Genomic DNA, 114,532 nt, shown 5'->3' with positions numbered 1-114,532 from the left:
GCCACTGGGCAGCGGCGTAGGCAGGATGGTGGGCGTGCCGCCGCGCACGATGATGTTGATCGGCTGCGCTGCAACCGGGGCGGCGGACAGGATTGTAAGAGTGGTGGTCACAAGGAGGAGCAGGTGTTTCATTTCCGATCTCCATGGCATCCGACACACAAACGTTGGCGGCAGCCAAAAGTAACACGCGTGCGGTCAATATTCCCGTCGCTTGCCCGGGCCGGTTAACAGGCCTCTTACAGTGGGCACCGTGTACTGGCATCACTCCCGCTCAGTCGCCCAGCGGCTCCAGCACCTTGCCTTTCCTGTGGTTCAGCACGGTGTACTTGATCCGGCGCAGTGTCTCGCGCGCATCGGGATCGAGCCTTGTGCCGACTGCGCTCGAAACGAGGTCGATGATGGCGAGGAAGGCGTAGCGTGAAGCGGTGGGTTTCAGCGGATCGGGGAATTCCGGGATATCGACGGTGAGCGCCACATCGGCGGTGGCGGCGAGATCGGTATCCGGCGCGGTGATGCAGAGCGCCTTGGCACGGTAGTGCTTGGCGAGCTGCACCGCCTCCACCACTTCGCGGGTGCGCCCGGTGCCGGAAATTGCGATGACCAGGTCGTTCGGCTTCAGCGTCGAGGCCGTCATCTTCATCACGTACGGGTCGGAATGGGCGGTGACCACCACGCCGTAGCGGAACAGCCGGTTCTGCGTTTCCTGCGCCAGCGCGGTCGAGCTGCCGCCCAGCCCGAAAACCAGTACCTGATGCGCACTCGCCACCAGTTCGGCCGCCGCGATGATATCGACCGGGTCGATCTGCCGCTCGACGATGTTGAGCGCGTTCCGCGCTTCGCCAAACACTTCGGTCCAGAGCGGTGAGGCATTGGCGCTCGGCTCAGTCGGCGGGGCGGGCGAGAGATAGAGCCGCCCAACCACGACGCTCTGCGCCAGCTTCAACTTGAAGTCGCGCACGCCGTCGCAGCCGATGGCCCGGCAGAAGCGGGTGACCGTCGGCTCGCTCACCTCGGCGCGCCTCGCAATCTCGGCGTTCGAGGCGTCGACCGAGAAGGTGACATCGGCCAGCACCACGTCGGCGACGCGGCGCTCGGCTGGTCGCAACTCGCTGTAGGAGTCTTTGATCTGCGACAGGATGTCGGGGATCGGCTTGGCGTAGCCTTCGCCGCTCGCCTCGTCGCGCTTGTGCTTCCGCATGTCCGGCCTTCTGCCTGTGGGGTCCGACCCGACTTCTATCATTTCTGGCCAGCCAATGCCCTACCGCCGGAACGACGCTCTCTCAGGTGCTCTGCGTCCAAAATGTAGGAAACTTACACACGATGCAAGTGCCAAGACACCTGCAAATGCGGCAGTCCGGCTGACATACGAAAGCTCAACCTCTGCCGCTTGACTCGTAATGTAGGATAGTTACACACTGCCGCCTGGAGGGGGATAGAGCGGTTCAGGGGCCGCCTGGCACCCGTTCCACGATCTGGTACAGGGTAGCGCGAGGGGCGATGACGGCTGGGGATTCCAAGCAACCGAAACTGCAGGTGAAGGGCGCGACCAAGCTGTACAACACCCGCTCGGGCGACCTCCTGGCGATCGATCGCTGCTCGCTCGAGGTGATGGACGGCGAGATCGTTTCGATCGTCGGCCCATCCGGCTGCGGCAAGACCACGCTGCTGTGGTCTATGTCGGGGCTCCACGGCCTCACCTCCGGCGAGGTGCTGCTCGATGGCAAGCCGATCACCGGCCCCAATCCCGAGATCGGCATGGTGTTCCAGGAGGCCAACCTCCTGCCGTGGCGCAACCTCGACGCCAACATCAATTTCCCCTTCGAGATCAAGGGCACCAAGCCCGATCGCGTCTGGATCAACGAGCTGTTGAACCGCGTCGGCCTTGAGGGTTTTGGCGGGCGCTTCCCGCGCGAGCTGTCAGGCGGCATGCAGCAGCGTGCCGCGCTGGTGCGCGCGCTGAGCTACAAGCCCTCGGTGCTGCTGATGGACGAGCCGTTCGGCGCGCTCGACGCCTTCACCCGCGAGGAGATGAACCGGCTGGTCGAGGAAATCTGGCTCGATACCAAAACCACCATCGTCCTCATCACCCACTCGATCGAGGAGGCCGTCTTCCTCTCCGACCGCGTCGTGGTGATGAGTCCGCGCCCGGGCCGCGTCGCCAATATCCACGAGGTGCCGTTCCCGCGGCCGCGCTCGCTCGAGATCATGTCGACCAAGGAGGTTTTCGACCTCACCAATGCCATCAAGGCGGAAATCGTCGGGACGCAGCAGAGCCGTTTCCCGAGAGACGCAGCCCAGCCGGCTCAGGTGGCGTGAGGATCAGATGAGCGAAACCGACGCCATTCCCGAATTCAAGAAGTCCGCCGGCGGCGCCGGCGAGGTCGGCATCACCAACATGTCCGCCCTCACCTCCGGCCCCGGCATCAAGTCGATGGGCGAGGTGCTGGCGATCGTCCTGGTCGCGGTGGTGATCATCGGCGGCACCGAGCTGCTGCTGAACCTCTTCGCCGTGCCGCAATATGTGCTCCCGAAGCCCAGCGAGATCGCGGTCGCCTTGTTCACCGACTTCCCGTTCATCGCCCCGCACCTCGGCCACACGCTGGTAGAGCTGTTTGTTGGCTTCGGCATCGGCGCAGTGGTCGGGCTGATCCTCGCGGCGGTGATCACGCAGTTCCCGTTCGCCGAAAAGATCATCACGCCGTACATCCTCTTGCTGGTGACGACGCCGATGCTGGCGCTGGTGCCGCTCTTGATCCTGCGCTTCGGCTTCGGCTACGAGCCGCGCATCATCGCCGTAGCGCTCGCTGCCGGCCCGATGGTGATGATCAACGCCGCCACCGGCTTCCGCCGCGTCGATCGCGGCAAGATCGCACTGGCCCGCTCCTATGGCGCCTCGACGCTACAGATTTTCTGGAAGGTGCGCGCGCCGATGGCGCTGCCAATGATCTTCGTCGGCCTGATGGTCGGCTCGATCTTCGGGCTCTTGACCGCGGTCGGCGCCGAGATGGTTGGCGGTGGCTTCGGGCTGGGCAACCGGCTCACCTCCTACTCATCCATGATCCAGATGCCGCAGTTTTTCGCGGTGGTCTTGATCCTCTCCATCCTGGGCATCCTGATCTACGTGCTCTTCTTCCTGTTGGGGAAGAAGTACGCGAGCTGGGAGGCCTGAGGCACGGCCTGCCGCCGGAGGGAATGGCGGCAGGAAATAAGGGACTAAGGGACGTTCCATCAACAGGGGTATTTCCGATGACCAAGTTTTCGTTTCCGGGCGGCATAAGCCGCCGCACATTCCTCCAGGTTTCCGCAGCCGGCGTCGTCACCGCCACCGCGCTTGGCGGCATTGGCCGCGCCACTGCCGCGCCCTACTCCAAGTTCACCTGGATCTCGCCGCGCGGCACGCTCGAAGTGCTCGACGACTTCGGCTACTGGATCGGCAAGAAGATGGGCTATTTCGCCGATCTGGGCGTCGAGACCGAGCTGCAGCCCGGCCCGTCGGACGGCACTGCGACGGTCAAGTTCGTCGATGTCGGCCAGGCCGACATGGGCTTTCCGTCACCAGGTATTTTCTCGTTCGCGCTCGAGAACGGCATGAAGCTGAAGTCCGCCTTCCACTGGGGCGCACTCGATACGTTCAGCCTCGCTTTCCGCAAGGGCGAAGGCACCAATGACCTGAAGACCCTCGAGGGCAAGACAATCCTGCTCGGCTCTGCCGCCTGGCAGTCGATCGTCGATCCGATGCTGGCCGTCCACGGCGTCGATATCAGCAAGGTCAAATATGTCGAAGCCGGCTGGCCCACCTGGGGAACGGCGCTCGCTGCCGGCCAGGGCGACGCCGCCCTCGCCTGGGAGGGCCTCCGGGCCGAGTGGATCGGCTCGAAGCTCGATTTCGAGTACTGGCTCGGCGTGCAGCGCTCGCCGCTGTTTGCCAACACCTACGTCGTCCGCGCCGCCGACCTTGAGGACCCGGACAAGAAGGCCTTCCTCGACAAGTACCTGCGCGCCTGGTCGATGGGCCTCGAGTTCGCCTACCACAACCCGATGGCGGCCGTGCACGCGGTATTCGAGCAGTTCCCGACGCTGGCCAGCAATATCGGTCCGGAGCTGGGTGCTACCTCGATCCTGCAGCAGATCAATGTCGTTCGCGGCGACATGGCGAAGCGCAAGGGCTGGGGCGACCACGACATGGCCGCATGGCAGACCTTCTTCGACAAGATCTACGACCTCAAGCAGATCACCAAGCCGATCAAGGCCGAGGACGTCTGCACCAATGACTGCGTCGGGCCGGCCAACGATTTCGACCACGACAAGGTCAAGGCCGACGCCGCGGCTTACCAGTTGCCGGCCGACCTGGCGGCGGTCGACATCGAAAAGGTGAAGGCACACCTGTTCGACCAGGCCGTGCCGGCCTGATCTGGCGTGATTGGTGCGGGCGGTGTCACGCCGTCCTCACCTCCTCCCCGGCGTCATTCCCGCGAAGGCGGGAACCTAGCGGGATGGGGGCAACGCCTGTGGAGGCCGAGAATCCCACTGGGTCCCCGCCTTCGCGGGGATGACGCCGGTGGTTCAGGGATTTCACGGCCTTGCGGCCGGAAACATAAGCGAATGGGAGGGCCGGATGGCCAACACGGTAAAAGTCCTGGTCGTCGGGCTCGGCAACATGGGCGCCTCGCATGCGAGCGCCTATCACCGCAATCCGGGCTTCGAGATCGTTGGGCTGATGAGCCGCTCGATCAAGACGAAGCCCATTCCGGACGAGCTCGCGGGCTATCCGCTGTTCGAGGACTATGACGAGGCGCTGCGGGTGGCCAAGCCCGACGCCGTCTCGATCAACTCGTGGCCCAACAGCCACGCCGAATACGCCATCAAGGCGATCAACGCCGGCGCCCATGTGTTCATGGAAAAGCCGCTCGCCACCAACATCGCCGACGCCGAAGCGGTGGTGAAGCTGGCGCGCGAGAAGAAGAAGAAGCTGGTGCTGGGCTACATCCTCCGCGTTCACCCCAGCTGGATGAAGTTCACCGAGCTGGCGCAGACGCTGGGCAAGCCTCTCGTCATGCGGCTCAACCTCAACCAGCAGTCGGGCGGCCCGACCTATGACTGGCACAAGAACCTGATCGACTCGCTGATCCCGATCGTCGATTGCGGCGTCCACTATGTCGACGTGATGTGCCAGATGACCAAGGCGAAGCCGGTGCGCGTACACGGCATCGGCGCCAAGCTCTGGGCCGAGGCTGACAAGCAGAACTACGGGCACCTGCATGTCGAGTTCGATGATGGCTCGGTCGGCTGGTACGAAGCCGGCTGGGGCCCGATGATGAGCGAGGTCGCCTATTTCGTGAAGGACGTGGTTGGCCCCAAGGGCGCCGTCTCGATCGTCCCCAACCCTAAGGCGCACAAGGAAGGCGTGTCGGACTCTTCCGATATCGACCAGCACACCAAGACCGACGCCATCCAGTATCACCACGCCGAGGTGGCGCCCGGCGACAAGAGCTTTGTTCGCAAGGACGAGATCTTCACCATGACGGACGAGCCCAACCACCAGGAGCTCTGCGACCGCGAGCAGGCCTTCTTCCTCAAGGCGATCCAGGAAGACCTCGACCTCACGGAGTCGATGGATGCGGCGGTGAACAGCCTCAGGATCGTGCTTGCGGCGGAACAATCGATCAACGAGAAACGCGTCGTCGAGCTCGCTTAGCCGAACCAACTCAAGGCGTAACGAACCCGGCGGGCAGGTTGCCCGCCGCGGGCCGCGCCGTACACGAACCGGAGACCATCGATGACTTCACCGGCAGCCGGACAGGCCTTCGATATCGTGCTCAAGGGCGGCCGCGTCCTCGACGAGCGCAACGGCGTCGATGGGCTGCTCGATGTCGCAATCAAGGCGGGGAAGATTGCCGCGGTGGGCAAGGACCTCGCGACATCAGGCACCAAGGTCGAGGACGTCACCGGCAGCATCGTCGCGCCGGGGCTGATCGACATCCACACCCACGTCTACCACAAGGCGACCTCGCTCAGCGTCGACCCCGGCTTCATCGCCCGCCGCTCCGCCTGCACCACGCTGGTCGATGCCGGCAGCGCGGGGGCGGGCAACTACGACGGCTTCCGCGACTACGTTATGATCCACTCGCCGTACCGGATCTTCGCCTTCCTCAACATCTCGTTCCCCGGCATTTTCGGCTTCGACAAGGGTGTCTCGATCGGCGAGGCGACGCTGCGCTCGATGCTGCCGGTCGACAAATGCGTCGCCAAGGTCGAGGCCAATCGCGACCGCATCATCGGCGTGAAGGTCCGCATCGGCGGCCCGGTGACCGGCGAGCTCGGGCTCGGGGCGCTGGAACTGGCGCTGGAAGCCGCCAATGCGCTGAACCTGCCGCTGATGACCCATATCGGCACCGCCCCGCCGAGCTATGCCGACGTGGTCGACATGCTGCGGCCCGGCGACATCCTCACGCACTGCTACCGCCCCGACCCGAATTCGGCCATCGGCCCCGACGGCAAGGTGATCGACGCGGTGCTGAAGGCGCGCGAGCGCGGCGTGCTGTTCGACATCGCCCACGGCATGGGCGCCTTCGGCTATGAAAGTGCCGAGGCCGCGCTGAAGGACGGTTTTGCGCCGGACCTGATCTCGTCGGACGTCCACGTCATCGCCGTCGAGGGGCCGGGGTATGACCTGCTGCACACGATGAGCAAGCTGCTCAACTGTGGGCTGTCGCTGCCCGAGGTGATCGGCATGTCCGCCAACCGTCCAGCGCTGGCGATCCAGAAGCCCGACCTCGGCCACCTCGGCGTCGGCGCAGTGGCCGACATCACCGTGCTCAAGCAGTACGACAGCAACTACGTGTTCGAAGACGTCGTCGGCAAACGCCGCCAGGGCTCGAGCCTGCTGCAGCCAGTGTCGGTGTATCTGGGCGGCAAATCGATGGAAGTCAGCCGCCGGCCGTTCGAGGAAAGCTTCCTCATCGGCGGGCATCATGGGCATGAGCACTGAGGCTTGTCCCCACTCCCTCAGGGGGAGAGGGGAAACCGATTTGCCCCGGCATTGAGCGAGCACCCCCGATCCCTCCCATTTTCCTGCGGCTGCTGCTAAGGACCGGCCAAGGCTGGGAGAGGACGATGCGGTTTGCTGTTACCGGGACGCATGGCAGTGGCAAGTCCACGCTGGCGGACGATTTCGTTACATCGTACAGCCACTACCAGAGTGTCGGCGAGCCCTACTGGCAGCTTGTGCAGCAGGGCGTCGTGTTCGCCGACGGCCCCAACATCGCCGACCTCGAAGACCAGCTCCGCCAGAGCTGCGAACTGATTTCTGGCATTGAGGGCAAGGATGTGGTGTTCGACCGCTGTCCGCTCGACCTGATCGCCTATCTCGACGTGGTGGCCGCCGCCGAGGGCACCGAGTGGATGCCGGACGGCAAGTTGCTGGGACGGATCGGCCGGGCCTTGTCGCTGCTTGACCTGATCGTCTTCGTTCCACTTAGGGTGCCCGACGAGATCACCGTCGCCATCGAGTATCCCAAGCTTCGCCGTCGGGTGGATGCGCGGCTCAAGGCCATCCTGCGCGACGATGATCTTGGGCTGTTGGCAAAGGGACCGTCGGTCATCGAGGTCACCGGTACGAGGTCCGAGCGGGTTGCGCAGTTGGCGGGCCTCGGCGCCTGAGCAAAACGGGAGGCATGATGCCTCCCGTTTGCAGTTTCGGCGATGTGCCAGGGTTAGCCGACCCGAACCACATTCCCCGTCCGTGCCGACTCCTCGGCCGCCAGCGTCGCCTGTAGCGCGGCCGCGGCGTCCTCCGGCACGCCGATCTTCGGCGTCGTACCGGTCAGCGCGCAGCCCGCAAAATAGTTGAACTCCTCGCGCAGCGCTCCGCCGCGCACTCCGTCGAACATCGGCCAGTAAGTGATATCCGGCGAGTGCAGCTTGTTCGCATCGACGATGCCGAGCGGCGGGAAGGTGTCCTGCACATGGATGATGCCTTCGGTGCCGATGATCGACATCCGCTCGTCGATATCGAACGGCGTCTGCGTCGGCATGCACCACACCGTTTCGAGCGTCGCGGTGGCGCCGCCGGCGAAGCGGAACATGGTCTGGCCGATATCGGGGTGCTTGAGCCCGCGCACGTCGACCGTCTGCGCATAGGCCGAGACGATCTTGTCGCCGGTGAGCCAGAGCATGATGTCGGTATCGTGGATGGCGTCGCCGACGATCGGGCCGATCTTGTTGAGGATGGTCGGGGTCCACGCGGCCGGGATGTTCCGGCGCGACGACAGCGCCACCACCTTGCCGATGCGGCCCTCGGCGATCGCCTGCTTCGCCATCCGGTAGCGCGGGTTGAAGCGCACGATGTGGCCGATGAACAGGATACCCTTGGCGCCCTTCGAGGCAGCGATGATCTTGTTGGCATCCTCGACCGTCGAGGCGATCGGCTTTTCGAGGAAGACGTGCTTGCCGGCCTTGAGCGCCGCGATCGCCGGTTCGGTATGCTGGTCCCACATGGTACAGATCGACACCGCGTCGATCTCGGGATCGGCCAGCATGTCGTGATAGTCGCGATAGAGCTTCTTCACCCCGAACTTCTCGCCCATCGCCTGGAGGCGATCCTCGGTGCGGGTGCAGAGCGCCGCCAGTTCCAGGTTGGGCACGCCCACGATGGTCTCGGCGTGGATTTCGCCGAACCAGCCGAGCCCGATGATACCGATACGCAGCATGTCCAAAACTACCCCCTCCAAAATGCCAGTGCTGAAAAATGCCAGATCAGAAATCTTCGAGCGTCAGCTCGCGGGACATGACGATGTTGCCCGAGGTCAGCCCGCAATCGACCGGGATCGCCGCGCCGGTAACGGCGCTCGCGGCGTCCGAGGCGAGGAAGGCGATCACCCGCGCCACCTCGTAGGGCTCGACGATGCGGCCGAGCGGATACCAGCGCTCCAGCGTCTTCAGAACGTTCGGATCCTTGGCCTTGCGCTCGTCCCAGATCGGGGTGCGCACCGTGCCCGGCAGCACGATGTTGGCGCGGATGCCGTAGCGGCCATATTCCTGCGCCAGCGAGCGGGTGAGCGAGATCATCGCCGCCTTCGACGCGCTGTAGGCCGGGTCGCCCAGCGCCGCGACGCCGTTGACCGAGCCGACATTGACAATGTTGCCCGAGCGCCGCTCGACCATCTGCGGCAGCACCGCGTGGGCGCAGGCGTAGGCGCCGCCGGCGTTCGCCGCCATGTCCTCGTCCCAGCCCGCCGGGTCGGTCTTGGCGAAGGTGGCGTGGCGCGAGATGCCGGCATTGTTGACGAGCACATGCACCTCGCCGAAGCTCTTGAAGGCCGCAGCGACCGAGGCAGCGTCGGCGACATCGGCCACCGCCGGCTGCACCGTGATGCCGTCCTTGCCCAGCGTTTCGGCCAGCGCGTGCACCTTGTCGTTGCGATCGAGCGCCGCGATGGTCGCGCCCTCCTCGCCGAAGAAGCGGCAAAGCCACTGGCCGATGCCGCCCGCCGCGCCGGTGATCGCGATGGTCTTGCCGGAAAATGCGCCGCTCATGTGAACTCCCTCAATGCCTCGCCGATCCACCCGAGATTGGCCCGGCGCAGATGGCCCCAGTTGTAGAACGCCAGTTCGTCGACCCCTCCGGCCCGGAGCGCCGCGACAGCGGCGAGGAACTCGGCCTTGTTGCCGAGATCCGGATGCGAGGGCCGCAGAATGCCGCGCAGCGCCGCGCTCGCTGGCAGGCGCCGGCGGATGTCGAACAGGTCGGCCTTCACGCGCATGGTGCTCGGCTCATAGAAGCAGGCCTCGATGATGCCGGTCGCCTCGGCCAGCGCCGCGAGGTCGCTACCCTCGTACCAGGCGCCCCCGGTGGGGCGGGCGACCGATGGGATCACCGCGATCGGCACTTCCTTGCGGACGGCAGCGCGGATTTCGGCAACCAGCGAGGTGACGACGCCGGCGCGGAAATGCAGGTAGCGGTTGAGATCGCCGGCGGCGACGATATCGGCCCGCCAGAACGCCTCGGCCATATCGGGCGGAAAGTCGATGTCGCTATCGAGATAACGCGTGATATCGGCCGCAACCTGCGCCTTCAGCCGCTTCGCGTCGATGCCGGCTTTCTCCGCCCCGGCGACGCAGTGCTCGCAGAAGCAGAGCCCGAGCATGTTCTCCAGCCAGAGGTTCGACTGCAGCAGCGCGAATTCGTGGTGGTAGCCATGCGCGTAGGGGGTGAACCCCGGCGCCTCCAGCGACAGCCCCGACACGTCGTAGCGCGTGCTGACATCGGTCGCGAGGCCGATGGCATAGGCCCGCGCCTCCGGCGCCGAGGGGCAGAGGTTGTAGATGTAGGGGTCGCCAAAAGCGTTGCGCACCACGCTGTCCGGATGCGCCGCGCCGAGCTGCGAATTGTGCAGCAGCACCAGCCAGACATTGGTGGCGACATCCTTGCGCGCCGTCAGCTGGCGCAGGATATCGGTCTCTCGCAGGATCGAGTTGGCGATCGGTTTTATGGCCCCATAGCGGCTGGGATCGGCGTTGAAATACACCGTGCCATCCTCGAGCATCGCCACCTTGCCGTTGATGCCGTGCGGCCGGAGGAACTTGCCGGCGTGATAGCTGCCCGCGATGGTGACCGTATCGAGTCCAAGCCCGCGGAACTCATCGATCGCAGCGGGAACGCCGGCCTCGGCGAGATCCCAGGCGTAGGTGTAGATCGCCCTGTAGCTCAATTCCCGAACCACCCGTCCTTGAGGTAGCGCATATACTCGAACACCATGCCGTGCTTTTTGACGAACACCACCTCGAGGAAATCGCCGACGATGAACGGCGGGATCAGCACTTCGACGCCGGGCTCCGCGAGGTGCGGCGCGAGGTCGTCGACCCGATAGGCGACGTGCGGGTTGTCGCGCACTGCCGCCGGCACGGTGCTGTCCGGCTCGTAGCGCAGGAACTCGATATGCTCGGGGTGGTGGCGCGGATTGGTGACCCAGATGCGGCTCGCCTCAACCCAGTCCTCGCTAGGCTGCGGCGCTGTCGTCGTGATCCCCACATGGTCGAACTCGAATGTCGCCATGACGCTGCTCCCCTGCCCTAACTCCCCAATCCTGAAATCATGTTACAGAACCTAAGGGGTCGCAACCGGATTCTGCACTGCCAGCCAAAAGTCTGAAACAGAACGGGCTTTGCTGCGGCGTTGGCACGTTTCGGACAGACAGCCGCCGTTCCACACTGTGGACCGATCGGTCACCGGGCTGGCCACATCCGATGCAATGATGTAATTCAATTTCAGGACTGGAGCAGCTCAGCATGGCCAAACGCCGCGCCACGAGGACCGAAATCGATGAGCCCGCCATCGACATCGTCTCACGTATCCAGCGGGTCGAGCACGAGCTGTCGCCAGCCGAGCGGCAGGTGGCGGCGGCAGTGCAGCTCGATTTCGAGGCGGCAACCCGTCTGACCATCGCCGAGCTCGCCAACAAGGCCGGGGTCAGTCAGCCCACCGTCACCCGCTTCTGCCGCTCGGTCGGCTGCGCCTCGTTCAACGATTTCAAGATCCGCCTCGCCAGCACCATGACGGTGGCGGCGGTGTACCTGCGCTCCGATCGGGTGTTCTCCGACGATATCGGCCAGCTCGCCCAATCGGTGATGCTGCGCGCCGCCAACGCGGTGCGCGCCTGCCTCGACCAGCTCGACACCGCCTCGGTTGGCCGCGCCATCGACGCCATCGCCGAGGGGCGGCGGCTCGACATCTACGGCCAGGGCGGCGGCTCGGCGGTGATGGCCGAGGACGCCAAGCTCCGGTTGTTTCGGCTCGGCATCCCGGTCGCTGCCTATACCGATGGCCACCAGCAGCGCATGTCGGCCTCCACCCTGCAGCCCGGCGACGTGGCCTTCGCCATCTCTAACAGCGGCCAGTCGAAGGCGGTGGTCGAGGCGATCCAGATCGCCGCCTCGTTCGGCGCCACCACCATCGCGCTAACCCGCCCCGGCACGCCGCTGGCCAAGGCCGCCGGCATCGTCATCCCCATCGTCATCGCCGAGGACGACAACGTGCTGATGCCGACCACCTCGCGCTACGCCCACATGGCGGTGATCGACACGATCGCCTCGGGCGTCGCGCAGAAGCTTGGAGCCCGCGGCCGCGAGGCGCTGCGCCGGGTGCGTTACACCCTCACCTCGATCGGCGTCGCCATTCCGACGCCCTCGACCGACCCGACCAAGCTGATGCAGACACTGAAGCCGCACGAGTAGCGGCTCGCGATCGTTGTCGCTATGGTGCGCCCGCACCATATGTGAGGCCTGATGTTCCTCTCGGTTTTCGACGTCTTCAAGATCGGCATCGGGCCATCGAGCTCGCACACCATGGGGCCGATGACGGCCGCCAACCGGTTCCTCGACGAACTCCGGACCGGCGACTGGCCGCGCCCGCGCACCGCCGTGGTGACTTCGCTGAAGGCGAGTCTCCATGGCTCACTGGCCTTCACCGGCGTCGGCCATGGTACCGGCCGCGCCGTGGTGCTGGGGCTTTGCGGCCTCGCACCCGACACCGTCGATCCCGACAGGATCGATGCGATCGTCGCTGAGGTCGAGGCCGAGGGCATGGTGCACCCCGAGGGGCACCCGGCCTATCGTTTCCGCCCGGCGCAGGACCTGATCTACGACAAGAAGGAGCGGCTGCCCGGGCACACCAACGGGCTGCAGTTCTATGCCTACGACGCCGACGGCACGCTGCTGCTGCGGCGGGTCTACTACTCTATCGGCGGTGGCTTCGTCGTCAGCGAGGCCGAGCTGGCGCGCGGCGAGGTGAAGGCCGATGCGGTCGCGGTGCCCTACCCGTTCGGCGATGCCGAGGAGATGCTGGCCATGGCCCGCGACTCCGGCCTCTCGATCGCCCAGATGAAGCGGGCCAACGAGGAGGCGCGGATTGGCCGCCGCGCCCTCGAGCAGGGGCTCGACCGGCTGTGGTCGGCGATGGATGGCTGCATCGAGCGTGGGCTACGCACCGACGGCATCATGCCGGGCGGGCTCAACGTCAGCCGGCGCGCCAAGGCGATCCACCAGCAATTGCAGGACGCCTGGCAGCGCAACGAACTCGGGCCGCTCGCCGGCAATGACTGGCTCAGCGTCTTCGCCATGGCGGTGAACGAGGAGAACGCCGCCGGCAGCCGCGTGGTGACCGCGCCCACCAATGGCGCGGCCGGCGTCATCCCCTCGGTGCTCAAGTACCACCAGCAGTTCGAAGCCGGCGCCTCGCGCGCCAGCATCCACGACATGCTCCTGACCGCCGCCGCAGTTGGTGGCATCATCAAGCACAATGCCTCCATCTCGGGCGCCGAGGTCGGGTGCCAGGGCGAGGTGGGGTCGGCCTCGGCGATGGCCGCGGCAGCGCTCTGCGCCGCGATGGGCGGCACCCCCGCGCAGGTGGAGAATGCCGCCGAGATCGCGCTCGAGCACCATCTCGGCATGACCTGCGACCCGGTCGCCGGGCTGGTGCAGATCCCCTGCATCGAGCGCAACGCCTTCGGCGCGGTGAAGGCGGTGACCGCCGCCTCGCTGGCGATGAAGGGCGACGGCACCCACAAGGTGTCGCTCGATGTCTGCGTCGAGACCATGCGCCAGACCGGCGCCGACATGAGCGAGCGCTACAAGGAAACCAGCCAGGGCGGCCTCGCCGTCAACGTGCCAGCCTGCTGATGCCGAGCCCAACCTACGAGCTGTTTCGCGAGGCGATGGCCAGCAAGAAGCAGGTCGTCTGCGTGTATCGCGGACGTCGACGAGAGGTCTGCCCGGTGATCCTCGGCCACACAGACGGGGAAGAAAAGGCGCTCTCCTACCAGTTTGCCGGCGAGAGCAATTCCCGATTGCCGTCGGAGGGCGAGTGGCGCTGCCTGACGCTGAGCATGGTCAGCGAGGTCGAGCTCCGCGATGGCCCGTGGCTCACCGGCGGTAGCCATTCGGCCTCGCAGTCCTGCGTCCGCGACGTCGATTTCGACGTCAATCCCGATAGCCCCTACTCCCCGAAACACCGACTTTAGGGCATCAATGCCCGCGAGTTTCGCGAGAGCCCGAATGACCGACCGCCCCAACATCCTCCTGATCTGCGCCGACCAGTGGCGCGGCGACTGCATCTCGGCGCTCGGGCACCCGAATGCGAAAACCCCGAACCTCGATGCGCTGATGGCCGACGCGGTGACCTTCACCCGGCATTTCGGCCAGTGCACGCCGTGCGGCCCGTCGCGCACCAGCCTTCTCACCGGGCAGTACCTGATGAACCACCGCTCGGGGCGAAACGGCACGCCGCTCGACCGGCGCCACACCAATATCGCGCTCGAGGCGCGCAAGGCCGGCTACGATCCCGCCCTGTTCGGCTACACCGACACCACCCCCGATCCGCGTGGGCTGCATCCCAACGACCCGGCGCTCACTGCCTATGACGAAGGGGTGATGCCAGGCTTCTCCACCCCGCTGCACCTGCCCGAGGACATGGACCAGTGGGTCTCGGACCTCATCGCCAAAGGGTACGACCTACCGGGCGGGCGTGCCGACGTGTTCCGCCCTCGCCCGGGCTTCGAAAAGCCCACCGACCGCGGCTTCCGCTACATCCCCACCGTGTTCAAGGCCGAGGAGAGCGAGACTGCCTTCCTCACCGATGAGTTCCTCAAGTGGCTGCTGGTGCGGCGCGACAAGCCGTGGTTCGCGCATTTCGTGTTCTACCGCCCGCACCCGCCGCTGATCGCGCCCGAGCCGTACAACGCGATGGTGCACCCCGCCGACGTGGAGTTCCCGGTGCGCGCCGCCTCGCCGACCGAGGAAGGCCGGCAGCACCCGCTGCTCGATTACGCCATCGAGACGCTCCGCCAGCCCAGCACCTATGACGAGCACAACCCGCAGGATCTCGTCGCCGCCGACGAGCTCGAAATCCGCCAGATGCGGGCCACCTATTACGGGCTGATCGCCGAGGTGGACCGGCAGCTGGGGCGGATCATCCAGCACCTCAAGGACACCGGTCAGTACGACCGCACGCTGATCGTCGTCACCTCGGACCACGGCGAAGTGCTGGGCGAGCACTATGTGTGGGGCAAGGAGATCTACTTCGATCCGGCCTTCCACCTGCCGCTGGTGATCCGCGATCCGCGGCCCGCGGCCGATGCGGCTCGCGGCCGGCGCGTCACCGAGTTCACCCAGGCGATCGACGTGATGCCCACGGTGCTCGACTGGCTCGGCCTCGACATTCCGCGCAGTTGCGATGGCGCCTCGCTAGCGCCATTCCTCCGTGGCGAGACCCCACGGGACTGGCGCGATGCGGTGTACTTCGAGCACGATTTCCGCGACGTCCGCACGCAGAAGCCCGAGACCGCGCTGGGCATTGTGTCCGACCAGTGCGCCTACGCGGCGATCCGCGACGAGAAGTTCAAGTACGTGCACTTCGCGGCGCTGCCGCCACTGCTGTTCGACATCGCCAAGGATCCGCATGAGCAGGTGAACCTCGCCGATGATCCGGCCTACACCGATGTGGCGCTCGACTATGCCCGCCGCATGCTCGACTGGCGGCTGAGTTCGGGCGAGCGGGAACTGACCAATATGTCGGTGGGAGCTGGCGGGTTGTTCGTCCGCAAGTAGCGATGTTCCGCGCGGCGGAACCGGCGGCGATTGACCCTGTGGCAGCGGGCTTCCAAGGTTAGGGCGACCCGTTCCGCAGGAGCCGCCATTCCCATGCGCCTGTTCATCGCCACCCTCGGCACCGAGACCAGCACCTTCGCCTCATTCCCGACCGGCATCGACGACTTCAAGGAGTGCTTCTGGGCCGATGGCAATATCGAGACCGTGCCGACCTCACCCTGGTCCGCGCCAGGACAGATCTGGCGCCGTCGCGGCCTCGAGCGCGGCTGGGAGGTGATCCAGAGCCTCTTCGCCTTCGCAAACCCGGCCGGGCCGACCATCAAGGCCGACTACGAGGCGATGCGCGACCGCATCCTCGATGACCTCCGCGCCGCCGGCCCGGTGGATGCGGTGCTCTATTACCTGCACGGCGCGATGATCGCCGACGGCTACGACGACTGCGAGGGCGACCTGGTGAAGCGCACCCGCGAGCTGGTGGGCAAGGACACCCGCATCGGCATCGAGCTCGACCTGCATGGCCATATCGACAACACCCTCGTCGACAACGCCGACATCATCGTCATCTACAAGACCTACCCGCATATCGACCACGCCGAGCGCGCCGAGGACCTGTTCGCCCTGATGGAGCGCACGCTCAAGGGCGAGATCGAACCTAAGATGGCGCTGTTCGACTGCAAGACCATGGGCCTCTTCCCGACGACCATGGACGGCCCGATGATCGCCTTCACCCAGTCGCTCTATGACGGCGAAGGCAAGGACGGCGTGCTGTCGCTATCGCTGAACCACGGCTTCCCCTGGGCCGACGTGCCACTGGCCGGCGCCAAGATGCTGGCCGTTGCCGACCGCGACCAGGCCATCGCCGACCGCGCGGCGAAACAGTATGGCGAGGCCTTCTACCGCATACGGGCCTCGGCGACGCTGCCCTTCACCTCATTTAAGGAGGCGATCGAGCAGGCCACGATCAAGGGCGACAAGCCGCTGCTGATCGCCGACACCTCCGACCAGATCGGCAGCGGCGCGCCGGGTGACACCACCCATGTGCTGAAGGCCTTCATCGACGCCGGCATCCGCAACGCCGTGGTGGCGCCGCTGTGGGATCCCTCGGCGGTCAAGATCTGCTTCCAGGTTGGCGTTGGCGCGAAGCTGAAGCTCAGGATCGGCGGCAAGTTCGAGCCGCATTCCGGCCCACCCCTCGATGCCGAGGCCGAGGTGCTGTTCCTCAAGCGCCACGCCCACCAGGACCACCTGCCCGGCGAGCGCATCGAGATCGGCGACGTCGCGGTGGTGCGGGTCGAGGGCATCGAGGTGCTGCTGACGACGCTGCGCACGAACCTCTATTCGCTGAGCTTGTTCTCGCTGCACGGCATTGCGTTCGACGACAAGCAGGTCGTCTCGATCAAGAACCTCTACAAGCACAAGGACCTGTTCGTGACCAACACGCGGGGCCAACTGTTCGTCGCGACGCCGGGGACGAGCAACCCGAACTGGCATGAGCTGCCGTTCAAGCGCCTCACCCGGCCGATCTGGCCGCTGGACGCGGACCCGCTGGGATTGGACTGAACTAGCCGCGCTCCTTGGCCCGTTCCCTGACGAAGTGCGCGGCGGTGGTGCAGAGCAGCGCCCAGGCCGCGCCCAGCGACCAGCCGGCCAGCACGTCGGTGGGGTAGTGCACGCCGAGATAGATGCGGCTCACTCCTACCAGCACGGTGAGGAGGATCGCGGTGGCGATGTAGAACAGCTTCAGCCACCGCTCGGGCGTTGCTTCGGCTAGCATGGCGCCGATGGTCAGGAACACTACCGCCGAGACGGTGGCGTGGCCGCTCGGAAAACTGGCGGTGAACACCTGGGCCACCCCGGTGAGGTCTGGCCGCGGCCGGTCGAACAGCGCCTTCAGCACGGTGCTGATGACGGTGCCGCCGACCACGGCGAACACCATGAACCAGCCGGTGCGGTGCTTGCCCACCAGCAGCAGATAGGCAAACACGACGAGGACGATAATGCCCAGTACCGAGAAGCTGCCGAGCGAGGTCACATCGCGCACCGCTTCCTCGAACCATGCTGGCCCGATCGGATCGGCCGGATCGCCGGGCGTACGCAACGCCATCAGCACCGCGTTGTCGAGGTCGAGCGTATCGCCTTCCACCACCTCGTCGGCAAGCAGGCCGAACCCGCCGAGCAGCGCTGCAACGGCGAGCGCGCCGGCATAAACGGTGGAGGGCGTCTTGTGCATGGGTTCCCTGTGCGAAGCAGCTGCAGACTAGCCAACAGGTGGTGTTGCGGCCAGCCGCATGCCAGCCGCTACTTCCTGGCGAGAAGAACCTTGAAGCTGCCGTTCTCGGCCAGGACGGACGTAGTCGAGAAGGATGATCGCAACTCCCGCTCGTAGGGCAGGTGCCGGTTCGCCACGCAGACGAGATGGCCGCCAGTGCGAAGTGCCTCGGCGGCGACGCTCAGGAACCTGACCCCCAGATCGACATCCTGCGCGCCTTCCCGATGGAACGGCGGATTGGTGACCACCCAATCATACTTGCCGCGGCCGACGCCATCGCGGACATCGGACCAGTGATAGCCGACCGAGCGTCCGGCCGCCGCTGCCGCCAGATTGTCTTCGGCAAGGTCCAGCGCCAGCTTTTCCGCCTCGAACATATCGAGCTGCCGGATACGATCATAGCGGCTCAGCAGCGACGCGCTGAGGTATCCCCACCCTGCCCCCAGATCGGCAACCACCCCCTCGATGCCTCGCGGCAGGTTGGCGAGAAGAAAGTCCGATCCGGGATCGATCCGGTCCCAGCTGAAGATGCCCGGAACTGACTTGAACGCACCGCCGGCGATCGGCTTCGGCTCGCCGAGTGACAACCATTCGGTCCAGGTCTGGTCGCGGTCGCCATCGGCGCTTCGCGTCATCCAGAAGACTCGGCACTTGGCCTTGGAGACGCGCCCCCGGATCTCGGTAAGCCTGGCGACCGCCTTTTCGTAGGTGGCGGCTCCGATGGTATTCTGCCCGGCGCAGACGAGGGTTCCGCCCGGAGCGAGATGGGAGTGGCCGCGAGCGATGTTAGCGTAGTTTTCCAGCCGGTGCGGCGTCAGCACGCAAAGCCCGACCTCATAGGTGCCCTCTAGCCGGGTCGTCACCCTGAGGCCGCCACTCCGCATGCGCTCGTAGGCCGGCTTGTAGGTTTGTTCCCCGACCAGCTCCTGGCCGAACGTCTGCTTCAGCGATGCACTGAAATCGCCCCGAAGCACGAAGGCGTTCTTCGGCTCAATCAGGCCATCCTGAAAGGGGATGGTAAGTACGTCGAAAACGCTCTGGCTCATCCCGCTTCCACTTGGCCGCCGCCAAAGCGGACATGCGCGGAACATACATATCGGTCGGGCCGATGACCATTACCGCCGGTTGAATACCGGGGTGCGCTTTTCCTTGAAGGCGGCGCGGCCCTCGCGGGCGTCTTCGGTGGCAAAGCAGATGGTCTGAAGGTCGCGCTCGTAAGTGATGGCGTCGGCGATCGACATTTCCCACGCGGCGCGCAGGTTGAGCTTGGCTGTCTCTGCGGCGATGGGCGCGCGAGCAGCGATGGCAGCGGCGATCTTCCTGGCCTCGGTGAGGAGATCGGCCTGCGGGACGACGCGGCTGACGAGGCCCCAGCGCTCGGCGGTTGCAGCATCGATCGGGTCGCCGGTCATGATCATCAGCGCGGCATTGGAGGGACCCACTGCGTGGGCGAGGTTGACCGCCATGCCGCCGCCGCCGATCCAGCCGAGCTTGATCTCGGGGGCGGCAAAGCTGGCGTTCTCCGAAGCGATGCGGATATCGCAGGTCATGGCGGTTTCGAGGCCACCGCCGAAGGCGTAGCCGTTGACCGCGGCGATCGAGGGCTTCAGCAGGGCGCGAATGGCATCGCAATAGTCTGGGCGATTGCGGAACGCCCACGGCGTCTCGTAGTCGTCGAGGGTGCGGATGTCGGAGCCGGCGCAGAAGGCCTTCTCGCCGGCCCCGGTCAGGATGACGCAGCGGATCTGGTCGTCGATGTTGAACGCATTGACGGCAGCAACCAGCGCATTGGCCATCTCGGGCGTCATGGAGTTGAGCTTTTCGGGCCGGCTGATGGTGATGATGCCGATGTGACCGTCGCGCTCGACGAGGATGTTGTCGCTCATGCGCTCATGCTCCGTTCTCTGCCACCGCGCCCTTGGCTAGTAGCCGCTCGATGGTGGCGTCGTCGTAACCGGCCTCGAGCAGCACGTCGCGGCTGTGCTGGCCGGTGACCGGCGCGCCACGCTCTACCTTGCTCGGGGTCTTGGAGAACCGGATTGGGAAGCCCGGGGTCTTCACATGACCCTCGGTCGGGTGGTCGTACTCGACGAAGGTGCCGTTGTGCTTGATCTGCTCGTCTTCGACGAGGTCGGCATAGCCGTAGACCGGGCCGCACCAGATGTCGGCGGCACGCAGCAGTTCCAGCCACTCGGCGCTGGTCTTGGTCTTCAGCCGGTCGCGGGTCTTCGAAAAGATCTCGTCGCGACGGGTCCAGGTGTCCACCTCGTCGTCCATATCGAGGAAGCTCGGCTCGCCGATGGTCTGGCCGAGATTGGCGAGCTTGGGGAAGGCGACGATGATGAAGCCGTCCGAAGTGGCGAAGGCGCCGTAGGGCGCGCGGATATAGACATGGGCGTGCGGCTCGGCGGAGCGGACCTGCGGCTTGTTGCCGACGGTGAAGACCGACAGTTCCTGCATCTGGATGGTGGTGATGGCGTCGAGCATGTTGACCTGCACCAACTGGCCCTCGCCGGTCCGCTCGCGATGCAGCAGTGCAGCAAGCGCGCCCTCGAAGGCGGTGTAGGCGGTGATGCCGTCGACCAGATACTGGCCCGCCGCGTTGGGCGGCTCGCCCTCGCGGCCGGCCGACAGCATGGCGCCGGACATGCCCTGCAGCACCAGGTCCTGCCCAGGGCGGTTGAGGTAGGGGCCATCCTCGCCGTAGCCGGAGATCGAGACGTAGACGAGACGCGGGTTGATCTTCGACAGCGTTTCGTAGTCGACGCCGAGGCGCTTGGCGACGCCTGGGCGATAGTTCTGCAGGAACACGTCGGCGGTCTTCACCAGTTCAAGCAACACGGCCTTGCCATCGGGGTCCTTGAGGTCCACGGCAAGCGAGCGCTTGTTGCGATTGAGCGAGAGGAACGAGACGTTGACCTTGTTGCCGCGGGCGCCGCCGGCAGCGGTGTGGCGCTGCCACTCGCCGGTCACCGGCTCGACCTTCACCACATCGGCGCCGAGATCGCCCAGACGCTGTGCCGCAAACGGGCCGGCCATGGCGATGGAGCAATCTAGGACGCGATAGCCGCTGAGGATACCCATGACGTGGTCTTTCGGTGTTAGTGCATGACCCAGCCACCATCGACGTTGATGGTCTGGCCGGTGATGAACGAGGAGGCGTCGGAGGCGAGGAACATCAGGATGTTCGAGATATCCTCGGGCGTGCCGCGGCGCTGGATCGCCTGGTGGTCGTAGATGCGCTTCTCGTAGGCGGCGAGATCGGGGTGGATCTTTTCAGCATCGGTCGGGAAGGCGCCGGGCGAGACGGCATTGGCGGTAATGCCGTATTTGCCGAACTCGCGGGCCCATGAGCGGGCGAGCCCGACCAGCGCCGCCTTCGACTGCACGTAAGGTGTGAGATCGGACCAGCCGCCCGAGAGGGTGACCGAGGCGATGTTGATGATGCGGCCACGGCCGGTGGCTTTCATGTGCGGCAACGCCACCTGCACGCAGACAATACCGGCATCGACATTGATGCGCTGGACCAGCTGCATCTCTTCGATCATGTACTGCTCGAACGGTTTTGACGGATAGATCGCGGCGTTGTTGATGACGATGTCGAAGCCGCCGACTTCGGCGGAGAGCTTCTCGAGGCCGGCGCGAAGGCCCGCGAGATCGGAGAGATCGAGTGTGCCGACGGTGAGGCCATCGAGGCCGGCCGCTGCTTCCCGCAGCGCTGCCACCTTCTCGGCATTGTTGTCGATGGCGACGACCCGGGCACCGGTCTTGAGGAAATTGACCGTGGTCTGCAGCCCGAGGCCGCCGGCGGCGCCAGTGTAGAGAATGGTCTTGCCGGCAATGGAGCCGAAGTGATCGCCACTCATGACCGCCCCGCTATCAGCAGGTGGTTGTTGGACGGCGTCGGGTAGTCGTCGTCCGGCTGGCCGGAGATAGCGCGGATGCGGGCTTCCGAGGCGGCGATGGCGGCAGCATCGGGCAGGACGCGGAACGTCGTGTCGTAGCGACGCTCGTCGCCATGCTGCAGCCAGATCATCTCGCCGCGATCTCGGGCCGCCTGGTTGCCGAGCACGTGGTGGGTCGAGGGCTCAATGCCGAGCGCATACTGGCCGGCTTGCAGGTTCTGCCACTCATAGAGGCAGGGGAACTGGTCCTTGCGGGTGGTCACTTCGAAGCCGAGGCCTATCCGGTCGTTGACCAGCGCCACGTGCTGCTCGCCATTGGCATCGGCGCCGAGCTCGTGCTGCCATACCTGTTCGTGGAAATCGTGCTGCGGTGCCGGCAGGGTGCGATAGCCGACGCCCTGCTTGCGGTAGCTGTCCCCGGCGTGGGCGGCCCAGACCACGTCCTTGATTGGCGCGAGGTAGCGCGAGCCCTCATCGAGCACCGGGTGGGCGACGTTGATGTGGTAGCAGTACATGTGCGGCGTCTTGTAGAAGCCGTGATTGGCGACGTGGTCACTGAGGCGGATCTCGTTGCCGCCAACATCGGCCTCGATGCGGCGGATCAGGTGCAGGTCCTCGCCGAACACGGCGGATTGCTGCACGACGCCCTCGGCCCAGAGGATGCAGCGCTCACCCTCCCAGCGCTCGCCATAGCCGGTCAGGCGCGCGGGAATGGTGCCGACGCGGCCATGCAGCGAGTGCTTCACGGTCTGCTTCGGCGAATAGACGTAGGTCTCGGCCGACACCTCGTTCATGAACAGGATGTGGTCGAGGCCGCAGGTGACCAGTAGCCCCGAGAACGAGCGCGCCCAAGCGAGCCCGCCCTCCCCTTCGTACTCGTGGAGGCCCGGATGGCGGAACCCCGCGGGGGAGTGCCAGCCGATGGCCCGACCATTGTGCTCGCAATCGGCGATGTCCATGGCGCGATCGACCAGCACGGTGAAGCGCAGGCCCGAGCCGGTGCGGAACTCGAGCAGGCGGATGCCGCGCTCGACGCCATCCTCGAGTGTCATCAGGCGGACGCCTGCGAACTGCGAGAGCATGCCCGAACGTTCAGCGACGGCGCGGCGCGTGAGCGTCTCCTGGTAGAGATCGACCAACAGGGCCTCCTAATCGAGGTGATAGACTTCCGGCATCATGCTCCACCACTCGGTGTCGGGGGCAGAGGCGAGGCGGGCCTGGCAGGGATCGGTCAGCGCCAGCCAGCGCTTGGTCACCGCAAGCTCGCCGAGGATCTTCATGTCGGCCGCATAATCGGTGCCGGCATATTCCCAGTAGCCGAAGAGCAAGTTTTCTGGCTCGCGCAGGTAGATCGAGTAATTCCGGATGTTGGCGGCAGAAAGCGCCGCATTCATCTCCGGCCACGGCTCGGCGTGCAGCTGCTTGTACTCGGCAAGCTTCTCCGGCTTGACGCCGATCACCATGCCCATGCGTTCAACCATTGCCTACTCCTTGGTGCCGCCGGCGGTCATGCCCGAGACCAGGTAGCGCTGGGCAAAGAGGAACACGATCATCACCGGGGCGATGGCGATCAAGGTGGCAAGCGCCAGCGCCGAGAGCGAGATCGTCGTGGACGCGGCATTGGTCGGGTTGAACGACGGCACGTTCGACAGCAGTTCGGCGAGGCCAACCTGGATCGGCGCCTTGCGGCCCGGTAGCGTCACGTAGGGCAGGAAGTAGTTGTTCCAGTTGCCGGTGAAGTTGAAGAAGCCGACCAGCGCGATGACCGGCGTCGCCAGCGGCATCGCGATCTTCATGAACACCTGGAACTCGTTGGCGCCGTCAATGCGTGCCGCGTCGAGAAGATCGCGGGACACCGCCGTCGAGAAGTAGATGTAGGTGAGGTAGACGCCGAACGGGAAGAACGAGAACGGCAGGATGGCGGCGAGCGGATTGCCGATCAGCCGCACCGCGCTCAGCTCGAGAAAGATCGGCAGCACCAGCGCCGTGCTCGGCACCAGCATGACGACGAGCGTCGTCGCCAGCAAAGCCCTGCGGCCGCGGAATTCGGTGAGCGCCATGGCGTAGCCGGCCGGGATCGAGATGAGCAGCGTGATCACCAGCGCCGCGATGCAGTAGAACGCCGAGTTGCCGATCCAGGTCCAGATCAGGCCGCCCTGGAAGGAGACGAGGCTCTGCCAGTTGGCGAAGAGCGTGCCGAGATCGCCGATGGCGAACGGCGCTTCGAGCAGCAGTTGTCGGTCGGTCTTGGTTGGGGCGACCAGCAGCCACAGGAGCGGCACGATGAAGAACAGGGCGAAGACGATGAGCAGCAGGATGCCGAAGACGCGGCCGAGCCACGCTCCCGGCGACAGATCCTGGGCGCGCCCGCCGACGAAATCCGAACTAGGCGCGCTCAAAGAGACCACCCTTGAAGACGAAGACGATGGAAAGCACCAGCGCGACAGCCAGCAGCACCAGCGAGATCGCCGCCGAGCCGTTGAAGTCGTTCTGTTTGAACGCGTAGAGGAACGCGAGCTGGTTGAGCGAATAGTCCAGGGGAACCACGCCCCGGCTCGCCTGGGAAAGGACGCGCGGCTCGACGAAGAGCTGGGTGCCGCCGGCGAAGGACAGGATCACCATATAGGCGATCCACTTGCGCATCAGTGGGATCTGGATCGACCAGGCGATGCGGATGGCGCCGGCACCATCGACGCGGGCGGCCTCGATGACATCCTTGCTGATGTTGTTGAGCGCGCCGTACATCACGACGATCCAGCCGCCGGCACCGGTCCAGAACGCGATGACCGCGAGGACGAAGGGCAGCCGGGTGGCCTCGACGGCGCCCACCAGCGAAGTGATGCCCAAACCCTCCAGCAGGAACGAGACGGGGCTGACCGTCGGGTCGAGCACGAAGAGCCACAGCATGACGCTCGAGGCGCCCGCGAGAGCTCCGGGAATGTAGTAGACGAAGCGCATGCTGCCCGAGAGCCAGCGGATGCCGATCGAATGGACCAGCAGCGCCAGCACCACGACGAGGACCACCAGCAGGATCAGCCAGACGACGAGGAAGATGCCGACATGCTCGACCGCGGGCAGGAAGCGGTAGTCCTTGAAGACCTTGGCGAAGTTGGCGAAGCCGACAAAGGCGCCCTTCTTGGTGAAGGCCAGATAGACAGCATAGAGCGCCGGCATGATGCCGAAGAACATCAGGAAGAGCGTGTAGGGCCCGGCGAACGCAACGCCGATACGGCGCTGCGCCCGTTCAACACTGCCGTTTCGCGCTCTGGGCCGCTGCCCGCCCTCGAGCGGGCGGACAGCGGATTGGTCGAGACTAGTCAAGTTGGCAGACTCCGGGACCCTTGCTCGGATTATTCGACGGTGTAACCGACGACCTGAGCTTCGTTCTTCATCTCCTGCTGCCAGTCGGCAGCGAGGTCGGTCATGGTCTTGCCTGCGGCGAGGCCGGGCGTGATGACCTTGGCCCATGCGGTTTCAGGCGAAAAGTTCGGGTAGCCCCAGCCGCTCCAGACGCTGGACGCCGCAGCCGAGATCGCCGCCTTGAAGTCGCCGGAGTAGAAGCCGCTGGCCGCCTGCGCATCGAGCCACTTCTCGGCAGCCGACTTGTAGGCCGGCAGACCGCCGGTGCCAGCCGTCTTCTCGTCGGAGACGATGAACTGCAGGAAGGTCTTGACCGCATCGGGCTGGGTCGTGTGGCTGGAGGCATACCAGACGCCGCCGCCCACGTTACCGGTCACCTTGTCGCCGTCCGTCCAGGAGAGCGGCTCGGCAGCCACCCAGTCGCCGGCCTTGGCATTGACGCCGCCCGGGTTCTGGAAGAGCGCGCCTGCGTACCAGGCCGGGCCCGGGATGGCGACGAGCTTGTCGGCGGTGGCGACGAAATTGGCACCAAAGACGCTGTCGAGCGTCAGGGTCTTGTTGGCGACCATATGGTCGATGAGCGCACTCACCTTGACCGAGTTCGGCGCGGAGGTGTCCGACTTGAAGGTCTCGCCTTCGACCTGGAAGATCGGCGCCTGGCCGGACCAGTAGTAGATGTAGGGGCCTTCGAACGCATCACCGATGCCCCCGAGGAAATAGCCCGGGTGATCGGCGGCGAGCTTGTCGCCCAGCGCCTGGTAGTCTTCCCAGGTCTTGGGGGCGTCGTAGCCGAATTCCTTGAGCAGGGCCTGGTTGTACCAGAACAGCACCGGCGCGAGGTCATTGCGGAGGCCGTAGACCTTGCCGTCGATGGTGACGGGGTCGAGCGCGCCCGGCGTAAAGCCATCGAGGAAGGCCTGGTCGAGGAAGCCCTCGTTCAGCACCTGGGCGAAGGGCTGCACGCCATTGGTCTCGCGCGAGACCCAGGCGGCGTCGTTGTTCTGGGTCGAGAACACCACGTCCGGCCAGCCTTCGCCGGCCTGATCGGCAAGGCCGATCTTGGTCTGGAAGGTGCCCGAGGCGCCTGACGAACCATCGTCGACGACGAGGTTCACCTTCACTTCCGGATGCGCGGCGATGAACGCCTCGACGGCCGGCTGGCGGGTTGCGTCGGCCCAGACGGTGATTTCCTGGGCGAGTGCTGCGCTCGCGGCGAACATCGCCGAAAGCGCAACAGTAATGCGCAGAAGCTTCATGGTGGTCTCCTCCACTTAGAGCGTTGTGGTTATTCGGCCGCGCGCTGGCTGTTGCTGACACGCGGGTTATGCGGGGCCTCGCCGAGTTCGGTGCGCGGCAAAAGCGTTGGGCGTGCCCAGTCGCGGCGGGCGGTCTCGTTGAGCACGAGGCCGTGGCCCAGCCGGTCCGGCGCGTAGGCCCAGCCGTGACGGATTTCGACGGGCTGGTCGACCAGGTGGTCGAAGTTCTGGAACGAGTATTCGAGCCACTGCACCTCCGGCAGCGCGCAGGCCGCGTGGATGCCGACTTCGAGGAAGGTGTTGCCGAGGCTCACAGGAACGCCGCGATCGGCGGCAAGCCAGCCGATGCGCATGACGTCGGTAACCTGGCCGTGGACGTTCAGGATGTCGGTGCCACCGGCCTCCATCAACAGCCGCTTGCCGCGGGCATCGAGGTATTCGCCCGAATTGATCAGCGTCCAGCTGGCCGCGTCCTTGAGCATCTTGAGGCCGACGAAATCGTCGCGAAGGATCGGATCCTCGACCCAGAGCAGCTCGTGGCCGGCGTCGCGGATGGCGGTGAGCTTCACCAGCGCTTCCTTGGCGCCCCACGCTTCGTTGGCATCGACCATGACGAGAGCATCCTTGCGGACGACGTCCTTGAGGATCTTCAGCCGGTTGAGGTCCCAGTCGAAATCCGGACTGCCGACCTTGATCTTGAAGGCACGGTAGCCGATCGCGTCGGCGTGGGCAAAGAAGCGGGCGAACTCTTCGTCGCTCAGGTGGAAATCAAGCCCGCTGGCATAGGCTTCGACGCGTTCGCGGCGGCTGCCGAGCAGCTTGTGCAGCGGCAAGCCGACTTCCTTGGCCGCCAGATCCCACAGCGCAACCTGCAGCGCTTCATGAAAGGGCAGCGTGTATGCACGCTGGTTGCCGCCGCGCGGGCGGCTGACGCGATGGACGAGCGCCGCCGGCGGCTGGCCTTCGAGACTTGGCCAGGCTTCCGAGCGGAATACACGCTCGATCTCCGCCTGATCGGGTAGCGGATGAAACAAGGTCTGGATAAACCCCAGCCCGACCGCGCCGGTATCGGCAATCAGTTCGAGCGCCGCTATGTTCACGTCGTCGGCGCGGACTTGGCTGTCGCCGATGACGCGATCGCGGGCAAACTGGAAGCGGGTAATGCGGAACTCGACAATGCGCATGCGATCGGTCTCTAATAGACTAATTGAGCCATCTGATTTATCAGATGGCGACGCTAATAGACCAGATCAGGGGGCGAGGCAAGTGGCCCGGTACGAACAGACGATGGCAACGGCGGAAACCGGCGGCGCGGGCCGACTGAGCGACCTGGCTTACCGCCGCATCCTCGAAACGCTGTTCGACCGGAAGATTCCTGCCGGCGCGTTCCTGTCGCAGAACGATCTGGTCAAGCTGCTCGGCATTCCTGTCGGACCGCTGCGCGACGCGCTCAAGGTGCTCGAAACCGAAGGGGTGCTCACCGTGCATCCACGATCGGGCATCCAGTTCGTAAAGCCGGGGCTCGAGCTTACCCGCTCCACGTACCAGTATCGCGGCATTCTCGAGCGGGCAGCGGTGGCCGTTTATGCCGAGACGGCGGATGACGGCGAACTCGCTGAGATGGAGCAACGTCACCGTGCGGCAATCGCGGCGATCGAGGCGGCCGGCTTAACCGAGGCGAACAAGGAGGAACTGGAGAGCCTCGAACGCATCCTCCACAACGCCATCATCGGCAGCCTCAACAACCCGCTGATCGACACCAGCTACAAGCGCATGCACAACTACCTGCGCCTCGTGCGCCTCGATCGCAAGCTGACCGCCCCGCTCGCCCTGCGGTCGCTGAAGGAGCACATGGAAATCATCCTCGCCTGCCGCCAGCGCGACCCGGAGAAGGCGGTCGCTGCGCTCTCAGCCCATTTCACGGCAGCGCTGCAGCGGCACATGGGACTGTACTAGGTCGAGGGCGCGCCACGCCATTCCGACTGCGTTCGCCGGAATTTCCATCTAACGTCCCTTTGCCGAAAGCTAGACGTGCAACAGGGTCTTGATGGCGCGTCGCTCGTCCATGGCACGGTAGCCTTCCGCCACGTCCGCGATCGGCAGTTCGAGATCGAACACCTTGCCCGGGTTGATCTTGCGCGTGAGCACGAGATCCATCAGGTGGGGCAGAAAGCGGCGCACCGGCGCCGGCCCGCCCAGCAGGTTCTTCTGGGAGAAGAACAGGAACTGGCCATCGAGTTCGACGCCATGCGGTACGCCCACGAAGCCGATCGAGCCACCCGGTCGTGCCGCGTTGATCGCCTGCAGCATCGACTCGTTCGTGCCGACGCATTCGAGCACCGAGTCGGCGCCGACGCCGCCGGTCAACTCCCTGATGCGACCGACGCCCTCATCGCCGCGCTCCGTGACGATGTGCGTCGCCCCATATTCGAGCGCGAGATCCTGCCGGGACTTGTGGCGGCTCATCGCGATGATCTGCTCGGCGCCCATTTGCTTTGCGGCAAGCACACCCATGAGGCCAACCGCGCCATCGCCGACGACGGCAACCCTCGAGCCCGGCTGCACCCGTGCGGCATCGGCCGCGTACCAGCCGGTCCCCAGAACATCGGACACCGCCAGCAAACTCGGAATGAGATCATCCGAGGGGATGTCGGCCGTCGCCAGGAGGGTGCCGTCAGCCAGAGGCACGCGAGCCAGCGGCGCCTGCGCGCCACTCATGAATTCGCGCTGTTCGCAGGACGACTGGAAGCCATACTTGCAATGCGGACATGTATTGTCCGACGTGGCGAATGAGCCGACGACGAACTGGCCCGGCCTGACGGTCTTCACGTCGCTGCCGACCTCGACCACCACGCCGCAATACTCGTGCCCCATGTGCTGCGGGCTGGTGATGGCTGCGAGACCCCTATAGGGCCAGAGATCCGAGCCGCAAATGCAGGTGTAGGACAGCCTGATGATGGCGTCGGTGGATTTGAGTATTTTCGGTTCGGCGACATCTTCGTAGCGAACGTCACCGGGGGCATGGAGGACTGTTGCGAGCATAGGTATTCTCCTTGAATTCTAGGTGGTGGAACCGGTGTCCACACGCTCGATCCGCAGCGGAAATCGGCCGCGAACGAGCAGCGGCTCGAACCCGCTCTCGAGGCGACCGAGGCGGATAAGGCCGCGCGACCAGCGATATCCGGCGTAAAACAGCGCGAGGTTGCCCCACGGCGCGTAGTAGCAGAGGTCACCTGGTTGCTCGTTGCCGAAGGGCCCGCTGCCCACCTCGGTGAGCTTTCGCGGAAGGTAGGCGATCTTCTCGTTGTCGGCATAGTTGTCGATGGTGAGGTCGAGCGGCAGCATGGAATGGAAGTCGCGCGCCGAAGGATTGTCGTGGAGCGCGGCGCTCGTGATCTGGCCGTTGAATACGAGGCGGACCTTGGTCTCAGTCATGGGTTCATCCGCCGGGTCGAGCGCCACGCCACGAAGGCCAGCAGCGAAGATCCGCAGAGAAGTGCGGCGCCCAGGGCGAAGGGGCTCCACCAGCCGGCCGAGTCGAACAGCAGCCCTCCCGCTCCGGCGCCCATGGTGATGGCGAACTGGATGATCGCGACCTGCAATCCACCGCCGGCTTCGGCGTCGTCCGGCAGCGTCTTCGCCAGCCAGGCGCCCCAGCCTACCGGCGCTGCGGTTCCGAAAAAGCCCCAGGCCAGTAGCAGGCCCGCGACTGCGATCGGCATCCCGTTGCAGAGGATGAGTGCAACCGCGAGGACGGCCATCACCGTGGGGATGGTGACGACGATGCTGAACAGGCGCCGCTCGAGGAGGCGGCTGATCACCCAGGTCCCGGCCACCCCCGCCAATCCCATGACCAGCAGGATGGTGGAGAGGGTCGCCACCGAGACACCGGTCACCGTTTCGAGATAGGGCCGCAGGTAGGTGAAAAGGGCGAACTGGCCCATGAACAGCAGCATGATTGCAGCCATCCCCAGGGCGACGGGCGGTCGCTTCAGCAGCCGGAATACGTTGCCCTGGCCCTCCGCACCGCGGGGCGGCAGCGAAGGGAGCACCATCCACTGCCAGACGAGGGCAAGCGCCGCTGAGGGAACAACGAAGAAGAAGGCGCCGCGCCAACCGATCGCATCGCCCAGCAGGCTACCCAACGGCGCCGAGATCGTCGCTGCGATCGCATTGCCGGCGTTGAGCATCGCGAGTCCCTTCGGCACGTCACCGTCAGGAACGAGGCGCATGACGATGGCGGTCGACATCGACCAGAAGCCGCCGATGGCAAGGCCAAGCAGGGCCCTGCCCCCCATCAGCCACGCATAGTTGGGGGCGAACGCGACCATGGCCCCGGACACGATCAGCAGGGCCGAGAACGACAGCACGACGATGCGCCGATCGATTTTGCGGGTCACGTGAGCGACGAACAGGCTCGTGACGACAGCGAATAGTCCCGAGATGGAGATCGCCTGGCCCGTCTGGCCTTCGGTGATACCGAGATCGCCCGCAATCGGCGAAAGCAGGCTTACCGGCATGAATTCCGACGCGATGAGCACCGCGACGCACAATGCCATCGAGACCACTGCACCCCAGGCGGCGGGGGAGCGTGCGAGCTTGTTCTCGTAAGTGGCGTCCATGAGCTTCGATCTCCGGACACCAACATAGGTCGACGCCGCTCAGCGGATTAGCCATGGGAATTCGCATGGACCTATCGATCTGTGATATAAATCGAGCGGGGAGATCGACCGATGCGCAGACAAGAGCTGGCCGACATGCTCTGGTTCATGACCGTCGCCGAGGAGCGGAGCTTCACGAAGGCCGCGGCGAAACTGGGGACCTCGCAGTCGACGGTCAGCCACACGATCCGCAAGCTCGAGGCGCGCCTGGGACTGCGGCTTCTGACCCGGACCACCCGAAGCGTTTCTCCCACTGAAGCAGGAGAACGCCTTCTGCGCTCACTGTCGCCGCGCATCCGGGAGATAGAGGGCGAGATCGACGGCCTGATGTCGTTCCGCGACAAGCCGTCCGGCACCGTGAGGATCACTGTGTCCGACCATGCCTTCGAGAGCGTCGTCTGGCCGAAGCTGGGGCCGGTGCTCAAGGATTATCCGGACATCAAGCTCGAACTCCGCCGCGACAATGGCTTTCGAAACATCGTCGAAGAGCGCTTCGATGCCGGCGTGCGACTGGGTGAAAGCCTCGACAAGGACATGATCGCAGTGCGCATCGGTCCCGATTGGCGTCAGGTGGCAGTGGCGTCTCCCGCCTATTTCGAGACGCACCCCATCCCCCAGGCGCCCCAGGACCTTGTCGCTCATACCTGCATAGGCATGCGCTACGACACGTCCGGGAGCCTCTATGCCTGGGAGTTCGAGAAGGACGGCCGTGCGTTGCGGGTGCGAGTGGATGGCCAGCTGACCTTCAACACCTCATACCCGATGATCGACGCGGCGCTGCAGGGGTATGGCATCGCGTACGTGCCGGAAAACCTCGTGGAACGGCAAATCGCGGAGGGACAACTGGTTCAGGTCCTCGACGATTGGTCCCCGATGTTCGCCGGCTACTACCTATACTACCCGAGCCGGCGCCAGAACTCGCCGGCATTCTCGGTGGTAATGGAGGCGTTGCGGGCCTGATCAAGGACGCGACGCCCGGCCTGCTTAGGTCCCGCACTCCACCCGAACGTCCGGGAGGCCCGGAGCGCTCAGTCGCAAGGTTGCTCGACCGTTGGGCCGGACGAACACGATGAGCCGGCCGTCCAGCGTTTGGCGATGCTGCGCGGCGTACGGGGTGCTGTCGCTGAGGTCGCCGTTCTCGAGCCCCAGCAGCGCACCGTTGTCCACTTCGGCCGTCACGACCTTCTCGTTGCGAGCCACCTCGCCGCGCTCGTCGCGGAGCGTACACTCGATCTGAATGATGCCCTCGGGTGTGAGGCCGGCGTCGGCGCAGCGGCGCTCGGCGTCGGCAGGTGCCTGCCATGCGATGGCCTCGAGCCTGACCGCATCGCCCCGCGGCCCGAGCTCGTCCGTTGCGACAACCTCACCGTCGCGGCGTGTCTCGAGCAGCAGGGGGAAGGGGCGCGGCTCGGTTGCGGCGACCCAGTAGCCGTCCTCCTCGTTGCGGGTGAGCGGAAGCTCCACGCCCCCGCAGGTCAGTCTGGGTTCTCCGTTGCTGAAGCAGAGGACCTCGACGGCTGGCCCGGCAGTGCCGTCCCAGAGGCGCGACAGGGCTGGGTGCGACCAGAGGTTCTGCTGCTCGGCCTGCCCTCCATGCGGACGGGTCACGATGTAGGCCATGGGCTCGTCGGACCACCAACTGCGGCGGAGGTGGAAAGTGTGCTTGCCGAAGCCTGCGACCGTCAGCAGGCCCGCAGTGGAGCCATGCCAGGGCCACCCGCCCGTCTCCCCCAGGTAGTCGATGCCGGTCCATAGGAACTGGCCAGCGATGTAGTCGTTACGGACGACCGCCAGCCAGTCGGCGTAACGGTGCCAGTTCTCGCTGCCGAGCATCGGCTGGTTGGGGAACTGGCGGTGATCCGCCTCGTACAGGTGTTCCTTGTAGTTGTAGCCCACCAGGTCCAGCGGCTCGAGGAAGCCGGTATGGCGGGAGAGTTCGGGGAAGGCCGAGCCGACCGTCACGGGCCGCGTGGAATCCTTCCGCTTGACGATGTCGGTGAGCCGGCGCGCGATCGTCGCAAGGCGCCGGGCGTCGGGCCGATTTGGGTCGTAGGCGCGTTGCTTGGCCGACTTATTGGCGTCGTTGTTGCCCGTCATCGCCTCGAACCGGGCGCTGGCGTAGGGATCATTAGGGTAGTCGATCTCGTTGCCGATGCTCCAGGCGATGATCGAGGGATGGTTGCGATGGACGTCGACCATGTTGACCAGGTCGCGCTCGTGCCATTCGTGGAAGTCGTTGGCGTAGCCCTGGTGGCGCGGCGGATAGACGTTGTGACCCTGCCACCACTTGTTCTTGGGGTTTTCCCACTCGTCGAACGCTTCATCGATGACGAAGAAGCCGAGCGCGTCGCAGAGCCCGTAGAGTTCCGGCGCGTGGGAATTGTGGGCCATGCGCACGCCGTTGCAGCCCATGTGCTTGAGTGTGAGCAGCCGGCGCAGCCAGACCTCGGTGGGCACCGCCGTGCCAAAGGGACCGGCATCCTCGTGCAGGCACACGCCCTTGAGCTTCCGCGGTTCGCCGTTGATGAAGAAGCCATGGTCGGGGTCGAAGCGGAAGGTGCGGATGCCGACCGTTTCCTGGTAGGTGGCGCTCCCATTCGGCCAGGTCAGCGTGGTGGTGAGACGATAGAGGCTCGGATTGGCGTCGCTCCAAAGTTCCGGCTGTGGAACCTCACCCGTGACGTCGACGTCGGCCGATCCTTCGGCAGGCACCCTGGCCTGCGCAATGAATGCGTGCACCCGATCGGTGGTCAGTGACCGTAGCTCGTGCCGCACGTCGACCGTCACGGTTGCGGAAGTGTCGTTGCAGAGCGACTGGGCAATCCGGACAGTGGCCTTGGAGGTATCCGCGGCGACGGTGGTAAAGGCGGTGCCATATTCGGCAACCCGCACGGCCTCATGCACTTCAAGCTCGACTCGGCGGTTGATGCCTGTGCCGTTGTACCAGCGGGAATCCGAGATGTCGGTGTGCTCGACCCGGACGCTCACGACGAGGTCGTCGCTGTTGGCGTAGGAGAGGATCTCGGTCAAATCGAAAGAGAACCGGGCATAGCCCGAGGGCCGGCCGCCGACATTGTAGCCGTTCACCCAGACCCGGGCGTTCTTGTAGACGCCGTGGAACACCAGCCGGACGTGCTTGCCGGCGAGATCGCCGACCTCGCGCAGCGAGACATGCGCCCGATACCAGCCGATGCCGCCCGGCAGGTAGCCGGTGCCGCTTGAATGGGATTGCGAGAATTCCTGCTCGACGCTCCAGTCGTGCGGCACGGTGACCGCGCGCCAGGTGGAGTCGTCGAACCCCTTGGCCCACGCGTCGGGCTGGTCCGCGAGGGTGAACTGCCACTGGCGGATCTCGAATTTATGCATGAGGCGTCGGCCCTTATGTCTGATCTGCCCGCTGCGCGGCGATGTACTTGCTGAAGATGCGGGTGAAGAGAAAGCCGTTGACCACGGCGATGCCGGCGAAGCCGACCAGGAGCCAGAAGAGGCCGTACCCGGTCACCTGCGGGTAGAAGACTGTGATCGTGACGCAGAGCGCGATGAGCGCCAGCGTGGCCAGTGCCGTCAGCGGGTGCTTCCACGACAGCAGTCGCGCGTTGCGGAGCACGTCGCGCGTGCGGCCTTCGAAGTTCGCGAGATACGGGAACACGAAGAGCGCCGCCGCCACGACGGTGAAGGCGAGCACGTACCAGATCGCCAGCAGCACGAGTTCGGCTAGCGCACCGAACGCGAGGTTGGTCACGACGACATACCACGCGGCGAGCACGCCTATGAGGAGCGCAAGCACCAGCCCGATTACGGTTGCCTGACGGAAGTTGCGCCGGAACGAGCGGAAATAGTCGCCCGTGACGGAGTTGCACTCGCCGGTACTGATCCGCATGGCGGTGAAGTTCAGGGCGGTCAGCGAGGCGCCCAGCGTCACCACCGGGATCGAGGTGGCGATGAACAGCAGGTTGAGGATGATCACGTCGGCGAGCCTGGTCAGGCCGCGCATGAGTGCGGAGTCCGCCGAAAACAAGCTGTCCACTCGTCTATCCTCCGAGAAGGCCGGGCGGGCCTGCGCGCTAGCGCATACCGCCCGGCCTCTGGTCAGGCGCTTAGAGGCCGCGGGCCGCCTTCCAGGCGTCCATGTCGGCCTGGATGGAGGCGCGCGCGTCTTCGTAGCCGGCGTCCATCAGCTTCTGGCGCATCTCGGCGACAGCCGCGGCGGGATCGTCGAACTTGCCGTATTGCAGCTGCGGGATGTACTCGGAGAGCACACCGGCCATCGCCGCGAGCGTCGGATCGATGTTCTGCTTATTGATGAGCAGCGTCGAATACGGGTAGTCCTTCGCTGTGGCGGCAAGTTCAGCGATGATAGCGTCCTTGTTAGGCGCCTGAGTGGCCAGCTTCGGCTCGAATTCGTCCGTGCGACCCCACCAATAATCGGTGCCGAGAGCCATCGTCGAGGAGTCCCAGTCCGCCGGGCGTTCCAGCACACCGTCGGCGTTGATGGTGTAGTCGACCCCCTCGATGCCGTAGTTGAACAGCATGTAGATCTCTTTGTCGTTGCGGATCAGGTCATAGACCTGAAGAGCCTTCTCCGGGTTCTTGGAGTGCGCACTGACCGCCATGGCGCCGTGCGTGAAGATGTCCTTGAAGAAGTTGCCGTTCTCCTTGCCCCAGTAGAAGAATTTCGGGTCGGAGCCAGGCTGCTTGGTGTTCATGTTATAGACGATGTCGTTGACGAACGTCTGCGTGTGGTGCTGGTCGGCGCCCGAGAGGCCGGCGTAGAACAGCTCACGCGGCTCGCCGTCGAAGTTCAACGCGTCCTCGCGCCAGACGCCGATCTCGTTCCACTTCTTGGCGATGTTGGCCGCCTCGATCAGGGCGTCACCCTCCATGTACCATGAGGTGACAGTGTAGGGGTCCGACGCCTTGGTGTGGAACGGGGCGTAATTGCCGGCGCTGATCCCCTGGAGCGTCTGGAAGTCGGTGTGGCCCTGGATGTAGCCGGTCAGGGCCGCCTCGTTGGCGCGCGCGACGTCCCACGGATAGGCGTCGGGCTTGTTGGCCTTCACCCACTCGAAATACTTGGTGAAGTCCTCGAACTTGGTGATCTCGCCGTTCTCGAAGCCGGCTTCCTTGGCCCAGTCGCCGCGGTAGAAGAAACCGTGGTTGGTGTACTGGGTATAGTTGTCCTCGGGCATGAAGTAGATGTTGCCGTCGGCGAGCTTGGTGAGGTCCCAATGGCCATCGGCGTCGACCTGTGCCCAGGTCTTGGGGGCATTGGCCTGAAGCATCTCGGGTGATAGTGGCAGGAACGCGCCCTTCTCCGAATTCTCCCACGCATAGAGCCAGTCGGTCGCGGTGCCGATGAGGTCGACATTGTCGTCGCCCGAGAGCAGCTGCACGTTGTACTGCGTCTGCCAGTCGGCCCATTCGACAAAGAACATGTCGAGCTTGGCGTTGGCCTTCTTCACCAGCAGCTCGTTGAGCTTTTCGAGCATCGCCTCCATGCGGCCGTTGGTGGGCTTGTTACCCATGGTCAGCATGGTGATTTCGGTGGGCGCATCCTGGGCAAGCACGCTCGCCGTCAGCGCCGGCGCGCAGATGCCGAGGGCCAGCAGCGCCGCCCCGACCCGTACGACATTCCTTCTTTTCATTTCAGGCTCCTCCTCTGAATTCGTTGCTTTGCGTTTTTCGCGGTCAGTTCCCTCGGCCGCGTAACTTGGTCAGGCGGTCATCCCTTCACTGCGCCGATGGTTATGCCGCTGACGAAGTATTTCTGGATGAAGGGGTAGAGCAGCAGGATCGGGCCGATGGCCACGACGGCGCTCGCCATCTTCAGGGTGTTGCTGGGCAGGTCGGTGACACTGACATTGGAGCCGGCCACCGAGTTCTTCAGTGCGTTGGCCGTGTTGATGACGTTGTAGAGGTGGTACTGCAGCGGTTTGAACTCGACCGTGCTGCCTAGATAGAGCGACGACAGGTACCACTCGTTCCAGTAGCTGAGCGCGAGGAACAGGCCGATCGTCGCCAGCGCCGGCTTCATCATCGGCAGGCACAGCTGCGCGAAAATCCGGAAATCGCCGGCGCCGTCGACCTTGCCGGACTCGATGATCTCGTAGGGCACGGTCCGCATGAAGTTCTTCATCAGGATGATGAGCCAGGGGCTCATCAGCAGCTGCAGGAAGACCGCGAGGTAGTTGCCCCTCAAACCAAGATCGCGCGCGATCCATAGGAAGGTCGGCGCAAGGCCCGCCGAGAACAGCGTCGTGAAGTAGATGAAGAACGAGATGTGGTTGCGGAAGGGGAAGTCCTTCCGGTTGAGCGCGTATCCCGTCATCGCGATGACGAAGAGGCCGATCGCTGTGCCGAACACGGTCATCGTGATGGTGACGACGTACGAGCCGATGATCTGCCTTGGGGCCTTGAAGATCCACTCGTAGGCCGCGAAGGTGAAGTCCTTCGGCAACAGGCCGAAACCAGTCTTCATGATCGTCGACTCGGTCGAGAACGAGGCCGAAACGATCAGGACGAATGGCACGAGGCAGAACAGCGCGAACAGCGTGATCGTGACGTAGGAGATCGTCTGGAGCACGTAGTCGCTACTGTCGAGCTTGATCGCCCTAGGTTTCGCCGGCCCGATACCGACGCCCTCTGACCCCACGATGATGCTGTCGTTGCTGGTTTGATCGGTCATCAGAACAGCGCGTAGTCCTTGTTGATCCGGCGCACGATCCAGTTCGCGGTCATGACGAGAGCGAAGCCGAACAGCGACTGGTAGAGGCCGACGGCCGTGGACGTGGTGAAGTTGTTCTGCGACAGCACCATCCGGTAGACCGAGGTCTCGATGATGTCGGTCATCTTGAACAGCGAGGCGTTGTTGCCGATCAGGTTCCAGAACAGCCCGAAATTGCCGTGCATGATGCTGCCCAGCGAGAACAGCACCAGGATGATGAAGGTCGGCTTGAGGCTCGGCAGCGTCACGTAGCGGATGCGCTGCCAGGCGGAGGCGCCGTCGACGGTGGCCGCCTCGTAGAGGCTTCGGTCGATGCCCATAATCGCTGCGAAGTAGACGATCGAGCCGTAGCCGGTCGACTGCCACAGGTGCACCATGATGATGATGAGCGGCCACGCGCCAGCGACGCTGTAGATCTTGATCGGGTCGCCGCCGGTCTGCTTGATCAGGGCGTTCAGCGCGCCGGTGTCGTAGTTGAGGAGGTTGAAGGCAATGACGCCGACGAGCACGGCCGAGATGAAGAACGGCAGGAACATCGCCGCCTGGCTGATCTTCTTGAAGAAGGTCGACCGGATCTCATTGAGCATGATCGCGATGGCGATCTGCAGGATGTTGCCGAACACGATGAAGGCGAGGTTGTAGAGGATCGTGTTCCGCGTCAGCATCCAGAGCTGCCCGGATTTGATGAGGAATTCGAAATTCTTGAACCCGACGAACGGGCTACCGAAAATCCCGTCGCGGTAGTTGAAGTTCGTGAATGCGATCCACGCTCCGGGGAGCGGGCAGTAGTTGAAGATGACGAAGAATACGACCGCTGGAACGCACATGAGCAAGAGGATCTTGCTGTCTGCGAGTTGCCTTAGCAGGGACTTTCGCCGCAAGGGCGTATCCGTTCCCGACATCTTCCCCCTCTCTGCCGCCAGTGCGGCGTCCTTCAGGACGCACTGCCACTGGGGCTAGGACTGACCGTCGATGCCAGCAGCGCTTCGGTGCGCCCGAAGCCAGCCGGCGAAGTCGACGACGTTATCGAAACGCCAGGATTGGCTCAGCGCAGAGCCAGCAACGCCAGTCGCCTCGGCCCATGCGGGGTCGAAAAATGCATCATGATGTCCTCCACACCAAGCGGCCTCTTCCCTCGCCGCTGAGACATTGTTAGCGGCGGCAGATGCGGTGCGCAAGTTTTCAGTAAATATTTAGTTCGGGGTCAGGAAGGCAAGGCCCGGGTGCTGCCACGCCAGCGCAAACTGGTGGCGAGCGTGACGCGCTTGGGCAGTTCGCGCCCGCCAATCCGCTCGAGCAGGAGCTCGACCGCGCTCTCGCCAATCTCCTCGGCGGGGAGGTGCACGGTGGTGAGCGGCGGACTCATGAACTGGGCGACCGAGATGTCGTTGAAGCTGGCGACTGCAATGTCGTCGGGAATGCTGAGGCCCATCTCGTGGATGGCACGGTAGGCGCCAACCGCCATGTTGTCGTTGGCGGTGATGAGCGCGTCCGGCCGGTCCCTCTCCGACAGAATCTTGCGCGTCAGCTCGTAGCCGCTCTCTTCCGTCTTGCTCCCGGTCATACAGATGCGCTCGTCGAAGACGCCGGCTTCCTTTGCCCACTGCATGTAGGCGCGACACCGCCGCTCCGGCTGAGTGGGCGCAAGGCCGTCGTAGACATCGACCCACCCGGCGAACGCGATTCGGCGGTACCCTGCCCGCGACAACGATTGCAGGAGCTTCCTGGTCGCGAGCATCAGGTCCGATTCGACGGAATCGAATTCGTCGGTCGGTGGGCTGAAATCGGCAAAGACGAGATTACGGTTGTGCTGTCTAAGCCAGGCAATCTCGCTCTCGTCGTGCCGGCCGATGGCAATGATCCCGGAGGCACCCCGCAGCAGCGAGGCCTCCGGCAGCCTGTCGGTGTGATAGACCTTGATGGTCTCGATCTTGAGGGCGTGGCAGCGGCTCTCGATCCCCAGGCGCAGCCCGACATAGTAGGGATCGACAAGCTCCTGCTCGGGCCTGAGGTAGTGCACCAGCGCGACTTTGCTTAGCCCCTGCTGATAGGCGCGATTGCGCGCCCGGGGCGTCTCATATTTCATCGCCTCGGCAGTTTCGATGATCGCCTGCCTCGTCTTGGCAGTCACCGAAAGCGTCTGGTCGAAATTGAGCACGCGCGACACCGTCGCCGACGAGACGCCCACGGCCTTCGCGATTTCCTTGAGCGTGACCACGACTGCTCCGCACCAACACAGAGTCTTGCTTAGGCAAGAAGAGCGGGCCTAGGCAAGCGGCAAAGAACAAGAAGGTCAGCGGCCGGGACCTTCTCCGGAAGGCGACGCAGCGGCACGGAAGCTGCTTGGACTCTGCTTCGTCCGCGCCTTGAAGCGCTGGGAAAAATAGAACTGGCTGTCGAAACCGACTATGTCGGCGATCTGCTTGATGCTGAATCCGGTCCTCTGCAGCAGCTCGATCGCACGCTGCATCCGGAGGGCTTCGAGGTACTGCTGCGGGGTCTGGCCGGTTTGCTCGCGAAACAGGTGCGCAAGCCGTGAAGCAGAGAGGCCGACCGCGCGGGCGATATCGGCGAGCGTGGTCTTCCGGCCCAGGTTGCGTTCAAGGAAGTCCATCGCCCGGCGGATGCGATCGTCATAGCCGGTGGTGGCGGCCAGCGGGTTCTGGCGGTCGCACTCGAGGAGCAAGGCCTCGAGTGCATTCATGGCGAAGGCCTCGCGTCGCCGGAGATCGCCGGTGAAAAGGCGGTGGACCTCGCTGAAGCGGTCCATCGTGCTGCCGTCGCGAATAGCGAGCTTCATGAGACCCGGCGCGACCGCCGGCCAGTTGAGCCATGGCAGCCAGTGCGCACGCGGCTGGAAATGGGCCCAGAGCAGCTCCCACTGCTTCAACGAAGCTTCGACGCCATAGTCATGCGGTGTGCCGGGGCGGATGAGCACCCAATCCCCCGCTTCGACGACGAGCTCGCCCTCGGCATGGCCGAAGCGGCCCTTGCCGCTGACTGTAGCGATGAGCAGCCAGTCGCCGACACCATCGCGGCGGACAATGCGATAGCCCGATCCTTCATGGAAGTGTCCGGTCAGGAGTTCGAGAACGGATGACGGACGTGACGCTTCGATCTTTGCCATAGCAGGATATTATATGCCTTGGACACGATGTTCCATGGGCAAGCGGCCTGATGGCACTATCCTTGCTGGCACATCAGGGAGAGGTCAGCATGAACACGATGCAGCTTTCGAACGCTCAACGCGCCCAGTTTGAACGCGACGGTTTCCTCGCGATGCGCGGTCTGTTCAGCGCGGGCGAGATCGACGAAATCCGCGAGACGTTCATGCAGACCGCCAAGGACGGGCCGGTGGCCGGTCTCTCCGATACGCCGAAGGTGCGCGACGGGGCGCCGCCTCTGTCGACCGACCCGCTCGCGTTCTATCCGCGGATGATGCATCCGCATAAGCATCTGGATAAGCCGGTGGGGCCGCTGGCGACGCGCTACATGCGTGACGCGCGGTTGCGACCGATCCTCGCGGAGCTGTTCGGCGAGGAGCCGTTCGCCTGCCAGTCGATGTTCTACTTCAAGCCACCGGGAGCGCGCGGGCAGGATCTGCACCAGGACAACTTCTATCTCCGCGTGAAGCCGGGAACCTGCATGGCCGCCTGGGTCGCCGTCGACGACGCGGACGAAGGCAATGGCGGTATGATGTGCGTGCCGCAGACGGCGACACTCGACATCGCCTGCCCCGAAAAAGCCGACCCCGCGCTTTTCTTCACGGCCGAGCATGTCGAGCCGCCCCCGGGGCTCGAACCTCGGATGATGCGGCTCAAGGCGGGAGATGTGCTGTTCTTCAACGGCAGCGTCATCCACGGGTCGACGCCAAACACCAGCACCGATCGCTTCCGTCGCTCGCTCATCTTCCACTACATCCCGGCCAGCACGGTGGAGATGAGCCACTACTACGAGGCGCTGAGCTTTGACGGCGAGAGGCAGGAGATCGCGGTCAATATGGACGGCGGCCCGTGTGGCACAACGCAGGACCTCCCGGCTGGCCCGCACTGATTGATGTCAATGGCGCCCCACGATAGGGGGCGCCACTAACTCGGTCGTCAAGGACGCATCAGAACGATCCGAACAGGGCCTTCTGTGCCAGGCGCAACGCGGTGATCGCGTCGTGGTTATCCTGGGCCTTGCGCAGTGCCGGCAGGTCGAGAGCATCAAGTCCGCGGTCGACGGCCTTGAGGAAGTCGATCGCGTGGTCGGCGGTCGCTACGCTGTCCTCGCGGAAGGGGAACTGGTCGAGCTGCCAGACGCCATCCCACTTGTTCTTGCGCAGCACGTGGAAGAACTCGAACAGCTCGATCGGATGGAGGCTGCCGGCGACGAGGTCATCGTCCCAGGAGCGGTAATTGTCGTTCACGTCCATGCCGAACAGCCGGCCGTAGTCGATGGCCATCTGCGCCGAGTCGGCGGCCGACTCGCCGCCGAAGATGGCGTGGCCGAAATCGAGCAGGATGCCGACATTCGGCAATCCGATCTTCTCGATGCCGAGCAGGGTGCGCGCCAGGGAGTCGAAGCTCATGTGCACGCGCGGCTCGCGCGGCTTGTACTCGATGACGAATTTGAGGTCCGGGTTCTCGCTGGCTAGCCGGCCGACGCCATCGAGCGAGTTCTTCCACAGCGTGCCATGATCGACCTGGAAGGGGTAGTCCCAGCCGTCCTGGCCCGGCCACAGCTTGACATAATCCGCCTTGAAGTCCCGGACTACCTGGGCTGCTTCGGTGATGAGTTCATGTGCCCGCTGGCGAACGCCGGGATCCGGGTTGGTGAAGGCGCCCTTGGCGAACTCGCGGGTGTAGATCTCCGGGGTGATGCCGATGACGCTGAGCTTGTTGCGCTCGAGCGCCGCCTTGACCTGGTCGTTGCTGAACTCGCCGCCGAAGAACGGGTAGTTGATGTCGACGACGCTGAGGTCGCGCACCTTGCCGGCGAGATCGATCGCGTCGATGACGCTGCGCGGCACGCCATAGCCATCGGTGGCGTAGCGGTCGACATAGGTCGCGAAGTGCCAGATGCCGGCTCCGAAGCGCAGCTTGCTCATGAGGTCTTCTCCCTTTTGCTTTGGCCGGTCCATGTGAGCCGACGCTTGATTTCAGTTTCCGGTGGCACGGTCCGATTGCAGGACCCGGCCGACACCGGCGAGCCAGGCGCCCGTCAGCGCGGCCCGATCTGCGTCGGACATGGCCGGCTTGAACTCGCGCTGCTGTGTTGTCGGGCGCCCCGCGTTGCGGCCGAGGCCGGCCGCGGCAAGCATGGCGGCACCGGCGGCGCTGACTTCCGGCAGGTTGCCGCGCAGAACCGGGCGATCGATGAGATCGGCCTGGAACTGCATCAGCATGTCGTTGCGCGCCGCGCCGCCGTCAGCCGAGAGGCGCGTCAGCCGCTGGCCGAGATCGGTCTCCATGGCAGTGAAGACATCGGCGACCTGGAAGGCGATCGATTCCACCGCGGCGCGCGCGAGGTGCGCCGGCGTTGTGCCAAGTGCGAGGCCCGAAACGATGCCACGCGCCTCCGGCTCCCAGTGCGGCGCGCCGAGCCCGACCAGCGCGGGCACGAAGACGACGCCGTTGCTGTTGGGCACCGTGGCCGCGAGTTCGGCGACCGCTGCCGGATCGGCAATGCCGAGCAGGCTGCCCATGAAGGCTACCGCCTGCCCCGATACCGAGATGTTGCCCTCAAGCGCATAGGCAACGCCGGCCGAGGTGCTCCAGGCGATGGTCGAGGAGAGGCCGCTGCGGCTGGCGATGCGGCCAGTGGTGAGCGTCATCAGCGACGAACCGGTGCCGTAGGTGGCTTTCACCGTGCCTGGTTCGCGCACGCCGTGGCCGTAAAGCGCGGCGTGGGAATCGCCGACCATGGCATGAACAGGCGTGCCGGCTGTGAGGGCCGAGACGCCGGCCGCCACAGTGCCGAAGGCGCTGTCGGATGGGCGGACCTTTGGCAGCAGCGCCAGCGGGACGTTGAAGATGCGGCCGAGTTCTGGGTCCCAGGCCAGCGCTTCGGTGTTGAACAGCTGCGTGCGCGAGGCGTTGGAATGGTCGGTGGCGTGCTCGCCGCCGGTGAGGTTCCACAGCAGCCAGGAATCGACGGTGCCGGCCCGCAGCTGGCCGGCTTCGGCGGCGTCTCGGGCGCCGGGGACATGGTCGAGGATCCAGGCGATCTTGGCGGCCGGGAACAGCGGATCGAGACCGAGGCCGGTCCGGTCCTCGATCAGGCGGGCATGGCCCGCTTCACGTATCGTGGCGCAGTACGGCGCCGAACGCCGGCATTGCCAGAGGATGGCGGGGGCGATCGGCGCGCCCGTCCTCGCGTCCCAGACGACGATGGTCTCGCGCTGGTTGGAAAGCGCCAGCGCATCCATTTCCGGTCCGGTCGTTGCAACGACCTCGGCGATCACCGCGCGAACGCTGTTCCAGATGTCGATGGCAGATTGCTCAGCCCAGCCGGGCTGTGGATAGGCCACCGCCATCGGCACTGACGCGCTGGCGACGACGCGGCCTTCGGCATCGAAGGCCAGGGCCTTGGTGTTGGTCGTGCCCTGATCGATCGCGAGGATCAGGCCGTTGCTCATTTGCGCTGCAGCACGTTGCGCGAGAGGACTTGGCGCGCGGCATCGGCGATGCCGGCGGCATTGAGGTTGAAATGCTCGAGCAGCCAGTCGGCCGAGCCGGTCGGCACGAAACCGGGAAAGCCGAGGATGCGCATCGGCACCGGTTGGTTGGTGGCGACGACCTCGGCGACCGCGCCGCCAAGCCCGCCGCGGACCGAGTGTTCCTCGACCGTGACGATGGCGCCGGTCTTCGCCGCATCGAGAATGGTTGCCTCATCGAGCGGATTGACCGTCGACATGTTGATCACCCGGGCTTCGATGCCGTCGGCCGCGAGCGCCTCGGCTGCAGCAAGGGCGCGGTGCACCATGACGCCATTGGCGATGATGGCGACATCGCCGCCGGCCCGCAGCACTTCGGCCTTACCGATCGCGAAATGCGGGTTCTGGCGCGGCAGGGCCGGCACCGGCATGCGGCTGACACGGATGAACACCGGACCGTCCAGCGAGGCCGCGGCGCGGATCGCCTGCTCGGTCTCCCACGGATCGGAGGGGACGATCAGCGTCAGGTTGTTGAGCAGCCGCAGCCAGGCCATGTCCTCGATGGAATGGTGGGTCGGGCCGAGCTCGCCATAGGCGACGCCGCTCGACTGACCGATCAGCTTAACGTTGACGTTCGAATAGGCGATGTCGGCCTTGATCTGCTCCATGGCGCGGGCCGTGAGAAAGCACGAGGCCGCGGAGACGAAAGGGATCTTGCCGCCATTGGCGAGGCCGGCGCCGACCGCGACCACGGTCTGCTCGGCAATGCCGACATTGATAATGCGGGTGGGCCAGCGCTTGCCGAAATTGACCAGCTTGCTCGACCCGACGCTATCGCTGACCACGGTGACGATGCGGGGGTCGGCTTCAGCCAACGCCTCGACGGTCTTCGAAAAGGTGTCGCGGCAGTCGTGCCAGCCGCTCGGGATGGGGGCAGCAGCGCTCATCAGGCGAGTTCCCGCATGGCTTGTTCGTACTGTTCCTTGTTCGGCACGCCGTGGTGCCAGGCGACGTTGTCGTGCATGAAGCTGACGCCCTTGCCCTTGAAAGTGTTGGCGATGACGCAAAGCGGCTTGCCGCGCCCCTTGGGCGAGGCGCTCAGCGTATCGTAGAGGGCACGGTGGTCGTGGCCGTCGACCACTTCCACATGCCAGCCGAAGGCGCGCCACTTGTCGTCGAGCGGGTCGAGCGTGGCCGTGTCCTCGGTGCGGGCGCCCTGCTGCAGGCGGTTGCGGTCGATGATCAGCGTGAGGTTCTCGAGCTTCCGATGCCCCGCGGTCAGGCCGGCCTCCCAGTTGCTACCTTCCTGCAGCTCGCCGTCGCCGGTGAGGACGAACGTGCGGAAGTCGGCACCGTCGATCTGCCCCGCAATGGCGATGCCGGTTGCCACGGGCAGGCCGTGCCCGAGTGGGCCGGTATTGGTTTCGACCCCCGGCAGGTAGTTGCGGTTGGGGTGGCCGTTGAGCTTCGACAGCGGCTTCATGTAGGTCGAGAGGTCGCCCTCGGGGAAAAAGCCCGCCGCGGCGAGCACGGAGTAGAAGGCGCCAGTGCAGTGGCCCTTGCTCATGACGAAGCGGTCGCGGCCCGGATCGCGCGGGTTGCGCGGATCGTGGCGCAGGACGCCGAAATAGAGCGTCGCGAGGATATCCGCGGCACTGAAATCGCCGCCCGGATGCCCCATCTGCGCTTCGTAGACCATTTGGAAACTGCGCCGGCGAATCCACAGCGCTTTGTCGGCAATGCGTGCGACGGGGTCGTTTGCCAAACCGGCAGACACGGCGGATGTCACGTTTATCTCCTCAACGCGGGCCGGCGCTTCCTCCTGCCTCTTGAAGCGACAACTAACCGATTGTTTGTCGCCCGTCACTATCGAAAATTTGCGAATGGTTTCGTTTGGCATATACTCGATGCCGTTCGAGGTGGAAAGCTGGAGGTTCCGGTTGCGGGAAAGTCCGGCGCCACGGTAGTTTCCACCCCAGCAGACACATTGCATTTGCAGGCGCTGAGCATGAACGAGCAGAAATCCATCCGGCGGGCGGACCGCAAAGGCGGCAGCGCCCCGGAGGCGAGCGGTACGCTCAGCGGGCTACTGGCAGAGCCGCGGCGGCGCAAGATTCTCGAGTGGCTGCAGGAAGAGGGGAGCGCCCGCGTGCGCGACCTGTCGGGCGCCTTCGAGGTCAGCGAGGCGACGATCCGGCAGGATCTCGAGCGGCTCGAGGCGGATGGCTACATCTCGCGCGAGCACGGCGGCGCGTATCTCAAGACCCTGCCCCGGCAGGTCGAGACACTGTCGCTGCAACACCTTGAGAACATGGACAAAAAACGCAAGATCGGGGTGCGCGCTGCGGCCCTGGTCGGGCATGGCGAGACGATCATCCTCGATGCTGGCTCGACGACGACCGAGGTGGCACATGGGCTGCTGAACCGGCAGGAGTTGACCGTCATTACCAACGCGCTGAACATCGCGCTGATCCTGGGCGCGGTGCCCGGATTTGCGGTGCATATGCCTGGTGGCCAGTTCAAGGCGCCGACCCTGTCGCTGAGCGGCGACAAGTCGGTCGAGTACTTCCGCGATATCCTGGCCGGCAAGCTGTTCCTTGCCACCGCCGGGGTGTCGCTCGAGGCGGGGCTCACCTATCCCAGTTTTGCCGACCTGCAGCTCAAGCAGGCGATGATCAAGGCAGCTCAGCACGTCTACCTGGTTGCGGATTCGACCAAGATCAACCGCACTTCGTTCACGCGTCTTGGCACTTTGGACGTGATTCACTCGTTTATTACCGATGACGGCATCCGCGACGAAGACGCCCGTGAGTTCGAGCGCCGCGGCATCGAACTGATCATCGCGCGCTAAATAGACGATTTTCTGCAGATAGTTAGCTGTTCCAACACCCCCGCAAGTGGCCGTGGCGGGCGCTGCGGCTCGTCGTCGCCGACGGCGTTCATTGGTGAATTGAAAGCCGGACTGAGCCAAAATCGGCATTGACTCGTGCCGCATACGTCCGTAATCCTCAGAAATCGCAAACAAAGCGAAACAGACAAAACTCGTCTGGTTGCGATGTGCGCTCTTGCGCATGGGGAGTGGGTGGAGAGCCCTCCGATTTCGGCGGCGTCCGCCGGCCGGCGACAGCTGGCCGATCGGCTGCGGCTGTGCGGTGGCGACCATCAAGAGGTTCAATCCGGGCGTGCGAGCCGAAGCCGGCGGTGCTCCGGGACAATGAGGAGGACACGGACAATGGTACGGCTTGGCCGATACGTGCTGGCCCCGCTTGCGGGCCTGCTGCTGGCAGGCGCCAGCCACGCGCAGGAAATGACCGATGTGGGCACGCCCCGCAACGAGACGCTGATCGTGCAGACCTTCGACGGCAAATCCGCCAATCCGGATGCGCAGAACCCGCTGAACCAGTATGCGATCTGGCGCGGCTTCCGCGAGCTGGGCTGGAGCTTCCTGTGGGAGATGGACACCGCCAAGGGCGAGTCCTATCCGGAACTCGCAGCGGGCCCGGTGGAGGTGCTCAACCCCGAGCACACCAAGTTCCGCATCAAGATCCGCCCCGGCGTGTTCTGGAGCGACGGCGTCGAGTTCACCGTCGATGACCTGATCTACACGCTCGATACGTCCTTCAAATACAAGGACAAACTGACCTTCGTCGCCCGCACGGTGAACTACGTAAAGCCGGCGAGCTGGACCAAGGTCGACAACTACACGATGGACATCGAGACGGTGAGCCCCGCCTACGATTTCCAGACGGTGCTGGGCGTCTACACCTGGGGCTCCCTGTTCGTGCCCGTTCCCAAGCACATCTTCGAAGCGCAGGGCGACAATGTCGTCACCTTCAAGAACACCAACGCCGTGACGCTTGGCCCCTACAAGATCAAGGAGTTCGACCCCAACGGCTTCTGGCAGCTGTGGGAGCTGCGTGACGACTGGCAGCGTTCGGGCTGGGGGAACCTGGGCACGCCGAAGCCGAAATACGTGCTCTACAAAGACTTCGGCGCCGAAGAGACGCGCACGCTGGCATTCGTCCAGAACCAGTACGACGTCGACACGTTCATGAGCCCGGACTCGATTGCTGCCGCCAAGGCGCGCAACCCGGCCATCGAGACGTTCTCGCCGACGCTGCCCTACCACGACATGAACGACGCCTGTGCCTACGGCGTCTACTTCAACCAGCAGAAGTCGCCGTACGACCTGCCGGAAGTGCGCTGGGCACTGGCGCTGACGGTCAACCTGCAGCAGGTGGGCATCAGCGCGGTGAGCGGGCAGTTCAAGGCCGCGGCCCTGCCGTTCGCCGACACGCCGATCACCGACCCCGTCTACTACCAGCCGATGCTGGACTTCCTCAACGGGCTGACGCTTTCGGATGGCTACAAGCCGTTCGACGCGGGCTTCGGCGACGGCATGGTGGCGGCGCTCAAGGCGCAGGGCACGCCCGAGGCCGAGCTGCCGACCGGCGATGCGGTCAAGCAGGGCTTCGGCCAGGGCTGGTGGAAATACGACCCGGCGGAAGCCGAGAAGCTGCTGGGTTCGGTCGGGATCAAGAAGGGCGCCGACGGCTTCTACACCAAGCCTGACGGTTCGCCGTGGACGCTCGACTTCGTCATCCCGGCGGACTGGAACAAGGTGATGCAGCGCACCGGCTTCTCGATCGCCGACAGCTGGAAGAAGGCCGGGTTCAACGTCACGGCACGCCAGGCCGACAATGGCGAGTTCACCACGGTGCAGAACACCAATGCCAAGCTCGACCTGATGGTCAACTGGAACATGACCTGCACCTACAACTCCAACTGGTTCAACAGCTGGAACTCGTTCAGCGACACCTTCGTCAAGCCGGCCGACTCCAATGAGCCACTGCAGGGCAACTACGTCCGCGTCACCGACCCGGAGATTTTCAAGCTCGTGCAGGACAGCAAGGTGCTGGAGATCGGCTCGGAGCCGTTCGTCGCGAACGGCCGCTCGATTGCCGAGAAGCTGACCAGCGGGATGCAGTTCATCAACCTGATGAACATCCCGACGACGATCCCGACCAACTCGACCTACTGGAAGAACTACCCCAAGCAGGCGAACTTCTACGCCGCGCCCTATACTTGGTGGTCCTCGTTCAAGAAGACGATCGTCAACATCGAACCGACCGGCAAGTAGTCGCCGGTCGATGGTGGGGCGGCAACCTCCCGGCCGCCCCATCCCCTTTCGTTTGTTTGCGCTTGCTGCGCTGAAAATCGATGCAAAAGACCGGTGCGAGTCCAGCACTCTTCCAGGTCAAGCAGTGGAAAGTTGGGTGGCCGAATGGGCGTTATCCAGTATGTGGCCAAGCGCGTCGGCCTCTACATCGCGGTCCTGTTCATCGGACTGACGATTACTTTCCTTTTGCCGCGATTGATGCCGGCCAACCCGATCGACGGCTATATCGGCCAGATCCAGGCGCGGGCCAGCGGCGCGCTCACCGCCGACGATATCATCATGCTGCGCACCAATCTCGAGCAGCTCTACGGGCTGAAGGGCGACCTGTTCAGCCAGTACCTCAGCTACCTCGAGCGTGTGGTGCTGCACTTCGATTTCGGGCCGAGCTTCACCTACTACCCGCAGCCCGTCTCGCAGATGATCTTCAACGCGCTGCCCTGGACGCTGGGGCTGCTGCTGATCTCGACCTTCATCGCCTGGCTGCTCGGCAACATGGTGGGGCTGGTCGCCGGCTACTTCCACACCAAGAAGGCGGCGACCATCCTCGAGGTGGTCGGCATCCTGCTCTACCCGATCCCGTACTACATCCTCGCGGTCAGCGTGATCCTGCTGCTCGCCTACATCTTCCCGATCTTCCCGCTCTCGCCGACCTTTCCGGTCGGGCAGATGACGCCGGTCAAGGTTGGGATGGTCATCTACAACTCGCTGCTGCCGGCGCTGACGCTGGTGCTGGCCGGGTTCGGCTGGAACATCCTGTCGATGAAGGCGCTGGCGGTGGCCACCACCGAAGAGCCCTACGTCACCTATGCGCGGCTGAAGGGCGCCTCGAACTGGACGCGCATGGTGCGCTACGTATTCCGCAACGCCATGCTGCCGCAGGTGACGGCGCTCGCGCTGTCGCTCGGCACCGTGTTCAACGGCGCGCTGCTGACGGAGATGCTGTTCTCCTACCCCGGCGTCGGGCTGATCATGCGCACGGCGGCGAGCGGCGGCGACTACAACGTGCTCTACGGCGCCATCGCCATCTCGATCATCGCCGTCGCCACGGCGGGGCTGATCATCGACCTCATCTATCCCCTCCTCGACCCGCGGATCCGCCACAAATGAGCAGCACCGATAACCTCATCGATCCCGCTGCCGTCGTCGAACGGACCCCGGCGCGCGCCGGCGCCCGGCGTGGCGAAAGCTGGCTCTGGCTGCTGAATGCGCGTCTCGCGATCGGGCTCGGCCTGATCACGATCTTCGTCCTCGGCAGCTTCATCCTGCCGTTCTTCTGCCCGGTCGATCCGTCGCTTCAGGCGACGTATTTGAAGAACATGCCGATGTCGGCGGAGCACCTGCTCGGCACCAACGCGCTGGGCCAGGACATCTTCTGGTTCCTCGTCTTCGCCATCCGCAATTCGCTGATCCTCGGCGTGCTGGTGGGGATCGGGGTGACCGTCATCTCGACCGCGGTGGGGCTCAGCGCCGGCTATATCGGCGGCAACTACGAGCGCGTAGTGATGCTGGTTGTCGACAGCTTCATCACTATTCCGCTGCTGCCGATCCTGATCATCCTCGGCGCGGTGATCCGCGGCAACAGCTCGTTCCTGACCGTCGGCCTGATCATCGTCGTCTTCGGCTGGGCCTGGGGTGCGCGTACCATCCGCTCGATGGCGCTGTCGCTGCGAGAACGCGAGTTCATCAACATGGCGCGGTTCTCGGGCGCCAACACGTTCAACATCATCGTGCGCGAGATATTCCCGTACGTCTCGGCCTACATGGTGGTGGGGTTCATCAACACCATCCTGTTCGCGGTGAACACCGAGGCGACGCTGGCGGTGATCGGACTGTCGAAGGTCGAGGTGCCGACGCTCGGCTCGATCATCTTCTGGGCGCTCAACTACAACGCGCTGTTCACCGGCAACTATCCCTGGCTGGTGGCGCCGATCATCGCATCGATCCTGCTCTTTTTGGGGCTGTTCCTCGCCTCCACCGGCTTCAATGCCGCATTCGCCAGCAAGCGGGGTGTCGCATGATCCGGCTCAACGATCTCCGTATCAGCTATCGCATCGGCAATCGGGTCATCGAGGCCGTCAACGGCGTGACCCTGACCATCCCCGACGGCTGCATCGTCGGGATCGCCGGGGAATCGGGATGCGGCAAGTCCACCCTGATGAAGGCGATCTATGGTGACATCCAATCGCCCATGTCTCTCTCGGGCGGCAGTATCGAGTACGGGCTCAAGGGCAGCAATGGGCTGCCGGTGACGACCGAGAACATCCGCAAGGAGTGGTTCAAATCCATCTCCTACATTCCGCAGAGCTCGATGAACTCGCTGAACCCGGTCATCCGCATCCGCGACCAGTTCATCGATTTCCCCGGCACCGATAGCAACAAGAAGCGCGTCCTCGAACGGGCGCGGGCCTATATCGGCAAGCTCGGACTGCCGCCGGAGGCGATGGAGTCCTATCCGCACCAGCTCTCCGGCGGCATGCGGCAGCGCGTGATGATTGCGCTCGCCACCTTCTTCCAGCCTGAGTTGATCATCGCCGACGAGCCGACCACCGCGCTCGACGTGGTGGTGCAGAAGGAGATCCTGACGCTGTTGATGGATGTGCAGGAGCAGATGGGCAACACCATCCTCGTCGTCTCGCACGACATGGGCGTGCACTACCAGGTCACCCACAAGATGCTGATCATGTATGCGGGCCGCGTCGTCGAGTACGGCGATACCGAAAGCGTCTTTGCCGACCCCCAGCATGCCTACACCAGGATGCTGATCGACTCCTTGCCGGCCATTGGCGACGACAGCATGCGCGGCGTGCTGGCGAGTGCTGCCGGCGCCGGCGGCGACCGGGCCTATCGGGTCGAGCCGGAGCTGATCGAGGTCAAGCCCGGCCATTTCGTGGCGCGACCCAGCCAGAGCGTGGAGGTCGCGGCATGACGATCATCCTGAAGACCGAGGGGCTCAACAAGGTCTACCGGCAGGGCGGGTTGGTGCGCTCGCGGCAGGTGAAGGCGCTCAACGACGTCAACATCACCGTGGAAGGCGACAAGCCGGTGGTGATTGCCGTGGTCGGCGAGTCCGGCAGCGGCAAGACCACCCTGGCGAAGACCCTGCTGCGTTTGGAAACGCCGACCTCAGGCAGGGCCATCGTCTACGACACCGTCGTGACCGGCAAAGGCGCGGCGCTCAGTAAGCACGAGTTCCTCGGGCTGGTGCAGCCCATCTTCCAGAACCCGTTCGAGGCCTTCAGCCGCTATCGTCCGGTCGATGCCTATCTCCATGAAACGGCGCGGCGCGTTGCCGGCATGGACGGCGACCAGGCCGAGGCGGCGGTGGCCGATGCCCTTTTGAGCGTGGGTCTCAAGTACGGGGAGGTGCGCGGCAAATATACCAACCAGTTCTCGGGCGGCGAGCTGCAGCGCATCTCGGTGGCGCGGGCGCTCATTCCGCACCCCAAGCTGATCGTCGCCGACGAGCCGGTGTCGATGATCGACGCCTCGCGGCGCATGATCATCATCAACCTGTTCAAGAAGCTGCGCGACGAGGCGGGACGGAGCTTCCTCTACATCACCCACGACCTCGCCACCGCCTATTACATCTCGGACTACGTGGCGGTGATGAACAAGGGTGTGGTGGTGGAGTTCGGCGAGGCGCGACAGGTGATGGGCGACCCGCAGCACGATTACACCAAGCTGCTGCTGAGCTCGATCCCGACGACCAAGAGCCGCTGGCGCCCGCGCCGGGCGGCGGCCTGACATTTCCGGCGGTCGCCGATAGGCGGCTGCACCTTACATTGCTACCGACAGGATTTTGCAGATGACCAATACCGCCAAAGCCAGCGGCGCCGCGTCGCTGTGGGCCACGTACGAGCTGAGTCTCGTCGGCCCCTCCGCCGGCAATCCGTTCCTCGATGTCGAGTTGCGAGCGGTGTTTCGGCAGGGCGAGCGCGAGGTGCGGGTCAACGGCTTCTACGATGGTGACGGGGTCTACAAGCTGCGCTTCCTGCCCGATGCGACGGGAACCTGGTCCTACGAGACGCGGAGCAATGCTCCGGCGCTCGATGACGTCAGCGGCGTGTTCGAAGTCGGCGAAGCGAAGCCGAACCATCACGGTCCGGTCCGCGTCGCCAACCGCCACCATTTCCGCTACGCCGACGGCACCCGCTACATCAATATCGGCACCACAGCCTATGTGTGGAACCTGCAAGGCGACGCGCTCGAGGAAGAGACGCTTAGAACGCTCGCTGAGGCGCCCTTCACCAAGATCCGCATGTGCGTGTTTCCCAAGCACTACCGCTACAACGAGAACGAGCCGGAGCGGTATCCGTTCGAGCTGTTGGAGACGGGCAAAAGCAAGTGGGACGGCAGCTTTGCCGGAGCCGACAAGTACGGCTGGAAGTTCGACTTCGAGCAGTTCGAGCCCGAGTACTTCCGGCACCTCGAACAGCGCATCAGCCAGCTGGCCGAGATCGGCGTCGAGGCAGACCTGATCATCTTCCACCCGTATGACCGCTGGGGCTTTTCGCGCATGAGCCCGGCGCAGGATGACGCCTACCTGCGCTATCTCACCGCCCGTCTCGCGGCGTTCCCCAACGTCTGGTGGTCGATGGCCAACGAATACGACCTGATGCCGCAGAAGACCCCGCAGGACTGGGATCGCTTCATCCATGTGGTGTCGGACAACGATCCGCATGGGCACCTGTTGAGCGTCCACAACTGCTTTAGGTTCTACGACCACAACCATCCCCGGATCACGCACGCGTCGATCCAGCGCTCGACCGCCAACATGTCGGCGGTGTGGCGCGAGAAGTACGGAAAGCCCGTGTCGATCGACGAGTGCTGCTATGAGGGGACGATCGCCGAGCTCTGGGGCAACATCTCGGGCCAGAAGATGGTGCGCCGGTTCTGGGACGGCGTCGTCAATGGCGGCTACGTCACCCATGGCGAGACCTTCGGCAGCGCGACCGACACGATCTGGTGGGCCAAGGGCGGCAAGCTGATCGGCGAGAGCATCCCGCGCATCGCCTTCCTCCGCCGCATCATGGAGGCGGGGCCAGAGGAAGGGCTGGACCCGATCAAGTCGACCGGCGCCTATCGCATCGCGATGCAGGGCGGCCTCGACAATGTCGTGCTGCAGCAGCTGTTCGTGCCGCCGGCGGGCGAGGAGGGCTGGGCGCCGGCGATGGCCTGGTGGCCGACGGCCGGGCAGCCGCACCGCTACTACCTGAGCTACATGGGCGAGAACCAGCCGAGCGAGGCGACGGTCGCCGTGCCGCCCGACGAGCGCTACAGCGCCACGCTGATCGACACCTGGGAAATGACCGAGACGCCGCTGGCAGAGAGCGTCGTGCGCGGTGACGTGCTGCATTTCGCCCCAAGACCCTATCTGGCGCTGCTGTTCAAGCGGATCGACTGAGGACAAGACCATGACCGCCAAGTACGACATCTTCGAAGCGAGCTTCACCGGCCCGTCCTCGGGCAACCCCTATGTCGAGGTGAGCTTCGACGCCGTGTTCTCGCAGCACTCGCGCGAAGTGCGGGTGCCCGGGTTCTACGATGGGGACGGCACCTATCGCGTCCGCTTCATGCCGGACACCGAGGGCGAGTGGACATTTCGCACGCGCAGCAAGACGGCGGCGCTCGACGGCAGGACCGACTCGTTCACGGCGACGGCAGCGCGGCCGGGCATGCACGGGCCGGTGGCGGTAGCAAACAGGTTCCACTTCGCCCATGCCGACGGCACGCCGTATTTCCCGTTCGGGACGACCTGTTACGCCTGGACGCACCAGCCGCTCGCCATGCAGGCGGAAACGCTCGAGACGCTCAAGGCGGCGCGGTTCAACAAGCTGCGGATGGGGGTGTTCCCCAAGGACTATCCGTTCAACACCAACGAGCCGCTGATGGACGTCTACCTGCCCAATGCCGACGGCAAGCTGGATTTCGACCGGCCCAACCCCAAGGCGTTCCAGCATTTCGAGCAGCAGATCGGCCAGCTGCGCGAGCTCGGCATCGAGGCGGATATCATCATCTTCCACCCCTATGACCGGTGGAACTATTCGAACATGTCGGCGGAGCAGGATTTCCGTTACGTCGCCTATCTCGCGGCGCGGCTTGCGGCTTATTCCAACGTCTGGTGGTCGCTGGCCAACGAGTACGATTTCCTGCTCGACTCCAAACCCGTCGCGCAGTGGGACCGCTACTTCCACATCCTCGAGGAGAACGACCCGTACGGGCACCTGAAGTCGATCCACAACGGCGACCAGTCGATGAACTTTGATCATCGCAAGGCCTGGATCAGCCATGTCTGCATCCAGCACTGGGACGTGAAGCGCACGCCCGAGTGGCGCGAGGCCTATGGCAAGCCGGTGGTCAACGACGAGCCGGAATACGAGGGCAATATCTGGCCGAGCTGGGGCAACATCACGGCCCAGGAGCTGACGCACCGGTTCTGGACCACGGTGATGCGCGGCGGCTATGCCGGGCATGGCGAAACCTATGCCGACCCCGAAGACCTGATCTGGTGGGCCAAGGGCGGCAAGCTCCACGGCGAGGCCTGGAAGCGCATCGGGTTCCTACGCGCCATCATCGAGGAGGACGTGAGGGGCGGGCTGACGCCGATGGGGCACAACGCGTCATGGCCATGGAGCCGCATCTCCGGCGCTCGCGACGGCAAGGTCAGCTACATCTATTTCGGCGAGCACCAGCCCAACCAGTGGACGACGGGGCTGCCCAAGGAGGACGGGAACTACGAGGTCGACGTGATCGACACGTGGAACATGACGGTGGAGCCGGCGACGCGCATCCCAGCCCTGATCCCGCATCCGACGCGACACGGCGACGTGGTGCGCGGCGGCAAGCCGGACGCGGCATTCGGCATCGAATTGCCGAGCCGGCCATATCTGGCGCTGCGTGTCCGGCAGTTGGACTGAGTTCAGCCTGAAATCCCACTGCAAGCTCGATTGAGCCGCATGGTCGCTGCCGCCTTCCTGGCCGCGCGCCGTTGATGTCGAACGATGGACCGGCACGACGTAGTTGTCGCTGCCGCCCGCATCCTAACATGCTGCAACAACACCAGTAATCGCCAGCGCGATGTAGACACGCCCGTTCTCAGATCGCTACCCCAGAGGATAGCTGCCCCAGATGGACAGTTGCTGAGTCTACATGCGAGTCATAATCTAAGTATTTGACTCCTTTTGCCGACAGCGATAACAATCACTACCACTCTATTCCATACACACGAATACACAATCGGCGTGAGGCCTTTGGGGGCGCCAGATGGAATTTGTTGTTACTGGTCATAGACTTGCGATTGGCCCTGACCCGGTCGAGTTTGTGCAATCACCAAACGTTGGCGGTAAGTTCACACCGAAATTCCTAGTCATCCACTATACCGCTAGCGGGCCAAACTCTAACGTTGCCAAGTACTTCGCCGACGCTTCTCACAAAGTGTCAGCACATCTGGTCGTGCGCAGAGACGGGACGATCAGCCAGTGCGTTCCCTTCAACGTCGTTGCATGGCACGCAGGCGACAGTCGATGGCATGCAAGTGACGGCCAGCTCTATACCGGCCTGAATAAGCACGCGATCGGCATTGAGATCGAGAACTGGGGGCCATTGCAGCAGGGCAGCGCGGGCTGGATTTCGTGGACTGGCTCACCTGTTGATCAAAGCAAGGGAATTGCTGCAAGGCATAAGTTCGGCACGCCTGACTGCGGTTGGGAGATATTCACCGAAGCCCAGATCGAAACAACGATCAGCGCAGCAAGAGCAATCTGCAGCGCTTACAAGATCGATGAGATCGTTGGTCACGATGATATCTCACCTGGCCGCAAGTCAGATCCCGGCCCGGCGTGGAACATGGCCTCGTTCCGATCGAGAGTACTTGGACGGGACGGCACCGGTGATGGAACTTTGGTGGTCAGGTCGCCAACAGGACTGAATATCCGCAGCGGACCAGGCTCTGAACACCCTCTCGTTCGGGAAAAACCGCTACCCGACGGAACCAAAGTCACGGTGCACGAGGCGGAGGGAAAGTGGCGCTTCGTCTCTGTTCCCAATGCTGCCGGGCAGGCCGACTTCACGGGATGGGTTCACGGCGACTGGTTGAAGGCGGCTTAGGCGATGGCACAGGAACCCGCCCCAGCGAACGCCGCAGCACCTGCTCCTACGCTACAGGCGGCGGCGGTCGCGCCTGCTGCGCCGACAAACGTCTTCACCCCGATCCAGGAGACAGTTCGGCGCTACATGTTCTACGGCGTCTTTGTGGTGCTGGCTGTGCTCTATGTCGCGATCGTCGTGGCGTTCGAGATGGGACGCGAGTCGATCGCCGGCTATTTCATGCGGCAGATCGTTCTTACGGCGCCGTTTGTGTTGCCCGAGATTCCGCTGATCGGTGAGCTCGTGCCGGCTGTCCTTGGCGGCATCATCGCGGCCACCGCACCTGCCAAGGCGAGCAACACCCAGTTGCTGATCGTTCTGGCAGCATCCTGTGTCGTCTACTTCCTATACTTGAACATGAGCGTGTTCCTCGGGATGAACGGCGCGGTTCCGAATACGGAAGGCCTTCGGGAAGAGCTGAACGCCCAGGGCATCGTCGACGTAGACAACGCAATCAAGGTCCTCGAGTCGTTCTCCAGCAGCGTGCGGAACTTCGCCGCCTTTGTCTTTGCCGCACTCATCGGCATCAAGTTCAACGATGCGCAGACCAACGCCAATCTGATGCTGCGCCGCCGGGGTGACAAGGCTCCGACCCCGCCGGCCGCCGATGTAGCGGCCCAGCAGCAGAAAGAGGATCCGCCGCCGGCTGACGACGCGAACGACAACGCTGCCCCTGCCCCCAACGCTCCGAATGGATAGCATCATGTTGAGATTCATGTTGCTGGTCGCATCATTCCTCCTCGTTGCCGATGTTGCGTTCGCGCAGGAAGACCCGGATCGGGCGATCACCATCACGCTTATCGACGAGACCGGGCTGAACGCGCAAAAGCCCGTAGTTGTTACGCTTTTCATGGAGCCGGGAAGCGTTGGGCACGACCTGCCCAGGGAGGAACTGAGCGCCGGGCGGTGGGGCTGGAAGGCCACCATGCCGTTCCCGATGACCGAGTGGGTCGCCGAACCCACCTTCCTCGTCAAGGTCCCTATGCGTGTGAAGGAAGGGACCCTCACTGTCGACATTCCCGCATCCGAGAGCACCCTCAGTTTCAGGGTGCGCGCGATGTACGACCCGCGGGAGTATGAAGTACCGGTGCTGTTGATCCCTGGTACGGGCGAGCGAGAGTTGCGGGACATCGAGGCGATGGGACCACGTCAACGGCTGTCGCAAGTCCTCCTGCTTGGCCAGATTTCCGCGTTCTGGCTAAAGACCCGCCCCACAGGCGACCGCGCCAAGCGAACGGTGGGCGATCTGTTCGACATCGTATTCAACAGCCTGAATGCTCAGACCGTCGAAGAGCACGCACCACTTCGCCTCGATGGAGAGATGTCCAATCGCATCAGGACCGCCTTCGCCAGGGAGAATAAGGCAAACCTCGACAAACGCTTCTTCGACAACATTCTCCGCAACGAAACCGACTTCTGGCTGGAGAAGGATCGCATGCTGACCGTGGTCATGCTCGACAATCGCCGGTGCGACATGGCGCAGCTCCTGCTCGACTATGTGGAGAAGGGCCACGCGGCAAAGCCGATGGGCGCGCAACTCCACCGAGTGCCCGACCCTAACGTGCAGATAGCCAACTTGAAGACGGCGATCACGGACGCGTGCCCCGTCGCCGAAACCCATTCTGGAGGCGAGCTATGAGGAAGCTCCTAGGATTTGGCCTTGGTGCCCTGGTCGCATTGGCAATCATCGGCGCCTCGGCGTCGGCACGTGCCCAGGTGCCCCCTCACTACCCGGGAAGCGTATGCTTCACCCCCAATTTCTGGTGCTGGCTTTCGCCACCGCAGCCGCCAAACTCGGCTTGCTACTGCGCGTCCCCGTATGGAAGTGCGCAAGGGGTGGCGGGTTAGGTGTGCGGAGGCAGGGCGAAACAGCCGGTCACGGTGAGCAATAGCCCGAACTAGAGAGGCTGCTGTCACCGCGAGGTCAGGATTCTCTTGCTGGCGGGCGCCCTGCTAGAATCTCCATCAGCTTCTTGCCCGAGCTCTCGCGCTCGGAAAGGTCTAGGCCGGAGAGCAGGTCTACCAGGTGGCTGGTCATCAGTTCCGACGCGTCGAGCGCGCTGCGCTTGGCGATGGCGTCGACCAGCGCATGGTGGGCGTGGCTTTCGCAGGTCGTGTCGCGTCGCCGCCAGTAGAGCGAGATAATCAGCGACGAGCGTGAGCAGAGGTCGCGCACCATTTCGGTGAAGATCGACTGGCCGGCGATTTCGGCGATGGCGACGTGGAACTGCGCCGACAGCATCACCGCCTCGCCATCCTTGCCGGCATGCACCGCCTTGTGTTCTTCGTCGAGGTGCCGGTGCAGCCGCTCGACGTCGGCATGCGTCGCGATGCCCGCCGCCAGGGCCGCGACCTTGGGCTCGACCAGCGCCCGCGCCTCGAACACTTCGCGGGCTTCCATCCGCGTCGGCTTGGCGACGAAGGCGCCGCGATTGGGCTCGAGCCGCACCAGTCGGTCATGCGCCAGCGCCTGCAGAGCCGCCCGCACCACGGTCCGGCTTACTGAGTAGATGGCGCCCAGTTCGTCTTCAGGCAGCTTGGTGCCTGGGTCGATGCCATGGCCGAGGATGGCGTTGCGCAGCCCGAGATAGACGCCTGAGCGTCGCACCGCGGGGCGCCCCTCCGGCTCATCGATCTCGTCGCCTGCTGACATGCCGAACTCCCAAAACCCAATCCGAATCTAGCCCAGAACTGAACACATCGCTACGGGGGTTTCGTATACAAAATCTGCCCACATTGCGTTCACATGCTCAAGCATTAGGCATTGCGTGTGATTCATGCAGCACGAGTGTGCGATCATTCGACGTTGGAACTTATTCGCGGATTCAAAGAGATACGACGAAAACGACGTCGCGCCGGCCGCTGGCACGGGTCTTGCAGTTCACTAACCGACGGCCAAGAGGTGGCCAACGGGGCGGTGCATGGCGCAGGGCGACCTGGAAGTTGTGAAGCTGACGAAGCGCTACGGCGATGCGCTTGCGGTAGACTCAATCGATCTCAAAGTGCCCGCCGGCACCTATTGCTGCCTGCTCGGGCCATCGGGCTGCGGCAAGACCTCGACCCTCCGCATGGTGGCGGGGCACGAGGACGCGAGCGACGGCGACATCATCCTCTCGTCCACCAATGTCACCGATCTGCCGCCGGCCAAGCGCGGCACGGCGATGATGTTTCAGTCCTACGCGCTGTTCCCGCATCTGGACCTCATCGACAACGTCGCCTTCAGCCTCAAGATGAAAGGCATCGAGAAAGCGCCGCGCCAGGTCAAGGCGCTCGAAATGCTCAAACTGATGCAGATGGAGGCCTACGCCACGCGGCGGCCCGCCCAGCTCTCAGGCGGCCAGCAGCAGCGGGTGGCACTGGCCCGCGCGCTCATCACCGATCCCGAAGCGCTGTTGCTCGACGAGCCGCTCTCGGCGCTCGACCCGTTCCTCAAGATCCGCATGCGCGCCGAGTTGAAGAAGCTGCAGACGCGGCTCGGCATCACGTTCGTCCACGTCACCCACAGCCAGGAGGAGGCGATGGCGCTCGCCGACCTGATCGTGGTGATGAACAATGGCCGGATCGAGCAGGCGGCGACGCCTCGCCAGGTGTTCGAACGGCCCGCCACGGCCTTCGTCGCTCGCTTCATGGGCGACCACAACGTCGTCACCGGTAGCGCCAAATCGGCAGCCGACGGCGTCGTCACCTTCCAGGTCCCCGGCGGCAGCAGTTTTGCCGCCTCGGGCGCGCCGCTGGAACCCGGCGCGCCGGTCGATGCGGGCATCCGCACCGACCATGTGCGGCTGGGGCCGCCGAAGGCCGCGGGGCTGGGGTTCACCGGCATCGTCTCGAACATCGAGTATCGCGGCGCTTCGGTGAAGCTCTCGGTCGATGGGGCCGGGATCGAGGATTTCACCGCCATCGTCGACGACAAGAGCTTCTTTTCGAAGCCGGTCGCAGTCGGTGACGCGGTGCCACTGCATTGGGATGCCGAGGATGCGATCATCCTGGGCCGCCCCAATTCGTAAGCCATCAGAAACAGGGGTTTTAGGCTATGAGTGAATCCAGCAAGACGGCCAAAGCGGCCATGATTTCCCGCCGCAGCATGCTCAAGGGAGCCGCCGCGCTGGCCGGCGCTGCCGCGGGCTCCGGGGCCCTCGGTGGTTTCCCCACCGTCTGGGCGCAAAACCCGATCACGCTGCGCCAGTTCGGCACGGGCGTCTCGAACCTCAATGCCATTGCCGAAAAGTGCAAAGCCGATCTCGGCATCACGCTTGAAATGACGGCGACCGATTCCGACGCCGCCGCGCAGCGCGCCGTCACCCAGCCTGACAGCTACGACATCGCCGACATCGAGTACTGGATTTTGAAGAAGGTCTATCCGACCGGCGTGATCCAGCCGATGGATGTGACCAAGCTCAAGTACTACGACAAGATCGTGCCGCTGTTCAAAACCGGCAAGCTGACCCCCGACAGCGTCATCGCCCAGGGCACCGCGCCGCACACCGTCGGCTATGTCGATGCGCCGGATTCCAAGGAATTCGCCAAGGGCGAAACCGGCTACTTCACCATGGTCCCGACCATCTACAACGCCGACACGCTGGGCATCCGCCCCGACCTCGTCGGCCGCGAGATCACCACCTGGGCCGATATCATGGACCCGGCCTTCAAGGGCAAGACCTCGATCCTCAACATCCCGTCGATCGGCATCATGGACGCGGCCATGATCATGGAAGCGATGGGCAACATCAAATATGCCGACAAGGGCAACATGACCAAGGCGGAGATCGATGCGACCATCGATTTCCTGATCAAGGCCAAGCAGGACGGCCAGTTCCGCGCCTTCTGGAAGAGCTTCGACGAGAGCGTCAACCTGATGGCCTCGGGCGAAGTGGTGATCCAGTCGATGTGGTCGCCGGCCGTCGCCGCCGTGCGCTCCAAGGGCATCGCCTGCAAGTATCAGCCGCTCAAGGAAGGCTACCGCTCGTGGGGCGGTGGTCTCGGCCTTGCCGCGCATCTCTCGGGCGCCCAGCTCGACGCGGCCTACGAGTACATCAACTGGTACACCTCCGGCTGGGTCGGCGGCTATCTCAACCGCCAGGGCTACTACTCGGCGGCCATGGACACCGCCAAGGAGTATATGTCGGAAGACGAATGGGGCTTCTGGATCGAGGGCAAGGCAGCCGTCGGAGACATCCTGTCGCCCGATGGCGCGGTGATGGAGAAGGCCGGCGCCGTGCGCGATGGCGGCTCCTTCCTCGAGCGCATGGGCCATGTTGCCTGCTGGAACTCGGTGATGGACGAAGACCGCTACATGGTCACTCGCTGGAACGAGTTCATCGCGGCCTAGGGCGGTCGTACACCATCGCCCGGCCGGACTCCGGCCGGGCTTCTCCCCTCGACGATGGAGGCCGGCTTGGCTGTGGCCGAAGAGACTCTTGCGGTACCGGCGGTGAAGCCGAAGACGCGGAAAATGCCGCTGTCCCTCGGCCGGCTCGCCTCATACATCCAGTCGATCCCGCTCTGGCTGATCCTCGGCTTCTTCCTCCTCCTGCCGATCCTGCTGCTCGTCTTCGTCAGCTTCTGGGACTACGATTTTGCGCGGATGTATCCGGGCTTCGTGCTCACCAATTATGTCGACACGCTCGGCTCCTGGGTCACCTGGAAGACCTATCTCAACACGCTGAAATTCGCCGCGATCGTCTGGATGCTGACGCTCTTCATCGGCTTCTGGGTCGCCTATTTCCTCGCCTTCCACGTCAAGTCGGCGACCACGCAGATGGTGCTGTTCCTCGTCTGCACCGTGCCGTTCCTCACCTCCAACATCATCCGCATGATCTCGTGGATTCCGGTGCTGGGCCGCAATGGCCTGGTCAATTCCACGCTGGTCGAGATGGGCGTCATCTCCCAGCCGATCGAGTGGCTGCTCTACTCCGATTTCGCCGTGGTGCTCGCCATGGTGCACCTCTTCACGCTGTTCATGGTCACTCCGATCTTCAACACGCTGATGCGTATCGACCGCTCCCTGATCGAAGCGGCGCGCGATGCCGGTGCCAGTGCCTGGCAGATCATGTGGAACGTCATCCTGCCGCTGGCCAAGCCCGGCATGGCGATCGGCACCATCTTCGTCGTGACCCTTGTCATGGCCGATTTCTCCACCGTGCAGGTGATGAGCGGCGGGCAAAGCGCCTCGGTGGCGCTGATGATGAAGAACCAGATGTCGCTGCTGCAATATCCGGCCGCTGCGGCCAACGCTGTCGTGCTGCTGGTGCTGGTGCTGCTGCTTGTCGGCGGCATCCTCCGCATCGTCGATATCCGGAAGGAACTCTGAGATGGCAAAGCACCGCGAAAAGCGCCCGCTCAGCTTCTACGTCCTCGCCGCCTTTTTCGGGCTCTTCGTGCTGTTCCTCTATGGCCCGATGTCAGCGATCTTCATCCTGTCGTTCCAGGGTCCCAACGGCGGGCTTACCTTCCCGCTCAACGGCGTCTCGTTCCACTGGTTCGGCAATCTCTTCGAGAAACAGGCGGTGGGTGATTTCGGCGCCAGCTTCACGCGCTCGCTGCTGCTCGGGCTGATGGTGATGGTCTCGACCGTCCTGGTAGCGCTGCTCGCCGGCCTCGCCTTCCGCCGCAAGTTCATCGGCGGCACGCCGCTGTTCTACCTGACCATCGCCAGCCTGGTGGTGCCGTCGATCATCGTCAGCCTCGGCATCGGCGTATTGTTCCAGCAGATCGGCTTCCGCCCGTCGTGGTGGACATCGGGCTTCGGGGCGCATCTGACCTGGACGCTGCCCTTCGGCGTGCTGATCATGTTCGCCGTCTTCAACCGCTTCTCGCCGTCCTACGAGGAGGCGGCGCGCGACCTCGGCGCCTCGCCGTGGCAGACGTTCCGCCACGTGCTGCTGCCGATGATCGCGCCCAGCCTGATCGGCGTCGGCCTGTTCGGCTTCAGCCTCTCCTACGACGAGTTCGCGCGCACGCTGATGACCGCCGGCAGCTTCAACACGCTGCCGCTCGAAATCTACGGCATGACCACCAACGTCACGACACCGGTGCTTTACGCGCTGGGTACCGTAACGACGCTCTTCTCGTTCGCCGTGATCCTCGTCACCCTCGGCATCATCCTTCTCATCGGCCGAAAGCGGGCTCGGGCCTAAATGCGACTATTGCTGATCAACCCCAACACCACCGCCTCGATGACTGAAAAGATCGGCGCTGCGGCGCGCGACGTCGCGGCCGAAGACACCGAGATCGTGGCGCGCAATCCGGCCACCGGCCCCGCTTCGATCCAGGGCGTCGAGGACGGCGAGGCAGCACTCCCCGGCCTCTTTGCCGAGATCGACAAGGCGCAGGGGTTCGATGCCATCGTCATCGCCTGCTTCGACGACACCGGGCTTTACGAGGCCCGGCGGCGGACCGGCGTTCCGGTGATCGGCATCGGCGAGGCGGCCTACCACACCGCCATGCTGATCGCCGACCGCTTCTCCGTCGTGACCACGCTCTCGGTGTCGATCCCGATCATCGAGGAAAACATCCTGCGCTATGGGCTCAGCGCCCGCTGTGGCAAGGTGCGCGCGTCGAACGTCCCGGTGCTCGAGCTTGAGCGCCCCGGTTCAACCGCTCGCGAGACCATTTCCGACGAGATCGCCAGCGCCTTGCTGCACGATGGCTCCGACGCCATCGTGCTGGGCTGTGCAGGCATGGCCGATCTCGCTGCGGACCTCGCTGCGAGGCACGGCGTGCCGGTGATCGATGGGGTCGCTGCTGCGGTGAAGCTCGCTGAGGGACTCGTGGCGCTGAAGTTGGGCACGTCGCAATCGGGGCCGTTCGCGCGTACGCTGGCCGCATGAACCTCAGCATCAAACCGATGACCCGCGCCGATCTCGACGTGGCGCTCGGCTGGGCTCGCGATGAGGGCTGGAACCCCGGCCTCGACGACGCCGGCGCCTTCTACGCGCAGGACCCCAGCGGCTTCCTGATGGGTTGGATCGGCACCGTGCGCGTCGGCTGTATCTCGGTCGTCAAATACGGGTCGGACTTCGCCTTCCTCGGCCTCTACATCGTCCACCCCGCGCATCGCGGTAAGGGCTACGGCAAGGCCATCTGGGACGCCGGCATCGCCAGCGCAGCGGGCCGCAGCATCGGCCTCGACGGCGTCGTGGCCCAGCAGGGCAACTACCGGAAGTCCGGCTTCGCCTTCGCCCACAAGAGCGCACGCTGGGGCGGATCGCTGCGGGGCCTGGTCACCACTCGCTCCTTCGTCCGGCCGATCGCTGGCGACGACCTGGACGCCGTCGTCGCCTACGACCGCCAGCACGTCGCCGCCGAGCGCACGGACTTCCTCAAAGCCTGGCTCGCCCCGTCGCCGTCGCGCCAGACCGAGGGCTATTTCGAAGACGACACGCTCCGCGGCTACGGCACCATTCGCCGCTGCGTCGATGGCTGGAAGATCGGTCCGCTCTTCGCCGATACCCCAGCGATCGCCGAGACCCTGCTCGCAACGCTGGTGACCCCCGCGGCTACCGACATGATCTTCATCGACATCCCCGAGCTCAATCACGCCGCCGTCGAAATGGCCCGCCGCCTCGGCCTCACACCCGCTTTCGAAACCGCGCGCATGTATCTCGGTCCCGCACCCGATCTTCCGCTCGACGAGATATTCGGCATCACCACGCTGGAACTCGGCTGAGCCTCGCCAATGGGCTCTCCAGCTAGATCCGCCCCGCCCTGGACTCCTGCGCGAGGTGTCGGCAGGCGCGTATCGTCAAGGCCATGATCGTGAGTGTCGTACCCGTGACGCCGCTGCTGGCAAAAGCGCTGGCGTCGGTGACGAGGAGGTTGGGGACGTCCCAGCTCTGGCTCCAGTTGTTGAGCACGGAGTCCTCGGGACACTCGCCCATCCTCGCGCCGCCGGCCTCGTGGATGGCTGCCCCCATCACCATGGTTCGGCTGAACATCCGGCGGAACAGGAAGCGGCTGAGCGGGTCGGAATCCGGGTAGGCGCCACGACCTTTTTCCTCGAGGCCGAGCGGCGAGCCGATGAACTCCAGCTCGCCCCCTGCCCCCTCGATCGTCTCGGTCAATGTATCGAGCTGACGGGTCAGGGTGGCTTTGTCATCGGGCCCGATCTGGCAGCGGATGTGCGGAACCGGGATGCCCCACGCGTCCTTGCGTCGGGGGTCGATGGTGATCCGGTTGTCCGGGTTTGGCAGCATCACCCCATAGCCAAAAAAGCTCAGCCTTGCGTCGCTGGTCGCGCCGGTGCGGGATCGGCCGACGCTACCCTGAAAGTCGAAGTCGTTCGCTGCCGAGCTGCCATCCTTGCCGATGAAGCGCGGCAGGAAGATGCCACCGGATGGCCCATAGAAGGGATCCGGTGGAGCGGTGTCGGCGCTGGCCCAGCCCTTTGCCTTGGCGAAGGTGCCCGCGGCAATGCAGGGCAACTGGTCCATGAAGTAGCGCCCGAGCGTCCCCGAGCTGTTGCCGAGGCCATTGGGGTGGCGTGGTGAGCTGGAGTTCAGCATGAGCCGGACGCTTTCGATCGGCGACGCGCAAAGCACCACGGATCTCGCCTTGATCACAGTTACCCGGCCGGTGCGGCTGTCGATCACCTCGGCGCCGATCGCCCGGCCGGTCTCGTCGTCGGTCAGGATGCGGCGGGCGATGGTGTTGTAGCGGATATCGAGATTACCGCTGGCGATGGCCTCGCGCATCGGCCTTAGGACGCGTGTGGGCTCGGGCCCGATATAGCGCCAGGTCACAACCTTCCGTTCCGGCCAGCGGCTCTCGACCTCCGTCTTGAACAGGGTCTCCGCCTCGGTCATCCGGGCTTCGTGCGTGTAGATGCTATCGGGAAGCGTCGGGACGCCGTCGGGCTGGCCGTAGAGCTCCAGCGAGCGTTCGACTTCCTCGTAATAGGGGACGATATCGTCGTAGGCGATGGGCCAATCGACGCCGCGACCGGTGCGGGAGTTGCTCTTGAAATCGTCATCCGTCCAGCGCAGCAGCACACGGCCGAAGACATGCGTCCGGCCGCCGGCCTGGCGGCTGCGGATCCAGACGAAGGGGGCGTCTGGCGGCGTCGAGTACGGGTTCTTGCGGTCGCTGGTGAAGAGCTTGCGCTGCCGGCTATCGAAGAAGGCCGCACGTGCTTGCACCCACTGACCACCCAGGGTGGCCTTGGCGCGCTGCAGGATGTTGATGTCCGACTGGCGCGGCTTGTGGTTGGCATCGAAGTCGTCGGGGCCGATTTCCGGTCCGGCCTCGAGCTGCACGACCTTCAGGCCCTGGGCGGTGAGCTCCCTGGCGGCGAACATCCCTGCCGCGCCAGCTCCAACGATCAGGGCGTCGAAAACGACGTCAGGCATGATTTGCTCCTAGTGATACGGGCCTTGTAGAAAGACCAGGGTGTGGGGGCTCCGCCCGATATCGGGCTGGCGCGGGACAAAGGCGACGACCAGTGCGGGTCGCTACGCCGTGACGGCCCTGACGCTCTCGCGAAGTACGATCGAGCAAGGCACCTCGATGCGGCGCTCGAGGTCGGTTTCGCCAAGGACCAGGTCCATCACCAGGTCGGCCGCACGCTGGCCCAGCTCGGAGGTGGCCTGCTGGATGGTCGAGAGGGCCGGCAGCATGAACGCTCCGACCTCGGCGCCGTCGAAGCCGATGACCGACACGTCGTCCGGCACCCGCAGGCCGCCATCGACAACGGTCTTGATGAAGCCGATCGCCGTGTCATCGTTGGCGCAGACGATCGCACTGGGCCGCTCGCTCGATGGCTGTTCGAGGAAGTGCGCCCCGGCCCTGACGCCGCCGCCGAAGTTGAAGTCGCCCTGGTAGAGTTGCAGCGCCGCTTCCGGCAGCCCGTGAGTGGCGAGTGCGGTGCGCACGCCGCGCAGGCGCTCGATATCGTGGTAGTTGCCCTCGCGACCGCGCACATAGAGGAAGCCCCGGTGCCCCAGCCCGATGAGCTCGGACACGGCGGCACTGATGGCATCGTGGTCGTTACTGACGACGCTTGGGATGCCCTCGGCGCTCATGTCGAAATGCAGCGAGACGATCGGCAGTCCCGTATCGGTGAGGCTTCGCCCATTGGCGCCGGGCATGGCGCTCGCCATCAGCAGCACGCCGGATACCGTCCCGCCCAGGGCGACGGTGAGGATGTGTTCGTCGGTTTCGGCTTCGCGCGAGACGTTGGCGATGAGCAGGGAAAAACCGCGCTCCTTCAGGGCCTTGCCGGCGGACCGCAGCACTTCGATGACCGTCTGCGAGGCACCGATATAGAGCTCCTCGGGGAGCACGATCATGATGGTGCGGGTCCGCCCGACGCGCAGGCTGCGCGCCGTCTGGTTGGCGGTGTAGCCGAGCTTGCGGGCCGCCGCCTCGACCTTGAGCCGGGTGGGCTCGGCGATGCGGCCGGGCATGGTCAAGGCGCGGCTGACCGTCGATGTCGCGACACCGGCCTCTCGGGCCACGTCCGCGATCGAAGGACCGGCCGCACGATCATCCGATGTTCTCGTCATCGCTGAATCATCCTCGTCCCTCTTTCCTCTTTTCGCCGGAATTTTCTCAGGGCGTCAAACACTTACCGCTGCCTATTCAGTGGGCAAAATAGGCGCTTGCGCACCAAAACAGCATATGCAATCAATATCCCGTTGGCAATCGATTGCCAAGTAGGTTGTCTTTCCCAGCAAGATCAACTCGCAGACTTTTCCAGTGCCAGGGAAAGGCCCCTCCGAAGCGCCGATTTCCTCTCAGTTCGAGAAAGGGAAGCATGATGCCTATGAAGTGGTTTACCCGCCGCGCGCTCATCCTCACCGCCACATCGGCGGCGGCTGCGCTGGCTCTCACCGGCTACGGCCGAGGGGAGGACGTGATCGACAATTCGCCTGCTGAGGGCACGATCCAGGTCTGGATCGGCGGCGCCGAAGGCGAGAAGATGCCCGGCTTCCTGGCCGAGTTCGAGGCGCAGAACCCCGGCGTCAAAGTTGAAGTGACGCAGATCCCGTCGGACCAGTTCGACGCCAAGCTCCTCACCGCCATCGCCGCCGGCACGGTCCCCGACCTCGTTCGCCTCTACTCGCAGAGCCAGGCGAGCCTCATGGCGACGGGTGCCTTCGCACCGGTGCCCGCCGGCGTCGCCAACCCGGACGACTTCTTCACCAACGCCTACAACACCAACGTCAAGGCCGGCGTCGCCTACGGCATCCCGCTCGACGTCTACGCCACGATGTTCCAGTACCGCAAAGACCTGGCCGAAAAGGCGGGCCTTGGCGCTCCCAAGACCTGGGACGAACTGAAGGCCTTCGCCAAGGCCATGCAGGCGCAGGGCTCCAAGTGGGGCATCGGAATGGATGTCGGCTACGACATCTACAACGCCCAGGGCCTCAACGAATTCATCCACCAGAACGGCGGCAGCTTCATCAGTGCCGACGGGACGAAGTGGACCATCAACTCCGCCGAGAACGTCAAGGCGCTGGAGTTCTGGGGTTCGCTGTTCTCCGAGGGCCTCGCGTCTCCCGATGGCCCGAAGTTCCTCGACACCGTGCCGTGGTTCACCTCGGGCGAGATCGCCAGCAAGGACATCGGCCCCTGGTTCGAGCAGTGGGCGGTCGACGCCAACGGCCGTGAGTGGGTCGATGCGAACCTCGCGACAGCCGAAATGCCGGCCGGACCGGTGGGGACCGCCTCGGCGCTCGGCTCGGGCAGCATCGCCGTGCTCAAGGACGGCAAGAACCAGGTCGCAGCCTGGAAGCTCGCCCGCTACCTGACGCAGCCGGCCACGCAGATCGCCTGGTACAAGCTGTTCGGCAGCCTGCCCTCGGTGAAGGCCGCCTGGGATGATCCGGCAATCGCCGGCAACAAGCTGCTCGATGCCGAGCGCAAGGCACTCGAGACGGCCGTCGACATTCCGCAGGTCCCCACCTGGAGCCAGGTCGGCACCTATATCGGCCAGCAGACGGAGCGGGTCGCTCGCGGCCAGGCGACTGCCCAGCAGGTGCTGGACGACGCGCAGGCCTTCGCCGAGTCGGTCGGGGTGGGCAACTAGGCCCTTCCCTCGGACTAGCAACATGCCGTGGAGCGCTGACCATCGCGCTCCACGGACGCCCGCTACGGGATGCCATCGTCTTCAAGGGGAATTCAGTTGAGCAGCACGTTGGGGAAAGCACCCCGGCCGACTCCATGGCAGACAACAACCGCGTGGACCTTCATCGCGCCGTTCATGGCGACGTTCGCGGTCTTCACCGCGGTCCCCGCGCTGATTGCCCTCGTCTACAGCTTCACCAATATCGGCGTCGCCGACATGCGGCACCCATTCGACGTCGACTTCGTGGCGTTGGGCACCTTCGTCCGCGTACTGACCAATGCCGGGTTCCTGCAGTCCCTGGCGACGACCGGGCTGTTCGTGCTCACCGGCGTGCCGCTGACGATGCTGATCGGGTTAGCCCTGGCGCTGGCGCTCAACAGCGGCATCAAGCGCCTCAGGGCCACGTACCGCGCAGCCTTCTACCTGCCGGTGATCACCAACGTCGTCGCCGCGGCCGTCATCTGGCAGTACGCGTTCACGCTGAACGGACCCGCCAACTCGTTCCTCGCCTCGATCGGCATCGCCGGCCCCAATTGGCTGGGTAGCCCCAATATGGCGTTCACCACCGTGGTGATGCTGGCCGTCTGGCGCAACATCGGCACCTGCATGGTGCTGTTCCTCGCCGGGCTGCAGTCCATTCCATCCGACGTATACGAAGCCGCCGCCCTCGATGGCGCAGGCGCCTGGCGACGTCTCATCTCGATGACATTGCCGTTGCTGCAGCCGACGACGCTGCTGGTCAGCGTGCTGATGACGGTGTCGTACATGAACATCTTCGATGAGCCGTACCTCGTGACGAAGGGAGGCCCGCTCGGCGCGACCAAGTCGGTGGCGCTGTGGGTCTACGAGCAGTTCGGCTTCGGCAACATCGCCAACGCCATGGCCGGTGCTTACGTCATGCTCGCTATCATCGTGGTGCTCGGGATCATCCAGCTTCGCATGTTGAGGGCCCGGTCATGACCCCGAAGCTTCATTTGGCTACGCCGCTGCTCTACGCCTTGCTGACGGTCGTCGCCGTTATCACGCTGATCCCCTTTGTCTGGGTGATGTTCGGGGCATTCAAGTCCCAGGCCGAGATCATGTCGGCGCCGGGTGCCTGGCTGCCGAGGAACTTCGGCAATTTCGACAACTTCATCGAACTGTTCGAGCACCGCCAGTTCGGCACCTTCATGCGCAACTCGTTCATCGTCTCGGTCTTCACCGTGGTCGCGAACGTGCTGTTCAGCTCGATGGCCGGATACGCACTGGCGAAGCTGCCCTTCAAGGGCCGGCGTCTCGTCTTCGCCTCTGTCCTAATGGCGATGATGATCCCGTATGTCGCGCTGTTCGTCCCGCAGTTCTTCGTCATCGTGCAGTTGGGGCTGGTCAACACGCTCACCGCCATGGTGCTGCCAATCGCCGTCATGCCGATCGCGGTGTTCATCATGCGGCAGTTCGCTGACTCCATTCCCGACGACCTCCTCGAAGCAGCGCGCCTCGACGGGGCAGGCGAGTTCCGCATCTTCTTCGGCATCTTCCTTCCCCTGCTGGGGCCGGCGGTGGCGACGGTCGCCATCATCACCTTCCTCAACTCGTGGAACTACTTCCTCTGGCCGCTGATCGTAGCGCAGAGCGAGGAGACCTACACCCTTCCGGTCGGTCTCTCGATCGCCTCGCAGGCGGCAAACTCGACGGATTACGGCCTGCTGCTGGCCGGCGCCGTTGTCGTCCTCCTGCCGGTCCTGCTGCTGTTCATTTTCCTGCAGAAGTACTTTGTCCGCGGCATTGCCGTGACCGGGCTGAAGTAGCCCGATCGACCCCATAATCCCAAATAGCCCTTATCTGGAGACCTCAATGTCCCGTCGCTATGCCACAGACATCATCACGTTCTACCATCCGCAGTTCTGGGGCCTGAACACCGACGCGGAGCTGCAGGAGTGGGTAGCGGGTAACCCGGACAAGTTCTGGGAAACCGTGCTTGGCGTCCTCGCGGAAACGGGCGTCCCGGGGGTCGAGCTGACCTTCGCGCCCGGCAGCATCGAGAACGTCATCCGCACCTTCGGAAGCGGGGCGGCGTTCAAGCGGGAACTCGACACCCGCGGCCTGTCGGTCGTCAGTTCCTTCATCGCCGACCCCAGCTTGCCGAACTGGCGCACGGCGGATGATCTCGGGGTGATCGTGGCCGACGCCGAGCGGCGGGCTGCGTTCCTCGTCGAGGTCGGCGCCGACATGCTGGTCACCGGCCTGCCGATGCGGCGGACCTACGGCGAGCGGCCGGCGTTCTTCGTCGACGCGCCCTACATGACCCGGATGGCCGAAATCGCCCACACGGTTGGCGAGGCCGTCAGCCGGCTGGGTGTGAAGCTCGCCATCCACACCGAATCCAACAGCTCGCTGTGGCTCGAGCGCGACATCGACCTGTTCATGTCGTTCACCGATCCCAACTATGTCTGGCTGTGCCCGGATTCCTGCCACATCGCGCTTGGCGGCGGTGACCCGGTTGCGGTTGCCCGGCGCCACGCGCAGCGCATTGCGCTGGCGCACTGGAAAGACGCGGTGGGGCCAATCAGCGAGAAGATGGTCATCGACCACACGATCTACGCCCAGCAGCAGCGCTTCATGTGCGGGCTCGGCGACGGAGTTGTCGACTGGAAAGGGTGGTCCGACGCCATGCTCGAGACCCCCGGCAGCGAGATCGTCCTCATCGAGCTCGATGCCGCGACTGACCCCGTCACCGCGCTGCGAGCCGGCCGGACGTTCGCCGAGGGGATCGGGGGGTGATCGACTTCAGCGTCTGCATCGAAACGGCGTTCACCGAGGGCGGGCGTAGCGTGCCCGACCGGGTGCGGGCCGCGGCGGACGCCGGGTTTCCCGCTGTCGAGATCTGGGACTGGCGGGACAAGCCGCTGCCCGAACTGCGGCGGGCGTTGACGGCCTCGAACACCGAGCTCCATACGCTGTGCGTCGAAACATGGCGCGACAAGTGCCAACTCGCCGATCCACAGTCGCACGACGAGTTCATCGCCCGCGTCGAACGCTCGGCTGCCGTTGCAGTCGATCTTGGTACGCCCAAGCTGGTCGTTCTGGCCGGAGATGTCATTGCGGACCGCGACATCGCCTCCCAACGGCAAGCCGTGGCCGATGTCCTCGCAAGGGCTTCGGACGCCGTTTCGGCCTCGAATCTCGAGCTGGTGGTCGAGGTCGTCAACCGGCAGTTCGAAGGACCGAACGCCCTGCTCCGGGATTCCGCCGCTGCCCTGGACGTGGTTCGGCTAACGGACCGCCCGAACGTCAAGTTCCTGTATGACCGCTACCACGCCATCCTCAACGGGGAACCGCGCGGCTGGGCGATTGACACGCAAATGGACCTGGTTGGTCACATCCAGGCCGCGGACGTGCCTGGTCGCCATGAGTTCGGCTCTGGAAACCAGGACTGGGCCGAGGAGTTGGCGTGGCTGCTCCGGGCCGGCTACGCAGGATATGTCGGCATCGAGATCGAACCGGCGGCAGACAGCGCCGGTCTCTATGCTGGCGCACAATCCATCCTGATGGCCGCCCGGCGCCTTGGCGGTTAAGCCTCAATCTCGCGGAACGTGTGCATCACCTGATCGAGCAACGGCTTCATCGGGTAGGCGAGAACCGTGCGGTTGCCCGTCTCAATGATTGACTCTGCTGGCATGCCGGGCACCAGTCTCGTCCCCCTGGGGAGGCGAGCCAGTTGTCAGTGTCTATCCGCGCGATCTCCCCCTCAGCACCCGCCCGCTGGTTCTTGTTGGCGTTCGTGCGGCCGACACTTATCAGGCCATCATCAAGCAGTTCGCTTGGCCCTGCCATTCCTCTTAGAGAACAGCAAGCTGAGTGCCGAGAGCGGTCTTCTGCGCGGTGAGCCCGGCGATCTGTTGCGTGAGCTGTACACCTTGCTCTTCTAGCCCGGCTTGTTGCCCGGCGGCGGCGGTCTCCAAGGATGGCGCCATTGCGTTTGTCTGCATGGATTGGCGCCACCTCCGCGAGCTTCTAGACGCCGGCGGCGCGGTATTCTCGGAACTGAAGAACCTCTGCGGCTGGAACAAGACCAATGGCGGCATGGGCAGTTTCTATCGCTCCAAGCACGAGCTGATCTTCGTCTTCAAGGTCGGCACGCTGCCCCGCACCAACAGCTTTGGCCTTGGGGAGACCGGGCGGTGTCGCACGACTGTATCTGGCAGCGAGTTGTGTGCCGGGCTCCAATTTGCGCCGTTACCGTTCGGAAGCCGGTTGAGCGCGAGGCGAGCCGTTGGTGTAGCTTGCGCGGTCGATGCCGTGGCGTTGCAGCTTGTCGTAGAAGGTCTTGCGCGGGATGCCGAGGCTCTGGATTGTGGCCCGCACGTCGCCCTGATGGGCGGCCAGGGCCTGCCGGATCAGGTGGCCCTCGTGTTGTTCCATCTGTTCGGGAAGCGTTCGCAGCGCTCGTCCGGGGGCAGGCTCGGGCACGGCATCTTCCGCATCGAGGCCGAGCGCGATCCGATCGGCGAAGTGCGAGAGTTCGCGCACATTGCCGGGCCAGTCGTGATCGAGCAGGAACCCGCGGAGGAGCGGCGAGACCTGAGGGGCCTCGACCTTGAAGCGGGCCGCCGCGCGATTGAGGAAATGCGCGAAGAGCAGCGGGATGTCGTCGCGCCGGTCGCGCAGCGGCGGGATCGAGACGGTGACCACGTGCAGGCGGTAGTAGAGGTCCTCCCGGAAGCTGCCGCGCTGGGCCGGATCGCCGAGATCCACCTTGGCAGCGGCGACGACCCGCAGGTCTACGGGCCGGATCGCATTGGAGCCGAGCGGCGTCACCTCGCGCATCTCCAGCACCCGCAACAGCTTCACCTGCGCCGAAAGCGGCATGCTTTCGATCTCGTCGAGGAACAGCGTGCCGCCGGAGGAGTGTTCGATGAGCCCGATCCGCTTCTTCAGCGCTCCCGTGAAGGCCCCCGGCTCGTGCCCGAACAGCTCCGCCTCGATGACGGTGTCGGGCAAGGCGCCGCAATTGAGCGCCACGAAGTTGCCGGCGCTACGCCGGCTCCAGCGGTGGAGGAGGCTAGCAACCACCTCCTTGCCGCTGCCGGTTTCCCCGGCGACGAGCACATCGACGTCGGCGGCCGCCACCTGCCGCAGGGTCTTGCGCAGTCGCTCCATGACCGGGGTCTGGCCGATCAGCGGCAGGCTGTCCGCAGCGCCCTCGAGGGCCGCTTGCAAGTTGCGGTTGTCGATGACCAGGTGGCGCTTCTCGATGGCGCGGCGGGCACTCTGTACCAGCCGATCGGCGGCATAGGGCTTGGCGATGAAGTCATAGGCCCCCTCTTGCACTGCATCGACGGCCATCTCGATATCGCCGTGGCCGGTGATCAGGATCACCGGCAGCTCGGGATCGCGTTCGCGCAGCATCCGGTAGAGCTGCAGCCCGTCGATCTGCGGCATGCGGATATCGCTGATGACGATGCCCTCAAAACTCTCGTCGACAACCTGCAGTGCCTCTGCGGCCGAGGCGAACTGGCGCACCTCGAACCCCGCCAGCTCGAGCGTCTGGGCGGCAGCAGCCCGAAAATCGCGGTCGTCATCGACCAGCGCGACCGTTCTCGATTGAACCCCGGTCATGCGGCCCGCCTCAGCGTGACAGTAAACGATGCGCCGCCGCCGGCCTTGTTGATCGCGGTCAACTTGCCCCCAAACTCGGTTACGATGTCGTTTGAGATGACGAGGCCGAGCCCGAGGCCACGCGCCTTTCCCGTGGTGAACGGCACGAACAGCCGCGCCATGATCTCGGGCGGAATACCCGGCCCGTTGTCCTCGATGGTGATCCGCACCTCCTCGTCATCGGCCTCGCAGCGAATCCCGATCTCGCCCGACGGCCGACCGCTCACCGCCTCCAGCGCGTTCTGCACCAGGTTGACCAGCACCTGCTCGAGCCGAATGCGCTGCGCCAGTGCCTCGAGGCCCGCAGGCGGCATCTGTGTGACGAGACTCACCCCCTGGGCCCGGATGCGGTGGCCGAGCAGCAGGAGCGTCCCCTCGATCGCCGCTGCGACGCCGGTCGGCTCGGCCGTGCCGGTGCCCTTGCGCGAGAACGCCCGCAATTCGTCGGTGATGGCGCCGATCCGTTCCGTCAGCCCGGTGATCGAACCGAGATTGTCCTTCACCTGCGCCATGTCCTGCCGCTCGGCGAACACCTGGGCATTCTCGGCATAGGCGCGAATGGCGCCGACCGGCTGGTTGATCTCGTGCGCAACGCCCGCGGCAATCTGGCCGAGAGAGGCGAGCCGGTTGGCCTGCATCAGCTCCTCGCGAATAGTCCGCTCCCGGCCCTCGGCCTGCTGCCGCTCGTCCATCTCGGCCTTGAGCCGCTGGTTGGCCTGGCTGAGCTCCAGGGTACGCGCCGCGATCCGGCGCGCCAGCTCGCGCTGCACCGCCGCGTTGTTGGCGGCAAGCCGCGCCGCCGCCCCGCTGCGCCAGATGAGATAGGCGGCGAGTGCGAGCACGGGCACAACGATCAGCAGCGCCCAGGCCCGGGCGCCGGCCTCGCCCGCAGCAGCCGCCGCAGTAACCGGCACCAACTGGTGCAGCGTCCAATCCGTCGATGGTACCGGCGAAGCAATCTGCAGATACGGCTCCGGCCGCCCATTATCCGGCAGGGTGACCCGAACCGGCTGCAACGGCCCGTCCGTTTGCAACGGCTCGATCGGCAGCGGCAGCAACGAGGCATTGCCGAACAGCAGGCTCTCCCTGATCTGCTGCGCCTCCGGGTCACCGATCGGCGTGTCCGTGCGGAACCGCCATTCAGGCACCCCGGTCACCAAGACGATGCCTCGAGCATCCGTCACATAGATCGGCTCGCCCGCGCTCGCCCACGCCGCCTCCACCGCATCGAACTCAACCTTCACCACCGCCACCCCGATCGGCCCCGTGGGTGTGTCGATGCGGCGGGCAATGTAGAGCCCCGGCCGGCGGCTGACCGTTCCCAGCGCGTAGTGCTCAGCGCTGCCCGCGGCCATCGCATCGCGGTAGTAAGGCCTGAACTGATAGGTGTTGCCCACGAAGCTGTCGGCGCTCCGCCAGTTGCTCGCCGCCAGCGTCAGCCCGTCTCTGTCGAGCACGTAGATGACGCTCGCCCGGGCCCCGGCGTTCAGCGCCTCTAGCTTCTGGTTGAGCGCCGTCAGCGCTGCCTCATCCTTCGATAGCACCGCCTGCACGACGTCGCCTGCAAGTGACACGACCAGCGGCATCGACCGCTGCTTGTCGAGTTCTGCCCGCAGCACGGTGGTATTGAGGCTGGCGGATGCAATAGCCCGCTGCCGCAGCGCCTCGAGGCTTTGCGTCCGGCCGAAATCGCCGGCCACCCACAGGGTGGCAAAGATGGTCGCCGCGGCGAGCGCCAGATAGATCAGCCACGCGCGCCGCCGAAGGGCGGGCGCCGGCAGCTCCAGCGTTTGAGCCGAGGCAGGTACGGACATGATCCTGATTGTGCGTAATTTCGCACACGGCGCAAGCCGAACTGTGCGGCCATCCGCACACACCGATCTCCGGGCTCCACGCTGATTCCTGATTTCTTTTGCCCGTGCAATTGCTTAGCCGGCATCACCCTGGTTGGCACACCGGTTGCAATCTCCATCGGCACCACGGCACGCGCCGTGCACTGATCAGCGTGGAGGAGAGACCATGATCATCGAAGACACGGGGGCAGCAGCCCTGCCCCGCAAGTTACCTTTCTACCGGCACCTCTATTTCCAGGTGCTCGTCGCCATCGCCATCGGCATCGCACTCGGGCATTTCTATCCCGATATCGGCGCCAGCCTGAAACCGTTGGGCGATGCCTTCATCAAGCTGGTGAAGATGATCATCGCGCCGGTCATCTTCCTCACCGTCACAACCGGCATTGCCGGGATGAGCGACCTCAAGAAAGTGGGCAAGGTCGCCGGCAAGGCGATGCTCTACTTCCTCGTCTTCTCCACCCTGGCGCTGATCATCGGCCTCATAGTCGGCAACGTCGTCCAGCCCGGCGCCGGCTTCAACATCGATCCGGCCACCCTCGACGCCACCGCCGTCGCCGACTATGCCGAGAAGGCCCACGAACAGACCATCGTCGGTTTCCTCCAGGGCATTATCCCGACCACCGTCGTTGGCGCCTTTGCGGATGGCAACATCCTCCAGGTCCTGTTCTTCTCGGTGCTGTTCGGCGTCGCGCTGGCGCTGGTCGGCAAGAAGGGCGAGCCGGTCCTCAACATCCTGCAGTCGCTCACCACGCCCATCTTCAAGCTGGTTGCGATCCTGATGAAGGCCGCCCCGATCGGTGCCTTCGGCGCGATGGCCTTCACCATCGGCAAATACGGCCTCGGCTCGGTCGCCAACCTTGCCATGCTGGTTGGCACCTTCTACCTGACGGCCTTCCTCTTCGTCGCCGTCATCCTCGGCGCCGTCGCCCGCTTCAACGGTTTCTCGATCCTCGCGCTCATCCGCTACATCAAGGAAGAGCTGCTGCTGGTGCTCGGGACCAGTTCCTCCGAGGCCGCGTTGCCGAGCCTGATGGAGAAGATGGAGAAGGCGGGCTGCAAGAAGTCCGTTGTCGGCCTCGTCATCCCGACCGGCTATTCGTTCAACCTCGACGGCACCAACATCTACATGACGCTGGCAGCGCTGTTCATCGCGCAGGCGACCAATATTGATCTGTCGCTGGGTGATCAGATCATCCTGCTGCTGGTCGCCATGCTGAGCTCGAAGGGTGCGGCGGGGATCACCGGGGCGGGCTTCATCACGCTTGCGGCCACGCTTTCGGTCGTCCCGGCAGTGCCGGTCGCCGGTATGGCACTGATCCTGGGGATCGATCGCTTCATGTCGGAATGCCGGGCGCTGACCAACCTGATCGGCAACGCCGTCGCCACCATCGTCGTCGCCCGCTGGGAGAACGAACTCGACAAGGAGCAACTCGCAACAGCCCTGTCAGGCAGGCGTGAGCCCAACTACGCGACTGTGCCGAGTGCGGTGCCGGCGGAATAGCGCGCAACTGACATTCGAGGTCGCGGCTAGCCCGCGGCCTCTAAAATCGTGTCGCGCTCCGGCGACCGTCGGATACCGGGAGATCGGCGCGATACTCGCGGTACTTCCGCATTGGACCAGAAGCGGTCGTCCCTGCATTTGTAACGGGCGCGCAATGTCCCACTGGCTGCCATAGAGTCGCCCAGCGAACCGCTTGGTGGAATGAAGCGCCCTAAGTGCGAGATAGCCCATTAGAGAATGGCGCGACTGCATCGCGAATTCGGGCTCCGAATAGCCGTCTCTAGTTGGGTTCGCGCGACCGCCCGGGCAAATAGACGCGACCTTCCCGAAGGTTAGCCTCCGACCCCTCGCGAGACAAAAAACACCATTAATATCAAGGAGTTAATGGCGGAGACGGAGGGACTCGAAATGCCGATGAAGTTGATCTTGCTAACCCTCGGAAATGTCTAAGGAATTTCCAGCGCAATCATTCTATAAGTTATTGATCGCGCTGGCTTATTTACCATTCTGGCACCTTGGCCGCGGACGTGCTCCAACACCAGTTCGCGACTGGTCCCTCCCTCCAGGCAGTGGGCTCCTATGTCCGCATTGCGTCATTAGCGGTCATCGGCCTCCGAGCGTCGTGAACATCGCGACCTGGCTGGCGATCGCAAGCTCTGTCGGCAGCCGCTCCATCGAGCTCGCGCCGTAGAAGCCGTGGCAGGCTTGGGTGCGGGCGAGAACGTAGCTTGCGTCTTCGGGCAAGGCGATCGGGCCGCCGTGGCAGAGGATGATGATGTCGTCGCGCACGGCACGGGCGGCGGCGGACCACTCGTCGATCTTTGCGATGCAAACGTCGAGGGTGAGCGCGGTTTCGGCGCCGATGGAGCCGCCGGTGGTGAGGCCGAGATGGCAAACGATGATATCGGCGCCGGCCTTTGCCATGGCCACGGCGTCGTCGCTGGAGAAGACGTAAGGCGTTGTCAACATGTCTTTTTTCGCGGCGCGATCGATGATCTCGACCTCGAGCGCGTAGCTCATGCCGGTTTCTTCGAGGTTGGCGCGGAAGATGCCGTCGATGAGGCCGACGGTCGGGAAATTCTGGATGCCGGCGAAGCCCAGCTCTTTCAACTCGTTGAGGAATTTGTCGGGGATCAAAAACGGGTCGGTGCCGTTTACGCCCGCGAGGACCGGGGTTTTGCGGACCACGGGGAGGACTTCATGGGCCATCTCGACGACGATGTCGTTGGCGTTGCCATAGGCCATGAGGCCCGCGAGGGAGCCGCGGCCGGCCATGCGGTAACGCCCTGAATTATATATCACAATCAGGTCGATGCCGCCGGCTTCCTCGGCTTTGGCGCTGAGCCCCGTGCCGGCGCCGCCGCCGATGATGGGGCGGCCGGCGGCGATCTTCTTCCGCAGGTTGAGGAGGATATCTTCGCGGGAAAGTCTGGTCATGGTTCGGCCTTAGGACGGGGAAAGTTCATGGAAGTTTGCCACCAGCGCGGCGGCGAACTTGGGATCGTTGATGTGGAGGTCGAGTTCGACCAGTTGGCGGTTGGGTGCGGTGCGCCAGCCGGAGCGAATGGCATTGAACAGGGCGGCGTCGGCTTGCGGGTCGTGGAACGGCTGGCCCGGGGCATCGATGGCCGAGACGCCCTTGAGCGGCAGCAGGAAGCGCACCGGCCCCGCCATGCGGTTGAGGCGGCTGACGATGAATTCGCCGATCTGGCGGTTCTCGTTGGGGGTGGTGCGCATCAAGGTGACCTGGGCGTTGTGGACATGGAGCTTGCGGTCGCGGAACTGGGGCGGGACGGTTTCCCTGGCGCCGAAATTGACCATGTCGACGGCGCCGACCGAGCCGACATAGGGGAGCCGGGTGCGGATCACCGAGCCGAAGCGGTCTTCGGTCGCCGGAAACACGCCGCCGACGAGGAGGTCGGGGACCTCGGTGGTGGTGACGTCGATGAGGCCAGCGACGAGGCCGGAATCGGCGAGCTTTTCCATCGATTGCCCGCCGGTGCCGGTGGCATGGAAGGTGTAGACCTCGTGCGTCGCCTCCATCGCCTCGCGGACCATGGTGACGCATTGGGTGGTGACGCCGAACATGGTCATGCCGAGGCCGGGCTTGTCGGCGCCTGAGGTTGGCGCGGCGGTGAGCGCCATGCCAGCGGCGGCGTGCGCGGCGTTGCCGATGACCTTGCGCGAGATGGCATTGAGCCCGGCGATGTCGACCACCGAGTACATCATGGTGAGGTCGTTGGGGCCGACATAGGGCGCGGTGTTGCCCGAGGCGACGGTCGAGACCATCAGCTTGGGCGTGCCGATCGGCAGCGCGCGCATGGCTTCGGTCACGAGCGCGGTATTGCCGGTGCCGCCGAGGCCGAGCACCGCGCCGATATCGGTACGACCCGCGAGATAGCGGGTCAGCGCCTTCGCCATGGCGGAGACCGCCTTGCCGCGATCGGTGAGGCCGAGCACGGCCCCGGACCCCTCCGGATGGTGGGTCGCGACCAATGTGGCCGCCACGTCGGCGCCCGTCCCTGTACCCTGCGTGCCGACATCGACCAGCACGGATTCGGCGCCCGCGGCACGCACCCGCTCGGCGGCGTAGCGCAACTCCGGCCCCTTCGTGTCCATGGTTCCGACTACGTAGACCTTTGCCATTTCCTCCCTCTTTCCGGCCATTTCGGACCTGTTTGCGCGGCTTGCCGCCGTCACTTCGTATGCAATAGGCATAGCGTGCATTTTTCATATTGTATATTCTTGCGGTAATTGTATACAAATGCACATCGGACAACGAGGCCGCGACGGAACCGCAATGAACGAAATTCGCCACCTGACGCTGCGCGAACGCATCTACGAGGAGATCGTGCGGATGATCGTTTCCGGCGAACTGCCCTCGGGCGCGCCGCTCGACGAGAAGGCGCTGACCGAGAAGCTGCAGGTAAGCCGCACGCCGTTCCGCGAAGCGCTGGGCACGCTGAGCAAGGAGGGGCTGATCGAGATCAAGCCTTATCGGGGCTTCTTCGTGCGCAGCTTTTCGAGGAAGGAAACCGAGGACCTCTACGAACTCCGGAAGACCCTCGAGTGCTTCGCCGTCGAGCTTGCGGTGCCGCAGATGAGCGATCGGCACATCGCCAATTTCGAGCGCATCCTCGACGAGGCCGTCGCCGCACTGAAGGTCGATGACATGGTGGCCTACGGCCTCGCCGACCGCGAGTTCCACGAGACCATCGCCGAGCTGTCCGGCAATGCAGCGCTGATCGAGACGCTGAGCCGGCTGGCGCTGCAGATCCAGATCGGCCGCACCATCGCCAACGAGAGCCACACCTTCGCCGAGGACGCCGCAAAGGAGCGCGACGACATCCTCGCCGCCTTCCGCAAGCGCGACATCAAGGCCGCCGTCAAGCTGATGCACGCCCACATTTCCGACGTCCAGCGCACCGTGCTGGCACGCTTCGAGGACCCCAAACCGGCCAAACGCTAGGCCATATCCGCGGGTATTCCGCGAACCAAGACGACGCCGGTCAACCGGCGCGCCCAATGAGGAGGACCACCATGTTGAGACGTACCCTATTGGCCTCGGCCGCCGCCCTCGCGGTCGCCGGATTGGCAAGCGGAGCCCAGGCTCAGAAGCTCGTCATGTGGGGCCCCGAGCAGATCACCGAACCGCTCGTCGCGGAACTGTGGAACGGCCTCAAGGCCGAGTTCGAAGCCGCCAATCCCGGCGTCACCGTCGAGTTCATGCCGCCCACCGGCACGATTTCGAACGGCGCGGTGCAGGCCGCGATCCAGTCCAATGCCGGGCCGGACGTGATCCTCACCAATTCGGGTATCGCGCGGGTGACCACGGTGGTCGACGCCAAGCTCGTATCCCCGCTCACCGCCGCCTATACCGAGCGCGGCTGGGACAAGCAGATCTACCCCTGGCTCTACGAAGAGCTGAAGCGGCAGCGCGGCGGCGAAATCTACGAAGTGCCGGATGGGCTCGATGCGCTGGCGGTCTGGTACCACAAGGACATGTTCGCCGAGAACGGCTGGACCATGCCCGCGACCTATGCCGAGTTCCTCGATCTGCTCGGAAAGATCAAGGACAAGGGCATCATGCCGATCGCCATCGGGCCACGGACGGCCGGCAGCGCCGGGCACCTCTTCGGCAACATGCTGCAGTCGGCGAGCGGCAGCGAGGCTGTCGGCAAAGCGGTTTCGGGCGAACTCAGCTGGACCGACCCGTCCATGGTCACTGGCGCGGCGCGGCTGCGCGAGCTGGTCGACAAGGGCTATATCGACAAGGAAATGGCGGCGCTCGATCTCGATGGCGCAGCACGGCTATGGTTCAACAAGCGGGCGGCCCTGTTCGTCGCCGGCCCCTGGTTCACCGCCAACGCCCGCAAGGCCGAGTACGACCTCGCCAATGCCGGCTATTCGCCGATGCCGTCCGACCTCGGGCCGGGCAAGCCGACCGGCGGCGTCGGTTGGAGCTGGCTGGTGCCGGCCAATTCAAAGCAGCCCGATCTGGCGATGAAGTGGATCGACTTCATCCTCTCGGACGCGGTGATGAAGAAGCGGGCCGAGAATGCGGCGAGCACCATGATCTACCCGCGTGCCCTCAACGGCGTGAACCCGCCGACCGCGATCCTCGGCGACATCTTTGCCGCCGCGGCCAATGGCGTGGGCTACAATCCGAGCGTCTACCTGCCGGCCGGTGTCGTCGACACCTACTTCCAGGTGATCCAGGGCATCATCAGCGCCCAGATCACCGGCGAGGACGCCATGGCGCAGATCGAGGCCAAGATGGCCGAGGTGCAGTAGGCTAGTGCTGACCGGAACAGATGGCCCCCTCCCATCCTCCCCCATGAAGGGGGAGGTGCCCCACCGGTTCGTGTGGCACGATTCGCGCTACACGCTCGCCTCTTCACCTCCCCTTCATGGGGGAGGTCGGGAGGGGGCCGTCTGTCTCAACGAGACTTCTAGAAATGACCAGACTAGCCACCACTGCTGAGAGCGTCGGAGACGCGCCGATGGGCGCCACGATCAGGCCCCGCCGCACCCACCGCGAGGCCCTCGCCTCCGCGATCCCGCTCCTCCTGCCTGCCCTCGTGATCTACGCACTGTTCAGCCTGCTGCCGATCCTCGCCACGTTCTGGCTGAGCTTCACCGACTCCCGCGGTCTCAACACCGAGGCGAACTTCGTCGGCTTCGCCAACTATGGCCGGGCCGCCGCCGATCCGATCGTCTGGCAAAGCCTCGTCCACACCTTCCAGTGGCTGCTCGGGCACCTGCTGATGGCCGGCGGGCTGGGTCTCGTCCTCGCCCTGCTGATCAGCCGGCTGAAACTGACCCGCGTGTTCTTCCGCACCGCCTTCTTCCTGCCCCACCTCGTCTCGCTGGCGGTCGTCGGCGTCATCTGGGCCAATATCTACGACCCGTTCTATGGCCTGCTGAACACCGGCCTCGAGCAGATCGGGCTCGGCGCGCTCACGCAAGGCTGGCTGTCCGACCCGCTGCTCGTCCTCTTCTCTGTCAACGTCGCGAGCTCGTGGCAGGGCTTTGGCCTCTACATGCTCCTGTTCATCGCGGGCCTGCAGAACATCGATCATTCGCTCTACGAAGCAGCCGAGATCGATGGCGCCAATGGCTGGCAGCAGCTCTGGCACGTCACGCTCCCCGGCCTCGCCGAAGTGATGACCTTCGTCGTCTCCCTGGCCATGATCAACGGCCTCAAGGGCTTCGCCACCGTCTTCGTAATGACCGATGGCGGCCCGTTCTACCAGAGCGAGCTCATCACCACTTACATCTACAGGCTGGCCTTTTCGATGCAGGATCATGGACTTGCCGCAGTGCTCTGCGTGCTGCTGAGCGCGCTTGCCATCGGCATCACCGTCGCCTTCAACCGCTGGCGCGCGAGGTTCGCCAAATGAGCCACCGCAAGTCCGAATGGCCGGCGGCCCTAGCGCTGCTCCCCGTCCTCGCCCTGGTGCTCGGACCCTTCCTCTGGCTGCTCGCTTCGAGCCTCAAGAGCGAAGCCGAGATCGGCCAGGCCAACCCCTTCGCCCTGCCCAAGCAGGCCATGTGGCAGAACTACGTTGACGCATGGCAGATCGGCGGCTTCGGCGACCTCCTCGCCAACAGCCTGCTGAACCTCGCCGGCGTCGTCGCCCTCACCCTCGTAGCCTGCGCCCCCGCCGGCTATGTCTTTGCCAAGCTGAAATTCCCCGGCAGGGAGTGGGTGTTCTACCTCGTCATCATCGGGCTCACGATCCCGGTGCAGGCTATCGTCATCCCGCTCTACGAGGTGCTGTTCAACCTGGGGCTGATCAACTCGCTCGCCGGCATAACGCTGGCGCAGGTGAGCAACGGCATCCCGTTCGGCATCTTCCTGATGCGGAGCTTTTTTGCCGGGGTGCCCGATGAACTGGTCGAAGCCGCCCGGATCGATGGCGCCAGCCACTTCCAGATCCTGCGCAAGGTGATGCTCCCCCTCGCCGCCCCGGCGCTGCAGGCGCTGGTGATCATCTCGGCGCTCTCGACCTGGAACGATTTCTTCCTGCCGCTGGTAGTGCTGATCAGCTCCGAAGTGCAGACGCTGCCGCTCGGCCTCGTCCGCTTCGCGTCCACCTATTCCACCGATTTTCGGCTGGTGTTCTCGGGCACCGTGATCACCTTCCTGCCGGTGATCCTCCTCTACATCCTGACCCAGAGGCGCTTCACCGAAGGCCTCACGCAAGGCGCATTGAAAGGCTGATTTATGCCGCACCACGTCCCGCGGGAGATCCGCTACAATTTCGAGTACGAGCGGCGGCTCAAGGCCTGCTTCATCGGCGCCGGTGGCCACGCCTACCGCAACGTCTACCCGACCTTCCGCTACGCGCCGGTCGATCTCGCGGCCATCTGCGATCTGTCCGAGGAGCGGGCCGAGGGTTTCGCGAAAGTGTTCGGGGCGGAGCGCACCTACACCGACCACAAGGCGATGCTGACGGCCGAGAAGCCGGACGTGGTCTTCATCGTCACCAACTACACCGAGGACGGCCACGTGCGGGCGACGGCACTGGCACGCGACTGCGTCGAGGCGGGCGCCCATGTGTGGATGGAAAAGCCGACGGCGGCGAGCCGGGCGGAAGTCGAGGAGCTGATCGCGGTTTCGGCTCGCACCGGCAGGAACATCATGACCGGGCTGAAGAAGACCTTCTTCCCCGCCGTCGAGAAGCTCAAGGACATCGTCACGGCCCCGGAGTTCGGCCGGCTGACTTCGCTCACTGTGCGCTACCCGCAGGGACTGCCGCCGCCCGCCAAGCGCGGCGACCTCGTCGCCATGCAGCACTTCATCGACCACATCTACCACCCGGGCGCGATCCTCAACTTCCTTGGTGGCGACATCGAGCGCGCCAGCTTCGAGTGGGAGCCGGTGAACGGCGCCACCATCACCTCCATCCGCTTCAGGTCCGGCGCCGTCGGTGCCCTCCACATGACTGCAGGCCAGAGCTGGGCCGGGCCGCTCGAGCGCATCGAAGCGATCGGCGAGGGCAGCCACGCCGTGGTCGAGAACGGGGTGAAGCTGACGCACTACAGGAAGGCCGCGCTCCCCAGCTATGGCCGCGCCTCGAGCTGGATCCAGCCCGAGGAGAGCGCCACGGTCCTGTACGAGCCCGAGTTCTCGCTCGGCCAACTCTACAACAACAACATGTTCACGCTCGGCTACGTGCCGGAGGTGCTGCACTTCTGCGAGGCGGTGCTGGAGGGGCGGATCATCACCAAGGGCACGCTACAGACCGCGCTCGAGATCATGAAGCTGTACGACTTTTACGCCGCGACGCCGCATGGCGTGTCGGCCGCCATTTGAGCGCGAGGAGCCATTTGATGACGATCGAGACTTTCGTTTCCCGCGCTGAGGATGGCGAGCTTGTCCAGACCGGCTGGGGCGAGCTCAACTGGAAGATCACCGACCAATCGATGGCCGGCACCGAGATGACTTTCGGCACCTGCTTCATCAAGCCGGGGGAGCGCAACCCGCTGCACTCGCACCCCAACTGCGAGGAGTTCCTCTACGTCGTCTCCGGCCAATGCCAGCACCGGCTGGGCGAGGACGTGGTGATGCTCGGCGCCGGCGACATCATCCGCATCCCGCGCGACGTTCGCCACTGGGCCCGGGCGATCGGCACCGAGCCGGTATTCGCGCTGATCATGTTCTCGACGGGCAAGCGCCAGGCGGTGGACCACGAAGGCGGTGGGGTAGCGTGAGCGGAAACGTCCGCTTTGGGCCAGAAGCGGTCGTTCCAGCATTTCTGACGAGTGCACCTAATGTCCAGCTGGCTGCCATCAAGTCGGCCAGCGAACTGGCGATGGAATGAAGCGCCCTAATGCAAAGTGCGAAACTGGCCACTGGAGAATGGCCCGACCGCATCGCGAATTCAGGCGGCGAACTAGCGGTCTCCAGTTGGGTTCGCACGACCGCCAGGGCGAATAGAGAGGCCCTTCCCGAGGGTTAGCCGAGGCACCTGCCATAGACCATGAAAATCATTAATATCAATGAGTTAGTGGCGGCGCACCAAGTCCACCAAAAAACAGGCTCCGCTTGAGGGCGGAGATCCGCGAACCTAACCCGCATTCTCCAGGACGAGCGGCGGAAGAGCCCGCAAACTCGGGCACTTAGAGGAAACAGCCGTCGCGCTTTTGAACCCGTCCACGCCAAAAGCCGCGTGCCGCTTGCTGGGATTGCATTGCCGTAAAGTGGGATCGAGTTGTCGTCGCCCGCACAACCTGGGCGTTAGCGCGGTCCTGGCGCGCGCTGCGAACCTGCCATGTCGCCCAACGCTCACGCGGGGCATTTGCGCGGGATCGTAGTGCACTTTGGCGACTTTAGTTGCGGTATCAAAACAAACCGCGCGATCCGCCACAGCATTTCTTAGATTACCCTCGAATACGAGGGACATAGCATGCAATGGCGATGCCATTCGAAATGACGCGTCATTTCACTTGGCAATAAGATCTAGAAGTTTAGGAAATATTACTACCAAGGGTTGTTGCCAGCCGGAGCGCAGTGATCATTATTTACCTCGTCCTGATTCTGAGGATGAGAATCTATGGTCAACCTACCGTGCACCCCACAGATCGAGATGATGCCGGTTGGCTCTCTCAGACCCTACGCACGCAACGCTCGCACACACTCTATGCTTGCCTCTTCACCGTCCTCGAGTCGCCGCTAGAAGATGCGTTCGCTGGTCGCCTCGTCAAAGAAATGCAGCCGCCGCATGTCGACAAAAAGCGACATAGCTCCAGTATCCGCAGTGAGACGCTCCGCACTCACCCGAGCTGTAAACTTGGCGCCCCTTGCACTCGAGCGCTCCCCATCGTTTAGAACCTGCTTTAGGTCTTCGCCCACCTGCGGCGTTGGCAGATCGAAATGCAGATATGCATCGGGGCCTACGAGCTCCGAGACAGCCACCTCTACGCCGATGGGCTGCGCCAAGTCCCCAACTTCCTGAGGAGCAATAGCGAAAAACTCCGGGCGGATACCCATCACCACACGCTGTCCGCCATAGGCCAACAGAGCTTCGAATGTCGGAGCGTTGTCGCGGGTGACTCTCATTCGCACGCCGGTTCCGGGTATGTCGGCCTGTAGCGAGTCTCCTTGTACCGAAAGGTCCGCATATAGGAAGTTCATGGCAGGAGAACCGATGAACCCTGCCACAAACATGTTGCGTGGCTCGCGGTACAGCTTCTGTGGACTGTCACACTGTTCGAGGCTGCTGCTCCGGTTCGGCAAGTGGGGCGACAGAACCGCGACCCGGTCCCCGAGAGTCATCGCCTCTACCTGGTCGTGCGTCACGTAAACAGTGGTCACGCCCAAGCGCTGGCGGAGCAGCTTGAGCTCAGCTCGCATCTGAACCCGAAGCTTCGCGTCGAGGTTTGAGAGTGGCTCGTCCATCAAATAGATAGCAGGGTTACGAACGATGGCACGTCCCATGGCGACTCGTTGCCGTTGTCCGCCAGACAGGGCTCCTGGCTTTCGGTCGATCAGTGCCTCTAGGTCGAGGATTCGCGCTGCCACCATGACTTTCTCGCGCGCCACATCAGCGGGAACTTTTCGCTGTTGGAGGCCGAACACCATGTTTTCAAACACCGTCATGTGGGGATAGAGCGCGTAGTTCTGGAAGATCATGGCAACATCGCGATCCTTCGGATCCACGTGGCTGACATCCTTATCCCCCAGGAAGATACGGCCATCTGTCAGAGCTTCCAGGCCCGCAATCATCCTTAGTAGTGTGGATTTGCCACAGCCAGAAGGGCCAACCAGCACCAGAAACTCACCGTCCTCCACGGAAATGGAGACGTTGGAAATAGCGCGGACATCGCCATACATTTTGCCGACGTTGTCGATGACTAGGGATGCCATCCGTCGTACCTCAGTACTTGACGCCGACCGGCTGACCGGACCGCGCGCTTTCTTCGATTGCGGAGAGAACGCGGGTAACGCGCAGTCCATCGTCCACGGTTGCCAGAAGAGGCGCGTCTGTCAGCACGGCGTCCACGAAGCGGGCAATGGACTCGTAAACAAAGCCGCCCACCCGCCCGACGCCAGTGGGCGTCACGCCGAGGAGGTCTCTGTACTTGATCCCCTTCCCCGTCATTTGTCGGTAGGCGCCATTGTGGGAGGGGTTCAACTGGATCTGCCCCCTTTCACCTACCAATCCCACTTCGAAGTCGAAGACCTGCGGATTATCCGGCGACAGTACCCAGCTGTTCTCGATGGTCAGGATTGCACCACTGGCGAATTCCAGCATCGAAAGGTGAACGTCGGCGGTGTCCACCCCCTTCGACTTCAGATGCCCGTCGTGGCGCATGGCAAAGACCCGCACAACCTCATCACCCAGAATGAAGCGTAGTGCATCGACTAGATGTGATCCGAGAAACCACAGGGCCGACGAGCGGCTTGCCCAACTGAGCATCTCGAGGGGAACAAACGTCGTGTTCGACAACCGGCCGTTGCCGTGGATCAATCGGCCGAGCGTGCCGGCCGCCACTTCCTCGCGGGCGGAGACGATGGCCGGATTAACGCGGTTATGAAAGTCGACCATGATTTTGCGATCACAGCCGGCTGCTGCTTTTCGGATCGCCTCAGCCTCCTCGACAGTGGTGGCGAGCGGTTTTTCACTCAGCACGTGCTTTCCGGCCGCAAGAGCATCGACAATCAGCGGTGTGTGGGTGAAGTCTGGTGTTGCGATGGTGACGGCATCGATGCCGTCAAGTTCGAGCATCTTGAGATGATCGGTAAACACGTTGTTCACGCCGTAAGTCTTGGCCATAGCCCGCGCCCGGTCCTCCTGAAGATCGCAGATCGCTACAAGGCGGGTGTTCGGGAGGGTATTGAACACATGGGCGTGCTGGCCGCCCCAGACGCCGGAACCGATTACGGCGACGTTAAGTATGTCGTGGCTCATTTTTCTATCCTTTTACCGCGCCGAAGGTGAGACCCCGGACCACGTATTTGTCGAAGACGAGGAAGATGATCATTGGCGGCAACATGGCGACCACTGCGGCCGAGGCAATGAAACTCCATGTCACCCCCGTCGAAGCGAAGTATCCGAGCGTCCCGATCGGCAGGGTTGCGGTCTGTTGCGATGAGAGGACCAGCGGAAATGCCGCGTTGTTCCAGGCGAAGACGAAGGCAAACATCGACGTGACAATCAGCCCGGGACGAACTAACGGCAGGATGATCCGTAGAAGGATCGTCAAGTAGCTTGCGCCGTCGACGCGAGCTGCCTCTTCGATCTCTACCGGCACTTCGTCGATGAAGCTCTTCATCAGCCAGATTGAGAAGGGAATGGTCAGGGTTTGCAGGACCAGGACCATAGAAAGGTAGGTTCCCGCCAAGCCCAGATTCGTCATCAGGATGAAGTAGGGGATCAAGAAGGCAACCGGCGGAGCCATCAGAAGCCCCAGATACCAGAGCATGATCTGTTTCTTGTATCGGATCCTGAAGCGGCTGAGGGCGTACGCGGCGGGCACCGAGAACGGAAGGTTCAACACCACCGCACCCACCGCCACGATGAGGCTGTTCACTACCTGCTTAGCATTGGCCCCAGGCTCGACAAGCGTATGCTTGAGGGCATCCAAGGTCGGTTCGAATGCCAGAACGGGCGGCATCGTGAAAGCCGTGGACGGGGGACGGATCGCAAGAAGGATGAACCAGAAGATCGGCCCTATAAAGAAAAGTAGCACCAGCGCTAAGAGCGTGTAGGTCGCCAGCCTTTTGAGGAGTGTGGTTTGGCCAATCATCTCACCACTCCCACTTTCGGAAGGCAAAGAAGGCATAGAGGCCGACTATTGCGTTCACGATGATCACCACCAGCCAGGTAGTGGCGCTGGCCATCCCGACGTTAAAGTCGACTAATCCCTGCTGATACAGCGTGTAGCCGAGCGTCCGGGACGATGTGCCAGGACCACCTCGAGTCAGGACGAGCACGAGGTCAAAGGTGTTGAAGAGCTGCATGAACCGAAGGATGAGGACGATCAGCGATGTCTTCATGATCAGCGGCAGTTTGATCCGCCACAGGATCGTCGACGCAGAAGCACCGTCCAGCCGCGCCGCTTCGATCAATTCGGGAGAGACCGAAAGTAGTCCGGCGTAAAGGGTAATCGCAAAGAACGGCGTCCACTGCCACACATCGGCAACTAGAATGGCGAGCAGCGAAGTGTTGACGCTTCCGAGGATACCTGCCGAGGGAGGATCTATTCCGACAGAGGTCAGGAGCCACGGGATGATGCCTCCAGACGGGTCGTACATGTAGCGAAAGAGGAAACCCACCACGATTGGCGCGATGGTCGTCGGCATAATCAGGATTGCGCGACTAATGCTCATCCCCGGCAGACGGTTCGCCAAAAGCAGGGCGATGGCAAGACCAAGGGTGAACTCCAGGGCGGTGCCACTGAAGGTCAGCAGAAGCGTATTCAACAGCGACGGAAGGACTTCAGGTCCGGAAAGCACCAGCTCGTAGTTGGCGAACCCGACAAACATAACGGGTTCGGGACTGGTCTGAAGATTCCAAAAATAGAAGCTGTTCTTGAGCGCAAAGACGAGAGGAAAGGCCACTAGGCCGACCAACAGGATCACCGACGGCGCAATCAGAAGGATGGGCAGGTGCGACCGAACACGGCCCCGAGAGGGCCGGGACCCCGGCAGAACGGTAGTTTGGTTTGGCACGAGATGACCCCTCGCCCTGAACATCGTGACTGACATACGCTGACCTTTGGCGGCGGGGGGCCACCCCAGCGCCGGGAGAAGGAAAGCGCTGGAGTGGCCGGGCCTTTTCGTCAGCTGAGGCTGGCGATCAGGTTCGCTGTCGCTTCAGGCGTGTCATCGAAACTGGGCAAGCTGTAGGGAAGCATGAAGTTCCCTTTTAGCGTGTTGGTGAACAGTGTCTCGACCTGCGCGAGGGCATCTTTTGGACTCGCTTGCCCAATCAGCACCTTATTGAGCTCTAGCCCAAAGATGCCTTCCAAAGTCGTGTAGACCGGTGCCGGCGGGCGAGCGATCTTGCCATTGCCAACCTCGAGCATGCTGAGTTGATCGCCCAAATAGGGATAGTGCTGGGCGAGATCGCTGTCACGGTAGAGCGACCGGCGAGCAAAGTCGGAGAACTGGTAGCCGTATTTGTCGACCAGGCCCATCTTCTTCTGAGTTTCCGCGGAACTGGACCACTTCAAGAAGGCCCAGGCTGCATCAACCTTATCGGTCGTCGATGGGATTCCGAAGCTATAGCCACCGAGACTAACCGTACGCGGATGAACACCATCGGTCGGGACCTGTGCCACCGCGAAATCGTCCCCCACGACTGACTTCTCGCCGGTCATGTAGCCGTTGTTGCGGATCAGGTAGAAATAGGGTGTCCACCAATAGAACATGCCAATGTCGCCCTTACCAAAACGCGTTCCGGCGTCAAACCAGACGTAGTTGATCGCTTCTTCGGGGGACCAGCCATAGAGAGCCTGATATTGCTCGACAGCGGCCAGCATCTCAGGCGAGTTGATTGCCGGGGTGAAATCCCACTGCCCTTCAGGGAACTGCTTGAACCACCGACCGCCATAGCTGGCACCCAGTTGGCTGAACATGTGGACGATAGGCGTCGGCTGCGAGCCGCAGATTACTGTCCCCTTCATCTGGGTTCCATTCACGGTCTGACCGTGAATGCGAGCGACGATGTCGTTGTATTCGGTCCAGGTCCAGTTGCTGGATGGGGCCGCAATCCCAAGCTTGTCGAAGACTGAGCGGCGATACATCACCCCCTGCCCGTAAGCAGCGACCGGCACCGTGGCCAAATGTCCCCGCCAGGTGTTGAGCGAATGGAGGACCTGCGGAACGAAATCGCCGATATCGAATTCGGCGTCCCCACGCGCCAGGTCGTCCAGTGTACGAATCCAACCATTGTCGACGTATTGCCCGGACCACATCTGGTCCACCGTAACAACATCGGCGTCGGCGGACTTGGAAACGAAGGACGACACGAGCCGCGCCTGCATCGCATCGTAGGACAGCGATTCAAGCTCGACTTTAATCCCCGTCTTGTCGGTGAAGTCACCGAGAACTTCCTTCAGCGCGAAGAAGAAGGGGTCTTCTACCGACAGCACTCGGATCGTATCGCCCCCTTGCGCCAGGGCCGGTGCCGCCAGCGAACCGACCGCCGCCCCCGCCGCTACACCTGCGCTCGCCTTAAGGAAACCGCGGCGAGAAATCTGACCTCGTGAAAACATCTATCCCTCCTGTTGGGCAGCGTTTCCATCCCGCCGCCTATTTGTTTGTGTCTCTCACATATTAATTCCATTGTCAAATGCCGGTGGGATGCCTATCTTCCCGGCAGCCCCCTGATGATCGCGGAAGGCGGTGACTATGATCAGAAAAAACAAACACTTGGAGGCGCCATCGTTGACGGATGGAGGCCGCGAAAAGTCTGCTGCAGCGGCAGATCAGGCGGGGTTTCCGATCTTCTCCGCCAGCCAGATTGGCATATCCAACAAGCGGCGTGTGCTGCAGATGCTCTTCGACCTGGGACCCACAAGTCGCGCAGAGCTCGCTCGCCTGACGGGGACCAAGCGCACAACTATTACCGGCATCGTCCAACCGATGATCGACGCCGACCTGTTGGTGGAAGCCGAGCCCACGGAAAAGCGAGGGGTGGGCAAGCCAGCTCGCCCCCTTTGGTTCTCGCCTTCGGCGACCCCCGTATGTTCGGCGGTTCTTATGCCCGGTTGGATCGAGACCGCGATGATCACGCTTAGGGGAGACGTGAAGGCTCATCGTGTCGTTAGAATGCCAACGGAAAAGCGCAGACGCGAGGACTACGTTGAAGCTCTATTTGCGGGAATTCAAGGCGCTCTCGATGAAACCGGAAGCGCCCCCCTCGGGATCGGAGTTGCAGTTGGTGGAATGATCGAGCCGAACGATGGCTCGATCGTCGCGATGAACCTTGCTCCTTCGCTCGCCGGGCTCGAATTGGGGAAATTGCTCGAGGACCAATTCGGCGTACACGCGGTGATTGACCATCATCCTCGAGCAATTCTCCTCGGTGAACGATGGTTCGGAGTCGGCCGGGGCCTCGGCAACTTTGCTGTCGTTTACGCCGACGAGGTTCTGGGATGCGCAATGTACCTGGACGGCAAGACGTTTCGAGGACCGCACGGCTCTGGCGGTGAGTTAGGCCACACGATTGTCGATCTGGACGGAGCCACCTGTACATGCGGCAAACGGGGATGCTGGGAAACCGTCGCAACCCTACCCTGGCTTAGGGCTCGCGCCATCGAACTCGGCCTCCCAGGGGCAGAGACGCTGGACGTCGAGAAGTTGGTCTCCCTATGCGAGGACGAGCCAACCGCGAACAAGCTGCTCGCGCGCTATGCTCACAACCTGGCCATCGGGATCGCCAACCTTCAGACCCTGATGATGCCAGATAACTTCATAATTTACGGCAACGCTCGTCGGGGCAGCGAGAAGCTTGAGCACTTCCTAGCGCGCGAAATCACGGCACTTGCCCCTTCTATCCCCGGGAACCCAATTCAGGTGCTTATGGGTAAAGACGAGCAACTCATTACCCTCAGAGGAGCCGCTGGTCTGGTGATCAGCAAACAGCTAGAGATCGAATACTGACCAAAGTTGGATTGCCCACGTGGTCAGTTCCGGCCTGCGGTGCGGTTCTTGGAAAGGCAGAACTGCATCTTAAACGTCCCAGACCTTCTAGGCCCGAAGGGAACGCCGGGTTTCTGCCTTACGAGGCAGGGGGGAATCTTCGTATCTGGAAACCGGTCTTGTTCTGGTCAAAACCTGCGTCCTGGTAAAATTTGAGGATAGCCGGACGCTTCAAACCCGTGAGCAGCATTACCTGTGGCAGCCGGCACGCCATGCCGCCTCCGTCGCGTCTTGAGGATGGCTTTGTCATGTCCCCTATTCCCATGTGCAGAGTCGGTCACGACATTTTCGATCAAAGCATATGGCGCACCGCCGAGCGTGAGATTCGGGATAACGACGAGCGAGTTCGGCGAGAACTTACAGCCCGACTGGTCGAGGCCTAGCACGTCGCAGGTGGCGTCCATCATTGACGCCCTTCACACCTGCCTATATGTACGCGACTCACACTAATCAACGAATGCTTGACGGCGGTCCGATGTATAGTCGCGGAGCGCCGTTTCCATGCTTGAGGAGCGAGCACGTGCCTTTCACCGGGGGACAGACCATCACGCAATCTGGGAGATGCTCGTCCGAAAAGACGTCGGCGGGTTCGTCGCGGTCTCCAGTTGGGCTAGCGGGACCGCTAGGGCGAATAGACCCGACCTTTCCAAGGGTTAGCCGAGGCACCCAATGGAGACCAGAAAAAACTTCAATATCAATGAGTTAGTGGCGGTCCGGGAGGGATTCGAACTGGTGGTGGAGTTGATCATCCTAACCCTCGGAAATGACTAACGAATTTCCGGCCCAATCATTCTCTAAGTTATTGATCGCGTTGGGTTATCGGCCCTTGCCGCGCCATCGCTCCACCACCAAATGTACGCCAAGCGGTAGCCTATTGGGTCCGCTTTGCGCCACTGGCTGCCAGGGCATCAGGATTCTGCCGCATCTGCAGCATCTGCAGGGCGTAGTGACCGATCACTGCCCCAAGCCCGACGATTGCAGCGTGGTGGACGAAGAAGCCCAGCGCCTCGCTCTCAAAATCCCACAGCAACAGCGCCATCTCCGTCGTCAACTTCGAACCAAGGTTCACTGCCGCCAGACCCTGAATACCCAATGCCCCCACCACGATCACAATCGCCCGAAGCGCATAGGTCCGGAGCCGGCTCTGGGAGATTATTCCACAGAGCTTGCGTACGACGCCCATGATCATGGTCCAGTGCAGGCCGAGGTGAACGGAGACGATGAGCAGCGCCACATAGCCGAGCATCGCATGCATCTGACGGGCACTGAAGGAACTGGTGATGGGCAGGAAGCTAAACACGGCCTCCGAGATGATGACGCTGGTGGCTAGCAATGCCAGCATCGACACCAGCAGCGATACGTTCACACCCTTGACGACGAGCTGGCGCGGCTCCAGTCGGCCCTTAGCAATTGTGCCGTACCAGCGGCGGTTGAAGAGGCTGTGACCGATCAGCAGGGCGAACTGCTGACGAAAGAGTCAACCCAGTACGCCGATCTGCACATCGCCGACTACGCCGAGAAGCGGGCTGCCCGGAGGCGTTCTGGACTGGGGCAAGCGGCACTCAGGGTGGCGATCCCGCCAAGCTGGCACAGGCACTCATCACTCTCGACCAGCAGGCTGATCTTCCGTCCCGCTTTTTCGCCGGTGCCGACGCAATCGCAACGGCCGAGCAGAAGGTCGCCACGTTGAAGCAGCAGATCGAAGCCTACCGCGAGCTGTCGAGTTCGATGCAGATCGACGGGTAGGCGCGAGGCCGCGAAAGCTTTGCATGAGCCCGGGTGCGCCGATTCAGCGGCTCGGGCTCGAAGCCGGCGCAACACGCCCCCGCCCCGCGCGCGCCGCTAGAGGCGACGGTTTTTGAGAGTCCGCGCTGGTTCAGAAGCGGTCGGGCGGAGTATGTGCGCAGGGCCCCCATTGTCCCATTGGACACTATGAAGTCCACCCGCGAACTGGTGGTGGAATGAAGCGCCCCAATGCCAAGTGCTAAATGGCCCGTGAGAGAATGGCCCGACTGCATCGCAAAATCGGGGCTCCCAATTCGCCGTCTCCAGTTGGGTTCGCGCGGGTGCCGGGGCGAATAGACTCGACCTTTCCGAAGGTTAACCCAGGCATCCTTTGGAGTCCAAAAACACAGGTAATATCAATGAGTTAATGGCGGGGAGGGAGGGACACGAAATGGTGGTGGAATTGATCTTGCTAACCCCCGGATATGTCTAAGGAATTTCGGGCACCATCGTTCTCTAAGTTATTGATCGCATTAGCTTATCCACTCGTGTACCACCTTAGTGGCGACCCACTCCACCACAGGTTGCGATCTCGCCCGCTCCCTTTGCGCCAAGTGCGGACGAGCTTGTAACCGATTGAAGCAACCGGAGTCGCAGTGACTCCGGAGGGCCTGGACGCCCCGCCGCGGATCGCCGCAATCGTCGAACGGGCTACCGCGGTAGCTTTCACTGCGGAGCGACAACGGACGTTCGGCCTCATCAGAAAAAGGCGGACTCTGGCACGGTTCTGGTCTATGCCGACGCTCGTTGCCGGTCCGCCGGCCTTTTGCAACTGGTCCGTGAATGAAGCGCCAGCCCACGACGTCGAGTCTGTTACGCCGACTCAATCGTTCGGCCGTGGTGGATTTGATCCGCACCGAAGGAGTGACATCACCTTCGAGCCTCGCCGAGCGACTGAACATCAGCATCCCGACGGTGATGCGGGTGATCGAGGATCTGATTGCCGAGGATTTGGTGGCGTATGACGGGTTTGACGAGGCCAATGTCCGGGGCCGGCCTCGGGCGCGCGTCAAGTTCCGCGGTGCGGCGCATGCGATCATCGGTATCGAGGCCGGCAAGGGCGAGTTCTACGGCGCCGTGGCTAATCTCGAAGGCGCCGTGCAGACGGAGATGCACGAGACGGCCGACGATGATGGCGAGCGCAATTTCGAAAAGCTGGTCGGCCTGATCCGCCGGCTGATGGCGGCGCCCCGCCCGCGCGGCCAGACCATTCGCGGCATCGGCATTGGCCTGCCCTCGATCGTCCGGCAGCCGGAGGGCGAAGTGGTGCTGACGCTCGGGCTCGGTTGGCGCGACATGCCGTTGCGGGCGCGGCTCGGCGAGCATTTTCAGATGCCCATCGTTGTCGAGAACGGGCGCAACCTCGCCGCCGTGGGCGAATGGGGATTCGGGGCCGGGCGTGGCGCTGACAGCGTCGTGAGCCTCTCGATCGGGCCGGGTGCCGGCGCGGGCGTCGTGATCGACGGCAAGCTCTATGGCGGGCACTCGCATGCGGCAGGCGAACTCGGCTGGTATCTCGATGACCCTCTCCTCACCGGGCGGCCGTTCGAACATCTGGGCGACAAGCAATCGCTGCGCTTCTTCGGCATCCCCGAACAGGCGACCAGGATGCTCGAAGAGGCCAACACGCACTATGCGGCGGGGAAGCTCACGCTGGCTGCCGTCACCGACCGGCAGGCGGGCAAAATCGCGCCAGTCGTGACCGAACTACTCGACTACGCGACCATGGCGGTGGGCAGTGTTGCTGCCTTCATGAACCCCGAAATCATCGTACTGGCGGGCCGGGTCGTCGGCGGCGGTGATCTGGTGCTCGATGTGCTGCGGCATCGCCTCAAAGGCAATGTGTACGACCCGCCGCGCCTCGTGATAGGCGCGCTGGGGCACCGCGACATCGTGCTTGGAGCGGTGCGCCTAGTGCTCGATGCGACCACGCTCAACCCTGCCAACAGCCTCGCGATGGCCGACTGAAGATCAATCGTTCGCGATTGACATCGACGGAATCTCGGCATTAAGTTTCTAACTGAAAGAAAAAATGCGCCCTGCGTCGTGCAGGAGCGTATCTTTCGTGGGAGGACTTCAATGACGAAGATTTTCAATCCGCTCGGGCGGACGATGCAGCGTCGTGACTTCTTGAAAGTTGCGGGTGCGAGCGTTGCGGTGGCCGCCCTGCCAGCGGCAGTTCGTGGTGCCGATCCCGTCAAGGTGGTGCTGTGGTCGTGGGTGCCGGATCTTCAGCTTCAGGTCGATATGTTCAACGCCGCGCACTCGGGCATCCAGGTCGAACTCGTGAATGCCGGCCAGGGCGACCCGGAGTATCAGGCGGTCCGTGCGGGCCTCCAGGGGGGCAGCGGCCTGCCCGACGTCGTCCAAATCGAATTCCAGCACCTCGAGAGCTTCCGCCAGTTGGACGCTTTCGCCGACATCGGCCAGTGGGCAAACCCGCACAAGGCGGAGTTCCCAGAAGGCACGTGGAGCCAGCTCGGCAAGGGCGATGTGGTCAACGCCATGCCGCAGGATACCGGTCCGATGGCGATGCTCTATCGCAAGGACGTTTTCGACAAGCATGGGATCACGCCGCCCACCACTTGGGCCGAGTTTGCCGATGCGGCCAAGAAGCTGCATGCGGCGGATCCCGATGTCTACCTAACGGACGCGCTGTTCAGCTCAGGCGACTGGGTCAATGCTCTGCTGTGGCCGATGGGCTGGAAGCCGGTCAGCCGCGATGGCGACAAGCTCGTGATCAACATCAACGACAAGATTTCTAAGGACTTCGCCGCCTATTGGCAGGACCTTATTTCCGCCGGTGTCATCGAGACCAAGCCGGGCTTCAACAATGAGTGGTACACCGGCCTCGACTCGGGCCGCTATGCCACCTGGCTCACTGCGGGCTGGGGTCCGGTGTTCCTGACCTCGTTCGCCAAGACCAGCGCGGGCCAGTGGCGTGCCGCCGATCTGCCGCAGTGGGACGCGAGCAAGTTCGCGACCGGCGCCTGGGGTGGCTCATCACTGGCCGTGCTGAAAGCGACCCAGCATCTGCCCGAGGCCGCCGAAGTCGCGATCTGGCTGTGCAGGGATCCCGAAGCCACAAAGCTCTACACTACCAAGCAATTCTTCTTCCCCACCACCAACGCGCTACTGTCGAGCCCGGAATGGGCGGGCAACAAGATGGATTTCTACGGCGGACAGGAAGTGAACAAGGTGTTCGCCAAGTCGTCGAATGCTGTGACGCCGTTTGAATGGAGCCCGTTCCAGAGCTTCTTGTACCAGTCGATGTCCGATGAATTCGGCGCCTCGCTCAGCGGCAACGGCACGCTGTCGGATGCGTTCGACCGCATCCAGGACGCCGTGGTCACCTACGCGCAGGAACAAGGCTTCACCGTAGCCTAATCTCCCGGGCAACGGCAGGGCGCGCCTGATCGGCGCGCCCGAACTCTTCATCTTGCCGGACGGGGGACCATGGCAATGTCGACTTCGCCAGCCGCTACGACGCACCCAGCGCGATCGGGCGGTTTTACGTCACGAAAGCTCGCGCCCTATCTCTTCTTGGCGCCATTCTTGCTGCTGTTCATCGCCTTCATCGTCGCGCCACTTGTGTATGCGTTCTACATGAGCCTGTTCCGCGACACGCTTGTCGGTGGCCGACAGTTTGCCGCTACCGCGGCCTATATCAAGGTGGCGGGCGACGCGAAGTTCTGGGGCGGCGTCTGGAACCTCGTTATCTTCGGGATCGTCCAGGTGCCGATCATGCTGGGTCTCGCTCTGCTGTTCGCCATCGTGCTCGATCGTGGCCAGATCTATGCCAAGGGCGTCTTCCGGCTCGGCTTCTTCCTCCCGTACGCCGTGCCGAGCGTAATCGCGACGATCATCTGGGGTTATCTTTACGGCCCTACCTTCGGCCCGTTCACGCAGATGGCCAAGGCGTTCAACCTGCCACCGCCGGACTTCCTGTCGCCGGGCGCGATGATCTTCTCGTTGGCCAATATCGCGACGTGGGAATATGTCGGCTATAATATGGTGATCTATTACGCCGCGCTGAAGGCGATCCCGTCGGACCTCGCCGAGGCCTCGCGGATAGATGGCGCCTCGCCCTGGCAATTTGCGCGGCTGATCCAGCTGCCGCTGCTGTGGCCGGCGATCCTGCTCACCATCATCTTTTCGATCAACGGCACACTGCAGCTGTTCAATGAGCCATATTTGATGCGCGCGCTCGCCAGAAACACCATCAATTCGAGCTACACGCCGAACCTCTATGCCTATTCGCTGGCGACTCAGAACCAGCAGTATGGCTATGCAGCCGCCGTCTCGTTCGTGCTTGGCATCGTGATCGCCGGTGCCTCCTACATCTTCACCCTGATCACCAACCGCCGGCGGCCGGAGCAATGATGACTGCGACCACCGACATCGCCACTTTCGAAGCTGCCAGGCGCCTGCCCGGCGAACGGCAGCGCTCGCGGATCATGCTCACGCTGCTGTTGTCACTGTTCCTCGTCTACAGCCTCGCGCCGCTGCTCTATCTGGTCCTATCGGCAACCAAAACAAATGGCGACCTGTTCGCCACGTTCGGCTTCGGCTTCGGCACCGAGTTCAACCTCTGGCAGAATCTGCTCGATCTGTTCTCGCGCGACAATGGCATGTTCCTGCGTTGGATGGTCAACAGCGTGCTCTACTCGACCATTTCGGGGGCAGGTGCGGCGCTGCTGGCAACAGCGGCGGGCTACGCATTCGCGAAGTTCAAGTTCCGCGGCCGAAATCTGACCTTTGGGCTCGTGCTGGGCGCGGTGTTTGTCCCGCAGACGGCCCTAGTGGTGCCGATCTTCCTGCTGCTGGCGCTTTCGGGTCTCAGCGACAATCCCCTGGGCGTGATCCTGCCCTCGATGATCTCGCCGATCGGTGTCTATCTGATGCGCGTCTATATCGAACAGGGCGTCGATGACGAACTGCTCGACGCCGCGCGTATCGATGGCGCCGGCGAGTTCATGATCTTCCGCGCCATCGTGCTGCGGCTGGTGGCGCCGGGCATGGTGACCGTGGCGCTGCTCTCGTTCGTCGGGACCTGGAACAACTACTTCCTGCCGCTGATCGTCCTGCGCTCGCAGGAGTATCAGCCGATCACGGTGGGCCTTGCGACCTGGTATCAACTCGCGCAGCAGGGCGGTGGCGGCGGACAGGTGCTGTTCTCGATCGTCATCACCGGCGCGCTGGTCAGCATCATCCCGGTCATCGTGGTGTTCCTGCTGCTGCAGCGGTTCTGGCAGGGCGGCCTCACCGCCGGCGCCATCAAATAGACTATCGCCTGGAGTTTTCCGACTATGACGACTGCCTCGAAATCCGCGCCGCTCTCTGTCTGGCGGCCGATCGCGACCGACACTTTCCTCGTCGGTGCCCCACATTACCCCGAGCATATCGATGAGAGCTATTGGCAGCGCGACGCCGACCGCATGGCAGCCGCGGGCTTCAACGCGGTGCGACTTGCGGAATTCGCCTGGCACATTCTAGAGCCGCATGAGGGGACGTTCGATTTCGATTTATTCGACCGGGCCATAGATGTGCTGGGCAAAGCCGGCATCAAGACCATCATGTGCACGCCGACGGCGACGCCCCCGCGCTGGCTGACGGCGCGTTATCCCGAAGTATTGCGCGTCGATGCCAATGGCCGCGCCATGAGCCATGGTTCGCGCCAGCACGCCAATCTTGCGAGCGGAGTGTTCCGCGAGCATTCGAAGCGCATCACTAAGGCGATGGCCGAGCATTATCGCGGCAATTCGCACATCATCGGCTGGCAGACGGACAACGAGCTCAACACTTCCGGGTCGCTGTCCTACGGACCGGTAACGCTGCTCGAGTTCCAGGCCTTCCTTCAGGACAAGTACAAGACCATCGCCGCGCTCAACGATGCGTGGGGCGGGCATTTCTGGGCCACCGCCTACGACGATTTCGATCAGGTGGTGCTGCCCCTCGACTACGCCCCGGCCCCGGTCGGGCCGACCCATGTGGTCGACTATCACCGCTTCCTCGCCTTCGTCACGGCGCGGTTCCAGCACGATCAGGTGCTGATCCTGCGCGCCACCAATCCGGACTGGTTCGTTTTCCACAATCTGGGCCGCATCGACGACATCGACTTCCGTGGCGAGTTCTCGACCGATCTCGATTTCCTCGGCTTCGACATCTACCCGTATCTTGATGACGAGAAGCAGCGTGTCGGCGGCGTCGGCGAAGCGCAGGCGCTTCAACTCGATATCTGCCGCGGCTTCACCGGCAATTTCATTGTGCCCGAGCAGCAATCTGGCTTCGGCGCACAGCCGAACTTTTCGACGCTGACGCCCGAACCCGGCGAGATGCGCCGCATGGCCTACACCTCGGTGGCGCGCGGCGCCGATGGCGTGATGTTCTTCCGCTGGCGGCCGGCACATTTCGGCGCCGAGATCTACTGGATGGGCATCATCGATCACGACGACATCCCGCGCCGCCGCTATGACGAGGCCAAGCAGTTTGCGGGTGAGGTTACGGCGCTCAAAGACAAGATCCTTGGCACGCATGTGCGCATGGATTTGGGCATCGCCGGATCAGATTTCGACAATCAGGAGATGCACCGCTCCTACCCCATCGGCCTGCCGAGCCCGCAGGACGATGCGACGCTTCTGCATCGCTATTGCTACCGGCACAACATCGCCTGCGGCTTCATCCATCCCGAGGACGATCTATCGAAGCTCAAGGCACTCTATGTGCCGCATTGGCTGAAATGGACCGATGCGTGGACGGCGCGCATCGAGGCCTTCGCCAAGGCCGGTGGAACGGTGATCCTCAGCGGTCGCACCGGATCCCGCGACGTCAACAACCACGTCATCCACGAGACCTCGCCGGGCAAGACGCTCTCGGCGCTGGCCGGTATCACGGTCGAGGAGTTCGGACGTTTGACGCCGGTCGGCGGCGATGGCCTGTTCGCGCATGGCGGCCGGTTCGGCGCCAACACGGTCCGCGAGAAGCTGCCGGCGACGTCGGCGAGCCGCCAATACGAGCTCAAGATCGGCAATGCGCAGGTGACGGCGGCGCATCTTTACGAGCTGCTTAATGTCGCCCCCGGCACCAGGGTAATCGGCCGCTGGGCGAACCGCTTCGCCGAGGGCGTGGCCGCAATGACCTCCCGTACGGTCGGCAAGGGCCAGGTGATCTACCTAGGTACGTACCTCAGCGATGCTCTGGTCGAGGTGCTGGCCGATCAAGTGCTGGCGCCCGCCGGTATCGTGCCGCTCATCGCCGACATGCCGGCCGGCGTCGAAGCGACCATCCGCGAGAGCAAGGACCGCCGCCTGCTTTTCATCCTCAATACGATGGGTGAGCTGGCAAGCATCGGTAATGTGCCTGCGGGCAAGAACTTGCTCGACGACGGCAAAGTACGCGGCGGTAAGCTGTCGCTACCGGCCTATGGATGCAGCATCATCGAACTCGACTAGGATGCTTGGGCGCCACTGACCGAAGTAGGGCGACACGACAGAGTTGGGTCGGAGTGCCTCGTTCGGGACAGAGTTGCCCAGTTCTCGACGGCCGCTTTGGGCCATAAGCGGTCGTCTGCTGTGCTGGCGTTTAGGCACCCGCTGACTGGATCTCCCCGCCCGGAATGGCGTCCGTCTCAGATTCCCCAGGTGCCATTGCATCGCTCGAAGGTCGCGCGGCTACACATTCTCTGACGTGAAAATATCAAAGGGCAGGATGCTTGTCTGGTTGCGAGAGTCCTCCAGGTTTGATGTCGCGCGCACCATGTTCGAGACGATCTCGGTCGCGAGGCGCTCCAGTGGATGGGCCAGCACCACGGTCACCGAATGATCGAGCAGCGCCGTGCGCGTCACGTCCATCAGGTCGTGGGCGATAATGACGATCTCGCCCGCCTTGTCGGCGTTGCGTAGCGCCGACAGCACTCCGGTGATGCCGCCGCCGGCCACGTAGATGGCGGCGAGGTCGGGGTGCTCGTACAGGAGCTTCTCGGTGATCTCCTGCGACACGCTGCTCGTCTCGAAGGTCGAGAGCGCCTCGAGAACGGTGAAGTGGGGGGCGTGCTCGCGGAAGTATGAGCGGAAGCCGCTTTCGTTCATTTCCTGGCTGCGGAATCGGTGACTGCCGACGAGGATCGCGACCTTGCCCGGCTCCTTGCAGGCATGTGCGACCGCCCAGGCCGCCGTCCGGCCCACCTTCCAGTTGTCCAGCCCGACATAGCGCAGCTGACCGGTGGGTGAGCTCTGCGAGATCAGCGCGAAGACCGGCACCCCCCGCTGCTCCAGTTCGCCGATGGCGCCGGCGACCAGGGCGTGCACCGGCGCCACGACCCCGATCGCGTCGCAGGTCTGCCCCAGTGCGAGCAGTTTGGACGCCGTGGTTTGTGGCGCCAGGTCTTCGGCAAACTCGATCTCGAGTTCGATGTCGTGGCCCTCGAGGCCTCGCGCGGCCGCCTCCAGGGCAGCCGCCACGTTCCTGTAGAGGCGGGTTGGCTGCAGCAACAGGAAGCCGAAGCGGTGCTTGGCCCGACGCGCGGCGACGCTCGATTGAATGGTCCCCAGCCCGTAGAAGCCGATCCGCTCTGCCGCATCGCGGACCTGCCTCATGGTGGCGTCGCGGACGTTTTCGGCGCCGGCCAGCACCCGGTTCACCGTGGAGATGGACACCCCTGCTGCTTCAGCGAGGTCACGAATTGTCGGGCGCGCCACGTCGATCTCGTGTCATTTCGTATCATTGAATGAGACCGTATGACATGGATGGAATGAAATCAATGAGCCAGTTCAGCTTTCGTTGACTCTCATCCTGAGCTGTTGAGTATCGCCGCCACAAGGGGCGAATGCTCCAGGGAGGGAAATGTGAAACAAGCGAAGTATCTTCTTACGGCACTGGTAGCGGCGTCTCTGATGGCCTCGAGCGCCATGGCGGCGAACATCGCGGTCGTCGGGGGGTCGAACGACGACGCGTTCTGGAACATCATCAAGAAGGGCCTCGACGACGCGACGCCCGGGATCGTCGCCAATGGCGGCTCGGTCAACTACCTGCGCCTCGTCAACTACGACAATTTCGCGCCTGACGTGGTGCAGCTGATCCGCACCGCGATCTCGATGGACGTCGATGGGCTGGTGATCCCTGACTGGGTGACGGAAGCCGAGGACCCGGCGATCAAGGACGCGGTCGCGGCCGGCATCAAGGTGATCCTGATGAACGCTGGCGGGGCGGACAAGGCCCATGAACTGGGCGCCATCAACTATGTGGGCTCGGACGAATACGTGGCCGGCACGGCAGGCGGCGAGTACTTCGCCGCGCACGGCCAGAAGAACGTGCTCTGCATCAACACGCTGCCGGGCACTGCCAATATCGAAGCGCGCTGCAAGGGCGTGATCGACGGCATCACCGCCAAGGGCGGCAAGGGTGCGCAACTGCCGCTGCCCTCGACTTCGTTCGGCGATGCCACCGCGGTTGCGGAAGCCATCAAGGCGACGCTGCTGCAGGATGAAACCATCGACGGCGTGATCACCATCTCGGCCGGCGATGCGGACTCGGCGGCTATCGGCATCAGCCAGGCCGACAAGACGGCCACGACCATGCTTGGCACGTTCGACCTGAACCAGGCCGGCCTCGACCGTGTGAAGGGCGGCACGCAGCTGTTCGCCATCGACCAGCAGCCCTACCTGCAGGGGTTCCTCGCGACAACCTTGCTGGCCTCCGCCATCGACTTCGGCACCGACCTGCCCACGTTCCCGGTCCTGACCGGCCCGGGCATCGTCGATGCGTCTAACATCGATGCGACGCTGGCTGGCGTGTCAAAGGGCGCGCGCTGATCGCGTGCTGACGACCTCGGTCCGCCGCCCCTCTGCGGCGGGCCATCTCGTTCTTGAATTCGGGAGAGTCCCAATGAACCGTAGCTTCTCGCTTGGCGGGCTGTTGCGCCGTCCCGAGGCGGGTGCCTTGCTAGGCCTCGTGGCCGTGCTGGTCTTCTTCTCGATCTTCGGCGGGACCTCGTTCCTGAAGATCGCCGGCATGTCGAGCTGGCTCAACGTTGCGGCCACCCTGGGCGTCATCGCCATTCCGGTCGGCCTGCTGATGATCGCGGGCGAACTCGATATCTCGGTCGGCGCCATGGTCCCCGCCGGTGCGATGACGGTGTCCATCATCTCCGGGCATTTCGGCCTGCCGATCTGGGTCGGCATTGCCGCCACGCTGGGCCTTGGCGTCGTCGTGGGCCTGATCAACGGCCTGATGGTGGTGCGGACGGCGGTGCCCTCGCTCATCGTCACGCTCGGCAGCCTGTTTGCGGTCCAGGGCATGGTGCTGGGCCTGTCGGTCTTCATCACCAAATCCACCAGTGTCGCCCTTAAGACCGATGGCTTTGCCAAAGCGGTATTTGGCGATTTCGTGTTCGGCCAGCTTCAGGTGATGGTCATCTGGTGGCTCGTGGCCACGGCGGCCTACGTCTACTTCATCCACTTCTCAAAGTTCGGGAACTGGGTCTTCGCCATGGGCGGCGACAAGGTTTCCGCGCGCAACGCCGGGATCCCGACCGAACGGCTGACCATCACGCTGTTCGTCCTGTCGTCCACCAGCGCTGCCTTCGTCGGCATGTGCCAGGCGATCCTCTACAATTCCGCGCAGGTCGCGGGCGGCCAGTCCTTCATCTTCAACTCGATCATCTCGGTCGTCGTCGGCGGCGTGCTGCTGACCGGCGGGTTCGGCTCGGTGATCGGTATCTTCTTCGGAACCATCACCTTCGCCATCGTGACCCAGGGCATCTACTACACTGACTTCGACCGCAACTGGTCCAGCCTGATCATCGGCGTGCTGCTGCTACTTGCCGTGCTGATGAACAACACCTTCCGCCGGGCGGCCCTCTCCTATGCGCCCAAAACCAAGGGGGCCAAGTGATGGCAAAGCCGATCCTGAAGCTGTCGAACATCAGCAAGCATTTCGGTCCGATCGACGTGCTGCATGACATCTCGCTCGAAGTGAACGCGGGCGAAGTGCTGTGCCTCCTGGGCGACAACGGCGCCGGCAAGTCGACCGTCATCAAGACCCTCGCAGGCGTCTTCAAGCCGAGCTCGGGGACCATCGAGATGGACGGTGAAGTGGTCGAATTCACCGGGCCCCGCGATGCGGCCAACCGCGGCATCGCGACAGTTCACCAGTTCGGCGGCACGTTTCCGCTAATGAGCATCGGCCGGTCGTTCTTTGTCGGGGTGGAACCGACGCGAAAATTCGGTCCGCTCAACATCTACGACCGACGAACCGCCAACGAGATCGCCGTCAAAGCCGTGCAAGGCTTCGGCATCACCCGGATCGACGATGGTGATCGCCTCGTGGGTGGCCTGTCGGGTGGCGAGCGCCAGGCGCTGGCGATTGCCCGCGCCGTGCACTTCGGTGCCCGAGTGCTCATCCTCGATGAACCGACCGCTGCGCTGGGTGTCAAGGAGGCGGCGCACGTCCTGCGCATCGTTCTCGAGGCCCGCAAGCGCGGTCTGGCGGTGATCTTCATCACCCACCAGGTCATGCACGCCATGACCGTCGGAGATCACTTCGCGGTGCTCATTCGCGGCGCCAAGGCAGCCGATTTCAGGAAGGGCGAGATGACCCGTGAGCAAATCACCGACCTGATGGCCGGCGGCGAGGCCATGGCCGCGCTGGAAGCCGAAATCGAAAGCCACAGGAATTCCGACGCCGGCGCGCCTTCTGGCGCCACGCCGTAGCAGTTCGCTCCCTTCGCACCAGGAAGACACCGATGAAGATCGCACTTGACCCGTTCATGCACCGCCACCTGTCGCTCGAGGACCTCCCGGCGAAGGTGAAGGAACTTGGCTACGACTGGATCGAGCTGTCGCCACGTGGCGACTTCCTCGAGTGGTTCAAGGCGCCGCGCGTCTTTCCCGAGCGGGTGAAGTCCTTCAAGCGCGCGCTCAAGGAGCAGGGGGTGGGGATCGCCTCGCTGCTGCCGATGTACCGCTGGGCCTCCAACGACGAGGATGAGCGGCAGGCCGCCGTCCGTCACTGGAAGCGCGCCATCGAGATCGCCGTCGAGATGGAAGTCGACGTCATGAATTCCGAGTTCGGGCGCGGGCCGCACCCGGACAAGGGCACCTGCTACTGCTGCCACACCGGTTCGATGATCGAAGCGTGCGAGGACGCCTGGTGGCGCTCGTTGGAGGAACTGGTGCCACTGCTCGAGAAGCAGGGGATCACCCTACACATCGAGCCGCATCCGGAAGACTGGGTGGAAACGCTGCAGCCGGCGGTCGACATTATCCGCACGGTCAATTCCAAGAGCGTCAAGTTCCTCTACTGCGCCCCGCACACCTTCTATTTCGGCGACGACACCAAGGCGATGTTGCGCGAGTGCGCCGACGTCCTCGCACATGTGCATGTGGGCGACACGTTCAACCACAAGGCCAGCTCGGGGCTGCGCTACATCATCAACCCGCCGGGCTCGACCGCCCGCGTGCACCAGCATCTCAACATCGGCCAGGGTGAAGTGCCCTGGGATGACTTCTTCGGCACGCTGGCCGAAATCGGCTTCGACGGGATCATGACGGCTTGCGTCTTCGCCTGGGAAGAGCGTGCCGACGAGTCGGGCCGGTTCATGCGCAAGGAAATGCAGCGCTACATCGACCAGTACTGGCCCGCGAAATGACTGCGATCCTGTCGCCGCTCTAGCGCCCGCGGCACTGGCTCCTGCTGTCCGCGGGCCCGACTCCACGTTTCGAATAACTATGAAGGCAAAGAAGATGTTGAATGGCGAAAGATCCATCAAGGCCCCGCTTCGCTGGGGCATGGTCGGCGGCGGTCGGACCGGGCAGGTCGGCTACAAGCACCGCACCGGCGCGCTGCGCGACGGCACATACCGCCTCGTCTGCGGCGCCTTCGATCTGGATGCCGAACGCGGCCGGGATTTCGGCGTCAACATCGGCGTCGACGCCGGACGCTGCTACGCCGACTACAAGGAACTGATCGCAGGGGAGGCCAAGCGTGAGGATGGCGTTGACGTGGTCTCCATCGCCACCCCCAATTTTACCCACTACGAAATCACCAAGGCCTGCCTCGAGGCTGGCCTCCACGTCATCTGCGAAAAACCGCTGTTCTTCAGCGTTGCCGAATGCCTAGAGATCGAAAAGCTGGCCGAAGAGAAGGGCCTGATCGTCGGCGTCACCTACGGCTTCACCGGCCATCCGCTGGTCCACCAGATGGCGGCGATGGTGAAGAAGGGCATGCTGGGCGACATCCGCATCGTCGACCTGCAATACACCCACGGCTTCAACGCGGGCGACGACGTCGGCGCGGGCGAGGCCGTGAAGTGGCGCACCAATCCCCGGACCGCCGGTCCGACCTTCGTTCTGGGCGATATCGGCACCCACCTCTACTACCTTTCCGAGATCGTGCTGCCGCATCTCAGGATTGAGAAGCTGCTCTGCGACCGCAAGGCCTTCATTGCGACCCGCGCGCCGCTCGAAGACCACGCGACGGTCTTGACCCACTACGACAACGGGGCCCGTGGCCGGCTCTGGGTGTCCTCGGTGAACGCCGGCAACATGGGCTCCCAGCGCTACCGCTTCGTCGGTTCCAAAGCCTCCCTCGAGTGGTCCGATTCCCGTCCCGACCAGTTACTCTACGACGTGCAGGGCGAGCCGAACCGCATCCTGCACCACGGCATGCCGTATCTCGAGGAGGAGAGCCTGGCGGTCGACCGCATGGGTGCGCTCCATACCGAAGGGCTCGGTGACAGCTGGTCCAACATCTACCTGTGGATCGCAGAGGCCATCGACGCCAGCAACCGCGGCGACAAGGCCTTCCTCGCGACCCATCACTACCCCGGCATCAAGGCCGGCACCGAAGGCGTGCGCTGGCTCGAGAACTGCGTGCGCTCCGCCGACGCCGGCTCGGCCTGGGTCGACTTCCAGTAACCCTTCTCCCCCCTGGGGCGCGCTCCGGCGCGCCCCTTCTTTGGACGGAACGACGATGAAACTCTCTATCTGCACCGACGTCATGGGCAATCTGCCGTTCACCCAGATGCTCGACAAGTGCGTGGCATTGGGCGTCGAGGGCGTCGAAATGACCGGCGGCGGCTGGTCGCCGGCGCCGCATTTTCGCGCTGACGAACTGCTGGCCGACGAGGCGCTGCTCAAGTCCAAGCTGAAAGAGATCGAGGCTCGCGGCCTCCACATCGCAGCGCTGAACTGTTCGGCAAATCCCCTCGATCCAGGCGAGATGGGCAAGCGCCATCGCAAGGAGATGGAGGATACCATCCGTCTCGCCGGCGCCATCGGCGTCAAGACGGTCGTCACCATGTCCGGGCTTCCGGAAGCGGCCCCGGGCGACATGGTGCCGAACTGGCTCGTCTACACCAAATCCTGGCCCAACGAGATGCCGGAGCGCGACCGCTACCAGTGGGAAGACCGTGCCTTCCCGCTGTGGCACGATCTCGTCAGGCTGGCCGACGAGGTTGGCGTCGAGAAGTACGCGCTCGAGAACTTCTCCGCCATGCTGGTGTGGAACCCGGAGACCCTGTTCCGGTTGCGCAACGCAGTCGGTCCCAAGGTCGGCATGAACCTCGATCCCAGCCACCTGATGTGGATGGGTGCCGATCCGATCGCCTCTGCGCGCGCCCTGGGGAGCGCCATCCACCATTGCCACGGCAAGGACACCCGCATCGAACGCGGGCGGGCCGATGTCGACGGGCTGCTGGAGCTTCGCGAGGTGACGGACGTCGCCAACCGCACGTGGAACTACGTGGCGGTGGGCGCCGGGCACGATCTGCAGTGGTGGAAGGAGTTTTTCTCGGTCGTCCGCATGCAGGGCTACAACGGCTGGGTGAGCCTCGAGATGGAGGATTTCACCATGTCCGTCGAGGCCGGCATCCAGTCTTCGGTCGATGCACTGAAGGCAACAATCAGCCGCTGAGATCCGGTCAGAAGCGAGAGCAACGGCATGAGCGTTCCCATCACCATCACCTGCGCCCCGTGCTGCTGGGGCGTGGACGACGTCAGGAACCCGCATCTGCCGGCCTGGGAGCACGTGCTGGACGAAGCACGCGCTGCCGGCTTCGACGGGCTGGAACTCGGCCCCTACGGCTACCTGCCGCTCGACGTGGACCCGGTTTCAGCGGCGCTGGACCAGCGCAATCTTCGCATCGTCGCCGGCACGATTTTCGACAACCTCGTCGATCCCCGGAATCGCGAGAACCTGCTGCGCCAGACCGAAGAAATCTGCGCCCTCATCACCCGCCTGCCCAAGCCGGCCAACCATGTCCACCAGCGTTTCGAAGCGCCGTATCTCACCGTCATGGACTGGGGGCACGACGCGCGGGACTATGCCGCCGGGCATTCCGACCGCGCGGTTCGCCTCGACCGCGAAGCCTGGGCGGGCATGATCGGAAACATCCGCGCCATCGCCGAGCGCGCACGAGACGGCTTCGGCGTCCGTGCCGTCATTCACCCGCACGCCGGCGGCCACATCGAGTTCGCCGACGAGATCGAGCGGATCGTCGAGGACGTCCCGGCAGAGATTGCCGGCCTCTGCATCGACACCGGGCACACCGCCTATGCCGGCATGGACCCTGTCGAGACGCTCCGCCGCTACTGGGACCGCATCGACTATATCCATTTCAAGGACATAGACCCGGTCGTGTTCGACGCGGTCATGCAGGAGCGCATCCGCTTCTTCGATGCCTGCGCCAAGGGGGTGATGTGTCCCATCGGCCGCGGCTCGATCGACTACGGTGCCGTCTACGACCTGCTCAAGTCGCGGGGCTACGCGGGCTACATCACCATCGAGCAGGAACGCGATCCGCGAAACACCGGCAGCATCCTCGATGACCTGGCAGCGAGCCGGAGCTTCCTCCGGGAAGTCGGATTTACCAACTGGGAGGGCTAGAGATGTTTGAACCCGCTCTCGGCATTGAGCGTCTCGGCACCATCAAGGAAATCTCGACCCTCGCCGGTGTCGCGGAGAGCACGGTACATCGCGCGCTGAAGGGCCAGCGCAACGTGAGCAAGCGAACCCGTGGCCGGGTTATCTCCGCCGTATGGGAGATCAACGCCCGAAAAATCCGCCTGGTAGAGGGCGTGAACCGCGATCTCTAGCCGATCACGTTTGAGGCCGTCCGCGTCGCCGCCACGGGGGCGATGGTCTGAGCAATTGCGCAGCGCACACCGCGGGGCGATTTCGTGCAGCGAACGTCCGCTATTGGCGCAAAAGTGGACCTTCTACGCCGCTACTGCCTGCCAACGAGTCGGTTCAGCGAACTGGTGGTGGAATGAAGCGCCCTAATGCCAAGTGCGAAATGGCCCATTAGAGAACGGCCGGACTGCATCGCGAATTCGGGCTCCGAATTCGCCGTCTCCAGTTGGGTTCGCGCCGCTGCCAAGGCGAATAGACTCGACTTTCCCGAGGGTTAGCCGGCGACCCCTTGCAAAACCAAAAACACCCGCAATATCAATTAGTTAATGGCGGGGAGGAGGAACACGAAATGGCGATGGAGTTGATCTTGGCTAACCCTCGTAAATGTCTAAGGAATTTCGAGCGGGGGGTCAGTCTATAAGTTATTGATTGCGTTAGCTTATCGAACCGATTGGCAGCTAGTTTGCGACTAAACTCCACCACTGGTTTTGAGCAGGTCCCTCCCTCCACGCGGTAGCCTCTCAAATGTCCGCCTTGAGCAGAAGCTGCCATTGAGCAGTTTGGTGCCACAGGCAGACTCTAGGCTTTGATAAGCAGACGGTTCGTTTCATGCCGGGTGGGCCAGCAAAGTGAGTCTCGCGAGGGTATCCGTTAGGCCCGCCCC

General features: G+C 63.9%; 103 protein-coding genes and 2 pseudogenes (2 of these 105 cut by a window edge). 58 read left to right on the top strand and 47 right to left on the bottom strand.

Annotated features, from left to right (window positions below; genetic code table 11):
• Positions 1-132, bottom strand: the 5' end (the start) of a protein-coding gene (locus AC1DV8_RS02435) for a hypothetical protein (RefSeq protein WP_477148086.1). 258 nt of this gene lie to the left of the window's left edge; only the first 132 of its 390 coding nucleotides appear in the window; the start codon lies at positions 130-132; its stop codon lies off the left edge, out of view.
• A gap of 139 nt (positions 133-271) precedes the next feature.
• Complete coding sequence (locus AC1DV8_RS02430) at positions 272-1,198, bottom strand: MurR/RpiR family transcriptional regulator (RefSeq protein ID WP_477156339.1); 927 nt, start codon at positions 1,196-1,198, stop codon at positions 272-274.
• A gap of 299 nt (positions 1,199-1,497) precedes the next feature.
• Between AC1DV8_RS02430 and AC1DV8_RS02425 the strand changes: the two genes are divergently transcribed.
• The 6 genes from AC1DV8_RS02425 (at position 1,498) to AC1DV8_RS02400 (ending at position 7,659) form a co-directional block, all read left to right on the top strand.
• Positions 1,498-2,316, top strand: a complete 819-nt coding sequence (locus AC1DV8_RS02425; protein WP_477156338.1) for an ABC transporter ATP-binding protein — start codon at positions 1,498-1,500, stop codon at positions 2,314-2,316.
• 7 nt (positions 2,317-2,323) lie between these two features.
• The gene (locus AC1DV8_RS02420) at positions 2,324-3,169 is read left to right on the top strand and encodes an ABC transporter permease (RefSeq protein WP_477156337.1); all 846 of its coding nucleotides are present in this window, start codon (positions 2,324-2,326) and stop codon (positions 3,167-3,169) included.
• Between the two features lie 77 nt (positions 3,170-3,246).
• The gene (locus AC1DV8_RS02415; protein ID WP_477156336.1) at positions 3,247-4,410 is read left to right on the top strand and encodes an ABC transporter substrate-binding protein; all 1,164 of its coding nucleotides are present in this window, start codon (positions 3,247-3,249) and stop codon (positions 4,408-4,410) included.
• A gap of 205 nt (positions 4,411-4,615) precedes the next feature.
• Positions 4,616-5,695 carry a Gfo/Idh/MocA family protein gene (locus AC1DV8_RS02410; RefSeq protein ID WP_477148091.1) on the top strand — a complete coding sequence of 360 codons (1,080 nt, stop codon included), beginning with the start codon at positions 4,616-4,618 and terminating at the stop codon, positions 5,693-5,695.
• An 81-nt stretch (positions 5,696-5,776) separates the two neighbouring features.
• Complete coding sequence (locus AC1DV8_RS02405) at positions 5,777-6,988, top strand: amidohydrolase/deacetylase family metallohydrolase (RefSeq protein ID WP_477156335.1); 1,212 nt, start codon at positions 5,777-5,779, stop codon at positions 6,986-6,988.
• 125 nt (positions 6,989-7,113) lie between these two features.
• On the top strand, positions 7,114-7,659 hold the full coding sequence (locus AC1DV8_RS02400; protein WP_477156334.1) for an AAA family ATPase: 546 nt from the start codon (positions 7,114-7,116) through the stop codon (positions 7,657-7,659).
• A gap of 53 nt (positions 7,660-7,712) precedes the next feature.
• Here the strand turns inward: AC1DV8_RS02400 and AC1DV8_RS02395 are convergent, their stop codons facing one another.
• From AC1DV8_RS02395 to AC1DV8_RS02380, 4 genes are read right to left on the bottom strand one after another with little or no spacing between them, the layout of a single operon-like run.
• The gene (locus AC1DV8_RS02395; RefSeq protein ID WP_477156333.1) at positions 7,713-8,708 is read right to left on the bottom strand and encodes a Gfo/Idh/MocA family protein; all 996 of its coding nucleotides are present in this window, start codon (positions 8,706-8,708) and stop codon (positions 7,713-7,715) included.
• A 46-nt stretch (positions 8,709-8,754) separates the two neighbouring features.
• Positions 8,755-9,534 carry an SDR family oxidoreductase gene (locus AC1DV8_RS02390; RefSeq protein ID WP_477148095.1) on the bottom strand — a complete coding sequence of 260 codons (780 nt, stop codon included), beginning with the start codon at positions 9,532-9,534 and terminating at the stop codon, positions 8,755-8,757.
• Positions 9,531-10,709 (bottom strand): hypothetical protein, encoded by a 1,179-nt coding sequence (locus AC1DV8_RS02385; protein WP_477156332.1) that lies wholly within the window; start codon positions 10,707-10,709, stop codon positions 9,531-9,533. Before AC1DV8_RS02385 ends, AC1DV8_RS02390 begins: the two co-directional genes overlap by 4 nt.
• Entirely contained in the window at positions 10,706-11,053 is a 348-nt protein-coding gene (locus AC1DV8_RS02380) for a hypothetical protein (protein WP_477156331.1), read from the bottom strand. Before AC1DV8_RS02380 ends, AC1DV8_RS02385 begins: the two co-directional genes overlap by 4 nt.
• A gap of 233 nt (positions 11,054-11,286) precedes the next feature.
• Between AC1DV8_RS02380 and AC1DV8_RS02375 the strand changes: the two genes are divergently transcribed.
• The 5 genes from AC1DV8_RS02375 (at position 11,287) to AC1DV8_RS02355 (ending at position 17,160) form a co-directional block, all read left to right on the top strand.
• Positions 11,287-12,231: a MurR/RpiR family transcriptional regulator gene (locus AC1DV8_RS02375; protein ID WP_477156330.1), complete on the top strand. Its 945-nt coding sequence runs from the start codon at positions 11,287-11,289 to the stop codon at positions 12,229-12,231.
• Between the two features lie 51 nt (positions 12,232-12,282).
• Positions 12,283-13,674: an L-serine ammonia-lyase gene (locus tag AC1DV8_RS02370; protein ID WP_477156329.1), complete on the top strand. Its 1,392-nt coding sequence runs from the start codon at positions 12,283-12,285 to the stop codon at positions 13,672-13,674.
• Positions 13,674-14,015, top strand: coding sequence for a hypothetical protein (locus AC1DV8_RS02365; protein ID WP_477156328.1), 342 nt, complete (start codon positions 13,674-13,676; stop codon positions 14,013-14,015). Before AC1DV8_RS02370 ends, AC1DV8_RS02365 begins: the two co-directional genes overlap by 1 nt.
• Positions 14,016-14,049: 34 nt before the next feature.
• Positions 14,050-15,600 (top strand): alkaline phosphatase family protein, encoded by a 1,551-nt coding sequence (locus AC1DV8_RS02360; RefSeq protein WP_477156327.1) that lies wholly within the window; start codon positions 14,050-14,052, stop codon positions 15,598-15,600.
• Between the two features lie 93 nt (positions 15,601-15,693).
• A complete protein-coding gene (locus AC1DV8_RS02355) occupies positions 15,694-17,160 on the top strand; it encodes a M81 family metallopeptidase (protein ID WP_477148102.1) in 1,467 nt (488 codons plus the stop codon).
• Position 17,161: 1 nt separating this feature from the next.
• Here AC1DV8_RS02355 and AC1DV8_RS02350 read toward each other — a convergent pair whose 3' ends face one another.
• From AC1DV8_RS02350 to AC1DV8_RS02300, 11 genes are all read right to left on the bottom strand, one after another.
• The gene (locus tag AC1DV8_RS02350) at positions 17,162-17,830 is read right to left on the bottom strand and encodes a phosphatase PAP2 family protein (protein WP_477148103.1); all 669 of its coding nucleotides are present in this window, start codon (positions 17,828-17,830) and stop codon (positions 17,162-17,164) included.
• Between the two features lie 68 nt (positions 17,831-17,898).
• Positions 17,899-18,915, bottom strand: coding sequence for a class I SAM-dependent methyltransferase (locus tag AC1DV8_RS02345; RefSeq protein WP_477148104.1), 1,017 nt, complete (start codon positions 18,913-18,915; stop codon positions 17,899-17,901).
• A 69-nt stretch (positions 18,916-18,984) separates the two neighbouring features.
• The gene (locus AC1DV8_RS02340) at positions 18,985-19,755 is read right to left on the bottom strand and encodes an enoyl-CoA hydratase/isomerase family protein (RefSeq protein ID WP_477148105.1); all 771 of its coding nucleotides are present in this window, start codon (positions 19,753-19,755) and stop codon (positions 18,985-18,987) included.
• A gap of 4 nt (positions 19,756-19,759) precedes the next feature.
• The gene (locus AC1DV8_RS02335) at positions 19,760-20,953 is read right to left on the bottom strand and encodes a CaiB/BaiF CoA transferase family protein (RefSeq protein ID WP_477148106.1); all 1,194 of its coding nucleotides are present in this window, start codon (positions 20,951-20,953) and stop codon (positions 19,760-19,762) included.
• A gap of 17 nt (positions 20,954-20,970) precedes the next feature.
• Complete coding sequence (locus AC1DV8_RS02330) at positions 20,971-21,735, bottom strand: SDR family NAD(P)-dependent oxidoreductase (RefSeq protein ID WP_477148107.1); 765 nt, start codon at positions 21,733-21,735, stop codon at positions 20,971-20,973.
• Positions 21,732-22,913: an aldose 1-epimerase family protein gene (locus tag AC1DV8_RS02325; RefSeq protein ID WP_477148108.1), complete on the bottom strand. Its 1,182-nt coding sequence runs from the start codon at positions 22,911-22,913 to the stop codon at positions 21,732-21,734. The genes AC1DV8_RS02330 and AC1DV8_RS02325 overlap by 4 nt, the downstream gene beginning before the upstream one ends.
• 9 nt (positions 22,914-22,922) lie before the next feature.
• Complete coding sequence (locus AC1DV8_RS02320; RefSeq protein ID WP_477148109.1) at positions 22,923-23,255, bottom strand: L-rhamnose mutarotase; 333 nt, start codon at positions 23,253-23,255, stop codon at positions 22,923-22,925.
• 3 nt (positions 23,256-23,258) lie between these two features.
• The gene (locus AC1DV8_RS02315) at positions 23,259-24,173 is read right to left on the bottom strand and encodes a carbohydrate ABC transporter permease (protein WP_477148110.1); all 915 of its coding nucleotides are present in this window, start codon (positions 24,171-24,173) and stop codon (positions 23,259-23,261) included.
• Positions 24,160-25,095 carry a carbohydrate ABC transporter permease gene (locus AC1DV8_RS02310; RefSeq protein WP_477156326.1) on the bottom strand — a complete coding sequence of 312 codons (936 nt, stop codon included), beginning with the start codon at positions 25,093-25,095 and terminating at the stop codon, positions 24,160-24,162. The genes AC1DV8_RS02315 and AC1DV8_RS02310 overlap by 14 nt, the downstream gene beginning before the upstream one ends.
• A gap of 29 nt (positions 25,096-25,124) precedes the next feature.
• Positions 25,125-26,390: an ABC transporter substrate-binding protein gene (locus tag AC1DV8_RS02305; RefSeq protein ID WP_477156325.1), complete on the bottom strand. Its 1,266-nt coding sequence runs from the start codon at positions 26,388-26,390 to the stop codon at positions 25,125-25,127.
• A 29-nt stretch (positions 26,391-26,419) separates the two neighbouring features.
• A complete protein-coding gene (locus tag AC1DV8_RS02300; protein WP_477156324.1) occupies positions 26,420-27,574 on the bottom strand; it encodes a mandelate racemase/muconate lactonizing enzyme family protein in 1,155 nt (384 codons plus the stop codon).
• A gap of 82 nt (positions 27,575-27,656) precedes the next feature.
• On the opposite strand from AC1DV8_RS02300, the gene AC1DV8_RS02295 reads away from it, so the two are divergent.
• Entirely contained in the window at positions 27,657-28,346 is a 690-nt protein-coding gene (locus tag AC1DV8_RS02295; RefSeq protein WP_477156323.1) for a GntR family transcriptional regulator, read from the top strand.
• Positions 28,347-28,415: 69 nt separating this feature from the next.
• Here the strand turns inward: AC1DV8_RS02295 and AC1DV8_RS02290 are convergent, their stop codons facing one another.
• From AC1DV8_RS02290 to AC1DV8_RS02280, 3 genes are read right to left on the bottom strand one after another with little or no spacing between them, the layout of a single operon-like run.
• Complete coding sequence (locus AC1DV8_RS02290; RefSeq protein ID WP_477148115.1) at positions 28,416-29,432, bottom strand: zinc-dependent alcohol dehydrogenase family protein; 1,017 nt, start codon at positions 29,430-29,432, stop codon at positions 28,416-28,418.
• 18 nt (positions 29,433-29,450) lie between these two features.
• A complete protein-coding gene (locus tag AC1DV8_RS02285) occupies positions 29,451-29,882 on the bottom strand; it encodes a cyclophilin-like fold protein (protein ID WP_477156384.1) in 432 nt (143 codons plus the stop codon).
• The gene (locus tag AC1DV8_RS02280; RefSeq protein WP_477156322.1) at positions 29,822-31,012 is read right to left on the bottom strand and encodes an MFS transporter; all 1,191 of its coding nucleotides are present in this window, start codon (positions 31,010-31,012) and stop codon (positions 29,822-29,824) included. The genes AC1DV8_RS02285 and AC1DV8_RS02280 overlap by 61 nt, the downstream gene beginning before the upstream one ends.
• Before the next feature lie 111 nt (positions 31,013-31,123).
• On the opposite strand from AC1DV8_RS02280, the gene AC1DV8_RS02275 reads away from it, so the two are divergent.
• A complete protein-coding gene (locus AC1DV8_RS02275) occupies positions 31,124-32,011 on the top strand; it encodes a LysR family transcriptional regulator (protein ID WP_477156321.1) in 888 nt (295 codons plus the stop codon).
• Between the two features lie 24 nt (positions 32,012-32,035).
• Here the strand turns inward: AC1DV8_RS02275 and AC1DV8_RS02270 are convergent, their stop codons facing one another.
• The 7 genes from AC1DV8_RS02270 to AC1DV8_RS02240 all read right to left on the bottom strand — a co-directional run bounded on the left by AC1DV8_RS02270 (position 32,036) and on the right by AC1DV8_RS02240 (position 40,902).
• Positions 32,036-34,417 (bottom strand): glycoside hydrolase family 2 TIM barrel-domain containing protein, encoded by a 2,382-nt coding sequence (locus AC1DV8_RS02270; RefSeq protein ID WP_477156320.1) that lies wholly within the window; start codon positions 34,415-34,417, stop codon positions 32,036-32,038.
• Between the two features lie 13 nt (positions 34,418-34,430).
• Entirely contained in the window at positions 34,431-35,078 is a 648-nt protein-coding gene (locus tag AC1DV8_RS02265; protein ID WP_477156319.1) for a YesL family protein, read from the bottom strand.
• 70 nt (positions 35,079-35,148) lie between these two features.
• Positions 35,149-36,696: a DUF3502 domain-containing protein gene (locus AC1DV8_RS02260; RefSeq protein ID WP_477148120.1), complete on the bottom strand. Its 1,548-nt coding sequence runs from the start codon at positions 36,694-36,696 to the stop codon at positions 35,149-35,151.
• Positions 36,697-36,773: 77 nt separating this feature from the next.
• Positions 36,774-37,736 carry a carbohydrate ABC transporter permease gene (locus AC1DV8_RS02255; RefSeq protein ID WP_477156318.1) on the bottom strand — a complete coding sequence of 321 codons (963 nt, stop codon included), beginning with the start codon at positions 37,734-37,736 and terminating at the stop codon, positions 36,774-36,776.
• The gene (locus AC1DV8_RS02250) at positions 37,736-38,602 is read right to left on the bottom strand and encodes an ABC transporter permease (RefSeq protein ID WP_477156317.1); all 867 of its coding nucleotides are present in this window, start codon (positions 38,600-38,602) and stop codon (positions 37,736-37,738) included. The genes AC1DV8_RS02255 and AC1DV8_RS02250 overlap by 1 nt, the downstream gene beginning before the upstream one ends.
• Before the next feature lie 377 nt (positions 38,603-38,979).
• Positions 38,980-39,993: a LacI family DNA-binding transcriptional regulator gene (locus AC1DV8_RS02245; protein ID WP_477148123.1), complete on the bottom strand. Its 1,014-nt coding sequence runs from the start codon at positions 39,991-39,993 to the stop codon at positions 38,980-38,982.
• A 75-nt stretch (positions 39,994-40,068) separates the two neighbouring features.
• On the bottom strand, positions 40,069-40,902 hold the full coding sequence (locus tag AC1DV8_RS02240; RefSeq protein WP_477156316.1) for an AraC family transcriptional regulator: 834 nt from the start codon (positions 40,900-40,902) through the stop codon (positions 40,069-40,071).
• Between the two features lie 89 nt (positions 40,903-40,991).
• On the opposite strand from AC1DV8_RS02240, the gene AC1DV8_RS02235 reads away from it, so the two are divergent.
• Entirely contained in the window at positions 40,992-41,828 is an 837-nt protein-coding gene (locus AC1DV8_RS02235; protein WP_477156315.1) for a phytanoyl-CoA dioxygenase family protein, read from the top strand.
• 58 nt (positions 41,829-41,886) lie between these two features.
• Here the strand turns inward: AC1DV8_RS02235 and AC1DV8_RS02230 are convergent, their stop codons facing one another.
• Genes AC1DV8_RS02230 through AC1DV8_RS02215 form a run of 4 tightly spaced genes read right to left on the bottom strand, consistent with a single transcriptional unit; the run spans position 41,887 to position 46,114 of the window.
• Positions 41,887-42,867 (bottom strand): TIM barrel protein, encoded by a 981-nt coding sequence (locus AC1DV8_RS02230; RefSeq protein WP_477148126.1) that lies wholly within the window; start codon positions 42,865-42,867, stop codon positions 41,887-41,889.
• 51 nt (positions 42,868-42,918) lie between these two features.
• Entirely contained in the window at positions 42,919-44,397 is a 1,479-nt protein-coding gene (locus AC1DV8_RS02225; protein WP_477156314.1) for an FGGY family carbohydrate kinase, read from the bottom strand.
• On the bottom strand, positions 44,394-45,362 hold the full coding sequence (locus AC1DV8_RS02220) for a transketolase family protein (protein WP_477156313.1): 969 nt from the start codon (positions 45,360-45,362) through the stop codon (positions 44,394-44,396). Before AC1DV8_RS02220 ends, AC1DV8_RS02225 begins: the two co-directional genes overlap by 4 nt.
• Positions 45,362-46,114: a transketolase gene (locus AC1DV8_RS02215; protein ID WP_477156312.1), complete on the bottom strand. Its 753-nt coding sequence runs from the start codon at positions 46,112-46,114 to the stop codon at positions 45,362-45,364. The genes AC1DV8_RS02220 and AC1DV8_RS02215 overlap by 1 nt, the downstream gene beginning before the upstream one ends.
• A 309-nt stretch (positions 46,115-46,423) precedes the next feature.
• On the opposite strand from AC1DV8_RS02215, the gene AC1DV8_RS02210 reads away from it, so the two are divergent.
• The 11 genes from AC1DV8_RS02210 to AC1DV8_RS02160 all read left to right on the top strand — a co-directional run bounded on the left by AC1DV8_RS02210 (position 46,424) and on the right by AC1DV8_RS02160 (position 59,378).
• Positions 46,424-47,266, top strand: a complete 843-nt coding sequence (locus tag AC1DV8_RS02210) for a DeoR/GlpR family DNA-binding transcription regulator (RefSeq protein WP_477156311.1) — start codon at positions 46,424-46,426, stop codon at positions 47,264-47,266.
• Positions 47,267-47,647: 381 nt separating this feature from the next.
• A complete protein-coding gene (locus tag AC1DV8_RS02205; protein ID WP_477156310.1) occupies positions 47,648-49,555 on the top strand; it encodes an ABC transporter substrate-binding protein in 1,908 nt (635 codons plus the stop codon).
• A gap of 144 nt (positions 49,556-49,699) precedes the next feature.
• A complete protein-coding gene (locus tag AC1DV8_RS02200; protein WP_477148131.1) occupies positions 49,700-50,701 on the top strand; it encodes an ABC transporter permease in 1,002 nt (333 codons plus the stop codon).
• Positions 50,698-51,612: an ABC transporter permease gene (locus AC1DV8_RS02195; RefSeq protein WP_477148132.1), complete on the top strand. Its 915-nt coding sequence runs from the start codon at positions 50,698-50,700 to the stop codon at positions 51,610-51,612. The genes AC1DV8_RS02200 and AC1DV8_RS02195 overlap by 4 nt, the downstream gene beginning before the upstream one ends.
• The gene (locus tag AC1DV8_RS02190; protein WP_477156309.1) at positions 51,609-52,520 is read left to right on the top strand and encodes an ABC transporter ATP-binding protein; all 912 of its coding nucleotides are present in this window, start codon (positions 51,609-51,611) and stop codon (positions 52,518-52,520) included. The genes AC1DV8_RS02195 and AC1DV8_RS02190 overlap by 4 nt, the downstream gene beginning before the upstream one ends.
• Positions 52,517-53,338, top strand: a complete 822-nt coding sequence (locus AC1DV8_RS02185) for an ABC transporter ATP-binding protein (protein WP_477156308.1) — start codon at positions 52,517-52,519, stop codon at positions 53,336-53,338. Before AC1DV8_RS02190 ends, AC1DV8_RS02185 begins: the two co-directional genes overlap by 4 nt.
• Before the next feature lie 61 nt (positions 53,339-53,399).
• Entirely contained in the window at positions 53,400-54,998 is a 1,599-nt protein-coding gene (locus AC1DV8_RS02180; protein ID WP_477156307.1) for a DUF5060 domain-containing protein, read from the top strand.
• A 10-nt stretch (positions 54,999-55,008) separates the two neighbouring features.
• Entirely contained in the window at positions 55,009-56,511 is a 1,503-nt protein-coding gene (locus AC1DV8_RS02175; protein ID WP_477156306.1) for a DUF5060 domain-containing protein, read from the top strand.
• Between the two features lie 346 nt (positions 56,512-56,857).
• Positions 56,858-57,700: an N-acetylmuramoyl-L-alanine amidase gene (locus AC1DV8_RS02170; protein WP_477148137.1), complete on the top strand. Its 843-nt coding sequence runs from the start codon at positions 56,858-56,860 to the stop codon at positions 57,698-57,700.
• Positions 57,701-57,703: 3 nt separating this feature from the next.
• Positions 57,704-58,438: a hypothetical protein gene (locus tag AC1DV8_RS02165; RefSeq protein ID WP_477156305.1), complete on the top strand. Its 735-nt coding sequence runs from the start codon at positions 57,704-57,706 to the stop codon at positions 58,436-58,438.
• Between the two features lie 4 nt (positions 58,439-58,442).
• Positions 58,443-59,378 carry a hypothetical protein gene (locus AC1DV8_RS02160; protein ID WP_477156304.1) on the top strand — a complete coding sequence of 312 codons (936 nt, stop codon included), beginning with the start codon at positions 58,443-58,445 and terminating at the stop codon, positions 59,376-59,378.
• A 285-nt stretch (positions 59,379-59,663) separates the two neighbouring features.
• Here the strand turns inward: AC1DV8_RS02160 and AC1DV8_RS02155 are convergent, their stop codons facing one another.
• On the bottom strand, positions 59,664-60,392 hold the full coding sequence (locus tag AC1DV8_RS02155) for a GntR family transcriptional regulator (protein WP_477148140.1): 729 nt from the start codon (positions 60,390-60,392) through the stop codon (positions 59,664-59,666).
• A 268-nt stretch (positions 60,393-60,660) separates the two neighbouring features.
• On the opposite strand from AC1DV8_RS02155, the gene AC1DV8_RS02150 reads away from it, so the two are divergent.
• From AC1DV8_RS02150 to AC1DV8_RS02125, 6 genes are all read left to right on the top strand, one after another.
• Entirely contained in the window at positions 60,661-61,746 is a 1,086-nt protein-coding gene (locus AC1DV8_RS02150) for an ABC transporter ATP-binding protein (RefSeq protein ID WP_477156303.1), read from the top strand.
• Positions 61,747-61,772: 26 nt separating this feature from the next.
• The gene (locus AC1DV8_RS02145; protein WP_477148142.1) at positions 61,773-63,068 is read left to right on the top strand and encodes an ABC transporter substrate-binding protein; all 1,296 of its coding nucleotides are present in this window, start codon (positions 61,773-61,775) and stop codon (positions 63,066-63,068) included.
• Between the two features lie 123 nt (positions 63,069-63,191).
• Positions 63,192-64,049, top strand: a complete 858-nt coding sequence (locus tag AC1DV8_RS02140; protein ID WP_477156383.1) for an ABC transporter permease — start codon at positions 63,192-63,194, stop codon at positions 64,047-64,049.
• A 1-nt stretch (position 64,050) separates the two neighbouring features.
• A complete protein-coding gene (locus AC1DV8_RS02135) occupies positions 64,051-64,875 on the top strand; it encodes an ABC transporter permease (protein WP_477148143.1) in 825 nt (274 codons plus the stop codon).
• Positions 64,876-65,568, top strand: coding sequence for an aspartate/glutamate racemase family protein (locus AC1DV8_RS02130; protein WP_477156302.1), 693 nt, complete (start codon positions 64,876-64,878; stop codon positions 65,566-65,568).
• A complete protein-coding gene (locus AC1DV8_RS02125; RefSeq protein ID WP_477156301.1) occupies positions 65,565-66,407 on the top strand; it encodes a GNAT family N-acetyltransferase in 843 nt (280 codons plus the stop codon). The genes AC1DV8_RS02130 and AC1DV8_RS02125 overlap by 4 nt, the downstream gene beginning before the upstream one ends.
• Before the next feature lie 22 nt (positions 66,408-66,429).
• Here AC1DV8_RS02125 and AC1DV8_RS02120 read toward each other — a convergent pair whose 3' ends face one another.
• Positions 66,430-68,085: a GMC oxidoreductase gene (locus AC1DV8_RS02120; protein WP_477156300.1), complete on the bottom strand. Its 1,656-nt coding sequence runs from the start codon at positions 68,083-68,085 to the stop codon at positions 66,430-66,432.
• Between the two features lie 102 nt (positions 68,086-68,187).
• Positions 68,188-69,240 (bottom strand): LacI family DNA-binding transcriptional regulator, encoded by a 1,053-nt coding sequence (locus tag AC1DV8_RS02115; RefSeq protein ID WP_477156299.1) that lies wholly within the window; start codon positions 69,238-69,240, stop codon positions 68,188-68,190.
• 260 nt (positions 69,241-69,500) lie between these two features.
• Between AC1DV8_RS02115 and AC1DV8_RS02110 the strand changes: the two genes are divergently transcribed.
• The 6 genes and pseudogenes from AC1DV8_RS02110 to AC1DV8_RS02085 form a co-directional block, all read left to right on the top strand.
• Entirely contained in the window at positions 69,501-70,766 is a 1,266-nt protein-coding gene (locus AC1DV8_RS02110) for an extracellular solute-binding protein (RefSeq protein WP_477156298.1), read from the top strand.
• Between the two features lie 174 nt (positions 70,767-70,940).
• Positions 70,941-71,765 carry a carbohydrate ABC transporter permease gene (locus AC1DV8_RS02105; RefSeq protein ID WP_477148149.1) on the top strand — a complete coding sequence of 275 codons (825 nt, stop codon included), beginning with the start codon at positions 70,941-70,943 and terminating at the stop codon, positions 71,763-71,765.
• A complete protein-coding gene (locus AC1DV8_RS02100) occupies positions 71,762-72,592 on the top strand; it encodes a carbohydrate ABC transporter permease (RefSeq protein ID WP_477148150.1) in 831 nt (276 codons plus the stop codon). The genes AC1DV8_RS02105 and AC1DV8_RS02100 overlap by 4 nt, the downstream gene beginning before the upstream one ends.
• A gap of 46 nt (positions 72,593-72,638) precedes the next feature.
• Complete coding sequence (locus tag AC1DV8_RS02095) at positions 72,639-73,565, top strand: sugar phosphate isomerase/epimerase family protein (RefSeq protein ID WP_477148151.1); 927 nt, start codon at positions 72,639-72,641, stop codon at positions 73,563-73,565.
• Positions 73,562-74,359, top strand: coding sequence for a TIM barrel protein (locus tag AC1DV8_RS02090; protein WP_477156297.1), 798 nt, complete (start codon positions 73,562-73,564; stop codon positions 74,357-74,359). The genes AC1DV8_RS02095 and AC1DV8_RS02090 overlap by 4 nt, the downstream gene beginning before the upstream one ends.
• A gap of 382 nt (positions 74,360-74,741) precedes the next feature.
• A pseudogene (locus tag AC1DV8_RS02085) lies at positions 74,742-74,981 on the top strand (DNA-methyltransferase); the annotation flags it as partial.
• A 39-nt stretch (positions 74,982-75,020) separates the two neighbouring features.
• Here AC1DV8_RS02085 and AC1DV8_RS02080 read toward each other — a convergent pair.
• A complete protein-coding gene (locus AC1DV8_RS02080) occupies positions 75,021-76,403 on the bottom strand; it encodes a sigma-54-dependent transcriptional regulator (RefSeq protein ID WP_477156296.1) in 1,383 nt (460 codons plus the stop codon).
• Positions 76,400-78,256: a sensor histidine kinase gene (locus AC1DV8_RS02075; RefSeq protein WP_477156295.1), complete on the bottom strand. Its 1,857-nt coding sequence runs from the start codon at positions 78,254-78,256 to the stop codon at positions 76,400-76,402. The genes AC1DV8_RS02080 and AC1DV8_RS02075 overlap by 4 nt, the downstream gene beginning before the upstream one ends.
• 205 nt (positions 78,257-78,461) lie before the next feature.
• Here AC1DV8_RS02075 and AC1DV8_RS02070 point away from each other — a divergent pair, with 205 nt between their 5' ends.
• On the top strand, positions 78,462-79,796 hold the full coding sequence (locus tag AC1DV8_RS02070) for a dicarboxylate/amino acid:cation symporter (protein ID WP_477156294.1): 1,335 nt from the start codon (positions 78,462-78,464) through the stop codon (positions 79,794-79,796).
• Positions 79,797-80,399: 603 nt separating this feature from the next.
• On the opposite strand, the gene AC1DV8_RS02065 is transcribed toward AC1DV8_RS02070, so the two are convergent.
• Positions 80,400-81,233 carry a phosphoenolpyruvate hydrolase family protein gene (locus tag AC1DV8_RS02065; RefSeq protein ID WP_477156293.1) on the bottom strand — a complete coding sequence of 278 codons (834 nt, stop codon included), beginning with the start codon at positions 81,231-81,233 and terminating at the stop codon, positions 80,400-80,402.
• Positions 81,234-81,242: 9 nt separating this feature from the next.
• Positions 81,243-82,442 carry a Tm-1-like ATP-binding domain-containing protein gene (locus tag AC1DV8_RS02060; protein ID WP_477156292.1) on the bottom strand — a complete coding sequence of 400 codons (1,200 nt, stop codon included), beginning with the start codon at positions 82,440-82,442 and terminating at the stop codon, positions 81,243-81,245.
• A gap of 154 nt (positions 82,443-82,596) precedes the next feature.
• Here AC1DV8_RS02060 and AC1DV8_RS02055 point away from each other — a divergent pair, with 154 nt between their 5' ends.
• The 6 genes from AC1DV8_RS02055 (at position 82,597) to AC1DV8_RS02030 (ending at position 88,016) form a co-directional block, all read left to right on the top strand.
• Positions 82,597-83,265, top strand: a complete 669-nt coding sequence (locus AC1DV8_RS02055) for a GntR family transcriptional regulator (protein ID WP_477156291.1) — start codon at positions 82,597-82,599, stop codon at positions 83,263-83,265.
• 71 nt (positions 83,266-83,336) lie between these two features.
• Positions 83,337-84,590, top strand: a complete 1,254-nt coding sequence (locus AC1DV8_RS02050; RefSeq protein WP_477156290.1) for an ABC transporter substrate-binding protein — start codon at positions 83,337-83,339, stop codon at positions 84,588-84,590.
• A gap of 209 nt (positions 84,591-84,799) precedes the next feature.
• Entirely contained in the window at positions 84,800-85,699 is a 900-nt protein-coding gene (locus tag AC1DV8_RS02045; RefSeq protein WP_477156382.1) for a carbohydrate ABC transporter permease, read from the top strand.
• The gene (locus tag AC1DV8_RS02040) at positions 85,696-86,523 is read left to right on the top strand and encodes a carbohydrate ABC transporter permease (RefSeq protein WP_477148160.1); all 828 of its coding nucleotides are present in this window, start codon (positions 85,696-85,698) and stop codon (positions 86,521-86,523) included. The genes AC1DV8_RS02045 and AC1DV8_RS02040 overlap by 4 nt, the downstream gene beginning before the upstream one ends.
• Before the next feature lie 3 nt (positions 86,524-86,526).
• Positions 86,527-87,618 (top strand): Gfo/Idh/MocA family protein, encoded by a 1,092-nt coding sequence (locus tag AC1DV8_RS02035; RefSeq protein ID WP_477156289.1) that lies wholly within the window; start codon positions 86,527-86,529, stop codon positions 87,616-87,618.
• Positions 87,619-87,635: 17 nt separating this feature from the next.
• On the top strand, positions 87,636-88,016 hold the full coding sequence (locus AC1DV8_RS02030; RefSeq protein ID WP_477156288.1) for a cupin domain-containing protein: 381 nt from the start codon (positions 87,636-87,638) through the stop codon (positions 88,014-88,016).
• A 961-nt stretch (positions 88,017-88,977) separates the two neighbouring features.
• Here AC1DV8_RS02030 and AC1DV8_RS02025 read toward each other — a convergent pair.
• From AC1DV8_RS02025 to AC1DV8_RS02005, 5 genes are all read right to left on the bottom strand, one after another.
• Entirely contained in the window at positions 88,978-90,171 is a 1,194-nt protein-coding gene (locus tag AC1DV8_RS02025; protein WP_477156287.1) for an ABC transporter ATP-binding protein, read from the bottom strand.
• A gap of 10 nt (positions 90,172-90,181) precedes the next feature.
• Positions 90,182-91,216 carry a Gfo/Idh/MocA family protein gene (locus AC1DV8_RS02020; RefSeq protein WP_477156286.1) on the bottom strand — a complete coding sequence of 345 codons (1,035 nt, stop codon included), beginning with the start codon at positions 91,214-91,216 and terminating at the stop codon, positions 90,182-90,184.
• A gap of 4 nt (positions 91,217-91,220) precedes the next feature.
• Positions 91,221-92,054: a carbohydrate ABC transporter permease gene (locus tag AC1DV8_RS02015; RefSeq protein WP_477156285.1), complete on the bottom strand. Its 834-nt coding sequence runs from the start codon at positions 92,052-92,054 to the stop codon at positions 91,221-91,223.
• A 1-nt stretch (position 92,055) separates the two neighbouring features.
• Positions 92,056-92,889 carry a carbohydrate ABC transporter permease gene (locus AC1DV8_RS02010; protein ID WP_477156284.1) on the bottom strand — a complete coding sequence of 278 codons (834 nt, stop codon included), beginning with the start codon at positions 92,887-92,889 and terminating at the stop codon, positions 92,056-92,058.
• Positions 92,890-93,089: 200 nt separating this feature from the next.
• Complete coding sequence (locus tag AC1DV8_RS02005) at positions 93,090-94,526, bottom strand: ABC transporter substrate-binding protein (RefSeq protein ID WP_477156283.1); 1,437 nt, start codon at positions 94,524-94,526, stop codon at positions 93,090-93,092.
• Positions 94,527-94,662: 136 nt separating this feature from the next.
• Between AC1DV8_RS02005 and AC1DV8_RS02000 the strand changes: the two genes are divergently transcribed.
• Entirely contained in the window at positions 94,663-95,916 is a 1,254-nt protein-coding gene (locus AC1DV8_RS02000) for an ROK family transcriptional regulator (protein ID WP_477156282.1), read from the top strand.
• A 118-nt stretch (positions 95,917-96,034) separates the two neighbouring features.
• Here the strand turns inward: AC1DV8_RS02000 and AC1DV8_RS01995 are convergent.
• Both AC1DV8_RS01995 and AC1DV8_RS01990 read right to left on the bottom strand, forming a co-directional pair.
• Positions 96,035-96,299: pseudogene (locus AC1DV8_RS01995) on the bottom strand (GNAT family N-acetyltransferase); the annotation flags it as partial.
• Positions 96,300-96,826: 527 nt separating this feature from the next.
• Positions 96,827-97,321: a DUF4405 domain-containing protein gene (locus AC1DV8_RS01990; RefSeq protein ID WP_477156281.1), complete on the bottom strand. Its 495-nt coding sequence runs from the start codon at positions 97,319-97,321 to the stop codon at positions 96,827-96,829.
• A gap of 1,202 nt (positions 97,322-98,523) precedes the next feature.
• Between AC1DV8_RS01990 and AC1DV8_RS01985 the strand changes: the two genes are divergently transcribed.
• The 5 genes from AC1DV8_RS01985 to AC1DV8_RS01965 all read left to right on the top strand — a co-directional run bounded on the left by AC1DV8_RS01985 (position 98,524) and on the right by AC1DV8_RS01965 (position 105,191).
• Complete coding sequence (locus AC1DV8_RS01985) at positions 98,524-99,708, top strand: ROK family protein (protein WP_477156280.1); 1,185 nt, start codon at positions 98,524-98,526, stop codon at positions 99,706-99,708.
• A gap of 111 nt (positions 99,709-99,819) precedes the next feature.
• Positions 99,820-101,127, top strand: a complete 1,308-nt coding sequence (locus AC1DV8_RS01980; RefSeq protein ID WP_477156279.1) for an ABC transporter substrate-binding protein — start codon at positions 99,820-99,822, stop codon at positions 101,125-101,127.
• Positions 101,128-101,295: 168 nt separating this feature from the next.
• Positions 101,296-102,123, top strand: a complete 828-nt coding sequence (locus AC1DV8_RS01975) for a carbohydrate ABC transporter permease (RefSeq protein ID WP_477149082.1) — start codon at positions 101,296-101,298, stop codon at positions 102,121-102,123.
• Entirely contained in the window at positions 102,123-103,025 is a 903-nt protein-coding gene (locus tag AC1DV8_RS01970) for a carbohydrate ABC transporter permease (RefSeq protein WP_477156278.1), read from the top strand. The genes AC1DV8_RS01975 and AC1DV8_RS01970 overlap by 1 nt, the downstream gene beginning before the upstream one ends.
• 24 nt (positions 103,026-103,049) lie before the next feature.
• Positions 103,050-105,191 carry a beta-galactosidase gene (locus tag AC1DV8_RS01965; RefSeq protein WP_477156277.1) on the top strand — a complete coding sequence of 714 codons (2,142 nt, stop codon included), beginning with the start codon at positions 103,050-103,052 and terminating at the stop codon, positions 105,189-105,191.
• Between the two features lie 219 nt (positions 105,192-105,410).
• Here AC1DV8_RS01965 and AC1DV8_RS01960 read toward each other — a convergent pair whose 3' ends face one another.
• The gene (locus AC1DV8_RS01960; RefSeq protein WP_477156276.1) at positions 105,411-106,436 is read right to left on the bottom strand and encodes a LacI family DNA-binding transcriptional regulator; all 1,026 of its coding nucleotides are present in this window, start codon (positions 106,434-106,436) and stop codon (positions 105,411-105,413) included.
• Positions 106,437-106,631: 195 nt separating this feature from the next.
• Between AC1DV8_RS01960 and AC1DV8_RS01955 the strand changes: the two genes are divergently transcribed.
• From AC1DV8_RS01955 to AC1DV8_RS01920, 8 genes are all read left to right on the top strand, one after another.
• Entirely contained in the window at positions 106,632-107,549 is a 918-nt protein-coding gene (locus AC1DV8_RS01955; protein WP_477156381.1) for a substrate-binding domain-containing protein, read from the top strand.
• 73 nt (positions 107,550-107,622) lie between these two features.
• The gene (locus AC1DV8_RS01950; protein ID WP_477156275.1) at positions 107,623-108,630 is read left to right on the top strand and encodes an ABC transporter permease; all 1,008 of its coding nucleotides are present in this window, start codon (positions 107,623-107,625) and stop codon (positions 108,628-108,630) included.
• Positions 108,630-109,448, top strand: coding sequence for an ATP-binding cassette domain-containing protein (locus AC1DV8_RS01945; RefSeq protein ID WP_477156274.1), 819 nt, complete (start codon positions 108,630-108,632; stop codon positions 109,446-109,448). Before AC1DV8_RS01950 ends, AC1DV8_RS01945 begins: the two co-directional genes overlap by 1 nt.
• 32 nt (positions 109,449-109,480) lie before the next feature.
• A complete protein-coding gene (locus AC1DV8_RS01940; RefSeq protein ID WP_477156273.1) occupies positions 109,481-110,386 on the top strand; it encodes a sugar phosphate isomerase/epimerase family protein in 906 nt (301 codons plus the stop codon).
• 94 nt (positions 110,387-110,480) lie between these two features.
• Positions 110,481-111,653, top strand: a complete 1,173-nt coding sequence (locus AC1DV8_RS01935; RefSeq protein ID WP_477156380.1) for a Gfo/Idh/MocA family protein — start codon at positions 110,481-110,483, stop codon at positions 111,651-111,653.
• 55 nt (positions 111,654-111,708) lie between these two features.
• Positions 111,709-112,650: a sugar phosphate isomerase/epimerase family protein gene (locus tag AC1DV8_RS01930; protein ID WP_477156272.1), complete on the top strand. Its 942-nt coding sequence runs from the start codon at positions 111,709-111,711 to the stop codon at positions 112,648-112,650.
• 27 nt (positions 112,651-112,677) lie between these two features.
• Complete coding sequence (locus tag AC1DV8_RS01925) at positions 112,678-113,622, top strand: TIM barrel protein (RefSeq protein ID WP_477156271.1); 945 nt, start codon at positions 112,678-112,680, stop codon at positions 113,620-113,622.
• Between the two features lie 2 nt (positions 113,623-113,624).
• Positions 113,625-113,831 (top strand): LacI family DNA-binding transcriptional regulator, encoded by a 207-nt coding sequence (locus tag AC1DV8_RS01920; protein ID WP_477156270.1) that lies wholly within the window; start codon positions 113,625-113,627, stop codon positions 113,829-113,831.
• Between the two features lie 688 nt (positions 113,832-114,519).
• On the opposite strand, the gene AC1DV8_RS01915 is transcribed toward AC1DV8_RS01920, so the two are convergent.
• Positions 114,520-114,532 carry the final stretch of an ABC transporter permease gene (locus AC1DV8_RS01915; protein WP_477156269.1) on the bottom strand. The gene runs 926 nt beyond the window's last position, so the window shows 13 of its 939 coding nt (coding positions 927-939); its start codon lies off the right edge, out of view; its stop codon occupies positions 114,520-114,522.

The organism is Devosia sp. P3_B2, assembly GCF_056402875.1.
This window is presented reverse-complemented; position numbering and strand designations above follow the sequence as displayed.

Excerpts from the sequence above, each read along its gene's own strand:
- AC1DV8_RS02430 (WP_477156339.1), bottom strand. The coding sequence starts at position 1,198 with ATGCGGAAGCACAAGCGCGACGAGGCGAGCGGCGAAGGCTACGCCAAG.
- AC1DV8_RS02425 (WP_477156338.1), top strand. The coding sequence starts at position 1,498 with ATGACGGCTGGGGATTCCAAGCAACCGAAACTGCAGGTGAAGGGCGCG.
- AC1DV8_RS02420 (WP_477156337.1), top strand. The coding sequence starts at position 2,324 with ATGAGCGAAACCGACGCCATTCCCGAATTCAAGAAGTCCGCCGGCGGC.
- AC1DV8_RS02415 (WP_477156336.1), top strand. The coding sequence starts at position 3,247 with ATGACCAAGTTTTCGTTTCCGGGCGGCATAAGCCGCCGCACATTCCTC.
- AC1DV8_RS02410 (WP_477148091.1), top strand. The coding sequence starts at position 4,616 with ATGGCCAACACGGTAAAAGTCCTGGTCGTCGGGCTCGGCAACATGGGC.
- AC1DV8_RS02405 (WP_477156335.1), top strand. The coding sequence starts at position 5,777 with ATGACTTCACCGGCAGCCGGACAGGCCTTCGATATCGTGCTCAAGGGC.
- AC1DV8_RS02400 (WP_477156334.1), top strand. The coding sequence starts at position 7,114 with ATGCGGTTTGCTGTTACCGGGACGCATGGCAGTGGCAAGTCCACGCTG.
- AC1DV8_RS02395 (WP_477156333.1), bottom strand. The coding sequence starts at position 8,708 with ATGCTGCGTATCGGTATCATCGGGCTCGGCTGGTTCGGCGAAATCCAC.
- AC1DV8_RS02390 (WP_477148095.1), bottom strand. The coding sequence starts at position 9,534 with ATGAGCGGCGCATTTTCCGGCAAGACCATCGCGATCACCGGCGCGGCG.
- AC1DV8_RS02380 (WP_477156331.1), bottom strand. The coding sequence starts at position 11,053 with ATGGCGACATTCGAGTTCGACCATGTGGGGATCACGACGACAGCGCCG.
- AC1DV8_RS02375 (WP_477156330.1), top strand. The coding sequence starts at position 11,287 with ATGGCCAAACGCCGCGCCACGAGGACCGAAATCGATGAGCCCGCCATC.
- AC1DV8_RS02370 (WP_477156329.1), top strand. The coding sequence starts at position 12,283 with ATGTTCCTCTCGGTTTTCGACGTCTTCAAGATCGGCATCGGGCCATCG.
- AC1DV8_RS02365 (WP_477156328.1), top strand. The coding sequence starts at position 13,674 with ATGCCGAGCCCAACCTACGAGCTGTTTCGCGAGGCGATGGCCAGCAAG.
- AC1DV8_RS02360 (WP_477156327.1), top strand. The coding sequence starts at position 14,050 with ATGACCGACCGCCCCAACATCCTCCTGATCTGCGCCGACCAGTGGCGC.
- AC1DV8_RS02355 (WP_477148102.1), top strand. The coding sequence starts at position 15,694 with ATGCGCCTGTTCATCGCCACCCTCGGCACCGAGACCAGCACCTTCGCC.
- AC1DV8_RS02350 (WP_477148103.1), bottom strand. The coding sequence starts at position 17,830 with ATGCACAAGACGCCCTCCACCGTTTATGCCGGCGCGCTCGCCGTTGCA.
- AC1DV8_RS02345 (WP_477148104.1), bottom strand. The coding sequence starts at position 18,915 with ATGAGCCAGAGCGTTTTCGACGTACTTACCATCCCCTTTCAGGATGGC.
- AC1DV8_RS02340 (WP_477148105.1), bottom strand. The coding sequence starts at position 19,755 with ATGAGCGACAACATCCTCGTCGAGCGCGACGGTCACATCGGCATCATC.
- AC1DV8_RS02335 (WP_477148106.1), bottom strand. The coding sequence starts at position 20,953 with ATGGGTATCCTCAGCGGCTATCGCGTCCTAGATTGCTCCATCGCCATG.
- AC1DV8_RS02330 (WP_477148107.1), bottom strand. The coding sequence starts at position 21,735 with ATGAGTGGCGATCACTTCGGCTCCATTGCCGGCAAGACCATTCTCTAC.
- AC1DV8_RS02320 (WP_477148109.1), bottom strand. The coding sequence starts at position 23,255 with ATGGTTGAACGCATGGGCATGGTGATCGGCGTCAAGCCGGAGAAGCTT.
- AC1DV8_RS02305 (WP_477156325.1), bottom strand. The coding sequence starts at position 26,390 with ATGAAGCTTCTGCGCATTACTGTTGCGCTTTCGGCGATGTTCGCCGCG.
- AC1DV8_RS02300 (WP_477156324.1), bottom strand. The coding sequence starts at position 27,574 with ATGCGCATTGTCGAGTTCCGCATTACCCGCTTCCAGTTTGCCCGCGAT.
- AC1DV8_RS02290 (WP_477148115.1), bottom strand. The coding sequence starts at position 29,432 with ATGCTCGCAACAGTCCTCCATGCCCCCGGTGACGTTCGCTACGAAGAT.
- AC1DV8_RS02280 (WP_477156322.1), bottom strand. The coding sequence starts at position 31,012 with ATGGACGCCACTTACGAGAACAAGCTCGCACGCTCCCCCGCCGCCTGG.
- AC1DV8_RS02275 (WP_477156321.1), top strand. The coding sequence starts at position 31,124 with ATGCGCAGACAAGAGCTGGCCGACATGCTCTGGTTCATGACCGTCGCC.
- AC1DV8_RS02270 (WP_477156320.1), bottom strand. The coding sequence starts at position 34,417 with ATGCATAAATTCGAGATCCGCCAGTGGCAGTTCACCCTCGCGGACCAG.
- AC1DV8_RS02260 (WP_477148120.1), bottom strand. The coding sequence starts at position 36,696 with ATGAAAAGAAGGAATGTCGTACGGGTCGGGGCGGCGCTGCTGGCCCTC.
- AC1DV8_RS02255 (WP_477156318.1), bottom strand. The coding sequence starts at position 37,736 with ATGACCGATCAAACCAGCAACGACAGCATCATCGTGGGGTCAGAGGGC.
- AC1DV8_RS02250 (WP_477156317.1), bottom strand. The coding sequence starts at position 38,602 with ATGTGCGTTCCAGCGGTCGTATTCTTCGTCATCTTCAACTACTGCCCG.
- AC1DV8_RS02240 (WP_477156316.1), bottom strand. The coding sequence starts at position 40,902 with ATGGCAAAGATCGAAGCGTCACGTCCGTCATCCGTTCTCGAACTCCTG.
- AC1DV8_RS02235 (WP_477156315.1), top strand. The coding sequence starts at position 40,992 with ATGAACACGATGCAGCTTTCGAACGCTCAACGCGCCCAGTTTGAACGC.
- AC1DV8_RS02230 (WP_477148126.1), bottom strand. The coding sequence starts at position 42,867 with ATGAGCAAGCTGCGCTTCGGAGCCGGCATCTGGCACTTCGCGACCTAT.
- AC1DV8_RS02225 (WP_477156314.1), bottom strand. The coding sequence starts at position 44,397 with ATGAGCAACGGCCTGATCCTCGCGATCGATCAGGGCACGACCAACACC.
- AC1DV8_RS02220 (WP_477156313.1), bottom strand. The coding sequence starts at position 45,362 with ATGAGCGCTGCTGCCCCCATCCCGAGCGGCTGGCACGACTGCCGCGAC.
- AC1DV8_RS02215 (WP_477156312.1), bottom strand. The coding sequence starts at position 46,114 with ATGGTCTACGAAGCGCAGATGGGGCATCCGGGCGGCGATTTCAGTGCC.
- AC1DV8_RS02210 (WP_477156311.1), top strand. The coding sequence starts at position 46,424 with ATGAACGAGCAGAAATCCATCCGGCGGGCGGACCGCAAAGGCGGCAGC.
- AC1DV8_RS02205 (WP_477156310.1), top strand. The coding sequence starts at position 47,648 with ATGGTACGGCTTGGCCGATACGTGCTGGCCCCGCTTGCGGGCCTGCTG.
- AC1DV8_RS02200 (WP_477148131.1), top strand. The coding sequence starts at position 49,700 with ATGGGCGTTATCCAGTATGTGGCCAAGCGCGTCGGCCTCTACATCGCG.
- AC1DV8_RS02195 (WP_477148132.1), top strand. The coding sequence starts at position 50,698 with ATGAGCAGCACCGATAACCTCATCGATCCCGCTGCCGTCGTCGAACGG.
- AC1DV8_RS02190 (WP_477156309.1), top strand. The coding sequence starts at position 51,609 with ATGATCCGGCTCAACGATCTCCGTATCAGCTATCGCATCGGCAATCGG.
- AC1DV8_RS02185 (WP_477156308.1), top strand. The coding sequence starts at position 52,517 with ATGACGATCATCCTGAAGACCGAGGGGCTCAACAAGGTCTACCGGCAG.
- AC1DV8_RS02180 (WP_477156307.1), top strand. The coding sequence starts at position 53,400 with ATGACCAATACCGCCAAAGCCAGCGGCGCCGCGTCGCTGTGGGCCACG.
- AC1DV8_RS02175 (WP_477156306.1), top strand. The coding sequence starts at position 55,009 with ATGACCGCCAAGTACGACATCTTCGAAGCGAGCTTCACCGGCCCGTCC.
- AC1DV8_RS02170 (WP_477148137.1), top strand. The coding sequence starts at position 56,858 with ATGGAATTTGTTGTTACTGGTCATAGACTTGCGATTGGCCCTGACCCG.
- AC1DV8_RS02165 (WP_477156305.1), top strand. The coding sequence starts at position 57,704 with ATGGCACAGGAACCCGCCCCAGCGAACGCCGCAGCACCTGCTCCTACG.
- AC1DV8_RS02160 (WP_477156304.1), top strand. The coding sequence starts at position 58,443 with ATGTTGAGATTCATGTTGCTGGTCGCATCATTCCTCCTCGTTGCCGAT.
- AC1DV8_RS02155 (WP_477148140.1), bottom strand. The coding sequence starts at position 60,392 with ATGTCAGCAGGCGACGAGATCGATGAGCCGGAGGGGCGCCCCGCGGTG.
- AC1DV8_RS02150 (WP_477156303.1), top strand. The coding sequence starts at position 60,661 with ATGGCGCAGGGCGACCTGGAAGTTGTGAAGCTGACGAAGCGCTACGGC.
- AC1DV8_RS02145 (WP_477148142.1), top strand. The coding sequence starts at position 61,773 with ATGAGTGAATCCAGCAAGACGGCCAAAGCGGCCATGATTTCCCGCCGC.
- AC1DV8_RS02140 (WP_477156383.1), top strand. The coding sequence starts at position 63,192 with ATGCCGCTGTCCCTCGGCCGGCTCGCCTCATACATCCAGTCGATCCCG.
- AC1DV8_RS02135 (WP_477148143.1), top strand. The coding sequence starts at position 64,051 with ATGGCAAAGCACCGCGAAAAGCGCCCGCTCAGCTTCTACGTCCTCGCC.
- AC1DV8_RS02130 (WP_477156302.1), top strand. The coding sequence starts at position 64,876 with ATGCGACTATTGCTGATCAACCCCAACACCACCGCCTCGATGACTGAA.
- AC1DV8_RS02125 (WP_477156301.1), top strand. The coding sequence starts at position 65,565 with ATGAACCTCAGCATCAAACCGATGACCCGCGCCGATCTCGACGTGGCG.
- AC1DV8_RS02120 (WP_477156300.1), bottom strand. The coding sequence starts at position 68,085 with ATGCCTGACGTCGTTTTCGACGCCCTGATCGTTGGAGCTGGCGCGGCA.
- AC1DV8_RS02115 (WP_477156299.1), bottom strand. The coding sequence starts at position 69,240 with ATGACGAGAACATCGGATGATCGTGCGGCCGGTCCTTCGATCGCGGAC.
- AC1DV8_RS02110 (WP_477156298.1), top strand. The coding sequence starts at position 69,501 with ATGAAGTGGTTTACCCGCCGCGCGCTCATCCTCACCGCCACATCGGCG.
- AC1DV8_RS02105 (WP_477148149.1), top strand. The coding sequence starts at position 70,941 with ATGGCGACGTTCGCGGTCTTCACCGCGGTCCCCGCGCTGATTGCCCTC.
- AC1DV8_RS02100 (WP_477148150.1), top strand. The coding sequence starts at position 71,762 with ATGACCCCGAAGCTTCATTTGGCTACGCCGCTGCTCTACGCCTTGCTG.
- AC1DV8_RS02095 (WP_477148151.1), top strand. The coding sequence starts at position 72,639 with ATGTCCCGTCGCTATGCCACAGACATCATCACGTTCTACCATCCGCAG.
- AC1DV8_RS02080 (WP_477156296.1), bottom strand. The coding sequence starts at position 76,403 with ATGACCGGGGTTCAATCGAGAACGGTCGCGCTGGTCGATGACGACCGC.
- AC1DV8_RS02075 (WP_477156295.1), bottom strand. The coding sequence starts at position 78,256 with ATGTCCGTACCTGCCTCGGCTCAAACGCTGGAGCTGCCGGCGCCCGCC.
- AC1DV8_RS02070 (WP_477156294.1), top strand. The coding sequence starts at position 78,462 with ATGATCATCGAAGACACGGGGGCAGCAGCCCTGCCCCGCAAGTTACCT.
- AC1DV8_RS02065 (WP_477156293.1), bottom strand. The coding sequence starts at position 81,233 with ATGACCAGACTTTCCCGCGAAGATATCCTCCTCAACCTGCGGAAGAAG.
- AC1DV8_RS02060 (WP_477156292.1), bottom strand. The coding sequence starts at position 82,442 with ATGGCAAAGGTCTACGTAGTCGGAACCATGGACACGAAGGGGCCGGAG.
- AC1DV8_RS02055 (WP_477156291.1), top strand. The coding sequence starts at position 82,597 with ATGAACGAAATTCGCCACCTGACGCTGCGCGAACGCATCTACGAGGAG.
- AC1DV8_RS02050 (WP_477156290.1), top strand. The coding sequence starts at position 83,337 with ATGTTGAGACGTACCCTATTGGCCTCGGCCGCCGCCCTCGCGGTCGCC.
- AC1DV8_RS02045 (WP_477156382.1), top strand. The coding sequence starts at position 84,800 with ATGGGCGCCACGATCAGGCCCCGCCGCACCCACCGCGAGGCCCTCGCC.
- AC1DV8_RS02040 (WP_477148160.1), top strand. The coding sequence starts at position 85,696 with ATGAGCCACCGCAAGTCCGAATGGCCGGCGGCCCTAGCGCTGCTCCCC.
- AC1DV8_RS02035 (WP_477156289.1), top strand. The coding sequence starts at position 86,527 with ATGCCGCACCACGTCCCGCGGGAGATCCGCTACAATTTCGAGTACGAG.
- AC1DV8_RS02030 (WP_477156288.1), top strand. The coding sequence starts at position 87,636 with ATGACGATCGAGACTTTCGTTTCCCGCGCTGAGGATGGCGAGCTTGTC.
- AC1DV8_RS02025 (WP_477156287.1), bottom strand. The coding sequence starts at position 90,171 with ATGGCATCCCTAGTCATCGACAACGTCGGCAAAATGTATGGCGATGTC.
- AC1DV8_RS02020 (WP_477156286.1), bottom strand. The coding sequence starts at position 91,216 with ATGAGCCACGACATACTTAACGTCGCCGTAATCGGTTCCGGCGTCTGG.
- AC1DV8_RS02015 (WP_477156285.1), bottom strand. The coding sequence starts at position 92,054 with ATGATTGGCCAAACCACACTCCTCAAAAGGCTGGCGACCTACACGCTC.
- AC1DV8_RS02005 (WP_477156283.1), bottom strand. The coding sequence starts at position 94,526 with ATGTTTTCACGAGGTCAGATTTCTCGCCGCGGTTTCCTTAAGGCGAGC.
- AC1DV8_RS02000 (WP_477156282.1), top strand. The coding sequence starts at position 94,663 with ATGATCAGAAAAAACAAACACTTGGAGGCGCCATCGTTGACGGATGGA.
- AC1DV8_RS01985 (WP_477156280.1), top strand. The coding sequence starts at position 98,524 with ATGAAGCGCCAGCCCACGACGTCGAGTCTGTTACGCCGACTCAATCGT.
- AC1DV8_RS01980 (WP_477156279.1), top strand. The coding sequence starts at position 99,820 with ATGACGAAGATTTTCAATCCGCTCGGGCGGACGATGCAGCGTCGTGAC.
- AC1DV8_RS01970 (WP_477156278.1), top strand. The coding sequence starts at position 102,123 with ATGACTGCGACCACCGACATCGCCACTTTCGAAGCTGCCAGGCGCCTG.
- AC1DV8_RS01965 (WP_477156277.1), top strand. The coding sequence starts at position 103,050 with ATGACGACTGCCTCGAAATCCGCGCCGCTCTCTGTCTGGCGGCCGATC.
- AC1DV8_RS01955 (WP_477156381.1), top strand. The coding sequence starts at position 106,632 with ATGGCCTCGAGCGCCATGGCGGCGAACATCGCGGTCGTCGGGGGGTCG.
- AC1DV8_RS01950 (WP_477156275.1), top strand. The coding sequence starts at position 107,623 with ATGAACCGTAGCTTCTCGCTTGGCGGGCTGTTGCGCCGTCCCGAGGCG.
- AC1DV8_RS01945 (WP_477156274.1), top strand. The coding sequence starts at position 108,630 with ATGGCAAAGCCGATCCTGAAGCTGTCGAACATCAGCAAGCATTTCGGT.
- AC1DV8_RS01940 (WP_477156273.1), top strand. The coding sequence starts at position 109,481 with ATGAAGATCGCACTTGACCCGTTCATGCACCGCCACCTGTCGCTCGAG.
- AC1DV8_RS01935 (WP_477156380.1), top strand. The coding sequence starts at position 110,481 with ATGTTGAATGGCGAAAGATCCATCAAGGCCCCGCTTCGCTGGGGCATG.
- AC1DV8_RS01930 (WP_477156272.1), top strand. The coding sequence starts at position 111,709 with ATGAAACTCTCTATCTGCACCGACGTCATGGGCAATCTGCCGTTCACC.
- AC1DV8_RS01925 (WP_477156271.1), top strand. The coding sequence starts at position 112,678 with ATGAGCGTTCCCATCACCATCACCTGCGCCCCGTGCTGCTGGGGCGTG.
- AC1DV8_RS01920 (WP_477156270.1), top strand. The coding sequence starts at position 113,625 with ATGTTTGAACCCGCTCTCGGCATTGAGCGTCTCGGCACCATCAAGGAA.